At 45.0% G+C, this 115343-nt stretch carries 110 protein-coding genes (2 of these 110 cut by a window edge); 34 read left to right on the top strand and 76 right to left on the bottom strand.

The genetic code is table 11. The features are described 5' to 3' along the window. Positions 1-270, top strand: partial view of a glycosyl transferase family 2 gene (locus tag RBH91_RS19890; RefSeq protein ID WP_307892663.1) — the end only. The gene continues 552 nt to the left of window position 1, outside the view; the window shows 270 of its 822 coding nt (coding positions 553-822); its start codon lies off the left edge, out of view; it ends in the stop codon at positions 268-270. Positions 271-322: 52 nt separating this feature from the next. Here RBH91_RS19890 and RBH91_RS19895 read toward each other — a convergent pair whose 3' ends face one another. From RBH91_RS19895 to RBH91_RS19960, 14 genes are all read right to left on the bottom strand, one after another. Further along, the gene (locus RBH91_RS19895; RefSeq protein WP_307892664.1) at positions 323-3025 is read right to left on the bottom strand and encodes a glycosyltransferase; all 2703 of its coding nucleotides are present in this window, start codon (positions 3023-3025) and stop codon (positions 323-325) included. Then, a complete protein-coding gene (locus RBH91_RS19900) occupies positions 3025-3795 on the bottom strand; it encodes a hypothetical protein (protein WP_307892665.1) in 771 nt (256 codons plus the stop codon). Before RBH91_RS19900 ends, RBH91_RS19895 begins: the two co-directional genes overlap by 1 nt. Positions 3796-3887: 92 nt before the next feature. Next, on the bottom strand, positions 3888-4997 hold the full coding sequence (gene wecB / locus RBH91_RS19905) for a non-hydrolyzing UDP-N-acetylglucosamine 2-epimerase (RefSeq protein ID WP_307892666.1): 1110 nt from the start codon (positions 4995-4997) through the stop codon (positions 3888-3890). Between the two features lie 60 nt (positions 4998-5057). Then, positions 5058-6335: a nucleotide sugar dehydrogenase gene (locus tag RBH91_RS19910; protein WP_307894801.1), complete on the bottom strand. Its 1278-nt coding sequence runs from the start codon at positions 6333-6335 to the stop codon at positions 5058-5060. Positions 6336-6386: 51 nt separating this feature from the next. Further along, entirely contained in the window at positions 6387-7697 is a 1311-nt protein-coding gene (locus RBH91_RS19915) for a glycosyltransferase family 4 protein (protein ID WP_307892667.1), read from the bottom strand. A 2-nt stretch (positions 7698-7699) separates the two neighbouring features. After that, on the bottom strand, positions 7700-8905 hold the full coding sequence (locus RBH91_RS19920) for a glycosyltransferase family 4 protein (protein ID WP_076759022.1): 1206 nt from the start codon (positions 8903-8905) through the stop codon (positions 7700-7702). A gap of 261 nt (positions 8906-9166) precedes the next feature. Next, positions 9167-11800 (bottom strand): glucosaminidase domain-containing protein, encoded by a 2634-nt coding sequence (locus RBH91_RS19925; protein ID WP_307892668.1) that lies wholly within the window; start codon positions 11798-11800, stop codon positions 9167-9169. A gap of 129 nt (positions 11801-11929) precedes the next feature. Continuing rightward, a complete protein-coding gene (gene manA, locus RBH91_RS19930) occupies positions 11930-12880 on the bottom strand; it encodes a mannose-6-phosphate isomerase, class I (protein ID WP_307892669.1) in 951 nt (316 codons plus the stop codon). Between the two features lie 200 nt (positions 12881-13080). Further along, the gene (nrdG, locus tag RBH91_RS19935) at positions 13081-13527 is read right to left on the bottom strand and encodes an anaerobic ribonucleoside-triphosphate reductase activating protein (RefSeq protein WP_307892670.1); all 447 of its coding nucleotides are present in this window, start codon (positions 13525-13527) and stop codon (positions 13081-13083) included. Continuing rightward, positions 13524-15392, bottom strand: coding sequence for an anaerobic ribonucleoside triphosphate reductase (locus tag RBH91_RS19940; RefSeq protein ID WP_307892671.1), 1869 nt, complete (start codon positions 15390-15392; stop codon positions 13524-13526). The genes nrdG and RBH91_RS19940 overlap by 4 nt, the downstream gene beginning before the upstream one ends. Positions 15393-15566: 174 nt before the next feature. After that, positions 15567-16550 carry a 2-keto-3-deoxygluconate transporter gene (gene kdgT, locus RBH91_RS19945; RefSeq protein ID WP_307892672.1) on the bottom strand — a complete coding sequence of 328 codons (984 nt, stop codon included), beginning with the start codon at positions 16548-16550 and terminating at the stop codon, positions 15567-15569. Positions 16551-16634: 84 nt separating this feature from the next. Continuing rightward, positions 16635-17249 (bottom strand): bifunctional 4-hydroxy-2-oxoglutarate aldolase/2-dehydro-3-deoxy-phosphogluconate aldolase, encoded by a 615-nt coding sequence (locus RBH91_RS19950; protein ID WP_307892673.1) that lies wholly within the window; start codon positions 17247-17249, stop codon positions 16635-16637. A 5-nt stretch (positions 17250-17254) separates the two neighbouring features. Then, positions 17255-18220 carry a sugar kinase gene (locus RBH91_RS19955; RefSeq protein ID WP_307892674.1) on the bottom strand — a complete coding sequence of 322 codons (966 nt, stop codon included), beginning with the start codon at positions 18218-18220 and terminating at the stop codon, positions 17255-17257. A 108-nt stretch (positions 18221-18328) separates the two neighbouring features. Then, positions 18329-19345 (bottom strand): LacI family DNA-binding transcriptional regulator, encoded by a 1017-nt coding sequence (locus tag RBH91_RS19960; RefSeq protein ID WP_307892675.1) that lies wholly within the window; start codon positions 19343-19345, stop codon positions 18329-18331. A gap of 252 nt (positions 19346-19597) precedes the next feature. Here RBH91_RS19960 and kduI point away from each other — a divergent pair, with 252 nt between their 5' ends. Then, a complete protein-coding gene (gene kduI / locus RBH91_RS19965; RefSeq protein WP_076759049.1) occupies positions 19598-20425 on the top strand; it encodes a 5-dehydro-4-deoxy-D-glucuronate isomerase in 828 nt (275 codons plus the stop codon). Positions 20426-20439: 14 nt separating this feature from the next. Continuing rightward, positions 20440-21204 carry a 2-dehydro-3-deoxy-D-gluconate 5-dehydrogenase KduD gene (kduD, locus tag RBH91_RS19970; protein WP_307892676.1) on the top strand — a complete coding sequence of 255 codons (765 nt, stop codon included), beginning with the start codon at positions 20440-20442 and terminating at the stop codon, positions 21202-21204. 52 nt (positions 21205-21256) lie between these two features. On the opposite strand, the gene RBH91_RS19975 is transcribed toward kduD, so the two are convergent. Beyond that, entirely contained in the window at positions 21257-22390 is a 1134-nt protein-coding gene (locus RBH91_RS19975; protein WP_307892677.1) for a zinc-dependent alcohol dehydrogenase, read from the bottom strand. Positions 22391-22561: 171 nt separating this feature from the next. Between RBH91_RS19975 and RBH91_RS19980 the strand changes: the two genes are divergently transcribed. Then, positions 22562-22699: a hypothetical protein gene (locus RBH91_RS19980; protein ID WP_164470212.1), complete on the top strand. Its 138-nt coding sequence runs from the start codon at positions 22562-22564 to the stop codon at positions 22697-22699. A 53-nt stretch (positions 22700-22752) separates the two neighbouring features. Here RBH91_RS19980 and RBH91_RS19985 read toward each other — a convergent pair whose 3' ends face one another. Next, the gene (locus tag RBH91_RS19985; protein ID WP_307892678.1) at positions 22753-24126 is read right to left on the bottom strand and encodes a sugar porter family MFS transporter; all 1374 of its coding nucleotides are present in this window, start codon (positions 24124-24126) and stop codon (positions 22753-22755) included. Between the two features lie 305 nt (positions 24127-24431). Between RBH91_RS19985 and RBH91_RS19990 the strand changes: the two genes are divergently transcribed. Beyond that, on the top strand, positions 24432-25388 hold the full coding sequence (locus RBH91_RS19990) for an LCP family protein (RefSeq protein WP_307892679.1): 957 nt from the start codon (positions 24432-24434) through the stop codon (positions 25386-25388). Positions 25389-25568: 180 nt separating this feature from the next. Continuing rightward, positions 25569-26429 carry a Cof-type HAD-IIB family hydrolase gene (locus RBH91_RS19995; protein ID WP_307892680.1) on the top strand — a complete coding sequence of 287 codons (861 nt, stop codon included), beginning with the start codon at positions 25569-25571 and terminating at the stop codon, positions 26427-26429. Positions 26430-26475: 46 nt separating this feature from the next. Here RBH91_RS19995 and RBH91_RS20000 read toward each other — a convergent pair whose 3' ends face one another. The 5 genes from RBH91_RS20000 to pgsB form a co-directional block, all read right to left on the bottom strand. Next, positions 26476-27753, bottom strand: coding sequence for a C40 family peptidase (locus RBH91_RS20000; protein ID WP_404802456.1), 1278 nt, complete (start codon positions 27751-27753; stop codon positions 26476-26478). 488 nt (positions 27754-28241) lie between these two features. After that, positions 28242-28409 carry a hypothetical protein gene (locus tag RBH91_RS20005; protein WP_094777279.1) on the bottom strand — a complete coding sequence of 56 codons (168 nt, stop codon included), beginning with the start codon at positions 28407-28409 and terminating at the stop codon, positions 28242-28244. Continuing rightward, complete coding sequence (locus RBH91_RS20010; RefSeq protein WP_307892682.1) at positions 28406-29575, bottom strand: CapA family protein; 1170 nt, start codon at positions 29573-29575, stop codon at positions 28406-28408. Before RBH91_RS20010 ends, RBH91_RS20005 begins: the two co-directional genes overlap by 4 nt. Positions 29576-29594: 19 nt before the next feature. Then, complete coding sequence (gene pgsC / locus RBH91_RS20015; RefSeq protein WP_076759068.1) at positions 29595-30044, bottom strand: poly-gamma-glutamate biosynthesis protein PgsC; 450 nt, start codon at positions 30042-30044, stop codon at positions 29595-29597. Between the two features lie 15 nt (positions 30045-30059). Beyond that, complete coding sequence (gene pgsB, locus RBH91_RS20020) at positions 30060-31241, bottom strand: poly-gamma-glutamate synthase PgsB (RefSeq protein WP_307892683.1); 1182 nt, start codon at positions 31239-31241, stop codon at positions 30060-30062. 959 nt (positions 31242-32200) lie between these two features. Here pgsB and RBH91_RS20025 point away from each other — a divergent pair. Genes RBH91_RS20025 through rbsB form a run of 6 tightly spaced genes read left to right on the top strand, consistent with a single transcriptional unit; the run spans position 32201 to position 37875 of the window. After that, the gene (locus RBH91_RS20025; protein ID WP_307892684.1) at positions 32201-33190 is read left to right on the top strand and encodes a LacI family DNA-binding transcriptional regulator; all 990 of its coding nucleotides are present in this window, start codon (positions 32201-32203) and stop codon (positions 33188-33190) included. Continuing rightward, the gene (rbsK, locus tag RBH91_RS20030) at positions 33183-34064 is read left to right on the top strand and encodes a ribokinase (RefSeq protein WP_307892685.1); all 882 of its coding nucleotides are present in this window, start codon (positions 33183-33185) and stop codon (positions 34062-34064) included. Before RBH91_RS20025 ends, rbsK begins: the two co-directional genes overlap by 8 nt. Next, positions 34061-34456 (top strand): D-ribose pyranase, encoded by a 396-nt coding sequence (gene rbsD, locus RBH91_RS20035; protein WP_307892686.1) that lies wholly within the window; start codon positions 34061-34063, stop codon positions 34454-34456. Before rbsK ends, rbsD begins: the two co-directional genes overlap by 4 nt. A gap of 38 nt (positions 34457-34494) precedes the next feature. Further along, on the top strand, positions 34495-35976 hold the full coding sequence (locus RBH91_RS20040; protein ID WP_307892687.1) for a sugar ABC transporter ATP-binding protein: 1482 nt from the start codon (positions 34495-34497) through the stop codon (positions 35974-35976). A 1-nt stretch (position 35977) separates the two neighbouring features. Continuing rightward, the gene (rbsC, locus tag RBH91_RS20045) at positions 35978-36946 is read left to right on the top strand and encodes a ribose ABC transporter permease RbsC (protein WP_307892688.1); all 969 of its coding nucleotides are present in this window, start codon (positions 35978-35980) and stop codon (positions 36944-36946) included. A gap of 14 nt (positions 36947-36960) precedes the next feature. Beyond that, positions 36961-37875: a ribose ABC transporter substrate-binding protein RbsB gene (rbsB, locus tag RBH91_RS20050; RefSeq protein WP_307892689.1), complete on the top strand. Its 915-nt coding sequence runs from the start codon at positions 36961-36963 to the stop codon at positions 37873-37875. A gap of 10 nt (positions 37876-37885) precedes the next feature. On the opposite strand, the gene RBH91_RS20055 is transcribed toward rbsB, so the two are convergent. Continuing rightward, positions 37886-38842, bottom strand: coding sequence for a LysR family transcriptional regulator (locus RBH91_RS20055; RefSeq protein ID WP_076759088.1), 957 nt, complete (start codon positions 38840-38842; stop codon positions 37886-37888). A gap of 112 nt (positions 38843-38954) precedes the next feature. Between RBH91_RS20055 and RBH91_RS20060 the strand changes: the two genes are divergently transcribed. Next, positions 38955-39722, top strand: a complete 768-nt coding sequence (locus tag RBH91_RS20060) for a class I SAM-dependent methyltransferase (protein WP_307892690.1) — start codon at positions 38955-38957, stop codon at positions 39720-39722. 38 nt (positions 39723-39760) lie between these two features. Here RBH91_RS20060 and budA read toward each other — a convergent pair whose 3' ends face one another. Both budA and alsS read right to left on the bottom strand, forming a co-directional pair. Then, positions 39761-40522 carry an acetolactate decarboxylase gene (budA, locus tag RBH91_RS20065; protein ID WP_076759095.1) on the bottom strand — a complete coding sequence of 254 codons (762 nt, stop codon included), beginning with the start codon at positions 40520-40522 and terminating at the stop codon, positions 39761-39763. Between the two features lie 51 nt (positions 40523-40573). Then, entirely contained in the window at positions 40574-42292 is a 1719-nt protein-coding gene (gene alsS, locus RBH91_RS20070; protein WP_307892691.1) for an acetolactate synthase AlsS, read from the bottom strand. Between the two features lie 161 nt (positions 42293-42453). Here alsS and alsR point away from each other — a divergent pair, with 161 nt between their 5' ends. Beyond that, positions 42454-43335 (top strand): acetoin biosynthesis transcriptional regulator AlsR, encoded by an 882-nt coding sequence (alsR, locus tag RBH91_RS20075; RefSeq protein WP_307892692.1) that lies wholly within the window; start codon positions 42454-42456, stop codon positions 43333-43335. Between the two features lie 147 nt (positions 43336-43482). Here alsR and RBH91_RS20080 read toward each other — a convergent pair whose 3' ends face one another. Continuing rightward, positions 43483-43623 (bottom strand): hypothetical protein, encoded by a 141-nt coding sequence (locus tag RBH91_RS20080; protein ID WP_307892693.1) that lies wholly within the window; start codon positions 43621-43623, stop codon positions 43483-43485. 195 nt (positions 43624-43818) lie between these two features. Between RBH91_RS20080 and RBH91_RS20085 the strand changes: the two genes are divergently transcribed. Genes RBH91_RS20085 through RBH91_RS20095 form a run of 3 tightly spaced genes read left to right on the top strand, consistent with a single transcriptional unit; the run spans position 43819 to position 45432 of the window. Next, positions 43819-44295, top strand: coding sequence for a chromate efflux transcriptional regulator ChrS (locus tag RBH91_RS20085; RefSeq protein WP_076759106.1), 477 nt, complete (start codon positions 43819-43821; stop codon positions 44293-44295). A gap of 19 nt (positions 44296-44314) precedes the next feature. Next, positions 44315-44899, top strand: a complete 585-nt coding sequence (locus RBH91_RS20090; protein WP_307892694.1) for a chromate efflux transporter ChrB — start codon at positions 44315-44317, stop codon at positions 44897-44899. Beyond that, a complete protein-coding gene (locus RBH91_RS20095; protein ID WP_307892695.1) occupies positions 44896-45432 on the top strand; it encodes a chromate efflux transporter ChrA in 537 nt (178 codons plus the stop codon). Before RBH91_RS20090 ends, RBH91_RS20095 begins: the two co-directional genes overlap by 4 nt. Positions 45433-45458: 26 nt before the next feature. On the opposite strand, the gene RBH91_RS20100 is transcribed toward RBH91_RS20095, so the two are convergent. The 4 genes from RBH91_RS20100 to RBH91_RS20115 all read right to left on the bottom strand — a co-directional run bounded on the left by RBH91_RS20100 (position 45459) and on the right by RBH91_RS20115 (position 48684). Continuing rightward, on the bottom strand, positions 45459-46775 hold the full coding sequence (locus RBH91_RS20100; protein ID WP_307892696.1) for a UDP-glucose dehydrogenase family protein: 1317 nt from the start codon (positions 46773-46775) through the stop codon (positions 45459-45461). A gap of 56 nt (positions 46776-46831) precedes the next feature. Next, on the bottom strand, positions 46832-47584 hold the full coding sequence (locus RBH91_RS20105) for a tyrosine-protein phosphatase (protein WP_307892697.1): 753 nt from the start codon (positions 47582-47584) through the stop codon (positions 46832-46834). A 12-nt stretch (positions 47585-47596) separates the two neighbouring features. Then, positions 47597-48319: a YveK family protein gene (locus RBH91_RS20110; protein ID WP_307892698.1), complete on the bottom strand. Its 723-nt coding sequence runs from the start codon at positions 48317-48319 to the stop codon at positions 47597-47599. A 221-nt stretch (positions 48320-48540) separates the two neighbouring features. After that, positions 48541-48684 carry a YwzD family small protein gene (locus RBH91_RS20115; protein WP_094777281.1) on the bottom strand — a complete coding sequence of 48 codons (144 nt, stop codon included), beginning with the start codon at positions 48682-48684 and terminating at the stop codon, positions 48541-48543. Between the two features lie 216 nt (positions 48685-48900). Here RBH91_RS20115 and RBH91_RS20120 point away from each other — a divergent pair, with 216 nt between their 5' ends. Both RBH91_RS20120 and RBH91_RS20125 read left to right on the top strand, forming a co-directional pair. Then, positions 48901-50502: an SWIM zinc finger family protein gene (locus RBH91_RS20120; RefSeq protein ID WP_307892699.1), complete on the top strand. Its 1602-nt coding sequence runs from the start codon at positions 48901-48903 to the stop codon at positions 50500-50502. Then, entirely contained in the window at positions 50489-53254 is a 2766-nt protein-coding gene (locus RBH91_RS20125) for a DEAD/DEAH box helicase (protein ID WP_307892700.1), read from the top strand. The genes RBH91_RS20120 and RBH91_RS20125 overlap by 14 nt, the downstream gene beginning before the upstream one ends. A gap of 39 nt (positions 53255-53293) precedes the next feature. On the opposite strand, the gene RBH91_RS20130 is transcribed toward RBH91_RS20125, so the two are convergent. The 13 genes from RBH91_RS20130 to RBH91_RS20190 all read right to left on the bottom strand — a co-directional run bounded on the left by RBH91_RS20130 (position 53294) and on the right by RBH91_RS20190 (position 62275). After that, positions 53294-53548 (bottom strand): YesK family protein, encoded by a 255-nt coding sequence (locus RBH91_RS20130; protein WP_307892701.1) that lies wholly within the window; start codon positions 53546-53548, stop codon positions 53294-53296. Between the two features lie 24 nt (positions 53549-53572). Further along, positions 53573-54364, bottom strand: coding sequence for a YtvA family blue-light photoreceptor (locus tag RBH91_RS20135; protein WP_307892702.1), 792 nt, complete (start codon positions 54362-54364; stop codon positions 53573-53575). Positions 54365-54572: 208 nt separating this feature from the next. Next, on the bottom strand, positions 54573-55451 hold the full coding sequence (locus RBH91_RS20140; protein ID WP_307892703.1) for a Cof-type HAD-IIB family hydrolase: 879 nt from the start codon (positions 55449-55451) through the stop codon (positions 54573-54575). A gap of 17 nt (positions 55452-55468) precedes the next feature. Then, positions 55469-56239, bottom strand: coding sequence for a transcriptional regulator GlcR (locus RBH91_RS20145; RefSeq protein WP_307892704.1), 771 nt, complete (start codon positions 56237-56239; stop codon positions 55469-55471). A 150-nt stretch (positions 56240-56389) separates the two neighbouring features. Continuing rightward, positions 56390-57055, bottom strand: coding sequence for a transaldolase family protein (locus RBH91_RS20150; protein WP_307892705.1), 666 nt, complete (start codon positions 57053-57055; stop codon positions 56390-56392). A 19-nt stretch (positions 57056-57074) separates the two neighbouring features. Beyond that, on the bottom strand, positions 57075-57860 hold the full coding sequence (gene srlD, locus RBH91_RS20155; protein ID WP_307892706.1) for a sorbitol-6-phosphate dehydrogenase: 786 nt from the start codon (positions 57858-57860) through the stop codon (positions 57075-57077). 14 nt (positions 57861-57874) lie between these two features. Beyond that, the gene (locus RBH91_RS20160; protein WP_307892707.1) at positions 57875-58243 is read right to left on the bottom strand and encodes a PTS glucitol/sorbitol transporter subunit IIA; all 369 of its coding nucleotides are present in this window, start codon (positions 58241-58243) and stop codon (positions 57875-57877) included. 23 nt (positions 58244-58266) lie between these two features. After that, positions 58267-59274: a PTS glucitol/sorbitol transporter subunit IIB gene (gene srlE / locus RBH91_RS20165; protein WP_307892708.1), complete on the bottom strand. Its 1008-nt coding sequence runs from the start codon at positions 59272-59274 to the stop codon at positions 58267-58269. Between the two features lie 17 nt (positions 59275-59291). Continuing rightward, complete coding sequence (srlA, locus tag RBH91_RS20170) at positions 59292-59840, bottom strand: PTS glucitol/sorbitol transporter subunit IIC (RefSeq protein WP_076759150.1); 549 nt, start codon at positions 59838-59840, stop codon at positions 59292-59294. Beyond that, positions 59837-60280, bottom strand: coding sequence for a transcriptional regulator GutM (locus tag RBH91_RS20175; protein ID WP_307892709.1), 444 nt, complete (start codon positions 60278-60280; stop codon positions 59837-59839). Before RBH91_RS20175 ends, srlA begins: the two co-directional genes overlap by 4 nt. Then, on the bottom strand, positions 60277-61239 hold the full coding sequence (locus RBH91_RS20180) for a sugar-binding transcriptional regulator (RefSeq protein ID WP_307892710.1): 963 nt from the start codon (positions 61237-61239) through the stop codon (positions 60277-60279). The genes RBH91_RS20175 and RBH91_RS20180 overlap by 4 nt, the downstream gene beginning before the upstream one ends. Before the next feature lie 220 nt (positions 61240-61459). Further along, positions 61460-61801, bottom strand: coding sequence for a single-stranded DNA-binding protein (gene ssb / locus RBH91_RS20185; protein WP_076759159.1), 342 nt, complete (start codon positions 61799-61801; stop codon positions 61460-61462). A gap of 102 nt (positions 61802-61903) precedes the next feature. Continuing rightward, entirely contained in the window at positions 61904-62275 is a 372-nt protein-coding gene (locus RBH91_RS20190; protein WP_076759162.1) for a hypothetical protein, read from the bottom strand. A gap of 171 nt (positions 62276-62446) precedes the next feature. On the opposite strand from RBH91_RS20190, the gene RBH91_RS20195 reads away from it, so the two are divergent. Beyond that, positions 62447-62860, top strand: coding sequence for a YwpF-like family protein (locus tag RBH91_RS20195; protein WP_307892711.1), 414 nt, complete (start codon positions 62447-62449; stop codon positions 62858-62860). Between the two features lie 43 nt (positions 62861-62903). Here RBH91_RS20195 and mscL read toward each other — a convergent pair whose 3' ends face one another. The 6 genes from mscL to spoIIID all read right to left on the bottom strand — a co-directional run bounded on the left by mscL (position 62904) and on the right by spoIIID (position 67527). Beyond that, a complete protein-coding gene (mscL, locus tag RBH91_RS20200) occupies positions 62904-63287 on the bottom strand; it encodes a large conductance mechanosensitive channel protein MscL (RefSeq protein WP_307892712.1) in 384 nt (127 codons plus the stop codon). Positions 63288-63355: 68 nt separating this feature from the next. After that, on the bottom strand, positions 63356-63790 hold the full coding sequence (fabZ, locus tag RBH91_RS20205; protein ID WP_307892713.1) for a 3-hydroxyacyl-ACP dehydratase FabZ: 435 nt from the start codon (positions 63788-63790) through the stop codon (positions 63356-63358). Positions 63791-64122: 332 nt separating this feature from the next. Beyond that, entirely contained in the window at positions 64123-64950 is an 828-nt protein-coding gene (locus tag RBH91_RS20210) for a flagellar hook-basal body protein (RefSeq protein ID WP_307892714.1), read from the bottom strand. Between the two features lie 48 nt (positions 64951-64998). After that, positions 64999-65838, bottom strand: coding sequence for a flagellar hook-basal body protein (locus RBH91_RS20215; protein ID WP_307892715.1), 840 nt, complete (start codon positions 65836-65838; stop codon positions 64999-65001). 227 nt (positions 65839-66065) lie between these two features. After that, positions 66066-67067 carry a cell shape-determining protein Mbl gene (gene mbl / locus RBH91_RS20220; protein ID WP_148956849.1) on the bottom strand — a complete coding sequence of 334 codons (1002 nt, stop codon included), beginning with the start codon at positions 67065-67067 and terminating at the stop codon, positions 66066-66068. Between the two features lie 184 nt (positions 67068-67251). Then, on the bottom strand, positions 67252-67527 hold the full coding sequence (spoIIID, locus tag RBH91_RS20225) for a sporulation transcriptional regulator SpoIIID (protein ID WP_076759177.1): 276 nt from the start codon (positions 67525-67527) through the stop codon (positions 67252-67254). A gap of 334 nt (positions 67528-67861) precedes the next feature. Here spoIIID and RBH91_RS20230 point away from each other — a divergent pair, with 334 nt between their 5' ends. From RBH91_RS20230 to RBH91_RS20240, 3 genes are all read left to right on the top strand, one after another. Continuing rightward, positions 67862-68290 carry a MarR family winged helix-turn-helix transcriptional regulator gene (locus tag RBH91_RS20230; RefSeq protein ID WP_076759184.1) on the top strand — a complete coding sequence of 143 codons (429 nt, stop codon included), beginning with the start codon at positions 67862-67864 and terminating at the stop codon, positions 68288-68290. A gap of 3 nt (positions 68291-68293) precedes the next feature. Continuing rightward, positions 68294-69487 (top strand): MFS transporter, encoded by a 1194-nt coding sequence (locus RBH91_RS20235; protein ID WP_307892716.1) that lies wholly within the window; start codon positions 68294-68296, stop codon positions 69485-69487. A gap of 155 nt (positions 69488-69642) precedes the next feature. After that, entirely contained in the window at positions 69643-70197 is a 555-nt protein-coding gene (locus RBH91_RS20240) for an undecaprenyl-diphosphatase (protein WP_307892717.1), read from the top strand. An 82-nt stretch (positions 70198-70279) separates the two neighbouring features. Here the strand turns inward: RBH91_RS20240 and RBH91_RS20245 are convergent, their stop codons facing one another. Together RBH91_RS20245 and RBH91_RS20250 are read right to left on the bottom strand one after the other, a co-directional pair. Continuing rightward, on the bottom strand, positions 70280-71206 hold the full coding sequence (locus RBH91_RS20245; RefSeq protein ID WP_307892718.1) for a manganese-dependent inorganic pyrophosphatase: 927 nt from the start codon (positions 71204-71206) through the stop codon (positions 70280-70282). Positions 71207-71339: 133 nt separating this feature from the next. Beyond that, positions 71340-72161, bottom strand: coding sequence for a manganese catalase (locus RBH91_RS20250; protein ID WP_307892719.1), 822 nt, complete (start codon positions 72159-72161; stop codon positions 71340-71342). A 134-nt stretch (positions 72162-72295) separates the two neighbouring features. Between RBH91_RS20250 and RBH91_RS20255 the strand changes: the two genes are divergently transcribed. The 3 genes from RBH91_RS20255 to RBH91_RS20265 all read left to right on the top strand — a co-directional run bounded on the left by RBH91_RS20255 (position 72296) and on the right by RBH91_RS20265 (position 74824). Then, on the top strand, positions 72296-73024 hold the full coding sequence (locus RBH91_RS20255; protein WP_307892720.1) for a YqjF family protein: 729 nt from the start codon (positions 72296-72298) through the stop codon (positions 73022-73024). Positions 73025-73281: 257 nt separating this feature from the next. Then, positions 73282-73797, top strand: coding sequence for a TetR/AcrR family transcriptional regulator (locus RBH91_RS20260; protein ID WP_307892721.1), 516 nt, complete (start codon positions 73282-73284; stop codon positions 73795-73797). Between the two features lie 79 nt (positions 73798-73876). Further along, positions 73877-74824, top strand: coding sequence for an SDR family oxidoreductase (locus RBH91_RS20265; protein ID WP_307892722.1), 948 nt, complete (start codon positions 73877-73879; stop codon positions 74822-74824). A gap of 279 nt (positions 74825-75103) precedes the next feature. Here RBH91_RS20265 and RBH91_RS20270 read toward each other — a convergent pair whose 3' ends face one another. After that, positions 75104-75514 (bottom strand): CBS domain-containing protein, encoded by a 411-nt coding sequence (locus RBH91_RS20270; RefSeq protein ID WP_307892723.1) that lies wholly within the window; start codon positions 75512-75514, stop codon positions 75104-75106. A 66-nt stretch (positions 75515-75580) separates the two neighbouring features. Continuing rightward, positions 75581-76534: a magnesium transporter CorA family protein gene (locus RBH91_RS20275; protein WP_307892724.1), complete on the bottom strand. Its 954-nt coding sequence runs from the start codon at positions 76532-76534 to the stop codon at positions 75581-75583. Between the two features lie 166 nt (positions 76535-76700). On the opposite strand from RBH91_RS20275, the gene RBH91_RS20280 reads away from it, so the two are divergent. The 3 genes from RBH91_RS20280 to RBH91_RS20290 all read left to right on the top strand — a co-directional run bounded on the left by RBH91_RS20280 (position 76701) and on the right by RBH91_RS20290 (position 79731). Beyond that, positions 76701-77999 (top strand): hemolysin family protein, encoded by a 1299-nt coding sequence (locus RBH91_RS20280; RefSeq protein ID WP_307892725.1) that lies wholly within the window; start codon positions 76701-76703, stop codon positions 77997-77999. A gap of 150 nt (positions 78000-78149) precedes the next feature. Next, positions 78150-79361, top strand: coding sequence for an ammonium transporter (locus RBH91_RS20285; RefSeq protein ID WP_076759214.1), 1212 nt, complete (start codon positions 78150-78152; stop codon positions 79359-79361). A gap of 19 nt (positions 79362-79380) precedes the next feature. Next, complete coding sequence (locus RBH91_RS20290) at positions 79381-79731, top strand: P-II family nitrogen regulator (protein ID WP_076759217.1); 351 nt, start codon at positions 79381-79383, stop codon at positions 79729-79731. Positions 79732-79781: 50 nt separating this feature from the next. On the opposite strand, the gene RBH91_RS20295 is transcribed toward RBH91_RS20290, so the two are convergent. The 3 genes from RBH91_RS20295 to RBH91_RS20305 form a co-directional block, all read right to left on the bottom strand. Then, positions 79782-80354: an ATP-dependent Clp protease proteolytic subunit gene (locus RBH91_RS20295; RefSeq protein ID WP_150194941.1), complete on the bottom strand. Its 573-nt coding sequence runs from the start codon at positions 80352-80354 to the stop codon at positions 79782-79784. Between the two features lie 12 nt (positions 80355-80366). Further along, positions 80367-80975 carry an RNA polymerase sigma factor gene (locus RBH91_RS20300; RefSeq protein WP_307892726.1) on the bottom strand — a complete coding sequence of 203 codons (609 nt, stop codon included), beginning with the start codon at positions 80973-80975 and terminating at the stop codon, positions 80367-80369. A 133-nt stretch (positions 80976-81108) separates the two neighbouring features. Beyond that, positions 81109-81993 (bottom strand): stage II sporulation protein SpoIIQ, encoded by an 885-nt coding sequence (locus RBH91_RS20305; protein ID WP_076759228.1) that lies wholly within the window; start codon positions 81991-81993, stop codon positions 81109-81111. 209 nt (positions 81994-82202) lie between these two features. Here RBH91_RS20305 and RBH91_RS20310 point away from each other — a divergent pair, with 209 nt between their 5' ends. Next, a complete protein-coding gene (locus RBH91_RS20310; RefSeq protein ID WP_307892727.1) occupies positions 82203-82700 on the top strand; it encodes a GNAT family N-acetyltransferase in 498 nt (165 codons plus the stop codon). 48 nt (positions 82701-82748) lie between these two features. Here the strand turns inward: RBH91_RS20310 and RBH91_RS20315 are convergent, their stop codons facing one another. After that, the gene (locus RBH91_RS20315; protein ID WP_076759230.1) at positions 82749-83177 is read right to left on the bottom strand and encodes a DUF5392 family protein; all 429 of its coding nucleotides are present in this window, start codon (positions 83175-83177) and stop codon (positions 82749-82751) included. Between the two features lie 246 nt (positions 83178-83423). Here RBH91_RS20315 and cls point away from each other — a divergent pair, with 246 nt between their 5' ends. After that, positions 83424-84872 carry a cardiolipin synthase gene (cls, locus tag RBH91_RS20320; protein ID WP_307894803.1) on the top strand — a complete coding sequence of 483 codons (1449 nt, stop codon included), beginning with the start codon at positions 83424-83426 and terminating at the stop codon, positions 84870-84872. 60 nt (positions 84873-84932) lie between these two features. Here the strand turns inward: cls and RBH91_RS20325 are convergent, their stop codons facing one another. The 14 genes from RBH91_RS20325 to RBH91_RS20390 all read right to left on the bottom strand — a co-directional run bounded on the left by RBH91_RS20325 (position 84933) and on the right by RBH91_RS20390 (position 105750). After that, the gene (locus tag RBH91_RS20325) at positions 84933-86357 is read right to left on the bottom strand and encodes an MDR family MFS transporter (protein WP_307892728.1); all 1425 of its coding nucleotides are present in this window, start codon (positions 86355-86357) and stop codon (positions 84933-84935) included. A gap of 2 nt (positions 86358-86359) precedes the next feature. Next, positions 86360-86584, bottom strand: coding sequence for an MbtH family protein (locus RBH91_RS20330; protein ID WP_307892729.1), 225 nt, complete (start codon positions 86582-86584; stop codon positions 86360-86362). 21 nt (positions 86585-86605) lie between these two features. Further along, the gene (locus RBH91_RS20335; RefSeq protein ID WP_307892730.1) at positions 86606-93781 is read right to left on the bottom strand and encodes a non-ribosomal peptide synthetase; all 7176 of its coding nucleotides are present in this window, start codon (positions 93779-93781) and stop codon (positions 86606-86608) included. A 15-nt stretch (positions 93782-93796) separates the two neighbouring features. Next, positions 93797-94732: an isochorismatase family protein gene (locus tag RBH91_RS20340; RefSeq protein ID WP_307892731.1), complete on the bottom strand. Its 936-nt coding sequence runs from the start codon at positions 94730-94732 to the stop codon at positions 93797-93799. 24 nt (positions 94733-94756) lie between these two features. Then, positions 94757-96382: a (2,3-dihydroxybenzoyl)adenylate synthase gene (locus RBH91_RS20345; RefSeq protein ID WP_307892732.1), complete on the bottom strand. Its 1626-nt coding sequence runs from the start codon at positions 96380-96382 to the stop codon at positions 94757-94759. A gap of 15 nt (positions 96383-96397) precedes the next feature. Beyond that, positions 96398-97612 carry an isochorismate synthase DhbC gene (gene dhbC / locus RBH91_RS20350; protein WP_307892733.1) on the bottom strand — a complete coding sequence of 405 codons (1215 nt, stop codon included), beginning with the start codon at positions 97610-97612 and terminating at the stop codon, positions 96398-96400. A gap of 26 nt (positions 97613-97638) precedes the next feature. Beyond that, complete coding sequence (locus RBH91_RS20355) at positions 97639-98418, bottom strand: 2,3-dihydro-2,3-dihydroxybenzoate dehydrogenase (RefSeq protein WP_307892734.1); 780 nt, start codon at positions 98416-98418, stop codon at positions 97639-97641. Between the two features lie 198 nt (positions 98419-98616). Next, on the bottom strand, positions 98617-99465 hold the full coding sequence (locus RBH91_RS20360) for an alpha/beta hydrolase (protein ID WP_307892735.1): 849 nt from the start codon (positions 99463-99465) through the stop codon (positions 98617-98619). Positions 99466-99504: 39 nt separating this feature from the next. Further along, a complete protein-coding gene (locus RBH91_RS20365) occupies positions 99505-100524 on the bottom strand; it encodes a FecCD family ABC transporter permease (protein WP_307892736.1) in 1020 nt (339 codons plus the stop codon). Next, on the bottom strand, positions 100517-101521 hold the full coding sequence (locus RBH91_RS20370) for a FecCD family ABC transporter permease (RefSeq protein WP_076759257.1): 1005 nt from the start codon (positions 101519-101521) through the stop codon (positions 100517-100519). The genes RBH91_RS20365 and RBH91_RS20370 overlap by 8 nt, the downstream gene beginning before the upstream one ends. 22 nt (positions 101522-101543) lie before the next feature. Beyond that, positions 101544-102497, bottom strand: coding sequence for an iron-hydroxamate ABC transporter substrate-binding protein (locus RBH91_RS20375; protein ID WP_307892737.1), 954 nt, complete (start codon positions 102495-102497; stop codon positions 101544-101546). Between the two features lie 90 nt (positions 102498-102587). Further along, positions 102588-104183 carry a bacillibactin transport transcriptional regulator Btr gene (gene btr / locus RBH91_RS20380; RefSeq protein WP_307892738.1) on the bottom strand — a complete coding sequence of 532 codons (1596 nt, stop codon included), beginning with the start codon at positions 104181-104183 and terminating at the stop codon, positions 102588-102590. A 450-nt stretch (positions 104184-104633) separates the two neighbouring features. After that, positions 104634-105278, bottom strand: coding sequence for an NAD(P)-dependent oxidoreductase (locus RBH91_RS20385; protein ID WP_307892739.1), 645 nt, complete (start codon positions 105276-105278; stop codon positions 104634-104636). 70 nt (positions 105279-105348) lie between these two features. Next, a complete protein-coding gene (locus RBH91_RS20390) occupies positions 105349-105750 on the bottom strand; it encodes an Rrf2 family transcriptional regulator (RefSeq protein ID WP_307892740.1) in 402 nt (133 codons plus the stop codon). A gap of 164 nt (positions 105751-105914) precedes the next feature. On the opposite strand from RBH91_RS20390, the gene RBH91_RS20395 reads away from it, so the two are divergent. Further along, positions 105915-106298 carry a PH domain-containing protein gene (locus RBH91_RS20395; RefSeq protein ID WP_307892741.1) on the top strand — a complete coding sequence of 128 codons (384 nt, stop codon included), beginning with the start codon at positions 105915-105917 and terminating at the stop codon, positions 106296-106298. A gap of 35 nt (positions 106299-106333) precedes the next feature. On the opposite strand, the gene RBH91_RS20400 is transcribed toward RBH91_RS20395, so the two are convergent. From RBH91_RS20400 to fdhD, 3 genes are all read right to left on the bottom strand, one after another. After that, on the bottom strand, positions 106334-106813 hold the full coding sequence (locus RBH91_RS20400; RefSeq protein WP_307892742.1) for a hypothetical protein: 480 nt from the start codon (positions 106811-106813) through the stop codon (positions 106334-106336). A gap of 308 nt (positions 106814-107121) precedes the next feature. After that, positions 107122-108147, bottom strand: coding sequence for a GTP 3',8-cyclase MoaA (moaA, locus tag RBH91_RS20405; RefSeq protein WP_307892744.1), 1026 nt, complete (start codon positions 108145-108147; stop codon positions 107122-107124). Between the two features lie 15 nt (positions 108148-108162). Continuing rightward, complete coding sequence (gene fdhD, locus RBH91_RS20410) at positions 108163-108954, bottom strand: formate dehydrogenase accessory sulfurtransferase FdhD (protein ID WP_307892745.1); 792 nt, start codon at positions 108952-108954, stop codon at positions 108163-108165. A gap of 274 nt (positions 108955-109228) precedes the next feature. On the opposite strand from fdhD, the gene RBH91_RS20415 reads away from it, so the two are divergent. Then, positions 109229-110482: an L-lactate MFS transporter gene (locus RBH91_RS20415; protein ID WP_307892746.1), complete on the top strand. Its 1254-nt coding sequence runs from the start codon at positions 109229-109231 to the stop codon at positions 110480-110482. A 44-nt stretch (positions 110483-110526) separates the two neighbouring features. Further along, entirely contained in the window at positions 110527-112878 is a 2352-nt protein-coding gene (locus RBH91_RS20420; protein ID WP_307892747.1) for an FdhF/YdeP family oxidoreductase, read from the top strand. Between the two features lie 68 nt (positions 112879-112946). Here RBH91_RS20420 and RBH91_RS20425 read toward each other — a convergent pair whose 3' ends face one another. The 3 genes from RBH91_RS20425 to spoIID form a co-directional block, all read right to left on the bottom strand. Further along, positions 112947-113639: a VWA domain-containing protein gene (locus RBH91_RS20425; RefSeq protein WP_076760235.1), complete on the bottom strand. Its 693-nt coding sequence runs from the start codon at positions 113637-113639 to the stop codon at positions 112947-112949. A gap of 367 nt (positions 113640-114006) precedes the next feature. Continuing rightward, the gene (locus tag RBH91_RS20430) at positions 114007-114699 is read right to left on the bottom strand and encodes a VWA domain-containing protein (RefSeq protein ID WP_076759278.1); all 693 of its coding nucleotides are present in this window, start codon (positions 114697-114699) and stop codon (positions 114007-114009) included. Between the two features lie 311 nt (positions 114700-115010). Further along, on the bottom strand, positions 115011-115343 hold the end of the coding sequence (spoIID, locus tag RBH91_RS20435; protein WP_307892749.1) for a stage II sporulation protein D. 684 nt of this gene lie beyond the right edge of the window; only the last 333 of its 1017 coding nucleotides appear in the window; the start codon falls outside the window, past its right edge; the stop codon is at positions 115011-115013.

Below are 115343 nucleotides of genomic sequence, written 5' to 3' on the forward strand. Positions count from 1 at the left end.
CCACAGCAGCTCAAGTACAGGTTGAGCATTCCGGAATTTTACAAGAAAATCAATTATATTCCGAACATCATTTATCACCAAAATCTAGCATGTGATCATGATATTAATCGTCATTTTCACCCTTTTATTAATGAATTGTTTGAACTCACTAAACAAAAACCTTATGTAAAAAAAATTGAATGTCACTTTTATTATGATGAGGAAAAAGGACACAATCCTCTGAGTAAAGAAGAGACTTTGGCTATTTTAAATGAAAGAACGGGAATATAGCGTCCCTTTTTAAAGAAAAAACTAAGGTAAGGGGGCATCCCCCCCCCCTTACCTAAACTTCTTCTGATTTTAACAAATTTAAAATCTCTTGATCTTTCCAATCCATTCCTTCATATAACTTCAGTATTTGAACTAAAAGATCTTTTGCTTCATCTTTTTCATCTTCATTTACCATGGTCAATTTGGCCATATACCAATTCTTCACATAATTCTCCAAGCGAATATCCTGATAATCTTTTAATAGTCCTTCTTTTTTCAGCCAAGCAATTCGTCCTTTTTCAAGCAGAATATAGCGCTCAAAAAATCTCTTGTTTATATTGTTAACTGAAGAATTTTCCACCATTGCATAGTAAATATGAATAGGTAAATCAATGACTTTAAAAGCCTTTGATGAGAGGATCATTTCATGAAAAACAAGCGTGTCCTCGCCTATTGCACCTTCAACCATCTTAATTCCGGAATTCACAAGCCATTCTCTATTAGCGACGAGTGCCTGTATACTCATTGCCTTAAAGTAAGTGTTTTTGAGAAATTCCTCATGCGGCCCCTTCCGAGATGCCCTGCCATTATTGAATCCCATCATGGTTTTATAATAGGAAAATAGCTGCTCTTGATCTGATAAACGCACCATATCACCGATTACCATATCATATGAAGACCCTTTAGCCTCATTTAAAAGAGCGGCATACCCGTCATTAATCGCTTCATTATCCGGGTCAAGATATGTTACCCATTCCGAAGTTGACAGTCCCAGTCCTTTATTTCTTGGCCTTGAAGCACTTCCGCTGCCGCCTTGCGGGTAAAAATACGTTTTTACATTAGAATATTGGTCTTGCAGCCTTTTTACGACATGAGGCGTATATTCATCTGTTGATCCGTCATCAACGATGATAATCTCCATATCCTCAAAAATACTGCTTCTTGAAAGACTCTGAAAACATTTATATCTTAAATGCTCACCATTATTATAAGTCGGTACAATCACCGAAAGCTTATAGGTTTTGTTTTCTTTCTTCTGTTTATGTTCTGGAGCAGTCATAATTTCTAAAGGATCGACACTGTATCCTTTTAAAAGCTCGCCTGGCTGTATATCTTTTAACGATTGCCAATCAAACGATTCTCTCCAGAACAATGTACGATAACGGTCCTTCATCTCGTTTACATAATGATGTTCAATCCCAGACACATACTCCTCTGGCGAACGATAGTAAGCATCTTTTGTAATATAGTCTGAGCTCGTGTATTTAAAGGCATTAACCATATCTTCGAGATAATATTCTCCATAATGGTAATCTTCACTGAAAAATGCAACCATATCATGGTCTGTATAAATTTGTTCAGTCACATCTTTTTCTAAAATAAAGGATTTATATTTGTAGGATTGACGATTAAATTGCTCTCTCATTTCAGGTGTATCTTCTTGAGCTACTACAAGCACCTTTTTATTGAATCTATACTTCTCAAGCCCTGTGACTTCCGCTATTTTATTAATTCTGTCAAATGCTGTTTCACCGTTCAATACTTTTCTGACGCCCTGCATTTGCAATTGATATATTTCTTTAGGAGTCAACGCGTTTAAGTAGTCCGTCAATTCTTCTTTAGAAGGAGCCAAAAAGACATTAGGATACTTGCTGTTTATTCCGATGCTGTAGTTAGACAGCACGACCGTGCCCATTGCCTGCAGTTCATACACCCGGTTGGCAAACATCGTGTTGCTGTCTTTTACAGAATTTAAATTCAATGTAAAATCATACATTTTATGAATTTTTTGCAAAGTTTCATGATCTGTTGACGGCACAACATAAGGAACATATTCCTTTGGATAAAAATGAGCCGGAAGCTGCAATGAAAAATTGCGGTCAATGATGGTTAGTTCACGGCCTGCATTTAATACGCCGTCAAAGAGAATTCGGCTGTCATGCTGCCGGTTTGGATATTTATGATACCATGACCCTGCAAATAGTATATCCTGCCTTCTGAACATTCTTGTACCGATCGGGTTATGATAGATTGGATTGACGCCAAACTCCAATACGTCAAATGTTTTTGCAGAAGGACAGTCCCTTCTATAATCGTCAAGAACCTCTTGGCATGTAGTAAAGATATGGTCAGCTTGCTGAGCCAAGTCTATATAAAACTCATAGTTAACCGGGTCTTCTTTTGAATAAAAAACAATGGGAATATGTTTACTTCTATAAAATTCAATTATGCTGCGTATTCGGTCTCGTATTCTTTTTATTTTTGGATTCCCCAGGCCTTTCCAGGCTCCGTCAAGCCCTCTCCAAGCAGTGGCAAGGACAAAAACGTCAATTTTGTCACCATAACTTTTGTAATTTTCATAAGTGATATAATGAAAATTCGCTGCGTCTTCCAAACTTTTGAATAAAAATTCGTCTGCAATGATTCCCATTTGAAGATCAAGTTTCTTGTAATACCTTGAACCATTGCTGTCAGGAAGTTGTTTGATTTGCTCCTGAATCTCTTCAAAATATCCTTTTTTATGGTTTTTCTTCAAAAACTGGACATAAGCTTCTTTTTCCGCCGGCGTCATGATATTGTTTTGACTGGAGGCTGGTGCACTTTTAGCCGTTTGACTATTTCTTAAGCCGGCAAGCTTATTTTTCCTGGAATTTAAAACCGATAAACTCTTTTTATTGTTAAACTCGCTTAGAGCAGCTCTATCAACCGCAATTTCTTTTGTCAATCTATCTATTTTTTGTTTTATAGTCGTTAGACGCTGATCAATATTCGACATTAACGATTACCTCTTCTTTTTCTAAATTTCCAATAAAAAAGGGTTAAGCGTCCTAATTTTGATGAAGATAGTGCTTGATAACGCTTCTCAAGATACTTCGTTTGCTTGTCCGTTTTCTTTTGCTGCTGTAACAATTTTTCTTCTTTTTTATATGCATCAACCAGCTCTTTTTTTAGAACCGTTACTTCATTCAAAAGCGATGATATCTGCTGTTCGTATGGCTGAATTTTTTTTCTGCCATGAAGATTAAGGGTTTCGATCAGATTGCTGATTGTTTCTGATAAATCGTTAACGGCTCCATCTTTTGTTCGTTGCAATTTTAATCCCAGCCATTTGTTCCCTCTGTGCACTTTAACGTGAAATCCAAGCTGAAAAGATGTTATGACCAAATTAAGGAGGTTATTGAGATTTAGGTCTTTTATAAAAGTCCATAGCACAAAGCTTCCGTTCGGTGATAAATGTGGAGTTAAACGTTCAATATACCTTTCAGAATCAAATACGGTCTTTGGAAGATCCCCCAATAGGATCGTGTCAAATGTCTCAGCACTTATTTCTTCCTCTTCTTCAAGGTCATTTCTTAAATACGCAACTTTTTTTCCAATCGCAGACAAGTACGCGTCACCAAGATTACTCGATCTTACAGCAATTAAAATATGATCCCCCACAGCCGATGTGTATTCCCATTTTATTGGATTGTTTTCGTCTAAATCTAAAAATTCGTTGTTTTGTTCGTGTTCGTTCGGAGCTGTTTCTGAGAAAACAGGTTTCAAATCATTTTCCTCCTTTTAGCGTAAGTGAGGGAATATATAGTCCAATCATGAGGATAGTCTGCCATTTGGCAGACTATCCGTGTATTGCGAGATCATGAAAAATATCGGAGAAGAGCTTCGACAATACGTTTGGATGCATGTCCATCTCCATAAGGATTAGAAGCCTTTGACATTTTTTTATATTCTTCCTCATCTGTTAGTAACTGTTTTGTCAGCCTGTAAATCACTTCTTCTTCTATACCGGCAAGCTTTAATGTGCCTGCTTCGATTCCTTCAGGTCTTTCCGTTGTATCCCGTAACACAAGAACAGGCTTTCCTAACGAAGGAGCTTCTTCCTGAACCCCGCCTGAGTCGGTTAAAATAAGGTGCGATTTTGAAGCGAAATTGTGAAAATCAATCACTTCCAAAGGTTCAATTAGATGAACACGGTCCAAGCTTCCTAAAATTTGTTCAGCCGTTTCCCTTACAACGGGATTTAAGTGCACGGGATACACCACTTGAACATCCTCATGCTCTTCAACAATTCTTTTGATCGCCCGAAACATATTTTCCATAGGTTCACCTATGTTTTCTCTTCGATGAGCAGTCAAGAGAATCATCCGGTCATCGCCCAATTGATCGAGCACTTCATGTTGATAATCATCTCGGACAGTCGTTCTTAAAGCATCTATCGCCGTATTTCCTGTCACATAGATTTGTGCAGGATCTTTGTTTTCTTCTAAAAGGTTCTGTTTCGACTTTTCTGTCGGAGCAAAGTGCAAATCAGCAATCACACCCGTAATCTGGCGATTGATTTCTTCAGGAAAAGGAGAGTATTTATTTCGGGTTCTCAATCCTGCTTCTACATGCCCTACAGAAATTTGGTTATAAAATGCAGCAAGGCTGCCGACGAAAGTAGTTGTTGTGTCGCCATGCACAAGGACAACGTCCGGCTTTTCTGCTATTAATAATTCATTTAACTTGGTCAACGCGCGCGTGGTAATATCCGCCAGTGTTTGCCGGTCTTTCATGATATTCAAATCAAAGTCCGGCTGAATTCCAAAAGCTTTAAGGACTTGGTCAAGCATCTGCCTATGCTGAGCAGTAACTGTGACCAATGACTCGATATGATCAGGATATTTATTGAGCTCAAGGACTAGAGGGGCCATTTTAATTGCCTCCGGCCGAGTCCCGAAAATGGTCATGACTTTTATTTTTTTCAATGCTTTTCCTCCCAGTTGCAGCGATTTATCTTTGTAATGATATTGGCTCAGAACAACAAGTTATACCAATATTGTCTCTTTATTTAATGACTCATGAAGGTTCCCAAAGTTGATATATTTAAAATCGTTTGAACGATTCTTTACGATGTTTTTCGTATCAAATATTTGTTTCGTTGACATTTTAGTCAAGTGAGACCATTCTAATTCTTTAAATTCATCATGATCAGATAAAATTAAAATTAAATCTGAATGATCTACAGCCTGCTCAATATCACCGAACACGAAATCCTTTTTGACATGCGGATCATATGCCCTTATTTCATATTTCTCTTGTTCTTTTAAGATTTCTAAAATTTCCATAGCCGGGCTTTCTCTAATATCATCTACATTTCCTTTATATGTGAGACCAAACACAGTAACAATCTTTCCTTGCTCCTTTTCCATTAAAGCATTTACGTTCTCTGCTACATAGTAAGGCATTGAAGTATTGATGGAACGTGAAAGGTCAATTAATCTAGCAGTTTCCGGAGCCCTGGCGACAATAAAATAAGGATCAACAGCTAAGCAATGTCCTCCTACACCAGGTCCTGGCGTGTGCAAATTGACTCTGGGATGCTTATTTGCCATTTCAATAACATCGAGCGCATCTATTTCAAGTTCGTTACATACTTTTGTAAGCTCATTCGCTAAAGCGATATTTACATCTCTAAACGTATTCTCCATCAGCTTAGACATTTCCGCCGTTTTGGCGTTTGTTTTGATAATTTCGCCTTTGACAAAGGTGCTGTACACTTTTGCACCAGCTTCTGTGCAAGCTGGTGTAATTCCGCCCACAATACGATTATTATATACCAATTCGTGAAGAATCTGGCCAGGCAGCACCCTTTCAGGACAATGAACCAAGTACACATCTTCTCCAATCACGAAGCCGGCTTCTTCTACAAGAGGTTTTACGTAGTCATCCATGCTTCGCGGTCCAATCGTTGATTCAACAATCATAACGTTGCCCTTTTTAATGAATGGAAGGACAGCCTTAACGGCATCCAGCACATAAGTTAAGTCACATGATTTATGTTCATCATTACGGTTAGGGGTAGGCACTGAGATAATGAACGCCTCAGCTTCTTCTGGCATTAATGATGCTCTAAAAGTTCCATTTTGAATTACTTCATTTAAGGCTTCTTGAAGCCCCGGCTCTTCAATATGAATGAATCCAGCATTTAAAGAGTCTATTACTTCCTGCTTAATATCAACACCTACGACTTCAACGTTATGCTTTGCGAACATAATAGATGTCGGCAGGCCAATATAACCAAGTCCCATAGTGCAAATTTTCATCATTTATACGCTCCTTTTTCATATTGTTTTATTAGATATAGTAAATAATGCCTATTTAAACCCCAAACCATTCACATCCAGGCTTTGATACACTCTTAAAAAAGCGGCCTTCTCTTGCTCCCAATTGTATAAACCTCTGGCTCTAAGACTGTTTCGACTTAAAGCATCTCTTAAATCTGGAGCGCTCAGCAGTTTGTTAACTCCTTCAGCAATAGAATCTGGGTCATGTGAATCTACAATTATGCCTGTATTCTCTCCTTCTGTCACTCTCTTGATTTCCGGAAAATCACAAGCAACAACCGGCACACCGGCCATCATATACTCGAACAGCTTGTTCGAAGAAGCTGAGTAATGATTAAAACATACATTGTTTAAAACCTGAAAACCTAAATATGCATTGCGCGTATATTTAGGGAGCTCTGCCAATGGGACCTTTGGCAAAAATTTAACCTTGTCCCCAATCCCTATTTCATCAACCATTTTTTCCAATTCGGGTTTAATACGGCCGTCTCCAATCAATACAAGTGTTCCTTCATTAAATTTTGGAACTGCTTTAACGAGGTTTTCGAGTCCTCTTCCGGTTTGTATGCCCCCTTGATACAAAAGGATTTTTTCATTTTCCGGCAGGTTCAGCAGGCTGTGAAGATCGATTTTTTCGCTGAATTCTTCTGTTTGTTTAAATGGATAGTTGTGCACAACATGCGGATAAAAACCGTAAAGATCCTCATTATACTTTGCTCTTGTATGGTTTTCGACAATCATCCCGTCTATTTTATGAACTAAGAAAGCTTCCAGCTTCCCGTAAAAACTGCTATTATATCCCGTTCTGCTCGTTTGAACTTCGTGGGAATCATAAATCAGCTTTTTTTTCTTCAGGCGTAATTTTGAACAAATGTAGCCTTGCGGAAGTGTATTTAAATCATTTGAATGATAAATGTCGTATGTCCTCTTTGCCCCTTTTAAAATCATTCTTAAAATGATGCTTCCTCTGACAATAGCTGTTTTGAGTTTCGTTTTGAGAACAGCTAAAGCAAAAAAAGTGCAAATGATGACAGGAATTGGCATCAAATAAGCTGCCAACAGCCATAGAAGGACAGCCAGCAGCAATAACAATTTATGCCGCTTAAGACGCTTACTGATCATTTGAAAAAACAGCAGGCTTTCCGGATATCTTTTTACACGATGCACCCTAAAATGTTGATTGTATTCTTCAAAAGTCTTAAGATTAGGGTCTTTTGGGTCGTGTATACAAATCAAATCAACATCGTAGTTTTCTTCGGACAGAGCTGTACATTCCCTCATAACCCTAGCGTCATTTGTGAAATGGTTCCAAACAAACATACAAACTTTCGTTCTCATCATAATCAACCTTTAGCAATTTGATCTAACAAATTTGTTAATTTGTTAATGTTATTTTCCCACAAGAAATTTTCTTCGATAAATTTCCCGCAATTTGACTGCATATCCCGTAATAGCTTAGGATCATGATATAGCTTTAAAATATGATTTACCATTTCATCAACTGATTGACTGCTTGTTACGAATCCGATTTTTTCATTTTCAATCAGTTTTTTAGGATATCCAGACAACGATGCGACAACAGGAAGTTTGCATGTTAAATAGTCAATGATCTTGCCCGGCAGCACCGTTTCAAAGACCCTGGAATTATTGAGTGTTGCAATTCCCACATCACAAAGCGACATCCGGTTTAAACAATCCTGTCTTCCCATCGGCTTGATAAACTTTACGTTTTTTAGATGATGGCGGCGGACAAAATCTGTAAAAGTCTGTTTTTGCACCCCGTAGCCGATAACATTTAGTGAAATATGATGTTCACCAAGCTTTTTTGCCAGCTGCATGAGCATTGTGACATCTTGAGCCAGGCCAATATTGCCTGCGTACACTACATTAAATACGGAATCATCTTCGCGTTCTCTTAACACGATCTCTTTTCTTCTTGCTGCATTCGGGAGAAACATCAGCTTCTTTGTTAATCCCTCAGATTTATTTTTAAAATGGTCTATAAATCCTTCACTGTTGATAATGATGCGGTCCGCTTTTTTGTATAAAGCAGATTCCATTTTTTCAAACAACCAAATAATAAAGGAACGATTAAATACACCGACACCTTTTAATGATTCAGGCCATAAATCTCTGATATCCAGCAGCAGTTTAGCTTTGTAACGGTATTTAGCGGCTAAACCGACAAAGGCTACAAAAATAGGCGGAGAAGTAACAAACACAACATCATATTTATTTTTATCCTTCTTAACGTAAAAAAACATTTTTAACATGATCTCAAGATAATAGAAAAGGCGGCTAAAGAAGTTGGAAGAATACTTTTTATTTCGAACTGACAATCGAGTAATTCGTTTTCGGTCTAAATCGATATCTCGTTCATTCCAAAAACCGTCTTGAGAATAAATGTCCCTGGAAGGATACGTCGGCTCTGTGGTTAAAACTTCTACATGGTAACCTTTTTGTTTAAGCATAAGGAAGATGGTTTTCATACGATTACCCGCACTGCCGATTTCAGGATAAAAATTTTGTGTGATGATTAAAATTTTCAAATAAACTCCCCGCACTTCCACAAAAAATTAAAATATGAATTCTGCGTTTGAATCAGATTGCCAGCATTACCTCAAAATAACAATTATGAAAGCAAACCACCAAATGAAACAGATTCATATAATTCTGTAAGTCTATCTAAGATTATAATATTTACAAAACGACAATTGCAACAGGAGTTGGCGAATTTCGACACAATTCTCTTTTCCTTTTTAGGAAATTACGCCTACGAAAATAGGAAGCAGGTCCCTGCTCCCTGCTTCCTACCGATAAACCGGTATATCATAATAAAGCGTATAATCATCAAGCAAAGCATAAAGGCTGTACATTCTCCCCACCTGCTTATAAGCCCAGCCGACATCTGTCGCATACTGATGGACGGCGTTCGGCGACCATCGCATTTTATAGAGAGTGTCTTGTTTGTAGGTTTGATGATGAATGTATTTTTCGCCGATGAATTTGGCTCCGCCCATGATAGCGGCTTCAGGTGTGAACCAGCCTTGTTCATATGCGTATTTTGCGCCATAGTAGAGCGGATTGCTATCATAAGCTCCGACTCCGTACATATTGTAAACCGTTTTGCCGTTGAAGCTCGTTCCTTTTGCCAATAGAGAGGTGCCGTTTCCTGTTTCGAGGAGCGAGTGTGAAATCAGATACAGTTCGTTGATGCTGTACCTTCTGGCTGCATCGATAAACGCTTGGCCTTTCCCTGTCAGAATCCCTTTGTTATAAAGAATTTTCCCATTGATCTCTGTTGCATTCAAACCGGCTGTTTGGGAAAGCTTTAGAAATTGAAAATAAGCTGAACTGCCCTGTGTGAAATGATCTGGATTGACATATTTCTCTACTTCTTCCCTGCTGGCATTTCTCCAATTCATTCTCAGTTTGGCCCAGCCGTTTTCTTGGGAGATGATGCTGACTTTATCTCCTTTTTGCAGTTGGCCGATGATATTGCCGCTTATCACACGGGGGCTTGATCTGACATTCAGCAAATCAGCGGTTACAGTTTGATTGACTGTATTGATATAGCTTAAAGAGACATATGCGGCTGCATCGGTTTGCGGGCTGACTTTCACCTGTTTATCAACCATCTGGTTCAGTGTGATCCCGTAGTCGGTCGTCATCATTTGCGGACCGTTTTTGATTTTGACGATATTCGCCGGCCATCCGTAGTTTGATTGAACCTGATTCGCCGCTGCCGCAGCCCGGTCTTTTCCTGTAAACCGCTCGTGAATGGCGATCTTAAAGAGACTGATCGTCTTCGTTTGATAAGATACGCTGACAGTGTTTTTCTTAAAGAAAGCGAGGCCCCTGTCAAGTGCTGATTTACTTGTGATCGGACCTGATGTCAGCCGATACTGCCTGTAGCCGTATTGACCGGTTTGCTGAATCGTGCCCGCTATATTTCTCTTCCTGAAAAAATCGAGCGCTTGATTTAATTTGGTTTTATTGACCGCAGCTTCCGTACTCAGTTTGTATCGGCTGTACAATTGGCCTGTTTTGACGACGTCGGAATGAATGCCGTTGGCCTTGAAGAAGCTGAGCGCTTTCGTGATGTTTTCCTGTTCTAAAACGGCTTCTGATGTCAGCTGAAAATGGCTGTACACCTTTTTCCCCGTTGCTGCAGCTGTACCGGCGGCACCGTTTTTCTTAAAGATGTCCAGCCCTTTGCTGATTTTCTCCTGTACAGATGTTTCGCTTGAAACGATCCGATAGCGGCTGCTTATCACGCTGCCTGCCTTTTGGGCTGAAGCCTGCACTTTTTTGTTCTTAAAGAAATTGAGCGCGTCGTTCGCTTTCTTTTGTTCGGAAACCGGAACGGTGACAATCCGAAACGCCGTCTGCTTTTTTCCCGCTTTTGATGCAGTGTAGCGCCACGTTTTCTTTTTGAAAAAAGCGTTTACTTGACTTAGGCTTTTACCGTTCAGGTTTTTCATGGTAACAATCCAGAAACGGGTCCTTTTCACTTTTTCAATGCCCGGGGAGACGCCTGTATTTTTTTTAATCTGGCTGACGGCGTTTTTGGCGCTTTTTTCATCTTTAAAATAGCCCGATTTTACATTGTATAACTGTTCGGGCTTTCCGGCGGCTTCATATGACGCTTTGATCTTCAGCTTGTTTTCAAACTGCTTCATTAGGTTTTTAGCGTTTGCTTCGCCCTGGATCGCGCCTGTCGTGATGTTATACTTTGGCTGCTGTTTTTTTAATAGCTCAATCGACCCTTTTAGCGCGGTTTGCTTTTCAAATTGCGCGAGCATCGTTTTTGCTTTGCTTTCTCCTGCAATTTCCCCGGATAAAAGCTTTACTGTTGGTTGTCCGGTTCCATATGGGCGGTATGCCGCTTTTAATCCTGTCCCTTTTTCAAAACGGCTCAGCAGGCTTTTTGTTTTTTCTTCACCCTTGACCGCTTCAGTGACCACGTTTACGTACGGCTCTTGTTTTCCTGCCGGTGTATATGACGTTTTCAAACCGGTTTCTTTTGCAAGCTGGAGAGCCCATTCTTTCGCTTTCGCTTCCCCTGCAAACGTCTGTGAGACAGCTTTTGCTAAAGGCTCGCGCTGTCCAAGAGGACTGTATGTTCCTTTAAGGCCGGTTTCCTTTTCAAACTGAAGATGAAGGCTTTTTGTCCTGCTTTCTCCCTCAATCCCGCCTGTTGTCAATTCATATGTCGTTCTGTTTTTTCCAGAAACTTGATGCTCTGCTTTCCATCCCGTATCTTTTTTCAGTTTTTCAACCGCTTTTACAGCTTCGCTTTTACTATGAAACTCTTTTCCTGTTTCAATCTTGTATACGGAGGTGTCCGTATATGCTGCAAGAGCATGGTTCGCCGGGATTGCTGCATGTATGAAAAGTAAAACCGCAGCGAAAAAAACGGCTGTTCTGATTGACTTATTCACATTGTCTTCTCCCCTCGCCTAAAGCCTCCTAATTTATCAAACTTGCTTTCTCTCTATATCGGCAAGCCGACACCGTTTTTTCACAAAAAAAAGCTTAGCGTCCCTTTTTCAGGCCGCCTAAGCTTTTTCTTAAATATGTGAAACGATCATTTCGCATGTTCCTTCTATTGTAAAGTCGTTGGTTTCTGCCGGCAGGATAAAATGTGTTCCTTTTTTGATCGAAAATGTTTCACCGCCCTGGGTGAGCTTAGCATCTCCTTCAATGACGCTGCATAGAAGGAAGGGGTATTCTTGAGTCAGCTCGGCAAGTCCGTCGACATCCCATTTGTATACTGAAAAATACTCTGCTTCTACAAATGTTTTAATGGTGATACCTTTTCGGGTTTCTATTGATTCATCCGTGTATCCGTCAACATGCGGGACTGTTGTGACATTGATGGCCTGTCCAAGATGAAGCTCGCGCTTTTCTCCATTTTGATCCGTCCGGTCATAATCGTATACCCGGTATGTCGTATCAGAGCTTTGCTGAGTTTCAAGAACAAGCGTGCCTTCGCAAAGGGCGTGGATTGTACCGCTCGGCACGTAATAAAAGTCGCCCGGTTTGATTTTGATTCGCCTTAATAAATTGTCCCAATCGCCGCTGTTCATCATTGTGACAAGCTCTGTCCGCGTCCTTGCGGTATGGCCGTAGATGATCTCTGCCCCTTCTTTGCAGTCGAGGATATACCAGCACTCCGTCTTTCCCAATTCACCATTTTCATGTTCTCCGGCATAATAGTCATCAGGATGTACCTGAACCGAAAGATCTTTAGCCGCATCGAGAATTTTCGTCAAAAGCGGAAAACGGTCGCCCTCTATGCCGCCAAACAGTTCGCGATGCTTGTCCCAAAGCTCGGCGAGCGTTTTTCCTTTATACTGTCCTGAAGCCACGAGATTCGGTCCGTGCGGATGGGCGGAAATCGCCCAGCATTCACCTGTCAAATCTGAAGGGATATGATAACTGAATTGTTCTCTTAAAGCCGTTCCTCCCCATATCCTCTCTTTAAATTCAGGCTGCAAAAATATTGGCGATTGCGTCATGAAGCCCTCTCCCCCTTTGTTGTCTTCTAGCCGTTGGTCAATGTTCGACTATGTAAATAAAACGCTTTCTTTTATCGTTTGACATACGCTAAAAATGATAAACCTTTTCATATTCATTATGACGTTATCTCAAAAGAAGTCAATGCCGATAAGGAAAAAGCTGGTTTCCGAATAAAAAGCAGAAACCCGAAGGCTTCTGCTTATGTTAACTCGATAATCCTTTGATTGGAACTTCCTCTGTACAATAAAGTCAAATCTCTATTCGTAATCTCGAACGGACCGTCTACTAACACATCACAATAGGCTAATAGAGCGCTGTGCTTTTCATTGCTTAAAATCTGTTCATACGTATATCCGCTGTACAGCCATATATCCTTTTCCGAGTGCTGCCTTATTTTCTCCGACAGCTCGATCAGCTCGCTAGCATGCAAGAGCGGTTCCCCTCCTGAATACGTCACATTTGTGAGAGGGTTTTTCATGATTTCTTCAAAGACTTCGTCAACGCTCATGTCAAATCCGTTATTGATGTTCCAGCTCTGTTTATTATGACAGCCTTCACACATATGCGGACAGCCTGCCAAAAATACAACTGTTCTCAGGCCCTCTCCGTCTACGATGCTGTCATGAATTATATTCATCACTTTCATAGGTGCTTCACTCTGTCCTTTTCTTCTTGTCTTTTGGCAGAATTCCATTTTGACATGTCTCCGACTAAATACCCGGTAATCCTTCTGATACGTTCAATGAATGCTTCATCACTGTTTTTGCACTGCGGGCATTCATTATCAATGATGCCGGTAAATCCGCAGGCTTTGCAATGATCAACGGGATGGTTGATGGATGAGTATCCCATGCCTTCTTGGCGCATCGCATTGACAAGTGTATCCATCGCTTTAATGTTTTTCTTTGGATCTCCGTCCAGCTCGATATAGCTGATGTGCCCGCCGTTGCACATCAGATGGAAAGCCGCTTCTTTTCTGATTTTTTCGATTGCAGTCAGCTTATAGTGGACAGGGATGTGAAACGAATTCGTATAATAAATCCGGTCCGTTACATTGTGAATGGAGCCGAATTGGATTTTGTCTTTTTTCACGAATTTACCTGACAACCCTTCTGCAGGTGTAGCGATCAGCGAAAAGTTCAGCTTGTATGTTTCTGTGGCTTCATCTGCCCTGTCTCTCATATATTGCACGATTTTTTTCCCAAGCTCAAACGATTCTTCGCTTTCTCCATGGTGTTTTCCCGTCAATGCTGTCAAGGCTTCAGCCAGTCCGATAAACCCTATGCTCAACGTACCATGCTTTAAAACGTCTTCAAGCGTATCGTCGGGACCGAGCTGCCCGCTTTCATGCCAAATGCCTTGCGAATACAGGAATTTGAAGTCTTTCGCTCTTTTTTTACACTGAAAGGCGTACCGTTCCAGCAGCTGTTGAATCGTTAAATCGATATAATGGCTTAAAGAAGTAAAAAACTGTTCTATGTTTTCGCTCAGCAGCGCAATTTTGACGATGTTGATCGACGTAAATGACAAATTTCCTCTGCCGATGCTGTTTTCTTTTCCATGGATATTGGACATGACACGCGTTCTGCATCCCATATAAGCAATTTCACTTTCCGGTGTCCCGTCATAAAAAGGCTTGTTCACCGGAGAGTCAATAAAGCTGAAGTTGGGAAACAGCCTTTCTGCGCTCGTTTCTAATGCCAGCTGATATAAATCATAGTTTTTGTCGGTCTTATGGACGTTGATTCCTTCTTTCATTTTGAAAATCTGGATTGGAAAAATGGGCGTCTCCCCTTTGCCCAGGCCGGCTTTTGTCGCCTTGAGAACGTTTCTGATCAGCATGCGCCCTTCCATTGATGTATCCGTCCCGTAATTAATCGAGACAAACGGAACCTGTCCGCCGCCTCTGGAATGCATGCTGTTGGCATTATGTATAAAAGCTTCGCACGCCTGGTAGGTTGTCCGGTCCGTCTCTTCCCATGCCATTTCCCTTATTTCCTCTTCAGTTAATGAAGTCGGATATTGTTTGATCCGCTTGACATGTTTTTCAAAGGTTTTGCGGACATAAGGCGCCAGGTCATAATCAAACATCGGGAATGACTGGCCTCCATGCTGCATATTTTGATTGGATTGAAAAATGATAGATGCGAGTGACAGGGCGCTCATAATGTCTTTCGGTTCCCTGAGGGAGCCGTGGCCTGTGTTAAACCCGCCTTTTAACAGCTGTCCTAAAGGAATTTGGCAGCAAGTCGTTGTCCCGCTCGCCATAAAATCCAAATCGTGCGGATACAACACATTGTCATCGACCGCCTTCTTTATTTCCGGCGACATTAAGTAATGAAGCGCATAATGTCTGGAGCTCTCGGATGCAAACCGGCTCATTTGCCCCATCGGGGATCGGCCGTCTACATTGGCATTTTCCTGCATAATATCATGGTTTCCATATCCGACGATGTCGTGAAACGTTTCTGTCAGTTGTGATAATCCTTGTTCTTTACTGCCTGTTGTCATCCTGATCTCTCCTATTAAAACCATATATTGTGTTAGTTATATATACAAACACTACATATTGATATTAGCACGGATTTCAGTCGTGAATTTCAACAATTTGGTGACGTTCTTTGAAAACGCCGGAAAAAAAAGCGCCGCGGATCTGGACAGTCCCGCGGCGCTTTTAAGCCTGAATCATTTATAGTCAATCGTTATTTGTTTTGGAGGCTTTCTCTGTCTCGTTCTTTTTTCTATCCAAACGGTCGCAAGCGGTGTCAGAAGTGAAGTGACAATGACGCTTGTGGCAATAATAGCCGTGGCTGACTCTGCCACAGGGGCAAACATCGGGTTTGCATCCGCCAGGGCGTATGGGACGGCTACGGCCGCCCCGGCGGTTGATGACGCCGCCACCCCGGCCACCCCGTCTCCTCTCGCAATAAACTTGTCGAGTAAATAAAGGGAGGTTCCGGATAAAATGACGACCGATACACCGACAAAAATACCTAAAAGACCGGATTGAACCAGCATTTTAAAATCGAGCGTGTTTCCCAAAGAAAATGCGAAAAACGGGATGATCGCAGGGACGACCTTTCCAAATAAATCACGCAGATCAGGGTCAAGATTTCCAAGTATGCAGCCAAGCAAAAACGGGATCACGGTTGCAGCAAGCGTCTCCCATGGAAATGCCGCCAGCCCTGTTACACCAAACGTTACCATCGTCATAAACGGGCCTGATTCGGTGCTGATAAAAGCAAAAGCACCTGCGTCTTCCTTTCGCCCCATATGGTTCATTAACGCCAAGTACAGCCCGCCGTTTGTTTCATTCATGACCGCAACGATCGCCAGAACCGACAATCCTGCAAAAAATCCTGTTTGAATTCCTTCATCGGGAATAAACTGCGAAGCGATCAATCCCAATACAGCAGCAAAACCAATCTTGCCGATCAGAAGCGTCAAACCTTTTCTGGCAATATAGCCTGAAGAGCGAAAGTCAATGGTGGCCCCCACACAAAAGATGAATACGCCTAAAATCGGCAGTGTTCCAGTAATCAGGGCACCCGTAAATCCGCCGAAAAATTCTGCCGTTCCGGGGGCGAACGTATTCAGCGTTGCGCCAAGAAACAGCGGAATGATCATCATGCCCCCCGGCACACGTTCAATCGTTGCTTTAATTTTCATCATTTAATCTCCCATTCTAAAGTAATGAAAACACAAAGCTATTGATCTACCAAAACCCGAATGATCTTCACGCTGCAGGATGGTTTATTTTTGTTTGACCCGTCTATTCAAGATGTGCTGAAGATCCTCTTCTGAAACTTTATCCAGCTGGCTTCCCACTCCTACGGCCAAAGCCCCGGCATCAAGCCATTTTTCCACCTCGCCCGGATGAATTCCTCCGGTCGGAATGAAGCGGATATTTGGGAAAGGGCCGGCGAGATTTTTCATATAGGAGATTCCTGAAGTTCCGCCGGGAAACAACTTAAGAATGCGAAATCCCTTTGAGACCGCTTCCATAATTTCGCTTGGTGTTATCACGCCCGGTATAAAAAATGTATGCAATGATTCAATTTCATCGGCCAATTCTCCAGAAAACCCCGGGCTGACGATAAATTTCGCCCCTGCTGCAGCGGCTTCCCGCGCCTGCCGGCTTTCAATAACCGTTCCCGCCCCCACAAGAATGCCGTCTTTTTTCGCCAATTTTTCGATCAGCAGCGACGCACCCGGCGTGGTATATGTGATTTCAATCGCAGTAATTCCTTTATCGATCAGACGCTCAATCGCTTCTTCAGCCGCTTCCATATTTTTCGCACGGATGACAGCGATCAGCCCGGCCTTTGCAAGATGCTCCTGCACTTTTTCGATCATGGACATTTCCATTATGGTTAACCCCCTATTTTTTGATTGTTTCTCAGGGCCGTCATAAAGTCTTTCAGCTGATCTCTCGACGGAAGGCCCTCCATATCCCCCGGAGCCATCACAGCGAGCGCTCCGATCGCATTTGCTCTTTGCACAGCTTCTTCCAATGGAAGCCGGTCTAAAAGTCCGCTGATGATCCCCACGGCAAAGCCGTCCCCCGCTCCAACGGTGTCGACCACTTTCTCAACGGCATAACCGGGCACATAGCCGTCTTTTTCGGCTGTCCGGTAATAAGCCCCCTCTTTTCCAAGCTTGACGACGATAAGCTTGACTCCCTGATTCAAGTAAAATTCCGCGATTTCTTCAGGTGTGTTGAACCCCGTCAGCAGCTTCCCTTCGCTGATTCCGGGAAGAAACCAGTCAGACTGGACGGCGATTTCATTGATCGTATGAACCATTGTCTGCTGATCGGGCCAAAGCTGGAAGCGAAGATTCGGATCAAACGAAATCGTTTTTCCGTCTTTCTTCATTTGCTGAACAGCATGGTGTGTAAATTCTTTCATGTCTTTTGATAATGCCGGCGGTATACCCGTCATATGCATATGCTGCGCCTGCTTGAAATACTCGGCGGGATAATCGTGTATACTCATCGTACTTGCGGCAGACCCTTTCCGGTAATACGTCACATCGGGATCTCCGTTTTCAACCTTTGATTTGAGCAGTATCCCCGTCTGTCTGCCTGCCGTGCGTTTGACTTCCGAAATATCGACTCGTTCCTTTTTTAGTTCATTTAAAATAAACGTTCCGAGTGAATCATCCCCGACCTTGCTCATCCAGCCTATCCGAAAGCCTAAGCGGGCAAGCCCGACAGCAACATTCGTCTCAGCTCCGGCGAGCGCCTTGGAAAATGAAGACGCTTCATGGAGTTCACCTGCTTCATTAGCGTAGAACATCGCCATGGATTCACCGAATGTCATGACATCAATTGTCATTCTTTCCCCCCCTATTCAAAATGGTACCGGTTTCAAATGTACTGTTAGAAAAACACTCTCTCCCGGATGCCGGGAGGGGCGAGTGTTTTTTTGAAAGTGACGTTCTTCTTATAATGAATGTCTGAGGACTAATTCCGCCTCGAGCTGGATCGTTTGCGGAGCGCTTACGTCTCCTTCAAGCCGTTTGATGATCCGCTCCATGGCGACCCTTCCCATTTCATGCGACGGCTGAGCGATGGTTGTAATTCCCGGACCGATTAACTTATACCATTCTGTATCATCGAAACCGGCAATCCCGATGTCTTCGGGAATGGATGCGCCCAGCTCGTAAAGGCAGCTGATGATTTTCAGCATCAAAAGCCCATTGTTTCCGAGAATGGCTTTTTTCCCTTCATTCATCGTCAAAAAGCTGTTGACAGACTGTAAAAGTGCCTCTTTGTCTTTGGCGTCGACTTCATAAACGAAAGGAATGCGCCCGGCATTGCGTTCCAGCGCAATCTCTGTGTAGGATGAAACTCTTTCTTCCCGCGGACTGATCCCCTTCATCGGTTCGGTAAACAAGCCGACATGAGAATAGCCTTTATCATACATCATATTAACGATCTGACTTGTGACGTCGCGGTTATTTGTTGTGACTGCATCAAGCTTGAGCCCGGGCACTTTCCGGTCAACGAGCACAATGGATACGTCCTGGCTGATCAAATCCATTAGCACATCGTTGTTCTGGCCGGTGGTATTAATGATCAGCCCTTCAATGTAGTGCGCTTTCAACTTATAAAGCATTTCTCTTTCTTTCTCTGGGCTGTTATCCGTATTGCAGACCATAATACTGTATCCATACTGATCACAAACCTCTTCCACGCCCCTCAAGGTCGCAACTGAAAACGGGTTTGTTATATCGGCTACTAAAAAGCCGATGACTTTGCTTTTTTTCACCTTCAAACCTTGGGCCATCTGACTGGGGCGGTAATTCAGCTCCTCGATTGCCTTTTTAATGCTTTGAACCTTTTTTGGTGAAATGGCATCAAGCTTCCCATTGATGTAGCGGGAAACCGTTGATTTTGAAACGCCCGCATGTGCGGCTACTTCGTTGATGGTTACTTTTGCTGTCTGTTTATCCTTCATTCAAGTACTCCTATACGCCTTAAATTTGAAACCGATTTCAAAAACCTTATAACATTAGCATATCACATCAGCGAAATTTTGGAAGAGGCATTTTGAAAATGTTAGATTTGCACCCGCAAACATCAGAAAAATATGAAAAGGCTGTTGACGATTACCATTATTTGCTTTACAATTCATCTTTGAAACCGTTACCAAAAATTTTGATTCTTCATTCAAGTTAAATGAAAACGCCCTATCCAAGGAGGAGAATGTATGGAAAATCGTTACTCTGTTCATCCTGAACAAGCGAAACGATTCACAACCGCAGAGCTTCGCGAGCATTTTTTAATAGAATCATTGTTTGTTGAAAATCGGCTGAACATGTTTTATTCGCATGAAGACAGAGTTGTGATCGGTGGAGCCGTTCCTGTAAAAGAATCGATTCAGCTTGATGCCGGTGATTTCCTAAAAACGGAGTATTTTCTTGAACGCCGCGAAATCGGGATTGTGAATGTCGGCAAACCTGGTGCGGTAAAGATCGGTGATGAAGAACATGTTCTGGGGCATAAGGATTTTCTGTATATCGGTATGGGGACTCAAGACGTTTATTTCTCAAGCTTGGATGAAGGCGCAGCTAAGTTTTATTTTGTCTCGGCGACAGCGCATCAACATTATCCCGTCCAAAAAGCTTCGCTATCCGAACTGCCATACGACCATTTGGGGGAAGATGCCTCCTCGAACGTCCGCAATCTTTATAAAGTCATTCATGCAGACGGCATTCAGAGCTGTCAGCTGATGATGGGCATCACCTTCCTTGAGCCTAATAATACATGGAACACAATGCCGGCCCATGTACATGACCGGCGGATGGAGGCTTATCTTTACCTTGACCTTGATGAAGATAGCAAGGTGTTTCACTTTATGGGGGAACCGGAGGAAACGCGCCATCTTGTAGTCGGAAATGAACAGGCTGTCATTTCACCGGCATGGTCTATCCACTCAGGTTCCGGCACCTCCAATTACTGCTTTATCTGGGCAATGGCCGGTGAAAACTACACATTTAAGGACATGGATGCTGTCCCGATGAATGTCATACGGTAAGGATGTGAAGTGAGATGGGACATCCTGAATCATATTTTTCTCTTAAAGGCAAAACAGCGCTTGTCACAGGGCCCGGCACAGGGATCGGCCAAGGCATCGCTACAGCTCTCGCAAAAGCTGGGGCCGATATAATCGGTACGGCCCATACGAGCGGACTTGATCAAACAAAACGGCTCATTGAAGATGCCGGCAGGACGTTTACGTCTTATCAGCTTGATATGGGGAACCTTGACGAGATTGAGTCTTTTGCAAAAGAAGTTCTTGACCGTCATCAAATCGACATTCTGGTCAACAATGCCGGAACGATCCGCCGGGAAAAAGCGGCTGAGTTTTCCCGGGACAACTGGGAAACGGTGATCAATGTCAATTTGAACAGCTTATTTCTGCTGACACAGGCCGTCGGCCGAAAGATGATCCAGCGCAAACAAGGAAAAATCATCAACATCGCCTCTCTTCTTTCGTTTCAAGGCGGTATTCTCGTTCCGGCATATACGGCGAGCAAACACGCGGTAGCCGGACTAACCAAGTCTTTCGCCAATGAATGGGCCGCTCTTAACGTTCAGGTGAATGCGATTGCACCGGGATATATAGCAACCAACAATACAAAACAAATCCGCGAAGACAAAAACCGCAATGAGGAAATTTTAAAACGAATTCCGGCGGAGCGCTGGGGACAGCCGGATGACATTGCCGGTGCAGCACTGTTCCTTTCGTCTCCGGCTTCAGATTATGTAAACGGACACGTGTTAGCCGTTGATGGCGGATGGCTGGCAAGATAAACTTTCGAGGCTGCCGGCAATGGCCGGCGGCCTTTCATGCCGCCGAAAGTTCCTATGGCTTTAAAATGACTTTTATGGAATCATCTTCATGATCGTTGAACAAGCGGTAGGCCCGTCCCGCTTCTTCAAGCGGAAGCTGATGTGTAATGATTTCTTTCGGGTCAAATTGATTCTCTTCAATTTTCTTAAAAATCTCAGGCATTAAATGAATCACCGGCGCCTGCCCCATTTTCAGCGTGACATTCCTGGCGAAAAACGCGCCGAGGGGAAACATATTATAGTTGCTTCCATATACACCTGTGATCTGCACCGTTCCGCATTTCCGTACCGCCTTTGTTGAAATCTGGATCGGCCCGAGCGTCCCGCCCTGAAGCTTTAATTTTTGTTCAAGATATTCAAGCGGCGATTTTTTCCCATCCATGCCGACACAATCAATGACGACATCTGCTCCGCCCTTGGTGATTTCCTTCAAATGCTCCCCCATATCAGGATATTTTGTAAAATCAAATGTCTCAACACGGTTTAATGCTTCGGCCTGCTTTAAACGGTAGCTTAAGTAGTCTACGGCAATAACCCGTTTTGCTCCCTCCATCCAGGCAAACTTTTGCGCCATTAATCCGACCGGACCGCAGCCGAGCACGATGACGGTATCCCCTTTTTTGACGCCCGCATGAATCACGCTCCAATAAGCGGTAGGCAGGACATCTGATAAGAAAAGCAGAGATTCATCCTCAAGCTCGCAAGATTCGGGGATGACAAACGGCGTAAAGTTGCCGAATGGAACCTTCAAATATTCTGCCTGTCCTCCCGGATGATTGCCGAACTTCTCCGAATAGCCGAAATATCCGCCTGAATCATAGTGTGGATTGGAATTGTCACATTGGCTTTCCAATTTGTTTTCACAATAATAGCAATGCCCGCAAGCGACGGTAAACGGTATGACAACCCGGTCGCCCTTTTTCACCTTTGTCACGTCAGGTCCTGTTTCTTCAACGATTCCCATCGGCTCGTGGCCAAGCTGAAAGCCTTTAGGAAGCGGAAAATTCCCTTGATAGAGATGCAAATCAGACCCGCAAATCGCCGTAGATGTAATCCGAACGACAATATCGTCCTTTTTCTCAATTTTGGCGTCCTCCACTTGACTGACCTCAATATGCTGAGGCCCTTGAAACGTTACAGCCTTCAACCGGTCACACTCCCATCATTTCAGTTATTGATAGTGTCGCATAAAGCTGTGATCTTATTCAGATTTTTAAACAAACGTTTCATTAACAGAGGCTCTCCCGTATGGCACACAGAAAAAAAACTGAATCATCGGCGATGGCCATTCATAAATAAAAGAAACGGAGGTGTTATGATGCTGCTGCAAATATTAGTCGGGGGATTATTTGTTTTTATTGTTTTCTTTCTGGTGTTCAGGGGAATCAAATCGGGCCATTTGCCCCGTCATGATGACCAGCCGCCGGAAGATGAGGAAAGAAAAGATGAGTCATGACAGAATGCAATTCACCCGTTTGCCGACAAAAGAGGATGGCGGAACCATCCTCTTTACTGCTCAGCCGTTCGTGTCTCGGTTTTCGGACTGCCTCTGTGCTTGTCCTTTAAATCCTGTTCAATTTCCTCAAGGCTTTTTCCTTTTGTTTCTGTTACTTTAAAGAAAACGAACAGGAATGCAGCGATTCCTATTGCCGCATAACAAAGGAACAAGCTGCTGATACCCATCTTTTCGAGAAGAATCGGAAAGCTCAAAGTCACAATTAAATTGCCGGTATGGAGCATTAACGTTGAGACCCCTGTTCCAATCCCTCTGACACGGAGAGGGAATAGCTCAGGCAGCATCACCCAGACGATCGGCCCCCAGCTGACCGCAAACACTACAATAAACACCCCTAAACAAATGACCGTTGTCCATGCCGCTTCAATCGTATCTCCAAAAAAGATGTTGGTCAGCGATAGCACGATCAGACTGATGACCATCCCTGCATTTCCGAATAATAAGAGCGGTTTCCGGCCGATCCGGTCAATAAAGCGGATGGCCACCAACGTCATGAGAACATTTATTGTCCCGATTCCGACCGTGCCCAAAATCGCGGCCGAATTTTCAAAACCGACATTCGTAAACGTTTTCGGTGCGTAGTAAATGATCGTATTTGTTCCGATAAACTGCTGAAGAAAGGCAAGTCCAAGCCCCGCAATCAATGCCGGACGCACCCATGGCTCCAATAATTCTTTTAGACCTCCCTGCTCCTGCCTTTCCGCTTCCTTGATCTCCTCTGCTTCCTCCTCAACTCGTTTTTCTCCTCTCATCCTGCTCAACACCGCTCTCGCTTGTTCTTCTTTTCCTTTTGACAACAGCCAGCGCGGACTTTCCGGCATGAAAAAAATGCCGATCAAGAGACCGATTGACGGTACAAGCGCCAAGCCGAGCATCCAGCGCCAAGCCCCAGCATCACTAAAAGCGTAGTTGATCAGGTAGGAAAGCAGAATTCCAATCGTAATCATCAGCTGGTTCAATGATGAAAGAGCGCCGCGGGATTCTTTTGGCGCAAGTTCTGATAGATACAAAGGAACGATCGTCGTTGAACAGCCTACTGCAAGGCCGAGCACGATTCTGAAAGCGACCATATATTCCGTGCTCGGCGCCAGCGCCGTTCCAAGGCCGCCGATACAAAACAGCACCGCGGCTGACATAATCGCCTTCCGTCGGCCGAAGCGATCGGTCAGCCTGCCTGATAAACCGGAGCCGAAAATCGCCCCGATTAAAATAGAGCTGACAACCAGCCCTTCGGTAAAAGCATTCAGCCCAAGCTCCTCTTTCATATAGAGAATCGCCCCGGAAATGACACCCGTGTCATATCCATAAAGCACTCCGCCCAAGGCTCCAAAAAAATAAAGCCAGGCATTCGATCTCTTTTTCTTCATGAATAAATCCTCCTTCAGCGCCTCAGCTTTTATGAATCTTTTACCTCATCTCTCACTCTTCAAACATCAAATTCTCAATTCCATTAAAAGGAAGATAAATAAAATGAAACATTTTATGAGCTATAACGTCATATTAAGGCGGCTAAAAATAAACTGCCAAGCCATTTTCCAAAGACTACCCATGGTCAAAATGGAAATAATCCTGTAAAATCCAAGACTAGGAACCAATTAACTTTCATATCATAATTTTCACTTACTTTAGCAATAATGGTACGTTTCAATAAATTGAAAGAGGAGTTTATCGAATGCTACGATCGCAACGAACGAAGAAAAAAAGGTTAAAGAAATGGGTCAAATACTCACTATTTTTCATTGTTTTGCTTTTAACGGCGACAGCGGCCGCAGGCGGCTATGCCTACTATAAAATTGCCAGTGCTTCAAATGAAGCACAGGTCAGCCTTTCAAGGGGAAAACAGTCTGTTAAACGGATTAAAGAGTTCAACCCTAAAAAAGATAACTTCTCCATTCTGATGATGGGGATTGACGCACGTCCGGGACAGAGCATGGATAAGGAACGAAGCGACGCAATGATCCTGGCTACGTTCAATCGAAAAGACAAATCGGTCAAGCTTTTGAGCATTCCAAGGGATTCATATGTGAATATCCCCGGACGCGGCTATGATAAAATCACCCATGCCCATTCGCTCGGCGGACGTGACCTGAGCGTAGAAACCGTCGAGAATCTGCTCGACATTCCTGTCGATTATGTCATTGATGGAAACTTTTCGGCTTTTGAAGAAGTCGTCGATGAGCTGGGCGGTGTTCCGGTCAACATTAAAAAGGAATATATCGTGAAGCAAATTACAAAAGATACAAAAGGGAAGGTTAATTTAAAAACCGGCGAACAGATGCTTAACGGCGAAGAAGCCTTGGCGTATGTCAGAACGAGAAAAGCCGACACCGATTTAATGCGTGGGCAGCGGCAGATGGAAGTGATCAAAGCGGTCATCAATAAATCCAAATCGCTGACATCAATTCCTGCATACGACGATATCCTGGATACAGTCGGGAAAAACGTCTCGATGAACCTGTCGCTGAATGATCTGATCGGACTGATTCCGTTCGTCTCATCGCTCGAATCAGTCGAGACTCTGCAGTTGAAAGGCAGCGATTATAAACCGGGGAAAGTTTACTATTATCAGCTTGATCAGGAAAGCCTTGCGGAAATCAAGCAAGAATTAAAACAGCAGCTGGACTATTGATTTAAAAAAGGATGATCACGCATCATCCTTTTTTCTGTTCTATATTTACTATTGAAAAAATTTAAATTTAGGTTTAGCCTTTTACATAATATATCATTCAGGGAATACTGCTGGGAGAGATAGTTGTTTTTCGCCTTTGAAAAACGGTAAACTGCTCCTATAGGAGGTTATATTTACATAATGAGATTAATTGCGATCGATTTAGACGGAACCCTTTTAAACACTGAAAGCAAAATTTCTGCTGAAAATCGGGCGGCTATTAAAAAGGCGCTCATCTCCGACTGCATTGTGACGATTTGTACAGGAAGAGCAACCTTTGATGTAAAAGCGCTTCTGAATGATTTGGATATTCCGATTATCGCCGCCAACGGAGGCACGGTTCATGATTTTAATTATAAACTGTTAAGCCGGACCTTAATGGATCGGGAGACCGGAAAAAAGGCGGCTCAATACTTAACAGACCAACATATTTATTTTGAAGTATATACGGATGATGCCCTCTTATCTCCTTTTGACGGCCGCCAGAAGCTTGAGGCCGAGCTTGATATTGCAGTAAGCGCCAATCCGAATGAAGACAGGGATACGCTTTGGCAGGGCGCACTGACTCAGTTCAAACAATTCGGCATTAAACCGGTTCCTGATATACGCGACGTTTTTAACGGAAGCGAAAATATTTATAAGCTGCTGTGCTTTTCATTTGATTTGGAGAAACTCAAAAAAGCGAAAGAAGACTTATCCGCTTATTCCAAACTCGGACTCACTTCTTCCGGAAAGCATATTATCGAAATTCTGCCTGATGAATCCGGCAAAGGCCATGCTTTAAGAAAACTGGCCAAGCACTATGGGATCGAGAAAAAAGACATCTACGCCATCGGCGACAGCCCGAACGATTTATCAATGTTTGAAGAAGCCGGCCACCGGATCGCGATGGGGAATGCAATCGATGAATTAAAACATATGAGCACATTCATCACGAAAAGCAATGATGAAAATGGTGTCGCTTATTTCATCAATAAACTGCTGGAAAATGAATATCACTAATGCAGAAAACCGCTTGAGACGACTCAAGCGGTTTTGGCTGCATATTTTACTGAATTCTGACGCTTCCGGCGTATTTATCTTTCCAATAAGCACTTGTCTCCATATCTGCTGTCGTCACACCGGAAGACAAGGTGACAAGAACGACCTGTCCGTTTCCGATGTAGATGGAGGGAATAAGGACAGTGGTTCCTTTAAAGAAAACGATGTCTCCCGGCTCGAGGTCTTGTTTTGTGATCCGCTCGCCTGCATTGTACTGTTTATCGGCATAACGGGGAAGCTCAACTCCCGCGGCCGTTTTGTACACATACTGGATGAATCCAGCTGTATCAAAACCATCCTGAGGCGTTGTTCCGCCTTTTTTGTAGTCAACTTCGCCAATATGCTTAATGGCTTCAGAAACAATTGGATTATCCGGCAAGGACAAACGATCAAAACGGCGGATGCCCGTAAATTTCTTTTGCCAGTATGAAGCAGACAAGTAAGAGATCGTCACTTTATTTGAACGGCTTGCATGAATAAACCGGCCGCCCCCGGCATAAATACCGTTATGGGAAATTCCCGGCTTATAGGTGTTGCTGAAAAACACAACATCTCCGGGCTGTATATCTTCCAGCTCCACTTTTCGGCCGACTGCCCATTGCTGTTCTGCCGATCTCGGCAAATACACGCCGAGCATCTCTCGAAAGACATATTGAGTCAGCCCTGAGCAATCAAAGCCAAGATCAGGAGAAGCACTTCCAAACTCATACGGAACCCCGATGTAATCGAGCGCTTTTTGAACAACGGGATCTTTTGAAACCGCCGGTTCTTTTGTTATTCTTTTTGCCTCGTCATAGCCGGAGCTCCAATAGGCGCTGCCTTCCAGCTTTGTTATTGAAACCCCGTTCGATTTTGTGCTGTGAATGATTTGATCATTCCCTAAGTAGATAGCGACATGGGTCGGGGCGTCTGATTCAAGGGCGGCGTTTTTAAAAAAGACAAGATCGCCCTGTTCGAGCTTGTTACGGCTCACGCTTGTCCCGAGATTCGATTGTTCTTTTACCGTTCTCGGAAGCGAAATGTCCAGCGACTGAAAGACATACTGTACAAAACCGGATGAATCAAATCCGGTTTTAGGCATTTCCCCGCCATAGCTGTATTTAACGCCTTCCAGCTCTTTTGCGGTTTCAGCAATATATTCACCAGTTGTATGGGCTTGTACAGTTTTTCCACCTGTCAAAAACGAAGAAATCCAAAACAACGCAACTCCAAATAGCAAAAACAACTTTTTGTTTGCCGTTTTTTTCTTCAATTGATCTGTTCCTCCTCTTCTTTTCTCTTTCATCGGCAGTGAATTGGGATATTTAAAGGGGCAGCTTTTTCAGCATGTCAAACGAATGATGAGAAGAAACGCGAGACACTTATGCTTTAGCTTTTGTGGACAAACTAAAAACGAAAAAATCATAACGAAGGGACTTGTTCTTAAGAAGGTCATATACATGTGGTGTTGTTCCATCCTGATTTAAAAAAAGGTGCTGCATGCGTTTTTTCCAAAAAAAAGAAGCCTGATCGCTTATTTAGCACTTGCCGCAATTTCTTCTTACTTTAAGTTCAGTTTTCATCCCTTAAAAAGAATACAATAAACATCGCCTATAACCAACCCCAAAACCGTACATATATCCTCCTGAATTTATGTAAAACTTTTTTCCCTGATTGGTTAAGGAATTTGTCGCACACCTGAGATTCCCGAAGGCTGGGTGAGACTTGGAGCACTGTCGCACGCAAAAAATCCCATCATCAAAAAAGAGAGTGCCTTGCACTCTCTTCTCCTGGCTACTGTTTGCTTCCTTCTGTGATATCTTGCTGATTTACCTTTTGAATCTCAGTTGAAATTTTTGTTTTTTCATCGTTTGTCAGTTCATCAGAGTATTTAAAAGCGGACATGAATGCCATGATCAGTACCAATCCTACAAACGGCCATATCGCTTTGACAAATTTCATTTTTTCGTCACTCCGTTTTCATTATTTTTCAGTTTGTCTGTATGATCGACTTCAAAAGTCAATTTTCCGTTTTCCTCTTTCCAATCGAGGTTTGTACCCTTTGTCAACTGGCGGAAAATCGATTTTCGCTGTAAGAAATCGTTCTTGCCTAAAGGTGTCGGCGTTGCTTCTCGGATATTGAGAGGCGTTACCTCAAAACGGCCTTTGCCATCGTTCATTAAATGGTACTGAACAAGCGCGCTGTCGCGTGTTCTTGTCCAGCCCTGATCAAATACGAAATTGCCCAGGCTGTAGAAAATGACAGTGTCTTTATACACTTCAATCGGTTCAAGAACATGGGGATGAGCGCCTAAAATAACGTCTGCTCCGGCATCGGCGATCGCTTTAGCCAAGTCCTTCTGCCTGTCATTCGGTTCATTGTCATATTCCTGTCCCCAGTGAACATGGACAATGACAAGGTCCGCTTTTTTCGATGCCTCTGCAATCATTGGAATAAAAATCTTCGGACTAAGCGGCAGCACTCCGCCTTTGTTCTTTTTGGCTGTAAAGTTTTTTGTATAGGTGTCTGTGAAACCAAGCGTTGCGATTTTTACGCCGTTCACATCCTGGTATGATACATGCTTCTTCGCATCGCTTAGATTTTTGCCGGCTCCCACAAGGTCCATATCCTCTTGTGAAAACTTATCAAGCGTATCCTTCAAACCGTTTTGTCCATAATCCATCGCATGGTTGTTGGCGAAATTCAGTACATTGAAATTCATCTTTTTTAATGTTTCTACAGATTCTTGATTGGTTTGCAGGTGAATGTTCTTGTCTGCCTGCTGATAGTCGCTTTCATTGGTTACGGGATTTTCAAAGTTTCCTGTTATAAAATCTGACACATTAAAATATGGTTTTACATTTTTGAAAACACTTTCCGGACCATGCAAGTTCGTTACTTTTTCTACATTTCTTCCCATCATGATATCTCCGACAAAGGTAGCCGTAAGCTTGGCATCCTCTTTTTCGGCCATTTGCGAAGGAGTTTTGGCGCTTCCAATCCAAGTAAAGACAAACATCAGACAAAAAATAGCGGGCAATACGATAAGCACGTGTTTATGTGTTTTCTTCTTCTCCTGCTTTGTCAGCTTCAGCAGTTTTTCCTGAAAGTTCAGTTGTTTTTTCATCTTTTTGACACACCTAACTTTAGATTAGATAGTAAGCATACATAATGGCGAATGTTGCTCCGCTTAGTAAAAGCGTGCTTCCCAGCGTAATAGTTAACCCCTGTCTTTGAATGGTATTTGCGATCAGACCTGGAACGATGATTCCGATTCCTCTGAATTCCGCAATTTCAAACGGCATCACCGGATATATAAAATCAAATCCGATTTTCAAAAGAATCCCGGTAATCAACATGGCTGCGAATTTTCTGCGTCCGTAAAGAATCATGATCTTTGAAAGTCCGTATTTGACGATGACGTATGTCAGAAGACTGACAAAGAGAACCAAAAGCATGAAGATCGGCTGATTAAACACGAGTCCTAAATAACCTGGTACGACAAGGCCCGCTGGTACAATTCCTGTTTTTTCTGCAAAAATTAAACTGAGTAAGACTCCTAATATGAGGGCGATATATAAATCTGATCCAAACATTGTGTATTCTTCCTCCTAGCTAACAAGCTGCTTAATCTTGTAATCTTGTATTTTTTCAATGAGAGGTTCCGCCGCACCGTGAATATTTCCGACTCCGTAAATGACGCGACCCTCCAGCTTATTTTTTAGCATGAACATAATTTCGTCTGTTGTTTTGTGCTCAAAATCAAACAGCTTGTCCGCAGGAATTTTGCCTGCTTCATACGCTTTGACGATCGGCTCTGTCGTTTCGCCAATCAGCACAAGTTCACTGGCTTCTATATAAGGAAGAACATCTTCCGCAAATTGCTGTGTTCTGTCTACCCTGTCGGCGCGGCAATTCATGATAATGATCGGCTGATCTGTAGGATAGCCCATTTCTTTCACGCGCTTCCATATGTTTAAAGTAGAAGATGCGTCATTGGCTGCAAAACCATTGACAAAGTGGCCGGGGTTTTTGGCATTCATCAGCGGCAGAACCCTCATCGCTCCTGGATCAGGCGGCGCATTCAGCATGCCTTTAAAGGCCGTTTCTTCATCAATTCCCAAAGCTTGTGCGACACCGAGAGCGAGCGACGCATTATCAGGAAACACCATGTATTCAAACTGGCGGAGATAGTCATCAGATATTTTAGAGTTGTCCGCGATCATGACTTTTGTGTTCCTTTCTTTTGCAACTTCTTTAAAGAATTCGGTATACTCACTATCAGTAATCACCAAGTGACCATTATAAGGAATTGTTGCCGTGAAAGCTTCTGCGATTTCATCCAAAGTCGGCCCCATCACATCCATGTGATCCTCAAGTACGTTGACGATCACGCCGATATTAGCCTGAAGCAATTCTTCCTGAAAGATGATTTGGTAATCAGGGTTGACAGCCATACATTCACTGACGATTGCATTGGCTCCTCTTTCCACCGTCTCTTTCATAACTTCCTTCTGCTCCCCGATGTTCGGCCCTTGAGGCTTTCTCTTAATCGGCTTTTCTTCCGGTGTGTCCCAATAGATCATCCTTGCATCAGTCCCGGTTGTTTTTCCCACTGTTTTGTAGCCTGCTTCCATTAATATTCCTGTTGTCAATCTTGTCACCGTGGACTTTCCGCGTATCCCGTTGATGTTCACTCGGACTGGCAGCGCATCGATGTTTTGCTGATGGCGCCTTTTTTCATAAATGCCGATCCCAACAACGACCGCACAGGCTAATAGCATTACCCACATTGTTTGTCTACATCTCCTTCTTGGAATCTGATATGTAAATTCATTCATCAGTATATAGGTTCAATATGAAATCACAATCGGCATTATGTAACAGAAGACGACTAAATTTTCCGTGACAAAGATCCCCTCGCTTACGTCACTATTTCCTATCCTTCCGTTGATAAATATGGAAATCGGTCATTCTTATATCCTACTAATTTTTTATAACATGTTTAAGAATGCGCTTTCAAAAATCAGCAAATCTGAATCTATACTTTTCTCCCTATTTTGATGAAAGGCTTAAAGATGATTCTCGGGTCCATCTTTATATGCCGCCCCTTCCTTTACAGATGGGAAAACAATAGGCTTCGCTGCCGCCTTTATCTATTTTCACTATTTTTCTACGGGTCAAAAAGTCATCAATCATCCCTGTTTAAAAAATAGACGTCCTATGATATTCAGACTATACACTAAAATCTTAAAATCTCTTTCTTTGCAGGTCGGGATTCTTTAACAAATCCAAACAATTCTTAAGCCGTTCGATTCACCTTATTTTTTTCGTTTTTAGGTTATAATCCTAGGATTTAAAAAGCCGTTAATTTTTTTCAACTATAATTCATCAAACTTTAACATTTTTAATTTTTCTCATTATTCATATTGTTAATTTATTCGACAAATTTATAATTGATCAGCACATTCTCGGGACATTTTGATTAAATGAATAGGTTTTTTTCTATTGAATAAGATAACGAATTGATTGAGACGGTTTCTGCCGGAATTACTCTTCTTGTATTCCTGGACTGTTTTACAATGATGAACGCTCTTCAATTTCCCCAAATATAAGCCGCTTCTTTCTATCAAATAAAGGCGTGTACACATGACAAAAAAAATTCGCGATACAGCATTTTTTTCATTGTTATTTGATATAGATCGTGATAATCTTTATGTAAACGGTTACACAAGGAAGGAGAAAGACCTCGGTGGCTACGATTAAAGACGTCGCACTTGCTGCAAAAGTATCCGTTGCTACGGTATCCCGTGTTTTAAACGAGACGGGATATGTCCATGAGGATACGAAAACCCGTGTGATGAAAGCGATGGAAGAATTGAATTACCGCCCGAATGAGGTAGCCAGGTCTCTCTATAAAAGAGAATCCAGACTGATCGGACTGCTGCTTCCCGACATTACAAACCCATTTTTCCCTCAATTGGCCAGGGGGGTTGAAGATGAAATCCACCGAAACGGATTCAGGCTGATATTCGGAAACAGCGATGAAAATCTGGAGAAAGAACTGGATTACCTGCAGACATTTAAGCAAAATCATGTCGTCGGTGTGATCTCGGCTACGAATTATCCTGATGCATCAAACTACAAAGACTTGTCGATGCCGATCGTCTTTCTTGACCGAACTGGAGAAAATGCCCCCTCCGTGTTTGCGGACAGCAAGCAAGGCGGCCGGATCGCTGCTTCGGAAATCATCCGAAGAAACGCCTCACGCATCACCCTGATCAAAGGGCCGGGCCACTTGCAGACTGCAAAAGACCGCTTTAACGGAGCGCTTGAGGTTTTAAGCGGAGCAGACGTTGATTTTCATGTCATGAAAACCGAAACATTTTCTTTTCAAGAAGCACAAAAGCGGGCGGCTGACTTATTTTCCATCTATCCTGAGACAGATGGTATCATTGCAAGCAATGACATTGTGGCAACTGCCGTTTTGCATGAAGCGCTAAAGCGGAAGATCAAAGTTCCCGACGACCTGCAGATCATCGGTTTTGACGATATTCCGCAAAGCGAATTGCTTTTCCCTCCCTTATCGACAATCAGACAGCCGGCATATCAAATGGGAATAGAAGCCGCAAAATTGCTGTTAAGATTAATGAAAGATGAATATATTGAACAATCGGCTGTACAAATGCCGGTCGCTTTTATTGAAAGACAAACGACTCGAAAGGCGGATGACAATGAGTAAAATATGCGTGATTGGCAGCTCTTCAATGGATTTAGTCGTAACATCGAAAAAACGACCGAAAGCCGGAGAAACGGTGCTTGGAGATTCATTTAAAACCGTTCCCGGCGGAAAAGGAGCTAACCAGGCTGTGGCTGCCGCCAGACTCGGTGCTGAAGTTTGTATGATCGGATGTGTAGGTGATGACCATTACGGAAAAGACATTCTCGATAATTTCATAGCCAATGGCGTTTTGACAGACTATGTGGAACCGGTTACAGGTCAAGAAAGCGGTACCGCTCATATCGTACTCGCCGAGGGAGACAACAGCATTATCGTCGTCAAAGGCGCAAATGATCATGTCACACCTGAATATGTTCAACAAGCACAGCCTGCATTAAAAGAGGCAGATATCGTTCTGATTCAGCAAGAAATTCCAGAGGAAACCGTTGATTATGTAAGCGGGCTGTGCAAGACTCTCGGCATTCCCCTCCTGCTCAACCCGGCTCCCGCCCGGCCGCTTCGCCGCGAAACAATTGAAAACGCGGCCTATATCACGCCGAATGAACACGAAGCGTCCATTCTCTTCAAAGGACTTTCTCAGGAAGAGGCATTACAGCGCTACCCCGGAAAACTGTTTATTACAGAAGGCAAGAACGGGGTCCGTTATCACAATGGACATGAAGAAAAGCTCATCCCTGCATTTCCCGTGGAGGCGATCGATACAACAGGAGCCGGGGACACCTTTAATGCCGGATTTGCCATCGCCCTATCTGAAGGAAAAGACATTGAATCCGCCCTGCGCTTTGCAAACCGGGCAGCTTCCTTGTCAGTGTTAAAATTCGGCGCACAAGGCGGCATGCCAAAAAGAGAAGAAGTGGAGCGTGAACTGTTATGAAAAAACACGGCATATTAAACAGCCATATTGCAAAACTGCTGGCCGACCTCGGACATACCGATATCATCGTCATCGCGGACGCCGGTTTGCCTGTGCCTCCCGGCGTTCCTAAAATAGACCTTGCTCTGAAACTTGGAACGCCAAGCTTTAAAGAAGTGACACGGCTTGTCGCTGAAGAGATGGCTGTGGAAAAAGTAACCGCTGCCAAAGAAATTGAAACCGCCAATCCGGTGCAGGCCGATTTTTTAAAAGAGCGGTTTTCTGACCAGCCGATTGAATATATCTCACATGAAGCATTTAAAAAGGCAACAAATCGAGCAAAAGCAGTGATTCGCACAGGTGAAGCAACACCTTATGCAAACTGCATCTTGCACGCAGGAGTGATCTTTTAGATGTTCTTATCCTTACATCTGGAAAGAAGGGGTAGCCAATGCATATTGAAATGAAAGGTATTTATAAGGCATTTGGTCAAAACCAGGTTTTGTCGGGTGTATCCTTCGAACTTCAGGAAGGTGAAATCCATGCCTTAATGGGAGAAAACGGTGCAGGTAAATCAACCTTAATGAATCTGTTAACAGGGCTTCATAAACTAGACAGCGGGACAATCAAGATCGACGGAATGGAAACGTATTTCACCGATCCGAAACAAGCTGAGCAAAACGGCATCGCCTTCATTCACCAAGAGCTGAACATTTGGCCCGAAATGACCGTATTGGAAAATTTATTTATCGGACGTGAGCTGTCTTCTAAACTTGGCTTTTTAAATAGCAAAAAAATGAAAGCGCTAGCAAAAGAACAGCTTGATAAACTGGGAGTCTCAATTTCTCTTGAAAAAGAAGCCGGACTCTGTTCCGTCGGCCAGCAGCAAATGATAGAAATCGCCAAAGCGCTCATGACAAACGCAAAAGTGATCATTATGGATGAGCCGACAGCTGCGTTGACGGAAAGAGAAATCAAAAAGCTGTTTGAAGTCATCGCATCATTAAAGAAAAATGGTGTCTCCGTCGTCTACATTTCCCACCGCATGGAAGAAATTTTTACGATTTGCGACCGGATTACAGTCATGCGGGACGGAAAAACGGTGGATACAAAGGAAATACCCGATACCGATTTTAATGAAGTCGTGAAAAAGATGGTCGGCCGGGAGCTGACCGAACGCTATCCTGAAAGGAATCCAAACCCGGGAGAAGTTGTCCTCGAAGTCAAGCATGCATCTAAAAAAGGCGTCTTCCAAAATATCAGTTTCAGTGTACGCGCCGGTGAAATCGTCGGGATATCTGGACTGATGGGTTCAGGACGGACAGAAATGATGAGAGCCATTTTCGGCCTTGATCCGCTTGATTCAGGAGACATTTTGATTAACGGCAAAAAAACCGCGATCAAAAAGCCGGGCGACGCCGTTCAAAAAGGACTCGGTTTTATCACCGAAAACCGGAAAGACGAAGGGCTCGTACTTGATGCATCCATAAGGGACAACATTGCCCTGCCTAACCTCGCCAGTTTTTCTCCGAAGGGATGGATCGATCGTAAAAGCGAGCAGGAATTCGTTGACCTCATGATCAAACGGCTGACGATCAAAGCGGATTCACGAGAAATCCATGTGCGCAACCTTTCAGGAGGAAACCAGCAAAAGGTGGTCATCGCCAAATGGATCGGCATCGGTCCGAAGGTGCTCATTTTGGATGAGCCGACACGAGGCGTCGATGTCGGTGCAAAAAGGGAAATTTATCAGTTGATGAATGAGCTGACAGACCGCGGCGTCGCCATCTTAATGGTCTCTTCAGAACTTCCCGAGATTCTCGGAATGAGCGACCGTGTGCTCGTGGTGCATGAAGGGACGCTCAGCGGTGAATTATCAAGAAAAGACGCGACTCAAGAACGGATTATGACACTCGCTACAGGAGGGCGGTAACATGAATCATCAATCGGCTAAAGATATTGGAAAAAGCCTTAATGTCGACTCTGTTTTGCAAAAGCTCGGCCCGTTTCTCGGCCTGATTATTCTCGTTGTCATCGTATCAATATTAAATCCGAGCTTTTTAGAACCATTAAATATTTTAAACCTGCTAAGACAAGTCGCTATCAACGGACTGATCGCATTCGGCATGACCTTTGTCATTCTGACCGGCGGGATCGACCTATCCGTCGGTGCGATTCTCGCATTATCAAGCGCTTTAATCGCGGGAATGACCGTCGGGGGCATCGATCCTATTTTCGCCATCATCATCGGCTGCCTGATCGGAGCCGTGCTTGGAATGGTAAACGGACTCTTGACCACAAAAGGTAAAATGGCTCCATTTATCGCAACACTGGCCACAATGACCATTTTCCGCGGGCTGACGATGGTCTATACAGACGGAAATCCGATTACAGGGCTCGGCAATCATTACGGCTTTCAGCTTTTCGGCCGCGGATACTTTTTAGGCATTCCCGTCCCTGCCATCACCATGGCGGCAGCCTTTATCATTCTTTGGGTGATTCTTCATAAAACACCCTTCGGACGCCGCACATATGCGATCGGAGGAAACGAAAAAGCAGCGATGATTTCAGGAATTAAAGTGTCCCGGGTCAAGATTATGATTTATTCCCTTGCCGGCCTTTTATCCGCTTTGGCAGGAGCCATTTTGACATCGCGCCTGAACTCAGCCCAGCCGACGGCGGGCACCTCCTATGAACTTGACGCCATCGCCGCTGTCGTTTTAGGCGGAACAAGCCTTGCCGGAGGAAGGGGCCGGATTGCCGGCACACTGATCGGCGTACTGATTATCGGAACATTAAACAACGGTTTGAACCTGCTTGGCGTCTCTTCCTTTTTCCAAATGGTCGTCAAAGGTATTGTCATACTGATCGCAGTCTTGCTCGACCGCAAGAAATCCGCATAAGGAGGGCTATATTGATGAAAAAAGTACTAACGGCTCTTACAGCATTGATGCTTCTGTTTCTGTCAGCCTGTTCATTGGAGCCGCCGGAATGGGCAAAGCCCAAAAAAGAAAAAGGCACAGATATTAAAATCGGCTTATCCGTCTCAACTCTGAAAAACCCGTTCTTCGTTTCTTTAAAAAACGGTGTCATCAATGAAGCGAAAAAACAGGGCATCGAAGTGATCGTCGTTGATGCACAGGACGATTCAGCCAAACAGACGAACGATGTAGAAGACCTTCTTCAGCAAGGCGTGGACGCTCTATTAATCAATCCGACGGATTCCTCGGCGATTTCTACGGCAGTTCAATCCGCCAACTCGCTCGGTATTCCGGTCGTTACCCTTGACCGCTCCGCTGAAGATGGAAAGGTGGAAACGCTTGTCGCTTCAGATAATGTAAAAGGCGGACAAATGGCAGCCGATTATATCGTGAAACAGCTCGGGGAAGGCGCAAAAGTTGCTGAACTGGAAGGTGTACCCGGAGCGTCGGCGACGCGGGAACGCGGCTCAGGCTTTCATAAAACAGCTGATCAAAAGCTGAATGTCATTGCAAAGCAAACGGCAGACTTTGACCGAACAAAGGGATTAAACGTCATGGAAAACCTTCTGCAAGGAAACCCGGATATTCAGGCCGTGTTCGCTCATAATGACGAAATGGCCCTCGGTGCGATTGAAGCGATCAGAAGCTCCGGAAAAGACATCCTTGTCGTCGGATTTGACGGAAATGAAGATGCGGTCAAATCCGTTAAAGCGGGAGATATGGCGGCCACGATCGCCCAGCAGCCGGAATTAATCGGAAAGCTCGCAGTCCAGGCGGCGAGGGACATTCTAAACGGCGAAAAGATAGACAAAACCATCCCGGCGCCGCTGAAGCTGAAGGCGAAAAAATAAACAGAGCGAATCAGACCTCTTGGTGAAAGGAGGTCTGATTTTCATGTGCGAACAGCTTTTCAACAGTCTCCATAAACGCATTTGCAGCCAGGCTTAAATAGCAGTATTCTGAATAAGCAAACACAAGGGTCCGGGTTGGTTCTGGTTCTAACGGGACATAGCCGATCTTTGCGGATGCTTCTCTGATGACCATCTGAGGCACGATCGTTACACCCATACCGTATTCAACAAGCGACTGAGCGGTTTCGATGCTGCTTGTTTTGAATGTTTCCTTCGGCTTAAATCCCGCTTTTGCACACAAATCAAGCACCGTCCTGCGGAATCCGTATCCTTCTTTTAATAAAATAAAGGGAACATCTTCGGCCGCCTTTAATGGAACGGCCGTTTTTTCCGTTTCTTTGCGAACGGAGTAAATAAATGATTGCATTTGTTCAGTCATCCAGCTTTGCTTCTCAAATGGAATGGCCAAAAACAGCGGCTCTGTCAATATTGGAACGGTGGCCAGCCGTTCATTGTCGATGGGCAGCGGCAAAATCGACAGATCGATCTCACCGTTTTCTGTCATTTGCTCTAATACCGCAGGCGATTCTTCTATCAACTGGATGTGCACGTTCGGATACTTCTCCAAAAACGTTTTTAACAGCGGCGGAAGGAGATATCCACCCGTCACTGCTGGAATGCCGATCGATAGCTCTGTCCCCATTTCCTGAAGCTGATCCTGCATTTCGCGCAGCAGATCATCCCTTGCCCGCAATATCTCTTGGGCTCTTCGAATAAATCGTTTTCCTTGGGGAGTCGGAGACACGCCACCCCTTTTCCGGTAAAACAGAGGAAAGCCGAGCTCGTTCTCTAATTTTTTGATTTGCTGGCTCAGCGAGGGCTGAGCGATATGAAGGCTGTCAGCCGCTTTTGTAAAACTGCCTTTGTTATAGATTTCAGCTGTATATTCAAAAAGCCTCATGTCCATGTTCCTCACCTCCATAGTTTCAGACTATCATTTTCATATATTTTATATCTTAGACTTATATATGTCGATTTCGTTACCATGAAACCATAACCGTAAAGGGAGGATGCTATTCATGAAAACGAGCGCTCAGAAGCAATTTTCGAAAAACCCTGACCAATATCGGGATGAACCGTTATTTTCAGCGGGAAAGGACCTTGAAGCAATGGTCAACAGTGTGTCTCTTAAAGGAGATGAAGCCCTGCTTGATGTCGGAACAGGAGCGGGACATACGGCCCTTGCTTTTTCACCCCTTGTGAAGCATTGTACAGGGCTCGATATTACCGAAGAAATGGTGAAGACCGCTGCCCTTTTTGCCAAAGAAAAAAACGCCGGCCATGTGCGATTTCTTCAGGGGAATGCTGAAAAGCTGGATTTTGATGATGCTTCTTTTGATATCGTCACATGCCGTTTTGCAGCGCACCATTTCTCTGACGTCCGCCGGGCAATGACCGAAATCGCCCGCGTTTTGAAACCAGGCGGAAGCTTTATCCTGGTGGATCACTATGCACCTGAAGACAAGTCCCTCGATCAGTTTATCAATCGGCTCAATCAAATGAGAGATCCGTCACATGTACGGGAATATGCTCTTGCCGAATGGAACAGCTTGTTTGAAGAAAACGGGCTGGACTACATCGAAAAGCAGAAGTGGAACATCCCTATTGAATATGAAAACTGGATTCGCCGCGGAGCCGTCCCGGAAGAAAGAAAATCGAAAATGATCGCTCATTTGGCGGAAGCATCCCGGGCATGCCGTGATGAGTTTGAAATTGTTCACGGCGAAAACGGCCATCCGCTCTCTTTCAAACTGAAAGGGATATTGATTTCAGGGAGAAAACGCTGACCGACGAAAAAAGCCCTCTTACTGGAGAGGGCTTTTTTTCATTCCGGATTTCCTTCTGTAGCTTCAATTCCAGCCACAAGATCATGGCTGCTTAAGTCCGCTTTTAAGAAATCCTTCGTATTCGGCAGTCTAAGGTTCATGTTCAGTTTTTGGGAAATCTGAACCGTACATTCTTCAATTTCATAATCAAATACATGGCCGCCGGCATTGCGCTCTTCGTCAATAAAATGAAGATGAAAGCCCGATACGGCGATGCCGTGGGCATATTGCGGCGTCCAGAAGCCGACGATTGTCCCTTTGATGTCGTTAAAATCAAAGATCGGCTGGGATTTCACCGCTTCAACCATTGGCTCGTACGGCTTTTCTTGCAATTCAACCGTTCTCGTTTTTACTTTTTTAAAGACTCCGTCCAGACGGATCGCATAAAACAAGTTTTCGCTCGGCATGATCAGGTTCATCTCTTTTTCAAACGCTTCAAGGGTCATCCGCTGTTTGATCTCATGGTAGACATCCGGACGGAAGAACGTCAGCGAGCAAAATGGAGAACAGTCGCTTTCTTGAACAGGATAGGCTTTTCCATCTGAACGGAGGCGGTAAAACTCACCGTCAAATCCGATCAGTTCCCCGTCCAGCTGATTAAACGTGCCGATCCCGAAATCGCCGTGCTCCTTTGCTTCCGACATGTAAAAATCACCGTCATAAATGCCGTCCAGCAAGGAAACCATTGTTGAAACCTGATAGACTTGGTCGAGATTTTTATCGACCGGTTGAATGACTTTTTGCTTGCTTATACTTTTCATTTTCCTCTTTTCACTCCCTTGATTGATTTATGATGACTGGACATGCTGTGATCAAGATTGATTAGAGGTTTGCTTTTTTATTTGTTCCTCAAATGCTTTTGGAAAACACTGGTCAGCCAAATGAACATTGTCGCTGTAATCAACCGGAATATCAATGACAACAGGCCCCTCTGCATCAAGACCTTTTTGAAGCACATCTGCGAGCTCATCAGGAGAATTGACCCTCAGACCTTTTGCACCAAAGCTTTCAGCGTATTTTACAATATCTATTCCGCCAAAATCGACTCCGGACGTCCGGTTGTATTTCATTTCCTGCTGGAACCCCACCATATCATATGTGCTGTCATTCCAGACAAGATGAACGATCGGCGCTTTCAATCTGACCGCTGTTTCCAGCTCCATCGCTGAGAACAGGAAGCCGCCGTCGCCAGAAACAGACACGACTTTTTGCCCCGGATTGACAAGGGTTGCAGCAATCGCCCAAGGCAGAGCAACGCCAAGCGTCTGCATACCGTTTGAAATCAGCAGTCCGAGCGGACGGTAGCAGCGGAAATATCTCGACATCCAAATGGCATGGGAGCCGATGTCACATGTGACAGTGATATCATCGCTCACTAAATTGCGCAAATCCTGAATGATTTGCAGCGGATGAACGAGATCCGCTTTGTTCTCTTTTGGAGGCTCGCTTTGTTCCTTCAGTGCTTTCTGTAATTGCTGAAGCAACGTTACGAACGATTTGTCAATTGAAACCGGCAGAGAATCATGTTCAATATGATCCAGCGTTGTCGCAATATCACCGACAAGCTCAATGTCAGGCTGATAGTCATGATCAATGTCAGCTTGAATTTCATCCAGGTGAATAATGCTTCGCTCACCTTTTCCATTCCACAATACCGGATCGTATTCAATCGGATCATAACCGATCGTCAGTACGACATCGGCTTTTTCCAAGAGAATATCTCCGGGCTGATTGTGGAATAAGCCGATTCGTCCGAAGTATTGGTCTTCTAAATCATGTGAAAGCGTTCCAGACGCCTGATATGTTTCAACAAACGGCAGCTTCACTTTTCTCAGCAATCGGCGTACCGCCTCCACTGCTTCAGGTCTTCCGCCTTTCATGCCGACAAGTACGACGGGAAGGTTTGCATTGTGGATTTTCGCGATTGCCGCGCTGATTTGTTTATCTGGAGCCGCACCCATTTTCGGCGCCGGCATGGTTCCCACCGGTTTGGCGGTTGCCGGACCTGATGTCACGTCCTGCGGAAAGCTGAGAAAGGCTGCGCCGGCCTGTCCAGAAGCCGCCGCTCTGAACGCATTGGTCATGGCTTCAGGAATATTATTAGCATCCTCTACCTCTGCGCTGTATTTTGTAATCGGCTGAAACAACGCCGCGTTATCCATCGACTGATGAGTTTTCTTGAGACGATCCGCTCTTTTTACAGCACCCGCTAGGGCAACAACCGGATCTCCTTCTGTATTGGCTGTTACAAGACCGGTAGCTAAATTAGACGCTCCCGGACCTGAAGTCACCAGGCAAACACCGGGCTTTCCAGTCAATCGTCCGACTGCCGCCGCCATAAATGCTGCATTCTGCTCGTGCCGGCAAACGATCAATTCAGGCCCCTTGTCTTTCAACACGTCATATACCGCATCGATTTTTGCTCCCGGAATACCGAAAACATGAGTGACACCTTGCTGAATGAGACTGTCCACCACAAGCTCTGCTCCTCTTACCGTAAGAGTTTCATTTTTAGCGGCTACATTATTCAAAGCCCCTCACTCCTTCATTTTCATTCGTTTACAATGAATTTTTAATAAATTTATTGTATTATTAAATATACATCTTGTGGAAATTGTTTTCCAATACTTCTTTGTCTTACAATTAATATGTAAAACGACTGAAATCGCATTCAGAAAGGAATGAGTGAATAATGGAGCTGCGCCACCTTCGTTACTTTATGGTTGTAGCCGAAGAGCTGCATTTCGGAAAGGCAGCTCTTCGGCTGCAAATGACCCAGCCTCCGCTCAGCCAGCAAATTAAACAGCTTGAAAATGAAATTGGCGTTACCTTGCTGAAGAGATCAAAAAGAGCCGTCAGACTGACGGCGGCAGGCGGTGTTTTTTTAAAACAGATCAAGGAAGGCCTTTCCCAGATTGACCAGGCGGTCGACATGGCCCAGCGTACAGCCAGAGGTGAGCTGGGCAGGCTCGTGATCGGCTTTGTCGGCTCTGCGACATTTGAGATCATGCCTCCCATCATCAGGGAATACCGAAACCAGTTTCCTTCGGTCAAAATTGAGCTGAGGGAGCTTTCAACTCCAAATCAAGTTAAAGCTTTATTAAACGGACATATCGACATCGGTGTACTGCACCCCCCGCTGGGAAACGATGAGCTGATAACAAATACAGTGAAGAAAAGCCATTGCGTACTCGCGCTTCCAAAACAACATCCGCTGACCAAAAAAACCCGGGTTGATTTGTTAGATCTTGAAGAAGAATCACTGATCGTCATTGCCAAAGAATCCTGGCCCTCCTTATACACCGAATTCAACTTTTTGTGTGAAAAGGCCGGATTCATCCCAAACATCGCCCAAGAAGCTACCGAATACCAGATGGTGATCGGTTTGGTGTCGGCCGGAATGGGGATCGCGGTCGTTCCGACGGCGGCCAAACGGCTATTTAATTTGGACGTTGTATACAAAGAAATCGAAGATCTGCCGCTTCGTGCTGAATGGGTCACTGCCTATAGAAAAGACAACCGAAATCCGGCTTTGAGACATTTTATAGATGTTTCGAACCACCGTTCAAATTAATAGACTGGTAGAAAACAAGAAAATCCCTCTTGACTCAACGAATGGTCGAGGGGGATTTTTGTTTGATTATTGATACATTTTCACGCGTTCTGAAAGATGAAAAAACCGGGGTTCTCCCGGTCACATTCCAATAGCGGCCCAGTCGCTTCAAGGATCGGTTCCCCCAAACTGGATGATTGCCGCATGCCTCATCAAAGGCACTCCCTCCTCTTTCCAGCAAGCTGTGCCCTGCAAGAGAAGCGAGATCATGCGGGCTGACAGGCCAAACCCCTTTTGATCTTTTGACATATCGTGGCTTGTATTCCTTGATGCTAGCGAAAGCCCTCATAACTTTTGTCATTAAGATTAATAAAGGAGATAAAATCATTCATATCGAAATTAAAGTTATGATACAATTTACAAAACGTTATTTTAAAACCAGAATTCATTTCGTTTTAAATCATAAGTAAGAGATTTCTACAGTGTGAAAGGAAGGTACCATTTATGAGCCTTGATTACCATATGCCAAATTTAATTCTTGATGAGACAGATAAAAAAATTCTTTCCATATTACATGAGGAAGGAAGAATTTCCTATACGGATTTAGGGAAGCGTGTGGGCCTCTCAAGAGTTGCCGTTCAGACAAGAATCAACAACTTGATCGAGGAAGGGATCATTGAGAGGTTCACAGCTGTTATCAACCCTGTAAAGGTGGGCATTCATGTATCAGTCTTTTTTAATGTTGAAGTCGAGCCTCAATATTTAGAGTCTGTCGCCGCCGCCTTGGAAAAAGAACCTGCTGTCACAAGCCTCTATCATATGACAGGTCCGAGCAAACTCCATATGCATGGAATCTTTGCCAATGATCAAGAAATGGAAGAATTTTTGACTAAGCGGCTCTATCCTTTGAAAGGAGTCGTCAGCGTTGACTGCCAGATGCTGATCAAGCGCTATAAAAGCCGCATGGGAATGAAGCTTTAAAACAGGAGGAGAAACTCATATGAAGCATCCTTATCGGGAACTGATCATCGCTATGGTGAGAACCGGTATATTGGGGTTTGGAGGAGGGCCTTCCGTCATTCCGCTGATCCGGCATGAAGCCGTCGCGACATTTAAATGGATAGATGATGATGAATTCGGAGAAATATATGCGATCGCCAACGCGCTCCCCGGACCGATTGCAACGAAAATGTCGGCTTATTTGGGGCACAAAGTAAAAGGCGTCCCAGGAGCGGTCGTCGCAACAGCAGCGCATATCATGCCGACCTGCATCGCCATGGCCGTCTTGTTTGCGGCCGTCAATGTGCTCAGCCATTCAAAAGTCGTAAGCGGAATGATCGGCGCGGTCACCCCTGTCATCGCCGTCATGCTCGGGATTATGGCTTATGAATTTGGTCAAAAAGCATTGAAGGGATTTGGCGTGTTTACAGGCGTCCTTTTCTTCATTCTTGCGTTCTTGGGCCTTCAGGTGTTTTCCATACACCCCGGCATCATTGTCGTGATTTTTTTAGCGTACGGCACATTCCACTTTAAGCTAAAAAGAAATTCGGAGCAGGAAAAGGATAAAGGAGTGTCCGCTCCATGATCCTATTATATTTGTTTTGGGCTTTCTTTATTGCCAATCTATTGGGCTACGGCGGCGGTCCCGCTTCGATTCCCCTCAATTTTGAAGAGGTTGTTCAGCACTTTCATTGGCTTTCAAAAGACGAATTTTCAAACATGCTCGCGCTTGCGAACGCCTTGCCCGGCCCGATCGCCACGAAAATTGCCGCTTTCGTCGGCTACAGTGTCCTTGGATGGCCTGGTGTCATCATCGCTCTCATCGCCACCGTCTTGCCTTCGGCTATCGCGCTGATTTTGCTGCTTAAACTGATCCGCCGCTTTCGCCAGTCGCCCGTTATCAAAGGCATGACACTGTCCGTTCAGCCCGTGATTGCCGTGATGATGCTTTTGCTGACATGGGAAATCGGCGGTGATGCGGTTCATTCTATCGGTCTGATCCAATCGATGGTGATTGCCCTGATATCATTAGCCGCATTGACGAAATTTCGCGTTCATCCCGCATTTCTCATTGCAGCGGCATTCGCTTACGGCGGACTGGTCATGCCGCTGCTTTAAAGAAGCGGACTGAGAGGCGGAGGCTGTCAAATATGAAGCGGGACAACCTGCCGTCTTCCTATCGAGTGATATTCGACTCCCGCTTCTGCAGCTTCCGTTAACTCAAAGCAGTTTCTCCCGTCAAAAACAACCGGTTCATCCATCAGCGTTTTGTAAGAATCTAGAGGGAAGGTTTTAATCATTTCCCAATCTGTTAAAATCATCACTGCATCTGCACCTTTTATCGCATCTTCAATCGTCTCTGCATATTGAACAGAGCTTGGCAAAACCTGTTTTGCATGTTTTATCGCAGCCGGATCAAATGCTTGAATGGAAGCGCCCATCTCAACTAATTTTTCGGCGATGTTGATGGAGGGCGCTTCCCTCATATCGTCTGTATTCGGTTTAAAGGCAAGGCCCAGCAGGGAGATCGTCTTGCCTTTTAATCCGCCAAGACGATCGGCCGCTTTTTGAACCAAAAGATTCTGCTGCTCATTATTCACTTTAATCACAGATTTAAGCAGCTCAAAATTATGCTCTACATGTCCGGCAATCTGGACGAGCGCATTTGTATCCTTCGGAAAACAAGAGCCTCCGTATCCGATCCCCGCTTTTAAAAACTGATGGCCGATTCTTTTGTCCTGACCCATTCCATATGCAACAGATTCAATATCGGCACCGATTTTCTCGCAAATATTTGATATTTCATTTATAAAACTGATTTTCGTGGCAAGAAATGCATTTGATGCATATTTGATCATTTCTGCGCTTCTTATATCCGTTTTAAAAACAGGGATGCGCAAGGGCTGAAAAACCTGTTCGAGTGCATCAGCCGTTTTGTCGTCATCAGCCCCGATCACGATGCGGTCGCCGTGGAATGCATCATAAATGGCAGACCCCTCACGCAAAAATTCGGGATTGGATGCTGCCGTTATCCGTATTCCTTCCTTTAAATGCCGTTTGATGATCGCGGAAATCAGATCGCTTGTGCCGACAGGAACAGTGCTTTTTGTCACCACAAGACAATCGCGCTGCACATGGCGTCCGATCATTTCCGCCGCCCCTTCAATAAAGCGGAGGTCGGACTGGCCGTTTTCTTTTTGCGGAGTCCCGACTGCAATGAATATCATCTCCGCATTTGCCAAGCCTTTATCAAATCTTGTTTCAAATGCCAGCCTTCGGCGGGTGAGATTTTTTTGGACCATCTCTTCAAGGCCGGGCTCATAAATCGGCGATATCCCTCCCCTCAACAACGCAATCTTTTTTTCATCGATATCAAGGCATGTGACATGATGGCCGATTTCCGCAAGGCATACCCCCGTCACAAGGCCGACATAACCGGTGCCGACAATCGAAATATTCATGCAGCTCCTCCTCTGACTGAATAATGCCGGCTTTGCGGAGCAAGGCGAGAGATCTTTTACAGCAGACCCAGCAGCTTTTTCTTTCTGACTGGAAGCGGCGGTTCTTTATGAATCCCCCGATTTTTCAAGAGAAGCCCGGCATTTTCTATAAACATACTCAAGAAGTCGCGGCCATATTCGTTTTCTACAGCATCAAAAAAGAAGGAACGTGTGGTGAGATTGTGGGCATCTGATGCGATAAAATGGACGAGGTTTGCTTCGATAAAACGGCGGGCCGCACTTTTGACGCTCCTCCCAAAGCGTCCGGCCAGACTTGAGCATGTTAGCTGTACACATGCGCCGTTTATGACCAGCCGATATAAAATGCCCGGGTTTTCCATGATTTCTATGTTTCGCTCGGGATGGGCAATAATCGGGATATATCCGTTTAACTGAAGATCAAACAGCAGCTTTTCCGCATAGCGCGGAACATGGTGGTAAGGAAGCTCTATCAGGACATACTTTGTATCAGCGAGACTGAGCAGCTTTCCGCGGCCAAGGTCGTCCTTCAATCCGCCATATAAACGGATTTCCTGACCTTGTGTGATGCTTAGCGGGATATTTTCTTGCTCTAGTCTGGCTTTTAATGTTGTGACGGCTGCGAGGATTGTCTCTTTTTGATTCATATATACGCCATTTTGATGGTGAGGTGTGGCGATAATGGTATGAATCCCTTGCCCAACGGCTTGTTTAGCCATTTCTACACTGTCATTCACACTCTTTGCTCCGTCATCAAGATCCGCAAGAATGTGGCAATGAATATCGATCATAACCGAACCTCCTTAAAACGACTGATCTTTTCCGATGAAGCTATTTAAATGCTCAGCCTGTCCTTTTTTCGGTTTGGTGTATAATATATTTCCTAATACGGATAGCTCCAGCTCCTTTTCAATGTCCTCTTCGTTTTTCACTGTGTTTTTCAAAAGTTCAAGAAGAAAAGCGAGCCCCGCCCCAAACAGCAGGCCGAATGCCGTAAAACCGGCAATATTAAACGTTTTGTTCGGACTGACCGGAGCCGGTGCATCATCCGGCATGGCTTTTGCCACGACACTGACTTCAGCGATCCCGCCCATGATGCTTTCAATGTCTCTCGCAAAAACGGAAACGACGGTATTCGCGATATTCATCGCCTTGGAATAATCTTTGTCAGTCGCGGAAATACTGACAATCTGCGACTCGTTTTCGCTGACAACCGTTATTTTTTTCTTCAGCTCTTCAGCCGTTTCCTGAAGGCTGAGTTCTTCTTTCACTTCATTCAAAATGATCGGGCTTTTCATGATCACGTTATACGTGTTGATCAGTTCAAGGTTGGTCTGAATGTCGGTAAAGTTTGAGGTTTGACGGCCGTTGATGAGGATTTGAGCAGATGCCTGATAAACTGGTGTAAGGATAAAAAAGTTGACGGTGGCGCTGGATAAAGCTGCCGTTATCGTCATCAGAGCAATGAGAATGAATCTTTTCTTTAAAACGAGGAACACATCTTTAAAGCCGATTTTATCTCCCATAAAAGCCCCCTCAAGATTTGCGGATTTATTTAAATTTTCAGCAAATTATACAACTACTTTGATTATACATATGATGATTTGCCTTTGGGAAAAAATTTCCTGACAAATAGCGGGAGATTCCGGGAAATCTGAGTTTTTATATGGTGTTACATATCGACTTTTGCAGGATTCAGTACTTTTTTGCTGAACGAAAAAAGCCGCAAAACACAGTTTGCAGCTTTTTACGTTGTATATCCATTTTTAATATGAAGAATTAGATCTTCAAGAAGTTCTTTTGTCGTAATGTCTTTCGACTTTTCACCAATGTCATAAGCGTGCATAAGAATTTTCAAAAATTCTTCCTGGTTCAATCCCTTGTCATCCATATCCTTTTCCTTTCAGCTTCCATGAATTAAAACATTTCATATTTATACTTCAAATTATATGATGTAAAGAATCGATTTGCCATAGTCTATTACATTATTCGACACCCATTTGTTTTTATGTCCTTTTCCAGAGAAAATCTTTTTTGGATGGGTGGATTAAGTTATAATAGAGAGATTGGAAACTTTTTAAAAGTCATTCGGTTAGGAGCGATAGACATGCTTCAAGATATGATCTCAAAAACAGTTGTGATGGAAGCGGCTGAACAGTTTAAGCATGTACTGCCGTGCACTGATGAGAACATTCAGCTTTTGAAAAAAGCCCTTATCTTATACAGACAGGATTCCGTCTATCGGGTCAAACCGCTGAACGGGCATACGGTTACAGCCTACGTACAGGATGTTGTTCCGGTTAAGGTCGCTATCGACCTTTCCGATGTCAAAAAAAGCACATGTGCATGCCCGGCTCAAAACATCTGCCGCCATGTGCTTGCCGTTTATTTATATGTATATGCACAATATGAACGATTGGGAACATTTACAGAATTTTGGAAAGAAGCGCAAAAACAACGGGAGCGTCATGACATGCTTTCCGGGCAAATCCAGCGCGGCCTCAATTCCCGCACGCAAACGCTGCACAGCTGGATCAGCTTTTTCAAACAGGAATTCAGGCGCTGGGAAGAGCACACGCCTAAAAACCAGCAAACCATGCAGTATCTTTATTACGGCTATTTCTCAAGCTTAAAAAAGCGCACACCTCCGGAGCCTGAGCTGAAAAAAATGTATCAGATTCATGCGGCTCTTGCGACATGGCTTGCCATGCATACACTGATTGAAAAAGGCCGGATCGATCCGGAGAAAGATTTTTATTCGCTGAATCCTTATGTCGAACAGCTGATGGATACGATATACAGTTCAATTGATGAACTGAAAACATATGCGCTTTCATTTTCCCTTGATCCGTTTTTGGAGCAAACACTCGGGGTGATTCGCGAGCTTCTGCTCAAACAGGACATTTTTCAATATGAAAGACTGCGGATTTTCGGAGAGATATGGAGCGCACTCCTCTCCCGCCCAAAATGGCTGAAACAGGAGCTTGAAGTGTTAAACGAACTGAAGACGTCTCCCGAAATCCAATTCGGCCGGCTCCATCTTCAATTCCTTCTAAAAAACGACGATGTGATTTTTGAAAAAGCCGATACGTTTTCGCCGGACATTCTGCCGTATACGTTTCAATGGCTCGGGGTGATGACGGCGAAAAAAGACTGGAAACGCCTGAAAAAATGGTATGAACATCTCGAAAACCTCGCAGAAGGCTTTTGCAGACTCGACAAACCATACCGGGAAATACGGGATGTGTTAAGCGAATTTTTTCTGTTTCTCGGCGATTACAGCAAAAACACAAAGGACAAGCATATCTATGAAAGGTACAGCAGAAAATGTCTTCCTTATACATTTACGGAATACAGCCATTTTCTATATAACAAAAAGCGTTTTATGGAGTGGATGGAGATCCACAGCCTCGTCGGTTTTTCCATTTCTGAGATCGGGCAGAATGCCTTGAAGGACATCGCGGCAGCAGCACCTGAAGCGCTGATTCCATCGTACCACCGGGAAATTTCAGAGCTGATTGAACAGAGAAACCGCTCCGCTTACAAAGAAGCCGTCAAATATTTAAAAAAGCTGCGTACGTTTTATAAAAAATTAAAAAAACAAGATGTCTGGAACCGATTTATGGAACAGCTTTCAGCCCGCCATAAAAGGCTGCGGGCATTCCAGGAGGAGCTAAAGAAAGGAAAGTTGATCGATGGCGAGTCTTAAAGAAATCGTAATACATGTCGAGCAATCAGAGGACTATACATTCATTTTATCTTGTTATGATCAAGACCAGCAGCAGCTCACGCGCGGTGAAATGGAAAGGCATTTATTTCAGTGGCATGAATCATCCTTTTATGGAACTTTCCTTGAAGATGCGGGTTTAGAAACACCGGCCGTACTGCTGTCTCCATGGATGGCGGCTGAATTCCTCGGCAAAAATTCATTTAATTCCTTTAGTGAAATCCTGTTGACTGAAGAAACAGAGCCATTGATGAAAACAGCTTCAACGATTTATGAGTTTATCGCAGATCAAGATTTTCTTCCCGATTATGAAGCATGGAAGCAAGGGATGCTGCGCTGGAAGGATCAAGAAGAGCTTTTGGAAGGCTATACAGCAGAATGGTTTTCCCGCGCTGTCGAAGACTACATCAACTACAATGATGAGCTAAAAGCAAAATGGGAATCGATTGTGGAGAATTCCCCGGCGGTCACCACATTCCAGGGACATTTTCTTGATGAAGAAGATTTTCTTGAAACGATCGGCTGGCACGAAAACCCCGTGCCGTTCACCGTCGGCCTCCGTTTAAATGAACCTGAGTTTGACGGTGATGATTGGAAAATCGAATTGTTTTTGCGCGATAAAAAAAGCGGAGAAATTCGCTTTTTTGATGGTTTGAATAGACTGAAAAAATCATGGCAGACATACGCCGATAAAATCGCCCGCGAGCAAGACCGGTTCCGCCAAGTCGTTCCGTGGCTGACGATCGAATCGGGCACGACGCTGCTGTCGGAAGAAGAAGCTTGGATTTTCTTATCGGAAGCAAGCGAAACACTCATCAGCATGGGGATTGAAATCCTGCTTCCGTCATGGTGGCAAATTGTCAAAGACAGCAATATACTCCTGAAAGCGAAAGTGTCGTCAGGCCCCCGCGGCGAGTCGTTTGTCGGAATGAACGCTTTAATGGACTTCAACTGGCGGTTTGCGACAAATGGAATTGAACTCACAGAAGAAGAGTTTCACCAGCTCGTCGCCAATAAAAGGCGGCTGGTCAATATTCGCGGTCAATGGATCAAAATCGACCCGAACTTTATCAAACAAATGAAAAAGCTGATGGAACGCGCAGAAACTGAAGGCCTTCACATGTCAGATATCTTGGCGCGTGAGCTGACAGACCGAAGCGATCAACAGAAGGACGACGATCTGTTTGATGCCTCCGCTTTCAGTGATATACGGTTTGAACTGTCATATCAGCTGAAAAGCATGATCAGAAAGCTGAGCCAAAGGGATGAGCTTCCAGTCTATCCTGTCAGCAAAAGCTTTCAAGGCAAGCTCAGGGCTTATCAGGAGGACGGCTTAAACTGGCTGATCTTTCTGCGAAACTGCGGCTTCGGCGCCTGTCTTGCAGATGATATGGGGCTCGGAAAAACCATTCAGATGATTGCTTATTTTGCCTATTTAAAAGAGCAGGGGCAAAAAACGCCGTCTCTTATCATTGCACCGACGTCTGTTCTCGGAAATTGGCAGCGCGAGCTTCAAACATTCGCACCCGGCCTGTCGGTAGCGCTCCATTACGGGCCAAAACGCCCTAAAGGAGAAGCATTTCAGGAATTTTACCAAGATACGGATATCGTTTTGACGTCGTACGGTCTTGCGCAATCCGATTTTGATGATTTCCAAAGTGTGACATGGAACTGCATTTGCCTTGATGAAGCCCAAAATATAAAAAATGCGCATACAAAACAATCCCGTTCGATCAGAAAGCTGAAAGGCCTTCACCATATCGCGCTCAGCGGAACTCCGATGGAAAACCGCCTGACAGAGCTTTGGTCCATTTATGACTTTATGAATAAAGGCTATCTCGGAAGCCTTGGCAGCTTTCATAAACGCTTTGTCCTGCCGATCGAAAAAGATCGTGATGAAAAACGGATTGAACAGCTTCAGCAGCTGATAAAACCGTTTTTATTAAGGCGGACAAAACAGGATCAAGAGGTTGCACTCAACCTGCCTGAAAAACAAGAAGAAAAAGAATTCGTACCGCTCTCCGCCGAGCAGGCTTCCCTGTATGAACAGCTTGTAAAAGATACGTTTGAACATATGTCAGGCCTAGCCGGAATGCAGCGGAAGGCTTTAATCCTCAGCATGCTCGGCAAGCTGAAGCAAATCTGCGACCACCCCGCCCTTTATTTAAAAGAATTCGGGTCAGAACTTCTTAACGGCAGGTCTGTTAAACTGGAAAAACTGCTTGAATTAACAAAAAATATTCGTGAAAGTGATGAAAGCTGCCTCGTCTTTACCCAGTACCTCGGAATGGGCGAAATGATGAAACGCCTGCTTGAAAAAACATTTGGCGAACCAGTTAAGTTTTTAAACGGAAGCCTATCCAAACTGGACCGGGACAAAATGGTGGAGCAGTTTCAAAATAAGGAGTTTCCCATCCTGATCTTATCCTTAAAAGCCGGAGGAACAGGCTTGAATCTGACGGCTGCCAATCATGTCGTACACTATGACAGATGGTGGAACCCAGCGGTTGAAAACCAGGCAACAGACCGCGCATACCGAATCGGTCAAAAACGGTTTGTCCATGTTCACAAGCTCATCACCACCGGTACGATTGAAGAAAAAATCGACCGAATGCTTGAATCCAAGCAATCATTGAATGATCAGATCATTCAGAGTGAGAATTGGATCACAGAGCTTTCGGAAGATGAACTCGAAGAATTATTCACACTGAACACCTCTGCGATTACGGGTTGAATTTTTAAAAAACAGCTGTCTCAAGCGACAGCTGTTTTTTTACCCTTTAATCATCCTAAATAAGCTCAACATGATCAATGAGAAGGTAGAAGCGAGCAGTAATGAAAGACCTGCACCGCCCAAAATCATTCCATTCCATCTTCCGACGGCAAAGCTGGCGATGATCACAACAACACTCAACATCATCAAAAGGGCCGGAATACCAAACTGCAGTGCCGGCCGCTTTTTTCCAAAGATAAAGGAAATCCCCATACACGCCACGGTTAAGCAAATGGTCACCAGCCAGAATTCCATTGAATCCCTCCTTTGTGCAGCATCTTAAAATTGAATATGCTCTAGTGCCGCTTTAACATTCATATATGTTTTCAAACCGCCGAAATCCACTCTGAGCTCGGCCATTTTCATGGCAAGATCTGTTTGAATTCCCGTAACCAAAAACTCTGTTCCCGTAAGCGAAATCAGATCGTGAAGTTTGAAAATGGCGTCGGCGACAAACGTATCAATACCCAGCAGTCCTGATAAATCGATAATAAAGTAGTCATCTTTTGAATGCATGATATATGTAGACACTTTTTCAAGCATATTTTGAAAGCGCTGCTCTGTCAATGTTCCGATCACCGGCAGAATTGATATGCCATCCTTCACCGGGACGATGGGAGTTGAAATGGCGAGCACTTCATCAAGCGAATTCGACAGCTGCTTTTGCTGCTCTCTTTCAGATGTCACATCCTTTTGAAAACCGATAAAATAAAGCTTCTCTTTTCCGCCCTCTGTGAAACGCAAAGGCTCAATCACCACTTCGTTCCAAAACATAGTGCCGTCTTTTTTATAATTTTTCAGCTGAACCGCAGCACTTTCTTCCTTTTTAATGGCTCTTCTGACTTTTTCCAATTCGGATCGATTGGAATCATTCCCCTGAAGAAAGCGGCAGTTCCGTCCAACCGCTTCCTCCTCTGAATAACCGGTCAATTGCAAGAAGCCCTTGTTTACGAAAATAATGGGATGATCGGGCAATGACGGATCTGTAATCGTCAAACCCATCTTCATATGGTCGACCGCTTTTTTCAGCAGGTTAAGCTTGTACAGCAGATTAGCGGATGTTTGATGCATTCATTACTCTCTCCTTCTACATCGTCTGGTGGCCGGAATCCGTTGGTGAATTTCCCGTTTTCAGCCGTTTTCAAACATCCCATTTTGAAAGAATTAAAAAAGCGGGTCATTCTCAGAAAAGAACAACCCGCTGCTTAATCGCACTCCCTCATCGTTACGCTGCCGGTTTCCAGCTCCGGCATCACGCCGATAGAAAAGGATGTGCGAATTAAACCGATTTTACATTTTGTTCAATAAGCTTGTGGAGGATGTGTGCCACGCCATTCTCATCATTTGTCGGCGCCACTTCATCTGCCAGCTCTTTAATGTCCTCGCGTGCGTTTCCCATAGCAAAGCTTTTTCCCGCTATTTTCAGCATGGAACAGTCGTTGAGGCTGTCGCCGACAGCAGCTGTTTCATGAAGCGGAATGCCGAGCTTTTGAGAAAGCTTTTCTAGAGCGAGCCCTTTTGAAGCCTGAAGATGCTCTATCTCAAAGTTATGCTCTGCGGAAGTGACAAGCGTGATATCTTTTGCATCTTTAAAACGCTGCCAGCCTTCCTCAAGCTTTTCTTGATCAAAAGAAAAACCTAAGATGTTGTATACATTTACGCTTCGATCAGGCTGATAGAGCTCCCGATAGGAGCGGATATATGCGTATCCATGCTGGCTGATCTGCTGTTCGGCGGCCTGCTCCAGCCTAGAAAAATCAGCGTCGGGATTTGCGCTTTTCAGTCGATCCAATTCGATCTCGAGCAGCTCTTTTCCATTTTGCAGAGTAAAGATCGCATCGTCGCTGAATACTTCATAATAGTAATTCTTTTCTTCAAGCCACTCGAGAATTCCTTCTGCCTTCTTAGAGTCTATCGGCACGGCATGATAAAGGCGCCCTTCAGGATCGTGAATCACCGCTCCATTGGCGCTGATGATCCATGTTTTAATACCGGTCGACTGAAAAATCGCCTGCACATCAAATGAAGCCCTTCCTGTGGCAATCACTACTTCAATCCCGTTGTCCCGAGCTTTTTTAATCGCATCTATGCTGTCCTTTGCGACTTTGCTTTCACTGTTTAGCAGTGTCCCATCCAAATCTACCGCGATCATTCTCATCTTCTGTATTCCCCCTCTTAAGTTCCTTCATGCTCTGCCACAAGCAGCTCCACCCCGTGTTCATCAAGCAGTCTCTGAAAATCTTCTGACGGCAGCCGGTCTGTGATCAGAAGATCAATATCGCTTAGCTCAGCATACCGATAAAAATCCGTCCTGCCGATTTTCGAATGGTCGGCGAGTGCAATCACTTGTTTTGCCTGGGAAATGATTTTTCGCTTCACCATTCCATCCTCTTCATGAGCGATGGTCAATCCGTGCTCAGAGATCCCTACTACACCGATCAGCGCTTTATCAACATGATAGCACGACAGCTTTTCAGTAACAGAAGCCCCATATAAAAATCGGTGCTCTTTCTGAAGTTTTCCGCCAAGGAGATGAATGCAAGCCCCCTGTTTTGACGAAAGAACCTCCGCCTGGTTAATCGAGTTGGTAATAATCGTGCAATTGATATCAGGCAAATGCTCAGCACACGACTGAACAGTGGTGGAAGCATCCAAAATGATACGGTCGCCTTCTCTGATTAAAGAAGCGGCTACTTTACCGATCATGCTCTTTTCCTCTGACACGATATTCAGCCTTCCAGAATAATCTTTGATTTCATCATGAATGGTAGGCAGAATGGCTCCGCCTCTCGTCCTGATAATCGCGCCCTGCTCATTCAGCTTGACAAGGTCGCGCCTCGCCGTATCTCTTGAAACCTGGAATAAAGAACAAATCTGCTCTACGGAAATCCGTTGATGCTCCTTCAAATAGTCAATGATGGAAATTAGCCTTTCCTCTTGATACACTGGATCATCCCTTTAATAATTAAGTAATCATCATTATCTATAAGTAATTATAAGTTTAAAAAATAAATAAATCAAGTTTATATAAGTGTTTTTAAGCAAAAAAAAGCCTGAGGGCTGAATTGATATTCCAGCACCACTCAGGCTATCATGCTATAGTGAGAACGTTCCATATTGAGATTGCCACACATGACGAAATCCATGGATATCGCGATTTGCAGCAGGGTGGTCAGCCAAATGTTTTAAAAGCTCAGGGCTGATCGTCGCTTCATGGCTCCCCGCTTCCATCGCGGCGAGAATTTGGCTGTTATGTTTAAAGCTTGCCGCAAGCACTTTGCAGTTAAAACCGTATGATCTGAACAAATCGGCAATCGTTTTGACAACACCCGCCCCATCACCGTATTCATGATCAATCCTGTTGACATATGGTGCGACATAGCCGGCTCCGGCCTTTGCCGCAAGAACTGCCTGTAGAGGAGTATAAATGGTTGTCCCTGTGGTGCGGATACCGTCTGCTGAAAGCTCCCGTATTGCACGCAAGCCTTCTTTGCTCACAGGGATTTTAATCCATACATTTCCGTCCAGCCAGTCATAAAGTGTTCTTGCCTGATCAATCATGCCTTTACAATCATCCGCAATGATTTGGACGTGAAGAGGCAGGCGATCGGGAAGAAGATGGCGAATCTCTTGGATCTGCTGTTTAAAAGGCCGTTTTTCCTTTGCAATCAAGGCGGGATTCGTCGTCACACCGTCAATGGGAAACGAAGCTAGCAAACTTTCAATCTCGGATATATCAGCGGAATCCACCAGCAGTTTCATCCTGTTCACCCCCTCTGATTTAATGCATGACCTGTCCTCCGGTTACATTAATCGATTGCCCCGTCATATAGGAAGCTTTATCAGATACGTAAAATAATATGGCATTGGCGATGTCATCATACGTACAGCCCCGTCCCAGCGGCACTTTTTCCGTATAAACGCGTTCCACTTCGTTTTCAGGAATGCCGAGTTTTTTCGCGTACTGCGGAATTAAGCTTTGAAACATCGGGGATTTCAATAGATTCCCCGGCATTATGCTGTTCACACGAATGTTGTGCTCGGCAAGATCAAGCGCCAGGCTTTGAGTCAGGCCGACACCTCCGAACTTTGAAGCTGAATAAGCCGTGTTATGTTTGCTGCCGACTTTTCCAGATTTCGAGTTGATTTGAATCATTGAGCCGCCTCCCTGCTCAATCATCACTTTTGACGTCTCCCTTGCACATAGAAAGTATCCTGTAAGGTTGACATCAAGAGTCCGCTCCCAATCCTTCAGCTGAAAATCGGTGATTTTATTGCTTGTGGCGATCCCCGCGCTGTAAACCATCACATCAATTGTGTTGAATTCTGCAGTAACTTTCTCAATCATGTCCTTCACATCTGCTTCTTTCGTAAAATCCGCTTGAATGGCCAAAGATTTTTTACCGTATTTCTCAGCCGCTTGATCGGCAGTCCTTTTAGCGTTTTCACCGTTGATATCTGCAATCGCAACATCATATCCGGCTTCTGCCATGCGATAGGACAGCGCTTCTCCCAGGCTCTGTCCCCCGCCGCAAATCAAAGCCGCTTTTCCTTTTTTGATTTCCATATTGCACCCGCTCCTTAACAACATCTTTTGATTTGAATGCTCTCTCCAGCCAAAACCTCAGGTAATTCTTTCTGTTCGAGATACAGTGTTCCGGGCAATTCAGCAGATTTTGAGCCATCAAATTTCAGCGTAATATGACCCAGGCTTGCCAGATTTTTTGCGACAGCTTCTCCAACGGCTGTCACCCTGTAAGATTCTCCGCCGAGCAAAAGTTCGTCGCCTTCTCTGAAGTCGCCTTCCACAGGCTCTATGTCAATGGATAAACAGTAATCTTTTAATTCATCCGGCGCCCCGTCACCGAACAGGATGAGCATGTTGTCATCTGAGAAAGCAGATGACAGAGCTCCAATCTTGTTTATTTTTGTTTCATACAGCATGACCATCATTTCTCCCTCCTTTAGAAAATCTAGCTGTCATATAGTCCAAAGCTTGCCAGCCAAGCAATGAATACAGTCGGCGCCCCCGTTAAAAACCGCGAATACAGCACCGATGGCACCCCGACTTCAACGGTTTCGACTTCCGCTTCCGCAAGTCCGAGGCCGACGGGAACAAAGTCTGCGGCAGCTTGTGAATTGATGGCAAATAACGCCGGAAGCGCCAAATTCGGCGGGATGTTCCCTTTTCCGATCTCTACGCCGATCAATGAACCGACAACCTGAGCAATGACCGCCCCTGGCCCGAGAAACGGAGAGAGCAGCGGAAAAGAACAAACAAGCGAGATTAATAGGAGCCCGGGAAGAGAACCTGCAAAAGGAGACAGAAATTGAGCAAAAATGTCGCCGATTCCAGACTCTTTAATCACGCCGATTAACAAAGCGACAAAGGCCATAAATGGAAGAATCGTTTTGATAACGGTTTCAATCGCCTCCCGGCCCGCCTGGTAGAACACGCTGACAACGGACCCCATCGCCATCCCGATTCTAGCCATAACGCCTTTTGGGGCTTGTTGTTCACTAATTTTTTTCTCTGTGCTATAATGGTTTTGTTTATTTTCATTATGATTTTCTTTTAGAATATTGGACTGTTCCGGCTCCTCTTCAGCCTCTTGCAGTTTGATATTCTCTTTTTTTACGCCTGAAACATAAATATCCTCTGTAATATGGGCGGCGAGCGGCCCGCTTTTTCCGGTTGCCATGAGATTGATTGTCGGAATTCGTTTTTGCGGATAAAGACCGCAGCGCAGTGTTCCCCCACAGTCAATGATCACGGCGGCCATCTCTTTTTCAGGAACCGTCGTTTTAAAACCGTCGACAAGCTCACACCCTGTCAGCTCTGCTAAATAGTCAGCGATCTCCGGCTTGTTTCCTCCCGTCACATAAACGATTTTATTTTTCTGCTCATCAGGGGTGATCAAAAGCGGTCCGCCAAATCCTCCCTGCCCTTTTGAAACGACAACTGAACGATAGGAACTCATGTTATCAACCGCCCTCCTTATTTAAGATCTACCGAATCTTTCAATTGAATGCCCTGCTGCTTAGCTGCATATGCTGTCGTCAAATCCGTCACCCAACCTCTCAGAAAGTTTGTAAAAATACCGACTAAAAAATAGCGGAGAGCAAGCTCTGTCGTTTCATGCCCCAAGGTCGTAATGCCGGCGGCAATCCCAAGAAATACGAAAAGTTCGCCGGGATTTACATGGGGAAAGAGTCCGTTATGGGTATGACAAGAATAAGAAGCAGCCGCATAATAGCTTGGTTTATATTTCTCCGGCAAAAACTTTCCAAGCGACAGCGTCATTGGATTTGCAAGCATAAAGGTACCGATGACCGGCAAAACCAGATACCTTGTCAAAGGGTTTTTTCCGGATTTTTTGGCAAGCATTTCAACGCGTCTTTCTCCAATCAGACGTATGAGCGCATTCATGGCGACAAGCAGCATAATTAATAAAGGAACGATGTCTGTAAGCATGCTGACAAAAACCTCTCCGCCATGTCTGAACAAATCCATAAACTTCTCTGCAAGCCCTGTTACGTTTTTCATATTTCACCTCTTTTTTTCGTATGAACACTCATTATTTTTTGAAGCAATGATTTCTTTGGCGGAATATCACCCCCTTTAGTGATGATGTCAAATGTTCTCAAGGCATCTTCTATTGCAAGTCTTGTCAGACGGTCATGCGGAGCAAGATCATCCGGCCCGATTTTGAGCAAATATTTCCCCTCAAATCCTTTTAAAGGCCTGATCCTTGAAAAAACCGTCACTCCCTGCATTTTGGATGCCCGAAGAATTTTGTTTCGCTTATCAATAACAAACAGAACGACCGTACCGGCTCTGAATAGCCCGGTCCGCCTTCCGACAGCAACCCTTCCCAACTTCCTGTATTCCGCAAATGTTTGATTAAAATGCCTGATTTGCCAAAAACCAAAGATGCTTTGGAGAAGCCAGGCTATCCCAATGGCGATAATAAAATAAAAGATCATTTTTGATTCTTCATCTCCTCGGCGATTTCTCTCGCTGTTTCGGCAGTTGTCACCAATATGTTGATATAGCCGCCTTTTGCTGCTCCTATAATTGAAGGAACCTTTTCATGGGACTCAGCGAGACCGATAGAATACTCCAGATTCTTCAGCCTATTGATGTCTATTGCAATGGTTCTATCATTAATCTCCGTCTCTATTAATTGTCCTGTACGGTCAAAAAAGCGGGAGCATATATCTCCGACAGCATGTTTCTCTTTTAAACACTCCATATCTTGATCCCCGTAAAACCCGGTCCAGATCATGTTGGAAGAACTAAGCGGCGCTCCGATTCCCACAGCTGCCACGGTAAGACTGTTCCATAGATTTTCGATTTTTTTGAAATAGTGGGATTTCACGATTTCGTCTTTCGTTTCCTTTTTTTCAACGACTGCCGCCGCATCGATAAAGTGCGGGGTGCCTCCAAAGTCGCTGGCGATAGAGTAAACGATGCTGTTCACATGATATTTCGTATCCATTGCTCCGGGACCGCCGACAAGCGGAACAAAAGAAGCGCTCCGTTTTTTCACGCCGTGGAATTCTCCGATCATTCCCGCCATCGTCGTCCCCCAGGCAAAACCGACTGTATCTCCGTCTTTAACGACGCGTTTTAAAATATCTGCGCCTGCTTTGCCGACGATTTTTTTCTTTTCTTCTTCGGCCTGCCCTGGATTCGTCTCACAAATGTATACTTCTCTAAGTCCCAGGAGCTGTTCAAGTTTGCGTTCCAAATCGTAATGTGCTCCGACATGATCATCAATTGTAATTTTGACGATCCCTTCCTCCCTCGCTTTTTTCAGCATGCGCCCGACAGTTGTCCTGTATATTCCCGTCGCTTTTGCAATCTGGCTTTGTGTCAGATCTTCTTCGTAATACATTTTGCAAATTTTAATCAAAAGGCGTTTATCATCCTTCATCTCCATATGATCACCCTTTTCCATTGCACATTTGTGCAAACATTGAACATTTGTTGTGTATTCGCTTACATTATACATATGAGAATTTTCCGAGTCAATTTAAATTTGTCTTTTTTTTGTCCAAATAAAAAAACCGGTCGTAAAAGACCGGCTATAAAGGGGATAAAACGGGGAGTTGATTGATTTTATATAAGAAAAGAGGTATAGAGGGAATCATTTTACTTCTCTAAGCGTCAGCGGATTCACGGGGCTTTTCACCCAAAAACCGTACTGAGCGGGCAACAACTTCTGTTTTAAAGACGCGCTTCCCTTCTGAATCAACATCATTTCGGGTCTGAATTCTTCCATTCAGACCGATGATTGATCCTTTTCTGCAATATTCGGCTGTATTCTCAGCCGTTTTGCGCCACAGTGTACAATTGACAAAGTCCGTTTCAATTTCGCCGCCGGCATTTTTGAAATGCCTGCTGACAGCCAAGATAATATTCGCAACCGGGACACCGTTAGATGTATGGCGAAGCTCCGGGTCTTTTGTTAAACGCCCGACCAGCATGATCTGATTAAACATTTTGTCCCTCCCTTCATATTCGATATCCCCAGTTTATAAGAGAAGAGCTTTCAAGAAAAATGCAGATAAAAGGAAAATAGTTTATCAAAACTTGCTTTCTTATTATAATTTTTGTTTTTTCTTCCCACTAATTATGAACATCATTTCTTTTTTATTTGAGAAATACGTATTTTTTAAAAACTGCAAGAAAACAGGAGATGCCAGCCACTGATCAGAATACAAGCGGACATATGAGCCTCCGTCCCAAGCGTATTGCCGAAATGACAATTCTTTTTCTTTAAATGCGGCGTGAAATTCGTATATCTCCATCTTATCCTTTGTCACATAACGAAAGACAATGCTTTCATGGTCACGCATATCAATCTCATACTTTTTGTTTCCGGCCAAAAAGCGAATCAAAGGTCTATATTGAAGACAGTCAGCAGCTGGATTGTTGTTTATCACCAATACTTCCTTTAAGTAAAAATGGTTCATAAGTCACCTCCTGCTCAATATCACCTAAAGTATAAATAAAAACAAAGCATTATAAAATACTTTTTGAAAAATTTAAAATAAGAGGATCAATCATGCAGCCGCTGTTTAGGAGCTCTCATATTGAATGTGATATAATGGTTATATAACTAAGGAAGCTTGTGAGGTGATAGGATGAAAACCTTTAGGCTTATTGATTTAAAAGTCGTCCGCCAGGATGAGACATCAAAACGGCTCGAGGAGTTCCCGCTGATCGACGGCCTGATTATTAATAAGGAAGACGGAGAAAACCATTGGATGGCCGAGGGGCTTGTCTTAAAGGAATACCGGTATTTTTTTGAATACCTTATGCAGGAAGGCAAAGAAGTGAAAGCATATGTGACGATTACTAAAAAAAGCAATCGGCCGGCACAGCTTCTGGCAAAGGTTAAAAACATCACGGTTCTCGGTGAACATGTTTCCGTTTTATTGGATGGCAAAATGGTCAGTTCCAAGCTGAGGAAGGATTCCGACAAGATTTTAGAAGGGTTGATGAAGGAAGGATATTCCGGAGATCGGCTTCTAGAAGCGTTCAAACAAAATATATAGGAAAGGCTGTCTGGGAAACGACAGCCTTTTCGTCCGCGTTTTTTTAAGATTGCTTCGACTGCTCTTTTAATAGATCGCGAATTTCTTTGAGCAATTCTTCCTGAGGATCTGGCACAGGTTCCTCTTCCTTCGCGTCTTCCTTCTTCTTCAATTTTGAGATATAGCGGATGAATAGAAAAATCGAAAACGAAATGATAAAGAAGTTCACAATCGACTGAATGAATAGCCCGTACTTTACATCAGCTTCGCCAAATGTAAATGAAAGCTCCGAAAAATCCAAACCTCCAAGCAGAAGACCCAGTATAGGCATAATCAAATCATTGACAAGCGAGGTCACGATTTTCCCAAAGGCGCCTCCGATAATAACCCCTATTGCGAGATCGATTACATTTCCTCGGATCGCAAAGCTTCTAAAATCTTTCCACATAAAAGGATCACCTTTTCCTTTCGTTATAAAAAAACAAATGGGTTCATGCTAAACCCATCTGCTCAGTATTATTCCTGTTTTTCTCCAAGAGAAAACATCAGCTCGGCCTCACAAACGACTTCGCCGTCTACCTTTGCGACGCCTTTTCCTTTGCCGATTGAACCGCGAAAACGGAGCACTTCAAGTTCAAGGTGCAGCTGGTCGCCCGGTTTGACTTGCTTTTTGAAACGGCAGCTGTCAATCCCCGCAAAGAACGCGAGTCTTCCGCGGTTTTCTTCCTTCATCAGAAGCGCCACAGCTCCGATTTGCGCGAGCGCTTCAACAATCAAAACACCCGGCATCACCGGATAATTCGGAAAATGGCCGTTAAAAAATTCTTCATTAACCGTGACATTTTTATAACCTGCAGCCCGCTTCCCTTCCTCTACTTCTGTCACCCGGTCAATGAGCAAAAAGGGATAACGGTGGGGAATAATTTCTTTAATTTGCTGAGCATCAAGCATCGCCTTGACATCTCCTTTTTTGAGAAATATGTATAGAACAATGTTTCGGTGCCTCATTCTGTACATCTGGAAGTATATTATGAAACGGAATCTTTTTCAACAGAAGATGTCAAACAAGCTCTGCCGACCCTGTTTGAAGGCGGCGTTTGAATGATTCGAGCCCCAAGCTTAACCGCCAAAGCCGGCTGCAAAAGGCCCGGACCGTTCTCTCGGGATAAAGCTGCCCGTTCTTTTAAGGCGATCACGAACGTCTCAAAAACACAGGCACAGCATGCCGTAACAAAAAAAGAGCAGACGGGGCCTGACCCACGTCTGCTCTTTTCTTCAATATATCAGCGCACTGAATTGATGAGTCCCATCATTTGATCACCCATCGAGATCGCACGCGAATTCATTTGATAAGACCGCTGCGAGGAAATCAAATCACTCATTTCTTTTGAAACATCTACATTGGACGCTTCAAGAAAGCCTTGTTTTATCGAGACATCCTGCCGTCCCGCCCCGTTTAAATTGATGAGAGCCGTATCTCTCAAATCATCGCGGACAGAAAAAAGATTGCTCCCTGCCTCTGCCAGAGCCTGAGGTTTGACTGCCTGGGCAATGCCTAAGCTGAAGCTTAAAGGCGCTTCGTTTTGATTGCCTGATGATACGGTAACCGTCCCGCTTCCGTCAATTTGAAAATTTTTGTAGCGCTGGTTGAAGCGGATAGCATTGCCGTTCTCATCGAGCACAGGATGCCCTTCTTTCGTCACCAGCTGCAGCTGGTCGGCATTTCCCGCTGCAGGTGCCAAATAAAATGCGCCATCCCTTGTATATTGGACTTCTCCGTCGACATCAACCTGGAAGTATTGGTAAGGGGAAGTCAGAGCGATATCAAGCTCTCGTCCCGTTTCCTTTATGCTCCCTTGTTTATGTGTCAACTGGTCTGTCAACACAGCTCCGACGCCAACCCGAAGTCCCGGCGGCGTCTTTCTGCTTTCTGCCACTTCATTGTTCTTCTCATTCACCTGTTCAATCTGCTGTCTGACAAGCTCCGAAAAGCTCGTGTTTTTCGCTTTATATCCCGTCGTGTCTGTGTTTGCAAGGTTATGGCTGATATGATCAATCTGTTTTTGCAGCTGATTCATTGTGTTTGAAGCCGTTATCATGGATCTAAGCATTGTGTTTTAACATCCTCCATTTAATTCGCTGGAAACAGCTCATTCGCCTTATCCGATCCTTCCAATTTCGTTCGCCGCTTTATCCATGCTTTTATCATAAGCCTGAAGGACTTTTTGGTTGGCTTCGAACGAACGGTAAGCAGCAGTCATTTCCGTATAATCTCTTGTGATATCAACATTCGACCGTTCCGTCATCCCCTGTTTGACGGAGTAATTGACATTGGGGTTTTCAGCTGCGCTCGGCAGCTCTCCTCCATTTTCAGTCCGATACAAATCATTTCCTTCTCTTGCTACATTTCTTGTATCAAGCGCGATTCTCACATCAATTCTTCCAAGGTTTTGTCCGTTTTCAGACACAGTGCCGTCTTCAGCAACTTGAAAGTTCTCGCTTCCCACGGTGATCGGACGGCCATCTGTGGAAAGAACGGCATGTCCGTTAATCGTCAGTTCATTATTTTCATTTAGGGAAAAGCGGCTGCTTCGTGAATAGCGAATGTCTCCATTCTCAAGCCGGACAGCATAAAACAAGGCCGCTTTATCGTTCGTTTGTTCATTGACCGGGACTTCCGCTTCACTGATCGCAATATCTGTCGGCTCATTTGTGCTTTGCAGATCGCCTTGTGAAAATTGCGGCTTCAGTTCCTGCATATAAACGCCAGTGTTGATAGATCCGATGGGCGTCTGTTTTGAAAATGAACGGGAGCCGCTGCCCATTTGAACAGAATCTGATTCCATCCGGCTCAGAAGCATGTCAGGAAAGGAGCGAATTGAGCCTTGGTCTTCTTTATAACCCGGTGTATTCGCATTTGCTATATTATTCGTCAGCATTTCCGTACGGCGCTGCTGGGTGATCATAGCGGAAGTTGCTGTATAAAGTCCTTTTAACATCATTTCACCTCAAATATGTGTAATGACTCCAGATGAAGAGCCTGGAGCTGTAAGGAAAACCAAGAGTTTTTTATAACCTCGGCTCGTTGGAGAAAATTTCACTTGCCGAACAGGAACATTTGTTCTATAATAACATTCAAATATCTATTCTTTTTATCGGCAGCTTTTCGTTTCCTTTAAAGCTTTTACATCAAAAAACCTCATTCTAAAAGAATGAGGCCCTTTGATTAGCTCAGTTTGCGTTTTGGAAGCTTGTCCATGTTATCAAGCATGACGCCTGTACCGACCGCCACACAATCCATCGGATTCTCAGCAACGAGCACCGGAACTTTAAGCTCTTCTGCAAGAAGCTGGTCAAGACCGTTTAGCAGTGCACCGCCTCCTGTGATGATAACGCCTCTGTCAATGATGTCTGCTGAAAGTTCAGGCGGTGTTCTTTCAAGCACTTGTTTGGCAGCCTGTACGATAACAGATACAGATTCGCGAAGCGCTTCTTCAACTTCTTTGCTCGTTACCGTAATAGTTCTCGGCAAGCCAGAGACCATGTCACGGCCGCGGATAGAGATTTCCTCATGACGTGCGTCTGGGAAAACAGTTGCGACTTTAATCTTAATGTCTTCAGCTGTCCGTTCACCTATTAACAGTTTGTATTCACGTTTGATATAGTTTAGTATTTCAAGATCAAACTTGTCCCCAGCCATTTTAATAGAAGAGGCGGTGACAATATCGCCCATTGAGATGACTGCGATATCTGTCGTTCCACCGCCGATATCCACTACCATATTCCCGCTTGGCTGAAAAATATCCATCCCTGCGCCGATTGCGGCTACCTTTGGCTCTTCTTCAAGGTACACATGCTTTCCGCCGCTTTTTTCAGCAGCTTCTTTAATAGCCTTCTGCTCGACAGACGTAATATTTGTAGGGCAGCAAATCAGCATGCGCGGCTTTGAGAAAAGACCTTTTACATTCAACTTGTTAATGAAATGTTTCAGCATGGCTTCTGTTACTTCAAAATCTGCAATAACGCCGTCTTTTAATGGACGTATCGCAACAATATTCCCAGGTGTACGTCCTACCATTCTCCTTGCTTCCTCACCAACAGCGAGCACTTTGCCATTGTTTTTGTCCAGAGCAACGACTGATGGTTCATTTAAGACAATACCTTTTCCTTTGACATGGATCAGCACATTTGCTGTACCAAGGTCAATACCAATATCCCTTGCAAACATCTATCTATATCCTCCTCGAAATCTGTTTCACAGCAATATCCACATTCTGCCCTAATTATATATTTTATCATAAATATTAGAAAAAAAAGCGTTATTGTTAAAGTTCTTCACAAAATTTTGTGGCTTTTTACGGAGGATACCGGGAAATTCTGAAAAACATTGCTCATATCTGGTTCATTATTCCTTATTGGACAGGCTCCCTTTCAAGGATTTCATCTTTCTTATATTTCAATTTTGTTGCTTCTCCGCCCCGCAAATGTCTGATTGATTTATGATAATCAAGAATTCCCTTTACTTCATTGGCTAAATCAGGATTAATTTCAGGCAGCCTTTCTGTCAAATCCTTGTGAACGGTACTTTTGGAAACACCAAACTCCTTCGCTATTACACGAACCGTTTTTTTCGTCTCCACGATGTACTTCCCTATCTTGATTGTTCGCTCTTTGATGTAATCGTGCACACCACTCGACCTCCCTAAAATGGATGTGAGAAGTGTGAAATGAGATCCGTTTTATGAAAGAAATCACTATTTGCGCTGTTTCTCCGTTTTATGCTTTTCCAAGTAGAATTTTGAAATACGCCCACGATCCCTCACCTCAAACACTCTCTTTGTTAGGTTTGTATCAGTGTATTAGCATTTAAATGGGATTATGCTAAAAACTCAAGGAGGACAAGGGGTTTATCAGGCAAATTTATTTCGGGTTTCAAAAATTTTTACTTTACAGTATTCAGTACATCCAGTAAAATGAGTAAAGTTTATTATTTACCTAGGTAAATATTTTGAAGGAGTTCATATGGAACATATCAATCGAATGATTATCCACCAACTTAATCAAAGCACGCGGATGATTTCCAAGAAAACGAATGAACAGCTCGAATCATACGGCCTTTACGGTGCTCAGTGGTCAATTTTGTACTGTCTTCATACCTTTGGCCAGATGACTCAAAAAGATATATGGACTTATCTGCACGTTGAGGCACCGACAGTGACCCGAACCGTCAACCGCCTTGAGAAAAACGGCTGGGTGCAAAGAGTCCCAGGCGAGGACAAAAGGGAAAAGGTCGTCAAGATGACGGATGAAGCCGCAATTAAATACGATGAGATTCAGTTAAAAATGAAAGAATTCGAAGAGGAAATGCTTTCCGTATTTGAAGACAACGATAAAAAAACATTTCAGCGTTTATTACATCAATTCATAGCAGGAAATAAGAAGGAGTTGTAGCCTATGAAACAATCTGAACCGATTTGGACAAGAGATTTTATCATGGTTGTTCTCATTAATTTGTTTATATTTGTCTATTTTTATGCTCTGCTGACAGTCCTTCCCGTCTATACGATGCAGGAGCTCGGAGGCTCCGAATCAGAAGGCGGGCTTTTGATCAGCGGGTTTATGCTGTCTGCGATTTTTGCGAGACCATTTTCGGGAGCGGTCATCGAACGGTTCGGAAAAAAAAGAATGGCTTTAATCAGCGTCGTATTATTCACTCTTTCATCATTTCTTTATGTCATCATCCAGGATATCTATGTACTGCTGGGTCTGCGCTTTTTCCAGGGCATCTGGTTCAGCATCATTACAACAGTAACGAGTGCCATTGCCGCTGATTTGATTCCGTCGGCGCGCCGGGGGGAAGGGCTTGGCTACTTTGCCATGTCAATGAATCTGGCTGTTGTCATCGGACCGTTTATCGCCTTGAACCTGCTGGATAAAATGAGCTTTCCGGCGCTGTTCACTTTATTTTCAGCGATCGTCACCATCGGCATTCTCTGTACCGCCTTGGTTCGGATTCCTAAAGAGAATGACAAGGTATCAGCAGTTTTCAAACTATCTTTTTCCAATATGTTTGAAAAAGGTGCAATGCGGATTGCTACTGTCGGATTGTTCGTTTCCTTTTGCTATTCCAGCGTCATTTCGTTTATCTCGGTTTATGCAAAGTCTCTCGGACTTATTGAAGCAAGCAGCTATTTCTTCTTGATTTTCGCAGTGACGATGATGATCACACGGCCGTTTACCGGAAAACTGTATGATAAAATCGGCCCTGGCGTCGTTATTTACCCGTCTATTATCATTTTTTGCATCGGGCTTTGCGTGCTTGCTTTTACAAATAGCAGTGCGATGCTGCTGCTTTCAGGGGCAGTCATCGGCATCGGCTACGGCTCGATTACACCTTGTCTGCAAACACTTGCGATCCAGGCTTCACCGCCTCATCGCAGCGGTTATGCAACGGCTACTTATTTTACCTTTTTTGATACCGGGATTGCAGTCGGGTCCTATGTATTCGGCTTAATTGTCGCCCAAACCGGCTTTTCAAACATCTATTTATTCTCAGGTATTTTCGTGCTTGTCAACCTGTTCCTCTATACTTGGAGCCGGAAGCCTGTATTCCTAAAGGAAAAAAGAAATATATCAATAGCGGATTGATCCTTCATCATTTTGCCGGGCATAAAAAGGGGCCCGGCTTTTTTGATTACACAGCTCAAATCTTGATTTAAAATGAAACCTTTATGAATGTCATATCGTCCCCTAACTGTCTGAGAAAAATAGAATTCTATTGATAAATACTGAAAGGTGATTTTGTGAACTACGAATTATTCAACGCAATCCATAATCTATCACACCACAGCAATATTCTTGACAGTTTCATGATTTTCATTACGGAAAACGCGATTTACCTGTATGCGCTGGCGTTGTTAGCCATATGGCTTTTCGGAGGCCATTCCTATAAAAAAAGCGTTCTTCAGGCAGGCTTCACAGGCATTTTAGGCTTGGCGGCCAATTATCTGATTACCTTGATTTACTTCGAGCCGCGTCCTTTCATCGCTCACCATGTCAATGTATTGATTCATCATGCCGCTGATGCGTCCTTCCCAAGCGATCATACGACAGGAGCTCTGGCTATTTCTATAGCTTTTTGGCTGTTCCACCGTAAAATCGGCAGCTTTATGATCGCCTTTGGTTTATTGACGGGCTTCTCCCGCATCTGGGTAGGGCACCATTATCCGGTTGATGTTTTAGGAAGCATATTGGTAGCTGTCTTGGCTTCTCTGATTGTGCTCAGATTTTCCAAATACTTAAATCCGCTTTTCACTTGGATCATTTCCCTCTACGATTCTATTGTGCACCGATTTTAAAAAGCGATTTTCAGATAGTTTCCGAAAATGCAAAAACCCTGGCAGGGGATACGGCGGTATCCGGCTGTCAGGGCTTTTTGCATTATTTTAATGCATCTGTTAATGGCGGAACGATTTGTTTTTTACGGGACACTACGCCTTTCAGCGTCGCCGTGTTATCTGTCAGTTCAACGTTGAACGCTTTTTCCATTGCTTGCGCAGCTTGTCCTGAAGCGACGACGACAGAGTCGTTCGTTAAGATGTCGGTCACAACGAAGACAAATAAATCCAATCCTTTTTCAGCAACTACTTTTGAAAGCGCCGCGTCTACTTCCTCTTTGCGGGAAAGGACATCATTTGTATCGACTGTATTCACCTGAGCGATCTCCACTTTATGGCTTCCCATCGTAAACTCTTTCGCATCAAGCGAGAGAAGCTGAGGAATCGTTTTTGCGCTCAGATCGGCGCCCGCTTTCAGCATCTCCAGTCCATAGCTTTCAGCATCAACGCCGGCGATTTCAGCCAATTCTTTTGCCGCTTTGACATCTTCCTCCGTGCAAGTCGGAGATTTAAATAAAAGGGAGTCTGAAATGATGGCTGACAGCATGAGTCCGGCCGTTTCTTTTTTAATTTCAACACCGTTTTCTTTATACAGCTTGTTTAAAATCGTCGCCGTACATCCTACCGGCTCTGCGCGATAGTATAAAGGATCACTTGTTTCAAAATTGGCGATCCGGTGGTGGTCGATGACTTCAAGCACGCGAACCTGGTCCAGGTCATTGACGCTCTGCTGGCGTTCGTTATGGTCAACCAAAATGACGCTGTCTGTTTCATTAGCTACAGTCTCTACAAGACGCGGAACTTCTGCATTGAACTGATCAAGCGCATATTGGGTTTCCCCGTTGACTTCCCCTAAGCGGACAGGTTCTGCATCAAGTCCGAGCTTGTTTTTCAATTCAGCATATGCAATCGCTGAACAAATCGTATCCGTATCCGGATTTTTGTGGCCAAAAATAAGTACTTTGCTCATGATATAACTCCTTACTTTTGTTTTTATAGTAAGCTTACCTGACAATAAAAAAATCTGCAAACCTGTCATTAATTTTAATATTTACGAAGTGTTTTGTCATTTTAAAAAATAAAAAAAGAGCCGTTCGGCTCTTTTAATCTCCATAGTCAGGTGTATTGTGGCTTTGTTTCGGCGCCGGCTTTAAGACAGGTTTTTCTCCGTAAGCGACCGGGCCGCTCTCATATTGGAATTTAGCTCCGTCCGGCGCCTCCTCTTTCAGCCAATCAAACTGTGCGCTTTCCTCTCCATCTGAAAAGTTGTATAAAGTGTGCGCATATTCTTCTTTCTCATACCCTTGAGGAACCGTACTCGGCACGACGACACCTTCTTTTTCTTCCAATTCCCGAATCGCGGCCAGCCACTGGTTTTGATGCATAGTATCTCTGGCCAAAAGAAAGCCCAGCATATCTTTTACACCTTTGTCACCTGTCATCTCATACAGCCTGGCGACTTGCAGCCGTCCTTGTGATTCTGCATTGACATTCGCACGCAGGTCGGCGAGAAGATTGCCGCTGGCCACAATATAGCCCGCATTCCATGGAACGCCTGTGCTGTTTTCCGGCATAGCTCCAAGGCCTGAAACGATCGCATGATGAGGGTTCATCCCGCCCATGATTGAACCGATGACCGGGTCATTGGCCGCTTCTTCCTGTTCATAAACAGGAGCATCTTCCAGCAGCCGCGCAATCATCGTCGCAATCATTTCGACATGACCGATTTCTTCAGCAGCAGTATCCATGATTAAGTCTTTGTATTTTTCATTTCCTCTCGTATTCCAGCCCTGAAACAAATACTGCATAGCTACCGAAATTTCGCCATACTGGCTCCCGAGAATCTCCTGCATTTTCTTTGCAAAGACAGGGTCCGGCCTTTCAGGCTTAGCCGGGTATTGCAGAACCTTCGAATGTTTGAACAAATGAAACACTCCTCTTTTTTATGCTGCTGTTTTTGAGTTAACCGGAGAGGCTGATCATCAAACCTTACAATATGCCGCGAATGTGTTGCAGATGGATTTTTTAAGCATAATAAAACAAAAAGGAGCGTTTTCAGATGAAGATCACCAATACTTCACATCGGCCCTTTCCGCTCCCGAAAGGGCCCTGGCTCATGGCGCAGACGTGGAACGATGTATTGTTCGCCCATTGGCCGGTTGAACCTGAAACCATTCAAGAAAAAATACCGGCGGCCTTGGAGCTGGAGACGTTTAACGGAAAGGTTTGGATCGGCATTCTTCCTTTTCTGCTGACAGATCTGCGGGCCCGCTTTTTGCCGCCCCTTCCTTGCATCAGCAGGTTTCCTGAGCTGAATGTTCGAACGTATGTCACATATAAGGGCGTACCAGGGGTTTATTTTTTCAGTCTTGATGCCGCTTCGCGCTTAGCCGTCTTGAGCGCGCGCAAATTTTTCCATTTGCCATATTTTCGCGCAGACATAGCCTTTGAGAAAGAAGAAAGCCGAGTACAATTCTCCAGCAGAAGGGCTGATTCAAAAGCGGCCTTTCACGCCCGCTACGGTCCGCTGTCAGATCCCTTCACCGCCCAAAAAGGAACGATCGAATACTGGCTGACGGAAAGATATCGGCTGTACACTACACACAACAGCCGGGTCTACTATGAAGACATCCATCATTCACAATGGGCGCTTCAGCAGGCAGAAACCGAATTTCAGAAAAATACGGCGGCGGCTGCAAACGGCCTCATATTGCCTGATACAGCCCCGCTTCTCCATTACGCCAAAAGGCAGCACGTCTTATTCTGGCCTCTGCGGCGGGTTCAATGATGGAATTGAATGAAAGCTACATATCATGAATCCGATATTTACATGCAGGAGATATCCTCTGATCAAGTCAAGGATATAGCTTTGTATAACGATCGTCTTCCGGATGCAGAAAAAGCAATGCCTACTATTTTAAGGGAGAGGAAAACGAATACATTCCCAAAACATTCATTTAAATATTCTCTTGAATCTTAACTAGGAATGTGTTATCGTCTCAGTAAGTAATCAATCAATAACAAATTGAAGGGAGGTGGCATACCATGAGACAGACAAAGGAAAATCGAAAGGAAGAAATCCTTGAAGCCGGTTTGGAGGTGTTTGCAGAAAAAGGTTATTATAATACCACGACAGCATTAATTGCAGAAAAAGCCGGAATTTCCCAGCCCTATATATTTAGATTTTTTAAGACGAAGGAAGAGTTGTTCGTTGCAGCTCTAGAGAGAGCCTTTGAAAGGATACTGCAAACATTTAAAAATGTAGAAGCCGGCTCAGAGCAAATCGTTGCCAAAATGGTCGAGGCGTATGAAGAATTGTCTGTATCGAATCCTAATGAAATTGCCTTGCAGGTCATAGCACTTTCAGTTACAGAAGAATCAATAAAAAATTGTACGAAAATGGGCTTATCTCGGATTAGAAGCTATACTTTGGAACGGTTCCAATTAGCGAATGTTCCGAATGCAGAAAGGGAGGTCACAACCTTCTTGGCCAAGGGAATCCTTTGCAACATTTCCTATTTCTTAGATTTACCCGAGATGATTCATGGCGAACCAAAATAGATAACCGATTCGTGTCGGTTTTTTATTTCAAGGTTTTGTTATTGATCAATCAATAACTATTACGAGGAGGAAATATACAATGGAAAAGGCAATTGTTTTAGGAGCAACGGGTGGAACGGGTCAAGCAATTGTTTCAGAATTGTTGTCTAAAAATCAACAGGTGATCGCCTTCGGACGTTCCGAAAATAAATTTAAAAAATTAATGATGGAGCATCATTCTACACCGCTATTAACCTATAAGCTGGGCGATGTCTTTGATTACAAGACCATCGTAGAGGCAGCAAAAGATGCAGATGTCATATTCCAATGTGCAAATGTTCAATATCATGAAATGGAAGAGAAACTCCTGCTTCTTGGAGAAAGTGTAATGAAGGCAGCGGATATTTTAGGCAAGAAAATCGTTATTGTAGACGGAATATATGTTTACGGCCGTCAAGTAGCTAAAGGAGATGAAAATCACCCTAAACAACCCCATACGAAAAAAGGAAAGATTAGAGTGGAATTTGAAAATTTAATATTCGATAATAAATGGAAAGATGCAAAATCATTAATTGTTAGGTTGCCGGACTATTATGGGAAAACGTCACAGAATTCTTATTTACAGCCTACACTGACGGGAATGGCAGCAAATAAAATAGCGGTTTTTATCGGTAATCTAAAAACACCTCGGGAATATGTTTATTTGCCTGATGCCGCTAAGATGATTGTGGAAATAGCAAGCAAAGACGATTCTTACGGAGAAAATTGGAATATCCCCGGTGCTGGATTGATTTCAGGAAAAGAAATAATAAAAATGGCGCGTGAAATTACCGGGAATACAAAATTAGTGATTCCATTGAATAAAAATGCTATTCGTATAAGCGGATTGTTTGATCCGGTTATGAAGGAAGTGGTCGAAATCATGTATCTCACAGAAGAAGCATTTATGCTAAGCGGAGAAAAATATGAAAATAGAATAGGTGAAATTGTTGCTACACCTTATAAAGATGGGTTAAAAGAAACACTACATTTCTTAATGGGAAAATAAAATAAAGCAGAGAATGAAAATTCAAACTCCAACGGCAGGAAGATTAGTTATTGATTAATCACTAATAAAAACATTCTAGATAAACGTTCATTTCCTCCTCTGGCGGAGCGCCGATCTTGGGCGCTGCATGAGCGGCTGGCTAATGGAGGCCGGCACTTCCGTTTTAACCTCGTTTTGGATACTGTTCAAGACGCTGCTCTTTTAAACGCCTCCATTTTCATTAACAACTGAAGGCATTGCACCAATAAAAAGGAAGAGCAAAACGCTCTTCCTCACTGCTCAGGCCGGCTTTGAAATTTCGCTTAAAGCCTCCCCGGCTTTCTCATCTGCAGTATTTGTGACGGAAAGATCACCCAAAGCGACAATTCCGGCTAAATAGTCATCTTCAACAATCGGCAGCCTGCGAATTTGGTGTTTTGCCATCAGATCACTGGCCTCGTCAGCTGACATATCCGAATGGCCGGTGACCATTTCGGTGCTCATGACATCTTCGGCCGATGCGTCAATAACATTTTCAGCTACACACCTGATCACAATATCACGGTCTGACACGAGCCCCAGCAATTTTTCATTCTCACAAACCGGGATTGAACCGACATTTTGATCACGCATTTTGCCTGCAATTTCTGCTACGGATGCGGATGGTTCGCAGCATTCGACATCGGTTGTCATTACGTCTTTCAGCTTCATTTGGGATTCCTCCTTTATCAGCGGTGTAGTATGTGCTTTTCCGAAAAATCCGGGAGTTAAACATCATTAAAAGAAGCCCTTCCTTTTCATATATCTTTTTTTGTCTTTTAATAAATCACCCGTCCAGCCCTTCTTTTTCAAATAGAGATAAACCAGAACCGTTGATGAAAAGATTAGTATAAGCGAAAACAAGTAGCCGTATTTTAATGATAGTTCAGGCATCACCTCAAAGTTCATCCCCCAAAGGGCGCCGAAGGATGTCATCGGCGTGAAGATCGTCGTAAAAATGGTCAGGGCTTTAAAAATCTCATTCCCTCTGTGGGAAGTCACCACTTCTTCTGAATGGAGCAGATAATTGATTTCATTGGCATATTCTTTGATCAATCCCATCCCTCTGTCGATCTCGCAAAAGGTGCGGCGCTGTTCAGTTGCATCGAAATCTTTTGAAACAAATGCTTCTTTGACTCCCATTCCTATTTTTTTCATGGATAAAATCAAACTTCTCATGATCAACAACTCATGGCGCCGCTTATGAATAAGTTCAATAATGCTTTTGTTATTATCATGGTGAAATCCCCATCTTAGTTTTCCAAGCTGAACTTCAAAGTGCTCGAGTTCCTTCAAGTACACTCTCATTAATTCTCCCAATAATACCAAAAACGCCTCTGCTGCGTCATCGCATCTCATAAGTTGTTCATGCATCCGCCGGCTGCCAAGCTCTTCGAAAACGGACAAATCTAAATTCATCGTAAAAAAATAGTTTTTTGTTAAATAAAAATGAAAAGCTGAGCGGTTCTGCTCCTCTTCTGGTGCTTGATCATAAATATACGAACCGTAGAGGGCTTCCCTGTCTTGGGCGGCAACATTGAAATCCAAGCAATTGATGTTTGTTGAAGGAACGCCTTGAAACCATTTCCGGCATCCCGGCCAGTGATCAGGTTGAATCAGCCCTTGTGCCTTTGTTTTTTCGTGAGGCCCGAGCTGATACCATGTCCAGCCCTCTCCCTGAAATACTCTCATATTTTCATATCCTCCTCATCATCCGGCTCATATGCTTTCTATTTCTTTGCCCGCCCTCCGCATAAATAAACATGATGTTTGCCGCCTGCGGGCATGTGGTATGAAGCGAGTATGATGTTTTCATAGAAAAGGAGGTGTGCGCCTTCTTTTTTCAGAAGGCCTGGCATTGGAATTTTTGAAGCTGATCGCCGTAGCCGTTTTAATTGCATTGACGGGATTTTTCGTAGCGGTTGAATTTGCCATCGTAAAAGTAAGACGGACAAAGATCGACCAATTGATCGTTCAGAAAAAAAAGGGCGCGCTTGCTGCAAAAGAAGTGACTTCACACCTTGATGAATATTTATCAGCCTGCCAGCTCGGCATAACGGTGACGGCGCTTGGTCTTGGCTGGCTTGGCGAACCGACGATACAAAGCTTATTGCATCCCCTTTTTTCGAAACTCGGTTTGAATGAACCGGCAACACACGTCCTTTCATTTTTTATCGCTTTTTTATCCGTCACTTACTTGAACGTCGTCGTCGGAGAACTGGCGCCTAAAACCGTCGCCATTCAAAAAGCGGAGGCCGTTACACTGCTTTTTTCAAAACCGATGATTTGGTTTTATAAAATGATGTTTCCATTTATATGGCTGCTCAACCATTCAGCCCGTATGATCACCGGGGTTTTCGGAATAAAGCCGACCGGAGGACATGAACTGGCCTATACGGAAGAAGAATTGAGAACGCTCCTGTCCGAAAGCTATCAAAGCGGGGAAATCAACCAAAATGAATTGAGATATGTAAACAATATTTTTAAATTTGATGAGCGAATGGCAAAGGAAATCATGGTGCCGAGAAATGAAATGTCCGTCTTATCTCTTGAAGACGGCATGAAAAAGGTAAAGCACCTGATCAAAAAAACGAAGCATACCCGTTTCCCCATTATGAAGGAAGACAAGGACCATATTGTCGGAATGATCAATATAAAAGAGCTGCTTCTGGCGGAGCTTGCAGGCGATTTCACAATGCAAGCCGAGAAACTAAAGCCGTATATCCATTCCGTCATCTATGCCATTGAAACCATTCCCGTATACAAGCTGTTCGTCAAAATGCAGAAAGAACATACACAGATGGCCATTCTCGTGGATGAATACGGCGGAACATCAGGCCTGGTTACCGTCGAGGATATCGTGGAGGAAATTGTCGGCGATATTCGTGATGAATTTGATACGGAGGAAGTTGCCGATATTCGCAAGCTCAAAGAACATCATTATATAATGAACGCCAAAGTACTGGTCAGCGATGTAAACGACCTGCTTGGGATTCATTTAACCGATGATGAAATCGATACAATCGGCGGCTGGTTTCTCACACAAAACATCGAAAGCAGGCCCGGAACCGAAATCGAAAGTGAAGGATACCTTTTTAAAGTGAAAGAAATGGATGGCCATCGGATTGTGTGGATTGAAGTGACAAAAGCCGCATGAGCCCGGTGATCCCGTTTATTTCAGCCCCGCCCTGTCTGCTTTTCTCCCCAAAAACAATGTAAGGAAATCTGACATGTTCATCATGATATCTTTCTTTTGTCACTATAATGAAAGAATAAAAGAATTTGAACTACTACGGAGGAATGAAACATGCAGATGGGGGATACAGTATTTATGTTCTTTTGCGCCTTGCTCGTATGGCTGATGACGCCGGGCATCGCTTTATTTTACGGGGGGCTGGTGAGAAGCAAGAATGTGCTGAGCACTGTCATGCACAGCTTGTCATCGATCGCGATCGTCTCCATCATATGGATTCTGTTCGGCTATTCTCTTGCTTTTGCGCCGGGAAATCCATTGATCGGCGGCTTGGATTGGATCGGGCTGCACGGTGTGGGCTTTGAACCCAATGCTGATTATTCAGAGACGATTCCGCATACCCTCTATATGATGTTCCAGTTGACGTTTGCCGTGCTTACGACAGCGATTATTTCCGGAAGCTTTGCTGAACGCATGCGTTTTCCGGCATTTATCCTTTTTTCGGTGCTATGGGTCGTGCTTGTCTACTCTCCTGTCGCCCACTGGGTTTGGGGCGGAGGTTGGCTTCACAAGCTGGGCGCCATTGATTTCGCCGGAGGAAACGTCGTCCATATTTCATCAGGTGTAGCCGGGCTGGTTGTCGCGATTGTGCTCGGCAAACGAAAAAATATCAGCGACACCGCGCCGCACAACTTGCTTCTTACATTGCTCGGCGCAACACTGATCTGGTTTGGATGGTTCGGATTTAACGTCGGAAGCGCGTTGACGATCGATGAAGTCGCAATGACGGCTTTCATCAACACCAATACCGCGGCGGCGGCCGGACTGATCGGCTGGCTTTTGGCTGAATGGCTGATCAATAAAAAACCGACAATGCTCGGGGCCGTCTCAGGAGCGATCGCCGGGCTCGTCGCCATTACGCCCGGCGCAGGTTTTGTTACTCCTTTCTCATCCGTGTTTATTGGATTGATCGGAGGCGCTGTCTGTTTTTGGGGCGTGTTTTCTCTCAAGAAAACATTCGGCTATGATGACGCGCTTGACGCTTTCGGTCTTCACGGCATCGGCGGAACCTGGGGCGGGATTGCGACAGGGCTGTTTGCCACAACTTCAGTCAATTCAGGCGGAGCCGACGGGCTTTTTTACGGTGACTTCAGCCTGCTGTGGAAACAGTTCATTGCCATCGCTGCAACATATTTGTTTGTTGCAATCGTCACTTACGCTATTATTAAAGTAGTCAGCATCTTCTTTAACCTCCGTGCGTCCGAGGACGAAGAATCGTTAGGCCTTGATCTGACGATGCATGGTGAAAAAGCGTATCAAGATTAATTTGTCAGGGAGTGGTGGTATGAGCGGTCAAATGTATAAAGTGGAAATTGTGACTCGTCCTACAAACTTTGAAAAGCTGAAAACTGAGCTGGCCAAAATCGGGGTCACTTCGATTACGTTTTATAATGTACACGGATGCGGACTGCAAAAAGGACATACAGAACTTTACCGCGGCGTCAAACGCGAAAGCAATGTGTATGAAAGATTAAAAGTGGAAATCGTCGTCAGCAATGTGCCTGTTGAAAAAGTGGCCGAGACGGCGCAGAACGTACTGAAAACCGGAGAACCCGGGGACGGAAAAATCTTCATATCCGAAATTAAAAACACCATCAACATTCGTACAGGCGAGGAAGGTCCTGACGCTTTATAAATCATGATTAAAGCTCCCGGCGCAAAATTGCGCGGGAGCTTTTCTGCATTTTATAAGATGGCATCGATGATGCCGTACTCTTTTGCCTCGTCTGCATTCATAAAATAATCGCGTTCCATGTCAGCTTTTAATTTTTCAATGGGCTGACCCGTCCGTTCATGAAAAAACTGCTCGATTTTTTTCTTCAGTTTGATAATGCGCTTGGCTGAAATCTCCATGTCAGTCGCTTGGCCTTTGACACCGCCGAGCGGCTGATGGATCATGATTTCGCTGTTTTTGAGGGCATATCGCTTTCCTTTCGTTCCGCCTGTGAGCAGGATCGCTCCCATTGAAGCCGCCATTCCGACACAGATTGTGCGGATGTCCGGTTTCACATATTCCATCGTGTCTAAAATCGCGTATCCGGCTGAGGTTGAACCGCCGGGACTGTTGATATAAATCGAAATATCCTTTTCATCATCCTCCGCTGACAGAAACAGCAGCTGGGCGGTGACACGGTTGGCGAGATCGTCCGTACATTCAGAGCCGATCATAATGATCCGGTCCTTTAGAAGCCTTGAAAATATATCGTACGACCTTTCTCCCCCCGCTGTTCTCTCAATGACATAAGGAATGGTGTTCATCGCCTCTACCTCCTAGGCAGCACACCTCATCATGCTTCCGCAATACGGCTGTGAAGCGCCCGGAAGCCAAGTCTTTTTCGCATATTCCAGCAGATGATCAGGATTATGAAACCGTATGGCTTGAACAAGCAGCCTGCTGTGTTCTTCATGATCCCCTCCCGCCGCATCCCGATGGAGCACATCGGGAGAAAGGCCTTTTAAACGCTGGCGGGATCTGAATAAAAGCGATTTAACCGATGATTCTGGTTTATCGAGCGTTTCGGCAATTTCATGCAGCTGAAAGGAGAAAACATCCTTGAGCAGAAAAATCGTTAATTGCTTCGGTGTTAATATATTTGAAAGCTTTTTCAGCAGGTGCTCAAATTCATCCGCTGCTTTCATGTTTTCTGTCTGTCCGCCTGCCGGATTGTCCGCCGCGAGAAAGCATTCGCGCTTTCTTTTTCTAAGCTGGTCAATCCATTTGTGCTTCGCCACCGTTTTTTGATAAGCATGTGAGGCGTCTGTCCGATTGATTTCCATTAATTTCAGGATTGTATCCTGAGCTAAATCCTCGGCATCCCATTTGTCGCCGGTGATTCTCAAACAGTACTTCATCAGCGCTTTTTGATTTAATTCATTCATGAATGAATTCACACTCCTTAAAAGAGGCCTCTTACTTTAATAAACGGCTGGCCCCGCCGATTTGATACGGGGGTTTTAAAATATTGTAACAAAAAAACGCCTATCATATATGATAGGCGTCAAACAGCGTGCCTTACTGCTGTTTTGAATCTTCTGTCTGGCTCTGGCCCTCATCCTGAGTTCCTGAATCCTCAGAAGAATCATCCCGTTTGGTTTTATCGTCTTTTCCATCTGTTTTATCTTTGGCTTTGTCTTCTGTTTTTGGTTTTTCTTCGACAGAAGGCTGTGCAGGTTCCTTCACTTCTTCAGATGCCTGCTTTTCCATTGCTTTTTCAATGTTTGAAACCGGCTTGTCCATGAAGTTCAGCGGATTTAGAGCAACTCCGTCTTTGCGGATTTCAAAATGTACGTGGTTTCCGCCTTCTTCATTATAAAGGTTTTTGCCTGCTTTTCCGATGACTTGATTTTGCTCGATTTTATCGCCTTGTTTGACGCTCACTTCAGAAAGAGATTGATACACAGTTGATAAACCATCTTCATGCTCAACTTCAACAACATAACCTAGTACAGGGTCTTTCTGAGCTTTAATGACCGTACCGCTGAGAGATGCGGAAACATCGAATGATTTTCCATCTTTCTCAGCCAAGTCGATACCTTTGCTCATGCTGTACGTGTTATTATAGTTAACAAGTGCTGCTTCTTTCTCTTCTTTAGGTGCGTCAGTTTCAAAAAACTTTTTAACGACAGAAACATTCTCAGAATCAATGACCGGCATTGCGACATTTTCCACTGGTTTTCCTACTTCTACCGCATCATCACGGTTATCATAGGCTGATTTCTTACCATCATCTGCAAGCTTGTCTTTCACATCGTTGTTTGATGCTGATTGATACCAGAGAACCGCTGTCAAAACAACGACTGCACTGATTAAATAGATGGCCGGAAATACCCAGCGTCTACGAAAAAACTGTTGCATCTTTGTGATTTTGGAAGTACGATTCTTTTCTTCCTCTTTCATGCTTCATCACCTCAGCAACATTCTGAACACTTTTCAGAAAATATATACATTTACAAAAAACTTTTTTCTGTTTAGTATTTGCAGACCGCTTCATGAATATGTAATAAAGCAGCAGAAAAAGCGGCCACCGATACTATAAGGGCGAATTCCGGAGAATAGCAGCCGTCACCCTCTTGAATGTAAAAATGGATGTAGAAAGGACGGAAATCATGAAATTACGCATCGCCAATCAAGCAGACCTTCCGGCAATAGTCGATATTTATAACTCCACAATTGCTTCACGAATGGTCACGGCAGATACCAAACCTGTGACACCGGAAGAAAAAATGAATTGGTTTTTGGGGCATACTAAAGCAAGGCCTCTTTATATTGTTGAAAACGAAGCACAGGAAATAATGGGCTGGATCAGTTTTGAATCGTTTTACGGACGGCCCGCTTATGCCAAAACCGCCGAAGTCAGCATTTATCTTCATGAAGCCCATCGAGGAAAAGGGGCGGGTTCTGCCGTATTGGAAAAAGCGCTTGAAGCCGCTCCAAAGCTTGGGATCCGTTCTTTAATGGCTTTTATTTTTGCCCATAATGAACCAAGCATCAAGCTTTTCCAGAAGTACAGTTTTGCTGAATGGGGACATTTCCCGGGCATCGCGGAGATGGACGGGAATCGGTACAGCTTGAAAATACTGGGAAAAGAATTAAATGAAGGCTGATCACATGGCACGAAAAAAGAGCTGGCATACAGCTCTCTTTTTCCTTTATCATTCAGCTAAACGCTGCCTGCGGATTTCTTCTTCATTTAAAAACGCCATAAAATTCCTCATCACAGTAAACGGCTCTTCTTTGACCGCCCGAACGTAACGGTTTTTCCGCTCATCGGGAAGCACTTCGCTTTTTTGCATCCGTTCCAAAATATATTTCATCACCGTTTGCTGGACATTTCTTTTTTGATGGGATGATTCTTTGAGCAATGCCATTCCAAAAGCGGCAGCAATTGCAGCGATGCCAATTTTCATGTATGACGACTGGCTCCAGAAAGTTGAAAGATAAATGAGCGAACCTAAGATCAGCGGAATGGCTATAAAAAGAAAAATCAGCCTTTTCTTTAAGATCGGCGCAGCAACCCGCTTGAGGTTATCCATTTCTTCCTTCATAAAGGCGGGCATTTGATTAAATGTTTCAATATCCATAATAATCCCTCCTGGATTAGTTAAGAGACCTTGTTCCAGTATAAAATCACGCTTTTTATATTTATATCGTAACTTAGTTCTAACATGTTTTACAGTTTTTTGCCTTATCTCCTCTTTTCTTAGAAACTTTATTGCTTTTTTTGCGTATAACAAGAGATAGTTGCTTGAAGAGGGAGTAACTGATATAAATGGAATGTATAAAAACAAATCCGTCTTGCGAGGTTCTATATGGATATTATTAAAAATATTAGTATCACATCGATATTTCTCGGTTTTATACTAGTTTTAAATACGCTTTTGGCAATCGTTGTGATCTTTAGGGAACGCCGCGATGCAAGCGCATCCTGGGCCTGGCTTTTAGTTCTCTTCTTTATCCCCGTTCTCGGATTCATCCTTTATTTGCTGTTCGGCCATAATCTGAGCCGCAAGCATCTCTTTCAATGGGAAGACCGGAAAAGAATCGGGATCGAGAAAATATTGGAACAGCAGCTTACGAAGCTGAAAAGCCGCGAATTCGAATTTCGCAACAAGGCGACTGCAGAAAGCAAAGATCTAATCTATATGCATATTCTTAATAATCATGCCGTTTTCACAGAAGACAATACCGTTGAATTGCTGACGGATGGGCGCCAGAAGTTTGACCGGCTTCTCTCTGACATTGAAAACGCCAAAGACCATATTCATCTTCAATATTATATTTATAAAGGGGATGAAATCGGTAAAAAGCTGAGGGACGCGCTCATCAAAAAAGCCAAAGAAGGTGTAGAAGTCCGTGTTCTATACGATGAATTGGGATCAAGAAGCTTGCGAAAAACCTTTTTTAAAGAGCTGACAAAAGCGGGCGGATATGTTGAAGTCTTTTTCCCATCGCGGTTTAAATTTATCAACTTGCGCATGAACTACCGCAACCACCGCAAGCTGGTCATCATCGACGGATTCATCGGATATGTCGGAGGATTTAATGTCGGGGACGAGTACCTCGGTCTGAACCCGGATTTTGGGTATTGGCGGGATACGCACCTTAGAATCAAAGGAACCGCCGTCCACTCGATTCAAACGCGTTTTATCCTTGACTGGAATCAGGCCTCGCATCACCATGACATTACATATGTGCCAAATCACTTCCCTGAAATCGGCTCTCACGGAAACATCGGCATGCAGATTGTCACAAGCGGTCCGGATTCGGAATGGGAACAGATCAAAAACGGTTATATTAAGATGATTTCAACGGCCAAACGGTCAATTCTGATTCAAACGCCATATTTTATCCCTGACGCCAGCCTTCTTGACGCTCTCAGAATCGCTTGCCTCTCGGGAGTTGACGTCAGAATCATGATTCCGAACAAGCCCGACCATGCTTTTGTATACTGGGCGACCTTTTCTTATATCGGCGAACTTCTTAAAGCCGGTGCATCAGTATTCATTTATGATAATGGCTTTATTCACGCAAAAACGATTATAGTAGATGAGGAAATTGCATCAGTGGGAACGGCAAATATTGATATGCGCAGCTTCAAGCTGAATTTTGAAGTCAATGCCTTTTTATATGACGAGGAAATTGCAAGGAGCCTTGTCCTATCATTCGAAAAAGACCTGCAAGTTTCGAGAGAGCTCACATTTGAAGAGTATCAAAACCGAAACAGGTCAATTCGCTTTAAAGAAGCCATTTCAATTTTGCTGTCTCCAATTTTATAGAAAAACGCGAACCTGCGGCGTTTATAAACAAAAGCCCCTGAGAAAACCCAGGGGCTTTTTCTACTGCCTGCTCCCCGCAGCCGGCGCGGTCCGAGTAGAAGATGAAGAATGCACGGAGGCGTCTGCATCCCGCATCCTGAGTGCAAAGCATAAAGCAGTTAAAAGGAATCCGGCCGCACCGAGCAAAGCCGTCCGGTAAGCCGTAAGATCCGGCTGCAAATTGTCCGCATGTCGACTCATGACGGCGAGAAGACAGGACATGATCGCGACACCAAAAGCAGAACCGATCCGATTCTGAACATTAAATAATGTCGTTGCCCGCCCCATTGAAGCCGAGGAAATGTTGGCAAAAGTGACGATTTGAACTGCACCGACCGCATGCCCCAGGAAAAAACCCGCTAGGAATAGCAGCATTCTCAAAAACCACGGGTTTGACCCAGGTCCTGTTAAACTAAGCAGCGCAAACATCAAAGCTGCACATAACAATGCAGCGGAGATCAGCCGGCGCGGCCCCAGCTTTGAAAGCGATCGGGGCATCAGCTGAGAAGCGAGCATAAGTCCAAGCGCTTCAGGAAACGTAATCAGCGCTGTATCCAGCGCCGAGTAATTCAGCGCCTCCTGATACATCAGCGGAAAGACGTAAAGCATGCCAAGCAATCCAGCGGCAGAGAACAGCGATATGATGCTCATCGTTTTAAAAGCCCGATCAGCGAACAAACGAAGATCGATCAGCGGTTTTTTAACCTGAAGCTCTACAAACACGAGGGCGGTCAAAAGAACAAGCCCTCCGATTCCGGCAGCAAGTACATCAGGCGAACTGAATCCCCGCACAGGGCCCTGGCTAAGTGCAAAAACCGTCAACGCCATTCCCGGTGCTGAGAGAAGAAACCCTGGAAGATCGAATCTCCCTGCCTCTGATTCAATATGTTCGTCAAGGTACAATAAACCAAACAGCAGAATCACGATTCCGATTGGAATATTAATGTAGAAAATCCAGCGCCATGACAGCTGATCCGTAAAAATACCGCTGATGATCGGCCCGAGCGCAGGAGCCACGGCAACCGGAAGAACAAGAACACGAGAGATTTTCGGCCTTTCCTGCGGAGGAAACGTCCTGAACAAGATCGCCATTCCCACCGGTGTAAGAAGCCCTCCGCCAGCTCCCTGGATGATGCGGAACAAATTTAAAGCAGCAAGATGATCAGCAAGTCCGCATAAGGCAGATGCCGCCGTAAACATACCAATCGCTATGAGAAAAATTCGCTTTGTCCCCCAGCGATCGCCGAGCCAGCCGGCAATCGGGAGACATACAGCAAGACTGACTAAATATCCGATATTGACGATGCCGGCCGCCGACGGGGACGTCTGAAATTCTTGAATAATTGTCGGCAGCGCCATGTTGATGACGCTTGCGTCCATTGCGGCCATAAACATCGCCGAGACATATACGATACTGACAACCGTCCTCTGATTGAACGGTCTCATTTTCACTCCTCACCGCCGTGAACCCCGATAGCGGGCTTCAGACTGTTCGGCTGCAAATCGCGCCAATTCGAGCTGATATATTGAATACATTCGCTTCGGCTCGCTTCCTCAAAGACAGGAGTCCAGCCAGACGGCACATCAAGAAAGGCCGGCCAGAGCGAGTACTGGCCTTCGCTATTCATCAGGACAACATATGTGCCGCCTTCATTTTCAAAAGGATTCGTCATCATTCTCTCTCCCTTCTTTCTTTATCGGCTTACTTTAAAGGCATCTAATTTTTCCGCAAGGACGCGCCCAATTTCGGAAAGCGGGCCCGGCTGGCACAAATCTTTATGCCGGCAGTCTATATCATGCTTCTCAATCTTTCCATGAAGATAAGGGAGCCATTCTTCCGGCTCAATCGGGTCAAACCATTCCGGTATGACGGTTGATCTGAAGAATAGAAGATCCCCGTGATATGGCTGAGGCTTATAGGCGCTTAAAATGCGAACCGAATTCACATAGGTCTCCTTTAAGTTCAATATTGCCGATTCATCAAGACTTGCTAGCGCACTGCCGTCACGCCGCAAAATTTCAATCGCGCTGGAAAGCTCGAGCGGCTCTCCGTCAAGGCTATCCGGATCATATCCGCCTAAAGCCAAGAGGGCAATAAGCGCTTCCTGCTCGTCAGGAGCATCTTTAATCGGAAGGAAATGATTTGGATAAGCATCAAGCATGACGAGAAGAGAAACTTCTTCGCCCTGTTCCTGCAGCTGAGTTGCGATTGCATGAACAACATTGCCTCCGAGAGACCAGCCAAGAAGGCGGTAAGGACCGGCTGGCTGAATCGTACGAATATGGCGAATATAATCAGCAGCCATTTCATCCAATGTCTGTGGCAATGCCTCCTGTCTTGCAATGCCTCGGGCCTGAAGACCATAAATCGGGTACTCTTTGCTCAGAGACGTCATCAAACCGGCGTAACACCAGCTCAAGCCTCCCGCAGGGTGCACACAGAACAGAGGCGGCTCGCTGCCGCCCTCTCTCAGCGGAAGCAGGACATCTAGCGCATTGTGGCTGCTGCCTGCCTCAATGCGTTCGGCAAGGCCGCTGACAGTAGGCGCTGCTAACAAATCACCGATACCAAGTTCGACGCCAAGTGCTTCGCGAATGCGGCTCATCAGCTGGACGGCGAGCAGAGAATGTCCTCCAAGCTCAAAGAATCCGTCATCAATGCCGATCCGAGGCAAATTCAAAATTTCTGAAAAGAGATCGCACAGTATCTCTTCCTGCGGCGTGCGGGGACCGCGTCCTTTGACCGCTGCTGTATATTCCGGTTCAGGCAGTGCTTTACGGTCAAGCTTGCCATTCGGAGTCAATGGCAGAACATCAATTTCCACAAGAGCGGAAGGCACCATGTAATCAGGCAGAGTTCCAGAAGCATACCGGCGCAGCTCAGCGGGATCTGTTCCCGTTTCTGATGCAGGTACTATATAGGCGATCAAGCGCTTATCCCCCGGCTGGTCTTCCCGTACAACGACAGCAGCCTGATCCACTCCATCATGCTGAACAAGCACGGCTTCAATTTCACCCAGTTCAATCCGGAAGCCGCGAATCTTAATCTGCTGGTCAGCGCGTCCCATATAATCAAGAGAACCATCCGGGCGCCAACGGGCCAGATCACCCGTACGATACATCCGCGTGCCGGGCGGTCCATACGGGTCAGCGACAAATCGTTCAGCCGTCAAGTCCGGCCTTCCCAAATAACCGCGGGCAAGTCCGCTTCCGGATACATAAAGCTCTCCGGCCACTCCCGGCGGAACCGGCTCAAGACATGCATCAAGCACATATACACCAAGATCAGGTATCCCGCGGCCGATCAGACTGTTGGCTTTTAAAGCCGCAATCTTCTGATTAAGGGAAATGTAGCTGACATGCACCGTCGTCTCCGTGATGCCGTACATATTGACCAATCTCGGGAAATGATCCGGATGGCGCTGATACCAGTCTTCCAGCCTGCTCAGCTCAAGCGCTTCTCCGCCAAAGATGACAAATCGCAGAGAAAGAAGCCTTCCGATTTCAGGATGATCGCGATCCGCCTGCATCAGTTGATAAAATGCCGATGGAGTCTGGTTGAGCACAGTCACACCTTCATTTACGAGCAGGCGCAGAAATTCGTTCGGTGAGCGGCTGACGGCATGAGGAACCACAACAAGCCGCCCTCCATGCAGCAGCGGGCCCCAAATTTCCCAAACAGAAAAGTCAAAGGCATAAGAATGAAACATCGTCCAAACATCATCTGCGCTAAAATGGAACCATTGTTCCGTTGCTCCAAAAAGCCGGACAACATTCTGATGCGGGATCACCACCCCTTTTGGTGTACCGGTTGAACCTGATGTATAAATGACATATGCCGGGTGGAAAGGTGACAAAGGTTCAAGACGGTCGGCATCACTCGGATTCGTATCAGCACACTCTTTCAGTTCTTCTTTTATATGAGGGTCATCAAGCACAATTCGCGGAACAGCTCCTGCATCAGAAAGGTGTGAGTCCACCTCTGAATTTGTCATGATGCAGGCAGGCCGGGCATCCGCAAGCATAAAAGCGATTCTTTCAGCCGGGTAGTCCGGATCCAGCGGAACGTATGCCGCTCCTGCTTTGAGCACAGCCAGCAGACCGACAACCATTTCCAATGATCTTGGCAGCGCCAAAGCTGCGAATTGTTCAGGACCGATCCCTTTGGCAATCAGCAGGTGAGCCAGCCGATTCGCCCGCTTGTTGAGTTCGCCGTAGGTTAGAACTTCATTTTCAAATACAACAGCAATGTTTTCAGGTTTCTCAGCGGCCTGCTTCTCAAACAATACCGGCAAACTTGCCTCAGGCAATTTCAGTGAATCTTTGTTCAAATTAGCCAGCATCATTTGGCGTTCTTCAGGCAATAGGATGTCAAGCCGCCCAATCGGCTGATCAGGAGCAGATGCGGCGGATTCCAGCAGTCTCACTAGTCTTGCAGTGAATGCTTCAGCCGTATCACGCTTAAATAAATCTGTACTGTATTCAAGGAATCCCGTAATGCCGGCCGGTATTCCGTCTGCATTACGATGTTCGCGAAGTTCAATCGTCAAATCAAACTTCGCGGCACCAACGCTTCGAACCTCAAGGGCGGATTGTAGTCCCGGAAGTTCAAGCGCGGGTTCAGGCGTGTTTTGAAATGCCAGCATGATTTGAAAGAGCGGATGTCTGGCGCGCGACCGCGCAGGATTGAGAACTTCAACAAGACGCTCAAAAGGAAGATCCTGATGTTCATAAGCATGAAGATTGACTTCCCTTACCCTGGCGAGAAGATCGCGAAAGCTGGGATCACCTGATGTGTCAGTCCGCAGCACAAGCGTATTGATGAATAAACCGATAAGCCCGCCCAATGAGTCAGCACTTCTTCCCGCGATCGGGCTGCCGATCGGAATGTCGCTTCCTGCTCCCATTCTTGTAAGCAATGCGGCAAGACCCGATTGCAAAATCATAAACAGACTGACTCCGCTAGTGCGGGCCAAGTCGAGCAGACGGCTGTGCAGCTCCTTATCAAGCTTGAGTTGAATCGTGTCGCCGCGATAGCTTGATTCAGCAGGCCTTGGGAAATCAGTCGGAAGCTCAAGCTGGTCAGGCAAATGGTCAAGCGTCTTCGTCCAAAATGTCAGCTGCCTTGCAATCAGGCTATCCGGGTCGTTCTCACTGCCAAGCAGATTTTTCTGCCAGAAAGCATAGTCGGCATATTGTACGGGAAGCGGCTCCCACTCCGGAGCAGCGCCCTGGCAGCGGGTGTTATAGGCAGCTTCCAAATCACGGGTCAGCGGTGTCAAAGACCATCCATCACCGATCATATGGTGCAGAAGAAGCAGCAGAGCATATTTGTTTTCCCCGAGCACGAAAAGCTGCGTGCGAAACGGCGGCTCTTCTGCTAGGTTAAAGCTGTAACTTACAGCTTCAGCAAGCACTTCCTCAAGCTCATTTTCGCCGACATGAGAAACGAGCAATTCAGGGCGTGCCTTGGCGGGATCTAATATAAGCTGGCACGATGTCCCCTGCCTTTCGGGGAAAATCGTTCTCAGCGGTTCATGACGTTCTGCGACATCACCTAAAGCCGTTTCAAGCGCTTCTCGATTCAGCATACCGGACAAATTGACGACTACCGGAATATTGTAGGTAGGGCTTGGCCCTTCCAAACAGTGTAAAAACCATAAACGGCGCTGGGCAAATGAAAGGGGAATCTCCTCCTGGCGCTCGGCTTTCTCTAGAGGCGGCCGGACGCTCTGTGCCTGGTCAAGCTGTTTGGCCAGCCCTGCAGCCGTCGGTTCGTCAAATAAACGCCCGATTCCCAGCTCGGCTCCCAACACTTCACGAATACGGCCTACAAGCCGGCCGGCAAGCAGCGAATGCCCGCCAAGATCAAAAAAGCTGTCATCAATGCTGACACGTGATATCCCCAGAACCTCAGCAAACAGATCACACAAAATCTCCTCTTGCGGCGTCCTCGGCTCACGTCCGGAGGGTTGCGCACTCATCACGGGTGCCGGCAGCGCTTTTCGGTCAAGCTTACCATTCGGAGTATGCGGAAGCTCTTCCAGAATGACAAATGCCGATGGCACCATATAATCAGGAAGCGTTTCTCTGACATGCCGGCGAAGCTCATCCGGATGAGGGGCCACTTCAGAAACCGGAACGATATAGGCAGCCAAGCGGGGATCTCCCGGCTGGTCTTCGCGCACGATAACAGCAGACTGCTGAACATCATGATGGCTGGAAAGCACCGCATCAATTTCTCCCATTTCGATGCGAAATCCCCGAATCTTAATTTGATGGTCTGCCCGCCCGATATAATCCAGAGAACCGTCTGAACGCCATCTTACAAGATCGCCTGTCCGATACATCCGAGATCCCGGCGGCCCGTAAGGATTGGCGATAAAACGCTCAGCTGTAAGTCCAGGCCGACCCAAATAGCCGCGCGCCACTCCTGCCCCGGCCACATAGAGCTCGCCTGCCACTCCCGGCGGAACAGGCTGCAAGCCAGCATCTAAAACATAGACTTGTGTGTTCCAAATCGGACGGCCGATTGAAGGGGCTTCTTTTCGGCCTTCGTTTACGAGCGCAGCAGACGTTGACCAGATCGTTGTTTCAGTCGGACCATATAGATTCGTAATCTCACAGTCTAGTTCTTGCAGATGAAGTGCAAGACTGCTTGGAAGCGCCTCGCCTCCGACAAGCACCCTGAGTCCGCGCAGCTTTTCAGGGACGCTTGTCGCCAATGCATGCCATAGTGTCGGTGTGGCCTGCATGATCGTGATGTCTTGATTTTCAAGCATGCCCGCCAAAGCAGGGGGATCTTGAACGGTTTCCTTATCAGCAATAATGAAACAGGCGCCGCTGATCAATGGCAGGTAAATTTCCAATGCTGAAATATCAAAGGCGATCGTTGTGACCGCCAAGAGACGATCATGCCTCTGAAGGGAAAAAGTCTCCTGCATCGACAAAAGAAAATTGCATAAACTTTCAGCTGATACAACGACTCCCTTAGGCCTTCCGGTCGAACCCGACGTATAAATCATATACGCAGGCTGAAGAGATAACCGCTTGCCATGTTGATCAACATCAACCGGATTTTCGGCGGAATAATCGTTGATTTTATTGACTGCGTCTTGTTCATCAATGATCATTCTCGGCACATCTGGATTTTCGGGAATATGAACTGCGGCCTCCCTGCTCGTTATGACGAGCATCGGCTGTGCATCGCTGAGCATATAATCGATCCGGTCAGCCGGATATTCTGGATCGATAGGTAAATAAGCAGCCCCAGCCTTCAGCACGGCAAGCATACAGATCACCATTTCCGCTGATCGAGGCAGAGCCAAAGCAACAAACTGCTTCGGTCCGGCCCCTCTTTCCATCAGCAGATGGGCAAGCCGATTCGCCCGTTCATTCAATTCGGAATAGCTGAGTACATCGTCCTTAAACACCACTGCCGGCGAATTCGGGTATTCTTTCACCTGCATTTCAAATAATTGAGGCAGTGTGTTTTCAGGAAGCACTTGATCAGTTTTATTCCATTTGGTAAGAACCTGATGACGTTCCTCAGGCAGCAGCAGCTCTATTTTTCCGATCGGCATATCTTGTTCAGCATCGGCGATTGTTTTCAGAAGAATAAGAAAACGGTGCAGGTGTTGATCTAATTCATTGACATTGTACACGGCGGGATTTGCGTCCATGTTCACCTTTAAGCCGCTACCACCGGGCCTTCCGTAAATATTAATCGAAAGATCGTCCACAGGTCCCGTCGCAAGATTGTGAACAACCCCTTGATAACCGGCAAAATATAAATGATCGGCAAATGGCATCAGATTAATCTGCGGACCGAACAGCCGCTGATTTTCACCAAGCAGTTTAAGGTCGCGCCTCAGCTCTTCATGGCGATAATGCTGATGGCGCCGAATCTGAACAATTTCCTCTGATACCTGCTTCATAAGCTGGGCCGTCCCCATCTCCGGCCCCACTGACAGACGAAGGGGCAGGAGATTCATGACCATACCGGGAATATTCAGAGAACCCGTACCTAAACGGCACATCATCGGCAATCCGAGAACAACATCCTTGGCGCCTGTCAGACGATGGACGTAAATGGCGGCTGCTGCGATTACCGCTTCATGCCAGTTTGCTCCCGCCAAGCTTGCTGCAGACAGGAGACGATCGGCATTTTCCGCAGGAAGATGTGCAGAACGGCGAAGAAAGCTGGAAGAAGTCCTTGGGGCTCTGTCGGCAAGGCTGACCACCTCCGGCTCATCACTAAAGCGCTCCAGCCAAAATTGGCGGTCCTTTTGGTATTGATCTGACGAACGGTATACCGAATCTTCCTTGAGAACCGAATCAAGAGGCCCAAAGGCTCTGTCATGATCAGACGTCTTCCCCTGTGCAAGTGCGGTATACAATTTTGACAGCCGTTCGGCTATCAGTGTAAAACTGAATCCGTCAGTCGCGATATGATGTGTTCGCTGATACCAGTAGAACAGGTCGGGTGCCGCTTTAAAAAGCGCCTCTGTAAAAAGAGGCCCGCGGGTCAGGTCGATCGGCCGGGAAAGATCTTCCCTCATCCATGCTTCAGCCGCCTTCCTCGGGTCCGGCTTTGCACTGACATCAATGAAATGAAGCGGAAAATCTGATGATGGCTCGATCACCTGCCATGGCCCTTCCTTATCTTCCCCGAATCGGGCATGCAATGTATCAGCTTCTTTCATGACATGACGAAGCGCTTTCTCAAATAGCTCCGGATCAACCGGACCGCTGATTTCTACGTATTCAGCGGTATTATAGACCGGATTTTGCGGATCAAGCTGTTGTGCATACCAAATGCCGGCCTGTGCTCCGGTTAACGGCCTGCGGTTTTCTTGACATTCAGGCATTTATGGCAACCTCCTTCATTGATAGTCTGCATTTGGCAGTGATGTTTCTTTAGAGGAAGACAACAGTCTCCACCAGTTTTCAATCGTCGGCTCCTCGGCCAGCTCCACAAAAGTCACCTCTGCCCCGGCACGCCGCCAGCGCTCGGCAAGACTCATTATTCTGACTGAATCGAGCCCGCGATAAATCAAATTTTCACTGTCGCTAATATCGGCTGGTGATTCAAGGAGAAGCGCGGCGATTTGTTCGCGTATGATTTGTTTTGACAGCCTTTCTGCATCTTCTCTTACGCCCTCGTCATTTGCAGAATCCCGCCCGTTTTTCAGTTCGTTCAGAAGGTTTTCGGCGGTGACGGTGACAGCACAGCGGTCAGCTGCATAAGAGATCGCCATTTCATGATGTTTTAAAGAGAAATCCGCGACCGCATCCCCTACAAAAAACGTCTCTATATCTTGCATAAACGCATCACATGCCGTCATGAGACAGCCGATATGCGCATAAACCCCCGTGACGATAAGCTGATCGCGGCCCTGTTCCTGGAGAATGCCTAAGAGATTGGTTTTTCTAAAGGCGTTGTACCTCCACTTCGTCAGAACGATGTCGCCTTCATTCGGTTTAAGCTTCTCCACGATTTTCTGCCCATCTGGACCCGGGCCGATTCCAGATCCCCAAAAGTCCTGAAGAAGCCCCCGCTCTTCGGGTGTCTGTCCGCCAGGCTGAGCCGTATAAATGATAGGTATGCCAAGCTCTGCGCATTGTTCTTTCAGCATTTTAATATTTGCGAAAAGCTCTGTCATCGGAGATTCGCCTAAATTGTAGGCATCGATAAAATATTGCTGCATGTCATGGATGAGAAGTGCGGCACGCTTCGGATGAGGCGTCCAGGACACCTTGTTTTTCGGCAGATCTGACGCTGTTGGCATTTGGTACGGTAAGATGGCAGGAATGGCCATCAAATCACATCCTCTCGATTTTTATCATTGCTGCGCGTCGGCGGCTGACATCATTTTTTCAACAATTGCCTCACGCAATGCTTTTTTGCTGACTTTTCCTACACCTGTCTGTGGAAATGCTTCGACTATTTCCACCCGGTCAGGTATTTTATATGCTGCAAGCCCGCGTTCTCTCAGAAACACTTTTATCTCTGCGGCAGCAGGCGGGGTGCTGCGCGGGATGATATATGCACATGTCCTTTCTCCAAGAAACTTATCAGGCATTGAGACAACTGCGGCATCATGTACGGAAGGATGAGCAAGCAGATGATTTTCTACCTCCTCTGCCGCGACTTTTTCTCCGCCTCTGTTAATTTGGTCTTTAGAACGACCTTCAACGATCAGATAACCTGATGAGTTTACCTTGACCAGGTCTCCTGTTCGGTAAAATCCATCTGCGGTAAAAGCTTTAGCATTGTGCTCCTCAGCTTTGTAATAGCCGCGAATCGTATAAGGTCCCCTTGTCAGCAGTTCGCCGGTTTGTCCGGGTTCGACTTCGCATCCGTTCTCATCTACAACCTTAATCTCATCAAATGGAGACATCGGCCTGCCTTGTGTACTGATGATGATTTCTTCCGGATCATCAAGTCTGGTATAGTTGACCAGACCTTCCGCCATGCCGTAGACCTGCTGCAATGTGCAGCCAAACACTGATTTTACGCGGCCGGCAGCTTCAGCGCTGAATTTGGCTCCGCCGACTTGAAGAACTTGAAGGCTTGAGAAATCATTGCAACGCGACGAGGCGGCTTCAAGCCAGATTAAAGCCAGCGGCGGAACAAGCGCTGTTATTGTAGCCCGTTCCCTTTCAATCAAAGGAAAGGTTTCATCAGGACTTGATCCTTGCGCAAGAACGACTCTCCCTCCTGCATACAATGTTCCAAGCACACCTGGTGAACTAAGCGGATAGTTATGTGCTATCGGAAGAGCGGCTAGATACACGCTGTCATGATCAAGGCGGCAAATGTCAGCGCTGAGCCTCAGACTGTATATATAATCATCATGGGTTCTCGGTATCAGCTTGGATCGTCCAGTGCTTCCCCCGGACAATTGAAGAAAAGCCACATCGCCGGGACTCACCTCTGGAAAACAGGCCTGACCGGCTTGCAGATCGCGAAGCGCCTTAAATTCTTCCGAATCGCCGGCGACAATGACATGGCGCAATCCTTGAACCTTATCACAAACCTCTCTCGCCAGCCGGCGGTAGTCAAACCCTGAGTGAACATCCGGGATCACATATGCAGCCGCATCAGAAAACTCGCAAAAATAAGTGATTTCACTGTGCCGATGCGAGGGAAGAGCAAACACAGGCAGCGCACCGATTCGAAACAGCGCAAAACAAACCTCAAAAAATTCGATGATGTTTGGCAGCTGCACGACGACACGGTCTTCCTTTTGAATGCCAAGCCTTAAAAAACCTGCTGCCAAAAGATCGACTCTCTCATCCAATTCTTTGTAGCTCAGATGGGTGTCCCCGCATGTTATTGCAATGCGGCTGCCATGTTTGTCAGCGCGTTCCCTCAGCATTCCTCCAAATGTTTCGCCTCTCCAGCATCCCTCCTTCCGATACTTGTCTGCAAACTCTTTCGGCCATGCCGGGCATCCCGTCAGCATGTTCATCTCCCCCTATTATTCACTGTTCATTCCCATTGCACGAAGCATTGTGCGAAACTTTGCTGATGTCTCGGCCAGTTCATCTTCCGGCTTTGATCCGGCTACGATGCCTGCTCCAGCGTACAGACGAAGGGCGCGTTCTTCTGCCTCAGCACAGCGGATCGTCACCACCCATTCTCCATCGCCTTCAGAATCGCACCAGCCGACCATACCTGTGAAAAAGCCGCGTTCGAACGGCTCAATTTTTTTAATTGCCGCTCTTGCGAGATCCGTCGGTGTGCCGCAGACAGCCGGAGTCGGGTGAAGAGCCGCTGCCAGTTCCAATGATGATATAGAAAGGTCTGTAAGCTCTCCTTTGATTTCTGTAGATAGATGCCACATCGTCTCCGTAGTGATCAGCGATGGCTCTGACGGAACCTCCAGCGTCCTGCAAAATGGTCTGAGAGCGGAAGCGACCGCTTCAACCACAACCGCATGTTCATGACGGTCTTTTGCAGAAGCAAGCAATTCGGCTGACCGCCTTTGATCCTCATGCGGATCATGGCTTCGGGGCCTTGATCCTGCTAAAGGATTGGCAGAAACCCGAAATCCGGATCTTGAAACAAGCAGCTCCGGACTGGCTCCAATCAAGGTTCTCCGCACGGTTTCAGACTCTCCTCCTGCCCGTTCGGACACATCGACAGCAAAGGTATAACCGCGGGAATTGTGCCGGGCAAGACTGTTTAGCAAATCGCCGATATTGATCTTTATCGGTGAGGTCAAATGCAGTGACCGGGAAAGTACGATTTTGCTGAAATCGCCGGCGGCTATACCGGCCAATCCCTGTTTTACTCCGTTCATATACTCCTCCGGTGCGGGCACCGGCTGTATGTCATAGCCAAAAGCAGCACACTCCGGCTGTTTTGGCTCGTCCTGATCAAATGTCAGCTGACCCGCATGCCAAACCTCGTCAGGCACGGTAAGCTGCACAGGCTTTGTTTCATCAAAAGGCACTGCACCGACAACGATAGGCCTTTTCTGGCCAGCCTGTTTGGCTTGTCTGAGAACCGCATCAGCTCGCTGAGTCAAGTTCTCCATCTGGTTCAGACCTTCCGCTTCAGGAACGGCAGCAAAAACGCCTTCCGTTAGAATGGTTCGCTCAGGAGAAGAAAAGAAGAATGAAGCCCCAGTTCGATATTCTTTTAGAAGCTGTACTGCAAGCGATTCCGTGACGATATGACGTTCCATCATAAAGCAAAACCTCCTTTAAAATTGAATCAAACGCCCAGAGTAGCTCCCCCGTCTACGCGCAGATCATGCATCGTGATATGGCGGGCGCTGTCTGACAGCAAGAAAACAACGGCATTAGCGATATCCGCCGGCATCGCTAATTTTCCGAGCGGAATGCCTGTCTTAAATGTTTTGAGTGATCCTGCAATCACGCTTTGAGCAGCGTCTTGTTCCCGCCAAAGCGACCTCTGCATCGGAGTATCCGTTGACCCGGGCGATACGATATTGCAGCGGATATTGTACTCGGCCAGCTCAAGCCCAAGACATTTCGTGAACATTAAAGCCGCTGCCTTTGAAGCCGCGTAAGCTGACATCTGCATGCGCGGCACTGCCGCTGCATTCGATCCAACGGTCACGATTGAACCGTATCTGCGCGGAATCATGCGGCCTGCTACTGAGCGGGATACGTTAAAAACCCCGGTAGAGTTAACGCGGAACGTCTTTACCCAATCTTCATCACTTAGGGATGTAATCAAACCGGTCCGCAGAATACCTGCAACATTGACCAGCATGTCTATCGGGCCGAGATCGCGCTCGATTTTGTCCACAAGCTGATCAACAGCGGTGCTGTCACCCACATCAACGACAAAATCGGCAGCTTGCAGACCTTTTTTCTTCAGATCTTTCACGAGTTCTAGAAGCCCTTCCCCATTTTGATCTATTGCTGCAACAAACACTCCAAGTTCTGCAAGCGCCCGGGCTACCTCTTCACCAATCCCTTGGGAAGCTCCGGTTACTAAAGCAACCTTGCCTTTCACTCTCATCATTTCCTTTCCTGAAATCCGAATCCTAAAAACTAATTGATAATGATAATCATTATCGTTCAAAAATATAATATACCAATAAATGCTAACGGTCAAATCATTTTCGATTTTAACTCCGTAACTGCTATGGTATATTGACTTTTTATGTCGATCATTCTTTTTATAAAAGCATGGGCGATAAAGTTCGCCCACTGCTTCATATCAGCCTTGTCCATCAGGACTTAAGGCAAATCGCAATGCTTTGCTGATCAATACAGGCAAGACCGAGATATGGCCTTCCTCCTTAAATTCAATGAACTCCGCGCTGACCCCGCAGTGTTCAAGAGCTGATAAGCGCTCTGCCAGCTTTATTGCATTGTCGTTCATCCTGCTCTTATGCGTTTTCTCCAGTTCTCCCGCTCCAAGTAATACATTGACTTTGACATCAGTTTCTTGCAGGCGGGAAACAAATTCATGCTCCTCATCAAAAAACGGCTTATTCCAATGAATTGATGGACTGCCGGCGATGTATGTCTGAAATAAAGCGGGCTTTGTAAACAGGACTTGCAGGACAAAAAGACCGCCGAGGGAATGGCCGAAGATAGCCTGCCTCTTCGCATCAATGTTGAATTCCTGTTCGATCACAGGCTTCAAGTGTTCCTCGATGAATGAGAGAAAGGCTTCCGCACCGCCCGGTTCAGGCCAATCTGTCCCATCGGGCCTTTGAGGCAGTTCTCTGCCTGGCATAGGCAGCGTAAAGTCGTAGTAGCGCCCCGGATCAAACGGAGCATCCGTCTCATAGCCGATGCCAACGATAACAGCCGGTACAACCCCCGTTTTATCCGGGCGGCGCCCCTGCATCCGCACCGCCTCGATCATCGTTCCGAATACTGAATTGGCATCAAGCAGATAGATAACCGGATATCCCTCAGGAGGCGGTTCTCCATGGGGCCTTCCAATAAAAATCCGGTAGCTGCGTTTTCCGTCTTTTGAACGCATGAGACGCTGTTCTGTGCCTGGGATAGCAACGGGCGAAGCTTTGACAGCCTGATTATGTTTTTCTTGAACCATTTGATTTCTCCCTCCCCCTCTGTGATGAAATCAGGCAGTCTAGTGAACCGCCTTTTTTTGTTTAAAAAGCAAGTATAAAAAGTAAGGCACCCCGAAAATGGCGAGAATGATACCCGCAGGAACTTCCGACGGCTGAAACAGCAGTTTGCCGGCAAAATCGGCACATAGCACGAGAAACATGCCGACAAGTCCGCTTAACAGCAATGAGTGACGATGCAGCACCCCTGCCAGCCTCCGAGAAATATGCGGAGCAATCAAGCCGACAAAGCCCATGCTTCCTGAAATCGCCACACAAGCGCTGATAATGCCGACGCAAGCGGTAAGCAGCACCATTTTTTCTGTATTGGAAGACACGCCCAGACTCTTGACGGTATCTTCATGAAAACGAATCGTGTCCAGCAAATTGCTCTTTGCGAGCAGAAACGGAATTAAAAGCAAAAGCCATGGCAGTGCGGCTTGAATATATGTCCAGTTCGCCGACCAGATGCTCCCGTTTTTCCAAACCATCGCCATTTCATGATCGTTCGGATTCATCTTTAACGATAAGTACAGTGAGACAGCGCTGAAACCCGAATTGATTGCGATTCCAACTAGAATAATCCTGCCGGAATCCAGGTTTCCGCCGTGCCATGCAAAGATAAATATAAAAACGGCCGCCAAAATTCCGCCGATCAAGCCGAAGAAAGGCATTCCCATTGCAGCCAGGAGGCTCGTCGTTTCGGTCTGGCCTTGAAAAATAAGTAAATAGCCGACAATCGCTGCCCCTGCTCCCGCGTTAATCCCCAGTATACCGGGATCAGCCAAACCGTTCTTTGTCATCGCCTGAATCACAGAGCCGGCAATGCCGAGTCCAAGACCGACCAAAGCGGCCGTCACGATGCGGGGAAGTCTTAATTCAAAGAGCAAAATGCTGTATTGCTCATTCGGATTGATTTGAAAAAGGGTTGATAACAGCTCCGCCGGATGAACGGAGAAAGACCCTATCGTTAGGCTGACATAACAGACCGTAAGAATCAGCACAATAAAAACGGCATAGATGACCGCTACTTTTTTAGGCACGCTGCTCCCCTCCTTTTCGCTTGATCAAATAAAGGAAGAAAGGAACGCCAATGATTGAAGTGACGACTTCAATCGGTGTCTCAAACGGGTAATTGATCAGCCGGCTGACAAGATCGGCCAATGTCAAAAAGACTCCGCCGATGATGCAGGAACAAGGTATTAACCGGCTGTAGTCCGAACCGACGAGAAACCGCGTCATATGCGGAACGACCAAGCCGACAAAGGCAATCTTCCCGGCCAAGGCGACAGAGCTTCCTGTCAAAAGCACAACCGCAGCCATCGCTGCGATTTTGACGGTCTTCTTCTGCTGCCCAAGACTTTCAGAAATATCGTCCCCAAGTGATAAAGCCGTTACTTTCTTGCTGAGAGAAAGAGCCAGGATGATGCCCACAATCATAAAAGGGACGGCATATATCAAAAGTTCCGGACTCATTTGGTGCAGCCTGGCACTGTACCAAAAGCTGACATCTTGAGAAATTTGAAAATAAATTGACATCGCTGCCGACAAACTGCTGAGCAGCATGCTTGTAACTGTTCCGATAATCGCAAGCTGAACGGGCATAAAACCGTTCGGAATCACCGAAGCCAAACCGAAGACAAGGGCCGCTCCGACAGCTGAGCCGATAAATGAGTATCCCATCAGTTCAAGAGATGTTGATTGCGGAATCAACACCATCAAGAGTGTGATGATAAACGCCGAACCGTCGGAAACACCCATGATCGATGGTGAAGCGAGATAATTCCGGGTGACGCCCTGCATCAGCGCCCCGGACACGGCCAGCGCCGCTCCGATCAAGAGAGCGCCGGCGGCCCGAGGGAGCCGGGAATGCCAGATGATTTGGTGATCTGTGTTTCCTGGATCAAAATGCAGCAATGCCGAAAAAATCACTTCACCATCCAGCTGCTTTGCGCCGTAGCAGACGGACAGAAAAACGGACAGTATCATGGCAAACGGAGCAGTAATTATGATGATGCGGGTTATTTGCTTTGAATGCATAATGAAAAACCTTTTCTATTGATTAGTTTTGTGTTAATTTTTCAGCTGCAGCTTTTAAAAACTGAACCTTGCTCCAGGCTGTTCCTCCCTGTGCAAGCGGGTCTACTGCATTGACGAATACATGGTCCTCTTTTACTGCTGATATGCTTTTCCAAATCGGATTTTTCTCTAAATCTTTAAGTGCATTCGGCTTATCCGCATTCTCATCATCAGAAAATTGAACAAACATATAGTCCGGATTCATCTCGCTTAATTTTTCTAAAGAAATCAGTTCCTGGGCTTTCGCTGCTTTTACTTCCTTAGGAGCTGTGAAGCCTAATTCACCGTACAATGTTGAGTTGAAAAAGACGTCTTCCGGGTAAATAAAGATATTGCCTTGTCTGATTCTGACAACGAGCGCTTTTGTATCCTTCGCCGTTTTCTCCAGTTTGGTTTTTGCGTTTTTAAGATCGGTTTCATAATCTGAAATAATCTGTTTGGCTTTATCTTCTTTACCCGTCAGTTCAGCAAGCAGATTTAAATTGCCTTTCCAGTTTGATGAAACGTGGGATACGGGAATCGTTGTGGCAATGTTATCAAGCTTTTTCACCACTTTTTCGGGAAACTTCGTTGAAGCCAATATGACATCCGGTTTAAGCTCAAGGATTTTTTCAAGATTCGGTTCTGTTTTTTCGCCGACTGCAGTTGCTTGATCAGTAATGCTTTTAAACAGATCCGGGAACTTTCCTGAGAAGGAAATCGCGCCGATTGGATGAATGTCCAGAAGCTTTGCATCTTCCATCGATTCAACACTTCCCGTGATCACGATTCGTTCGGCTGGAACGTTCACTTTGTATGTATGATCGAGATATTGGACGCTTTTCTCAGCTGTTTCTGAGCTTTTTGCATCAGTCCCCGCTTTTTCTTTGCTGTTTCCGCATCCTGCTGCGGCAAAAGCAAGAAGCAGAATAAATAAAAAGATCGACATTTTTCTCATCTATCTGAGACCCCCTGTTTAATTGATAACTATTATCAATTAAAATTATAGGTAAGCCTCTTCGATAACACCATGGACAATATCCGGCAATTAAAATGGATTTTTTCCGGACAACAGTGGAACCGCTTGGCGAATGATCCGTTCATGGCTGCAAGCCGTATATTCACGCCAAGGATCAGACTTCACTTGATAAACCCGTTGATGTCGCACCGCTTTTAAATCCTGCCATTGGGCTGACTGCTGAAGCTGCTGGTAGAACGCCAGTGTTTCCGGCTCTTTGAAAACGAAGATCATAATCAAGTCCGGCTGATATGCCGCAATCATTTCGAGAGAGATTGCCCGATCAGTCGGTTCATCCAAGGAAACAGCCGATTCCAAGCCCAAGTCGCCAAAAAACACATCCTGGACAGATCGGTTGTGAGCAAAATAAATTTCATGTTTATGCAGCCGCAGGAACAAAAAGGTTTGCTTCCCGCACACCGGGTAAAGCGCCTCTTTTGCCGACTCGGTCAGCCGCTCATAAGACGCCATCCATTTGCGGGCTTCTTCCTCTTCATCAAGATGCGAAGCGGTCAGCATAAAATGCGTTCGCCAATTTTCCTGTGAAGGGAGATAGATGACATCGGCGATTTGATTCAGCCGCCCCCGTTCTTCTTTCGAAATGCTATCCATGCTGACAATCCGTTCAGGAGCAGCATCTGACAATGTGCTCAAATTCTCTTCCCATGGTTCATGAAAACGGTATGCGCTGAGATGAACCGGGATATCTGCCGCATAATGCTTGTAATAATGGGATGTCCACTTCGGATGGAGCGAAGCGGCATAAGGAATGAGATGGAGCGGAATGAGCTGTCCGATCGTGTTTTGACCGTAAGCAGCCAACTTCCTGCGCCTTTTTTTCATGTAAACAGTCGGAGATAAACCGGTATGCTTTTTAAATGTCCGGCTGAAATAGAATTCATCTTGATAGCCGGTCAAGCTCGCAATTTCCCTTAGCTTGTAGCTGGCTTTGGCCATCAGCTGCTTCGCTTTTGTCATCCGCGTTTCCGCGATAAATTCTGTCACGCTTTGCCCGTACAGCTTTTTAAATGTTTCACTGTAATGCTTTGCACTGATCCCGGCCATTTGCGCGAGCTGATCAAGCGTGATTTGAACATCTGAATGAACTTCAATATACTCTTTTGTTTTGGAGATGGCTGATGAAGTATCCGCGGGATGAACCAGTTTTGCCGAGTAGATATCATATAGAAGATGCTGCAGTTCGACCTGGCATTTCATCTCCTGAAGCGCCGTTGAAGTCGGCCATAAAGCGGAAAGTTCCTGAAGACGGGAGGCAAGATGTCCAACAGAATGAACATTCATCATCTGCAGACCAGAAAAGGCGTCAGAATTCGTTTCGGCAACCAGTGTTTGCCGCTGTTCATCGTAGAAATACGCCTGCAGCCTGACGAGGTAAACGCTGATTTCGTCCGAAAAAGCCGTGATTCCGAATGTTCCATAAGGAGGGCAGATATAGAGCGTTTCTTTTTGAAGCGGACGGCCCGCCGTTTGAATATCAATTTTACCTTCACCCTTCAAATGAAAAATAAAGACGAAAGAATCAGCAAGCTGCTGTTCATTTGGAAGGTCGCCGGTTTTTTTTATATGATCGATTCGCAAGAGACGATAGACATAAGAGGATTTCATGGAAAAACCGCCTTTCTGAAAACCAATAAATTTCACCCAAAAATTAAAAATGCCCCTGAACAAAATATGGTAAATTGGTTGCAGGTGTGACAACACAAAATACCAGTTTGCGAGGTGCATTTAACATCAAATATAGCTGAACATGCTGCTTTAGATTTACTATAACACAATCGCTTCTATTGTGAAATAACTATGCCGGGCAGCCGTCATTCAAAGGCATACTATTTATCATACTAATATACTTTTAACTCATGTATTAAGAGATGAACGGAAAGGGATAGCTATGCCAAGTTTATGAAATGTCATTTTTTTCATTTAACAACAGTGATCGCCATCATTATTTTAGGAATGGCCTCCCTCTTTATTCTTGTCTTTTAAGGAATTTTTTCCGAGCTGAACTTTAGCACTTCGCTTGAAAACAAAAACGGCCCGAAATAGGCCGTCATTTATTTATTCTGCTTCACCAACAACGGTGAAACGTTCATTAACATGCTCGCCTTTTTCAGCTTCGTCAACAACCGCAATAGCATAGTCGGCATAGCTGATGCAGCTTTCTCCAGCGGCATTTACAATCAAGTTTTCTTGTCCTTTTTTGTATGATCCCGTACGTTTTCCTTCCGGATTGAAAAAGGCTGCAGGGCTGATGAATGTCCATTTCAAACCGCTGGATTCTTTTAAATCCTGCAGGTTTTGGCCCTGATTTTTTGCCGTTGGCAGATACTCTTTAGGGAATTCAGGGGTGTTATACAGCTGGGTTGTTTTTTCTTCATCGACATAAAGGCTGCCAGCGCCTCCAACGATGATTAATCTTGTATCAGGAACCTGCTTAAACAATTCGATCAGTTTTCTTCCTGCTTCCACATGAAGGTGCTCCTGTCCGGGGGCCGCTCCAAATGCATTGACGACAACATCAAGACCTTTCATATCCCCCGGCGTCAGATCAAATACGTCTTTTTCAATGACAGCTGCTCCGCTTTCTGCTGCGACTCTAGATGCGTTTCTGACGATCGCGGCCACTTCGTGCCCTCTTTCTGCCGCTTCTTTTAAAATAAGGCTGCCCGCTTTACCGCTTGCTCCGATTATACCAATTTTCATTTTCGCTTCCTCCGATTTTTAATTTGTAACAAGAAAAGTTACATGTAGGCGGTGAAACATCATCTCTTATTTAAAAGAGATGAGTTAATACGTCTTTAAGAGACTTGCTGGCCAATTCATGCTCCATCGCCTGCTGGACGCTGAGAAACGTTTGATCAAGCGTTGATTGAATCTGCTTTCCAACCGGACAGTTTAGATTCGGTTTTTCATGAATCGCGAATAATTCTTCTTGCTGCTGAACCGCCCGATAAATATCCAGCAGAGAAATATCTGCGGGATCTCTTTTCAGGCTTGCTCCGGCTACTCCGGGCCGCGATGTCAAAATATCCGCTTTTTTCAACTGGCTGATCATGCGCCTGATCACAACCGGATTTGTATTGACGCTTCCGGCGATCATTTCTGAAGATTCCCGCGGGTTTGATGCGATTAAGGATAAAATATGAATGGCCACTGAAAGACGGGTGTTCACCATATGATTTCACCACCGATGTAATAATTATAGTTACAGGTATGTTTTTTGTCAACTACTATCATATCCTTTATTTTTGAAAGGATAAATATTTATTTTTTTATCCTTTACCAATTGGAATTTTTTCTCATTAATTTCGTAGAAACAATCGAAAGGAGTGTTTTTTCATGAAGGAGATATCCGAAGGAAAAGCGGCCATAAAAAATCAGCTTGAACCAGATGAAGAAGTAAAGTCTTCAATTCTTTGCACATATAATGCAAAGATGTCGGCACGATACACCCCATACAGAGGCATTCTGGCAGTGACGAACAAACGCCTGCTGTTTTATTCTTCGCTGTTCGGCTCTCCATTTCATCTTGACATCCGTTATGAAGCCGTCTCTTCCTTCCGCCATAAGAAAGGGCTTATCTTAGGCGGTGATCATATCATTGTGATGAACAACGGCGAGCGCGAAGACTTTCAATATGTTAATGGCTGTGATCGTCTCGAAACATTCATCGAAGCAGTGCAAAAGCTAAAACAGCTGCCCGAAGGCAGCGTTCATGTTTGAAAATGCCGGAAGTCCTCACCTCCGGCACCCGTGGATCAATTATTAATTTCATACTTTTCCCCATACCTCAACACTTTATAAATCGCCATTCCATCAGAAAGATGATTTTCGGAATATCTCACAGGAATCAGGGCGAAAAACACATAATAAGTTGAAAAATAAACAAATTGATAGTAAAAAATATTTTCTTTCAAAATATCATTGATAATCAGCGAATTCACAATAAAAATAGATACTAAATTAAAGATCGCCCCTCCGGCATAAATCAATGCATTCGTATATCGATTATCAAATTTTAATTCGCCGTAATTGCAAAACGAATCCATAAAATAAATGCTTCTGATTTGAATCGGCCCTATTTTGACGAGCTTTTTCCCCATGCCGATCTCAAGGGAAGACTTGCCCCCGAAAATCACCGCCATGAAGCTGTGGCCCAAAACATGAAGGATCGACACGGCAGGAAAAACGAGCAAAAAGGACCAAAAGAATTTCGCGATATCCTGAAGTCCGAACATCCAATCACCCTTTCTGTTTTTATAGAAAATTGCCGCATCTTCCGCTATTCAAACCTGTAAATATGTCAATAGCGCAAAAATGTCTTTGAATCCTCCATCGTTTTCCTGTAGCGGCCGTATCTGTGAGGCAACTGTTCTGATAGATCACGATCAGGAACAACAAACAGCTTCTATCAGTGTCATGATGTGATAGCGGCCTACTCATGAACCAGCTCCATATTGAAAGAATGGCAAACAAAAAAACCGACGATAATATTCAATTATAGTCGGTCAGAGTCCCTTCATTTACTTTTCTAAAACCTTCTGTACTACCCGCCTATATAAGACATTTCGACCTTTTTCCTCGGCGCCGCTTTTGACTGTGCCCGGTCCAGCGAGTATTGGTCATCTCGGTTTCTCCAGACGGTGCCGATCGCCTCGACAAGCTCTTGATCAGACTGTCCGCTTCTGACCAGTTTTCTCAGATCAAAGCCGCTTGATGCGAAAAGGCATGTAAAGAGCTCGCCCTTTGCCGACAGCCGTGCTCTATTGCATGTCGCGCAAAAAGCATCAGATACCGAAGAGATAAACCCGACTTCTCCAGAGCCATCCTGATAGCGATATCGTTTCGCGACTTCTCCTTTGTAATTGGGGTCGATTGATTCAATCGGCATCTCTTCATTGAGAATCCTGATGATATCAGCTTTTGTGACCACTGACTTTTGATTCCATTCATTTGTATTGCCGACATCCATAAATTCTATGAATCGCAAAATATGGCCTTTTTCTTTAAAGTAGCGGGCCATCGGCAGGATATCTTTTTCATTGACGCCTTTCTGGACGACCATATTGATTTTGATGCCCAGCCCTGCTTGTTTTGCCGCTTCGATTCCATCAAGGACTTTACTGACGGAGACCCCTCTTCCGTTTATCGTTTTAAAACGCTCGTCATCAAGTGAATCCAAGCTGATCGTGACCCGTTTTAACCCTGCTTTTTTAAGTTTTTCCGCATAGACGGGCAGCAAAATGCCGTTCGTTGTCATCGCAATATCGCGAAGTCCCGGTATGCGGGACAGCTTTCCGACTAATTCGGGCATATCTTTTCTCATCAGCGGCTCTCCGCCTGTAAGTCGGATTTTTTCAACGCCGAACGTATGGACAAACAGCTTAGCCAAGCGTTCAAGCTCTTCAAAGGAAAGGAGCTCACTCTTTGGCAGAAACGGATAATCCTTTCCAAAAATTTCGGCAGGCATGCAATACGTACACCGGAAATTGCAGCGGTCGGTTACGGAGATTCTCAAGTCTCGAAGGGGGCGGTCTTTCTGATCCAAAACATGTTCATTGTTGGCGGTCATGTGCATTGCCTCCTTTTATGATAGCTGTAATCGCTCGTGATGGGTGTATACATTAAATGACCGGTTTCTTGCAAACCCAATCGTCATGATATTCAGGTCCTCTGCCATCTGAATGGCGAGCTCGGTCGGAGCCGACTTGGAAATGACCGCGGAAACGCCGATTTTCGCGGCTTTGAGAAGCACCTCAGAGGAAATTCTGCCGCTGAATACGATCAGTTTGTCGCGAGCCGGAACCTGATGCAATAAACAATATCCGTACAATTTATCCAGCGCATTATGCCTTCCGATATCTGATCTCGCCACAATCATTTTTTCAGGGCTGCACAAAGCGGCATTGTGAACGCCCCCCGTATGCTGAAAAAGCTTGCTGTTTTTCTGCATGTCACGCATAAGCGCCAAACAGTTCTCAGGTTTGATTGTTAGATGATGAAGCGCCGTTTTTGCCGTTTTGACGTCCTGCTGGAAATAAAAATGCCGCCCCTTTCCGCAGCACGAACCAATCACGCGTTTCGTGTAATCTTGCAGCTTAAGCTGATTTGAGCTGACGAGATCGACATATGCGAACCCAAGACTTTCATCTATTGTAAACCTTTTAATCTCTTTTTTAAATCGAATAACCCCTTCAGAAGCTAGAAAACCGATCACAAGTTCTTCCAAGCTGTCAGGCGAACAGACAAGGGTGACAAACTCTTCGCCGTTGACCATCACAGTCAGGGGATATTCTGTCGCCATTTGATCCTTTCGCTGTGTCAGCTCTCCATTATCATAACGGAATACGCTGCGGCTTGTTGTGATGTTTTTCCCCATTGATAACCCCGCCCTTTGTATCTGTCATTATCTATTACTATACTCGTCCATCACGATTTTTCACAACTGCTAGGTCAAATTTGGAAGATTCATCTTGTTGATAGCTTGAAAATATGATATTATTTTTTAAAAGTTCAAAAAATAGACACTTTTCACTCAACTGACCGCGATTGTACCAATCAGCAAAAACGCTTCCAAATTCCTCACCCTCAGGCAGCTTCTTTTAAAGGACAATTATGAAGAAAGCCTTTTTATTTCCACAGGAGGACTACAAATGAAAAAAGTGAAAAACAGATGGCTCATTGCCCTATGCGCAGTCGGTATTCATTTATCTATCGGATCTGTATACGCATGGAGCGTGTTTACAAACCCGCTCGCAGAACAATTCGGCTGGAGCCTGAGCCAAATTAGTCTGACGTTTAGTATCGCGATTTTATTTCTTGGCCTGTCAGCTGCATTTTTAGGACACTTTGTTGAAAAGCACGGCCCGAAAAAATCCGGCATGCTCGCCGCCCTCTTTTTCGGCATCGGTGTGACATTTTCCGGGGTGGCTGTTCAGCTCGGCTCCCTCCCTCTGCTCTATTTGTTTTACGGCGTCTTTGGCGGCGTCGGACTTGGCGTCGGCTATATCACACCTGTTTCTTCCCTTGTCAAGTGGTTTCCAGACCGCCGCGGCCTGGCTACAGGGCTTGCCATTATGGGATTTGGCTTTGCGGCTTTGATCAGCAGTCCGATCATGCAGATGCTGATAATCAATGTCGGCATTGCCAATACCTTCTTTATTCTCGGCATTTGCTACTTTCTGGTGATGATGATCTCTTCCATTTACTTGGCTCCCCCTGAAGACAGCTGGGTCCCTAAAGGATTATCTGCCAAAAAAAGCGGTAAAGCGCAAAACATGGATTTATCCCAGCTGACAGCAAACGAAGCTGTTAAAACGAAACGGTTTTATTACTTATGGTTTATGCTTTTTATTAACGTTACATGCGGAATTGCCATCATCTCGATCGCTTCTCCGCTGTCCCAGGAAAGTACAGGAATGTCCGCCGCCGCTGCTGCTGCGCTCGTTGGCGTTTTAGGTGCGTTTAACGGTTTCGGACGCATCGGCTGGGCTTCTGTATCAGATTATATTGGACGGCCGAATACGTATACCGCTTTTTTTGCTATTCAACTGATCGCTTTTCCGCTATTGCCGTTTGTTGGAGACCAAGTCATTTTCTCTATTTTGATGGCGCTGATCTACACTTGCTATGGAGGCGGCTTTGCTTCAATTCCGGCCTATATTGGAGATTTGTTCGGCACAAAACAGCTTGGCGCCATCCACGGATACATTTTAACCGCGTGGGCGGCAGCCGGACTTGTGGGGCCGATGTTCTCTTCATGGATTCGCGATGCAACAGGGAGCTACAGCCAAAGTCTGACGGTATTTTCCATACTGTTCGGGGTCGGCCTGTTCCTATCAGTATTCATCAGAATGGATATGAAGCAATTGAGAAAAAAACCGAAGTTCCATTCTCAAACTCGGTAAAAGGATGACAGATGTTTTTCTGTAGGAAAGGAGAGTGTGAATAAATGGGAAAAACGAAGCACCAAGGTCCAATGAAACTGAATAAAAGGCCTGCTCCCAAACTGTGGGCATCCTGGGCGCCGATGGGTCTTGGAAAAGTAAAACCAAAGCATATCAGAGATACGATGAAAGCCGCTTGGGACAATAAAGACAACCTATCGTATGCCTACAGAATTTTAACGCAAGGCGTTTGCGACGGCTGTGCACTCGGTGTGTCAGGCTTGCGCGATCAGACGCTCACAGGACCTCATCTATGTACGACAAGACTGAATGTCCTCCGTTTAAACACAATGCCTGAAATTGAAGATAAATGGCTGTTTGCAGACATTGAAAAACTCCGCAAGCTGGACAGCACAGAGCTTAGAAGACTCGGGCGCATTCCTTACCCATTATCAAGAAAAAAAGGCGAAGCCTCTTTTGCGAGAATCTCCTGGGATGAAGCGCTCAGCCGAATCGCAGACAAAATCAAGTCGATTGATAAAAGACAGCTCGCCTTTTATTTAACCGCGCGGGGCATCACGAATGAAGTCTATTACACAGCGGGAAAAGCAGCCCGCTTCATCGGTACGAACAACATTGACAATGCATCACGGATCTGCCACTCCCCAAGTAAAACGGCTTTAAAGAGGTCGCTGGGAATCGGCGCCTCAAGCTGCAGCTATCGAGACTGGATCGGGACAGATGTCCTCGTATTTTGGGGATCTGTCGCCGCCAATAACCAGCCTGTTTCGACAAAATACATGTATGCCGCTAAAAAAGCAGGGACCAAAATCATCATGATCAACCCCTACAGAGAACCCGCCATGGAAAACTATTGGATTCCGTCAATACCTGAAAGCGCCCTTTTCGGCACGAAAATCGCTGATGATGTGTATCAGGTCAATATCGGCGGTGATATCGCCTTTATGAACGGAGTAATGAAACATTGGTTTGAAATGGAACGGGAAGCGCCCGGGTCAGCCATGGACCGCGCCTTTGTCGATGCGCACACAAACGGCTTCACAGAGCTGAAGCAGCATATCGCAAGCCAAAACTGGGAGGCGCTTGAAACGTCATCCGGTTTATCGAAGGAAAGAATGAAAGAGTTTGCTGTATTGCTTGCCAAAGCGAAAACCGGTGTTTTCATTTGGAGCATGGGCCTCACCCAGCACCGCTTTGCGACAGACAACATTTCACAGGTTGCCAACCTCGCTCTATTGCAGGGATTCATCGGAAGAAAACATTGCGGCGTCATGCCCATCAGGGGTCACAGCGGTGTTCAAGGCTCTGGAGAAATGGGAGCCGATCCCTTCGTTCTCCCCGGCGGTGACTTTGATGAAGAAAATGCTGCACGGATAGAGAAGATTTGGGGCTTTGATATTCCGCGATGGCAAGGTGATACGATTGGTCAGACGATTGAAAACATGCTTCTTCCAGACGAAAGCGGGAAAAAGGTAAAAGTGTTTTATACGAGCGGAGGCAACTTTTTAGAAACGATGCCAGATCCCGCTTTTATCGAGAAAGCATTGCAGGAGGTTGAACTCAGGGTGCACCAGGACATCATTTTCAACACATCGACACTGGTGGATGCGAAAGAGGAAGTGATCGTGCTTCCCGCAATGACAAGATATGAACAGCCTGGCGGCGGAACCTCGACGAGTACGGAGCGGATGGTCTGTTTCAGCCCTGAGATCAAAGGGCCGCGTATCGGTGAAGCCCGGCCGGAATGGGACATTTATGTCGATCTGGCCAAACGTGTACGGCCGGAAGACAAAGAGCTGATTGATGTTGCGAGCGCAGCAGACATCCGCAATGAAATTGCCGCAGCCAACCGGAATTATGACGGCATTCAGCATTTGAACGAACGCGGAGATGTCTTTCAATGGGGCGGAGCCTGGCTTTGTGAAGCCGGCATTTGTCCGACAGCAGACGGCAGAGGCCGTTTGATTCCCGCCAAACTTCCGGAAAACAGACAGGCGGAAGGCCGTTTTTATGTCACGACAAGACGGGGAAAACAGTTCAATTCCATGATTTACAGTGACAAAGATCCTTTTAATGCAGCAGATCGCTGCGATGTGATGATCAATCAACAAGATGCAGAGGAACTCTATATTAGCGAGGGAGAGGCCATCGTCCTGTTCAACCGCTTCGGAACCTTCCAGGGACGCGCCAAATTTGCAAATGTGAAGCGCGGAAATACAGCGGTCTACTGGCCAGAGGGAAATGTCCTGATTCCTAAAGGCGTATATGAAAACGATGCCAAAATTCCGGAATACAACACGATGGTCATGATTGAAAAGGCCGAAACATTCCATTCGAGAAAAGATCGGCGCTATAGAGAAAAACGGATTGAAGAGCTTGAAATGACGATCGATTAAAGAGGATATCAGCATCGGAAAAAGGGATAAGAGACGGCACAGTTGATCCGTCTCTCTTTCCCGCGGAATTACTTGGACATTTTCCCGCCTTCTTCTTTCCATACTTTTTTAAAGTCGTTTGCTGATTCAGCCTCAATTAGTTTGCCGCCGCCGGCTTTAGCTACTTTTTTCAGTTTTTCTTTTTCTTTAACCGTTTTCACATCTAAACCAACGATGTTCACGATTGTTTTAATATTGGACTGGCGCAGATCTTTTGCCGCCTGAACGGGATCTCCTCCGCAAGTCTCCTCACCGTCTGTCACGATGTACACATAATTTTTTCCGTCTTTGTCAGCAAGATCATCTTTTACATCATAAAGAGATTTGGCGATCGGAGACCATCCTGTAGGCTTAATTCCGCTCAAAGAATTTTGAAATCCATTTGCTGAAAACGGCTGCAGATCATACAATGTTTCAGTTGTGCCGCACGATTCTTCTTTACCTGAGTTTTTATTGTTGCCTTTATGTCCGAAAACATTCAGCATGACATTCGCATCGCTTGGAAGCAGGTCAGCAAAATCGGTAACGGATTCTTTGGCAATATCGAATTTCTTATCTCCTTCAACCCTCTGTGCCATGCTTCCGCTTGCATCAAGCACAACCGCAACATTGACATCTTTTTTGCTGTTGTCCGCAGCATTCCCGTCTTCAGCCGCAAAAGCTGCTGGCGCTAAAGACAAAAGCATGGTGAACGTCGTCAATAGTGTAAACCTTTTTTTCATCATCATCACATTCCTTTCAAAATTGTATTTGGACCAGCCGTTCCCGTCAGAACAAGTCCATCAACATCGTAAAAGAAGGCATGATAGAAATAAATAGGCCGTATCTCCTTTTCAAATTCACAAATTTTTCATAATACATGCGATGATAGAACGGCACTTTCACTTAAGACCTATCAAAAAAGTCTGCTAAAAGGGCATGTTCTTCCCATTAAAACAACAGTTTCGACAAATAACCCCTCCAAAGGATGCAGGGGGGTTCATCGTTCTGACACAGTAACTTAATAATTGTAAAGTGTTTTACTTGACTTTCATCAAGTTTTTGAACCAATAGGAAATCCGCGGAAGCTGTCCGCGGATTTTTTCCAATTTATTTAGAAAGCTCAATCGCTTCCTGAGTAAAGATCTTTTTGATGTCGTTTTTGGTTTTCGCTTGGAAGTACTCTCCGCCGCCAGCTTTTGCAATGCTTGTCAACTGTCCGTGGAAGTCACCTTCATAATCAAAGCCGATCACATTGACGACTGTGTCGCGATCCGATTTGCGCAGTTCTGTTGCAACTTTTACCGGATTTCCGCCGCAAGTTTCTTCACCGTCTGTCAGCAGATAAACAATGTTTTTCCCGTTGCTGTTAAGCTGGTCAAAAGCATTTTTTGCATCTTGAAGTGCATTTGCAATTGGTGTCCAGCCTGTTGGTCCGATTCCATTTAATGAATTGCGGAAGCTTTGTTCATCATACATTTGGAAGCCGTATACACCTCTGATTGCATTGCAGGATTGTACTTTTCCTGAGTTTTTATTGTTTCCCTCTGAACCGAAAACCCGCATTAGCACATTCGTGTTTTCAAGCTTGGAGCCAAAGCTGAATGCCTCATTTTTGGCAAGCTCATATTTTGATACCCCGTTCATTTTTTTAGCCATACTGCCGCTTGCATCAAGCATAATCGCAATGTTAGGTGCATCTTTGGCAACAGTTACTTCCTGTTTCTTTTCCGCTGCGAACGCAGGTGATCCTAGGCTTAAAACCATCGCGGTCAAAATCCCTAATGTCAGTTTTTTTCTCATTCTCCCATTCCCCTTTCATTTTTAGGTCGTTAAACACATTATTATCGTAGAAGAACACTAGAAAGAAATAAATAGGGCATGTCTCCTTTTCCTTGTTATTGATTTCCGCACACAACAAATATCTGAAATGGTCATTATCACCTGAATGATCTTCAGTCTATGAATCATTAACGGTCTTTTGGCGCTGTTCGGGGAGTCCTCGGGCTTATTATTTTTGAAATATTTGTATCGCGTAACAAATGTCTGTACGTTCATGATGATGACACATTTGAAATGCAAGTAAAAAAAGGCGCTCCTCACGAGGGCGCCTTTTATTTTTTCGCCATGTATTTATTTAAAAATTGATCAGCATTCGAAATCGCCGTTCCTTTGTAATAATATTTGACAATGTCTTCGGCTTTCTTTCCTTCTTTCGCCATATAATGGGCTCCGTATTGGCTCATTCCCACTCCGTGGCCATAACCCCTCGTGGTCACGACAATTTGATCTCCTTTACGCTTCCAATCAAAATCAGCCGAATTGAGCCCAAGTTTTTCCCTGATGTCTCTTCCTTCCAGCTTCTTACCGTTGATAACGGCGGTTGCCACGCGTTTTCCCGGTGTCCGTTCGGTAATCTCACCGATACCATTCGAGTTTGGCAGCGT

Origin of the sequence: Bacillus swezeyi, from assembly GCF_030908325.1 — a bacterium.
Taxonomy (GTDB): domain Bacteria; phylum Bacillota; class Bacilli; order Bacillales; family Bacillaceae; genus Bacillus; species Bacillus swezeyi.

Coding starts and splice junctions, on each gene's coding strand:
- RBH91_RS20310 (WP_307892727.1), top strand. CDS start 82,203: ATGAAATTACGCATCGCCAATCAAGCAGACCTTCCGGCAATAGTCGAT.
- RBH91_RS20335 (WP_307892730.1), bottom strand. CDS start 93,781: ATGCCTGAATGTCAAGAAAACCGCAGGCCGTTAACCGGAGCACAGGCC.
- RBH91_RS19940 (WP_307892671.1), bottom strand. CDS start 15,392: ATGACAACAGGCAGTAAAGAACAAGGATTATCACAACTGACAGAAACG.
- rbsD (WP_307892686.1), top strand. CDS start 34,061: ATGAAAAAACACGGCATATTAAACAGCCATATTGCAAAACTGCTGGCC.
- fdhD (WP_307892745.1), bottom strand. CDS start 108,954: ATGGGGAAAAACATCACAACAAGCCGCAGCGTATTCCGTTATGATAAT.
- RBH91_RS20010 (WP_307892682.1), bottom strand. CDS start 29,575: ATGAAAAAACAACTGAACTTTCAGGAAAAACTGCTGAAGCTGACAAAG.
- RBH91_RS20325 (WP_307892728.1), bottom strand. CDS start 86,357: ATGAGACCGTTCAATCAGAGGACGGTTGTCAGTATCGTATATGTCTCG.
- RBH91_RS20275 (WP_307892724.1), bottom strand. CDS start 76,534: ATGAGAGTATTTCAGGGAGAGGGCTGGACATGGTATCAGCTCGGGCCT.
- RBH91_RS20425 (WP_076760235.1), bottom strand. CDS start 113,639: ATGAAAAAAAGGTTTACACTATTGACGACGTTCACCATGCTTTTGTCT.
- RBH91_RS20315 (WP_076759230.1), bottom strand. CDS start 83,177: ATGGATATTGAAACATTTAATCAAATGCCCGCCTTTATGAAGGAAGAA.
- RBH91_RS20345 (WP_307892732.1), bottom strand. CDS start 96,382: ATGCTGACGGGATGCCCGGCATGGCCGAAAGAGTTTGCAGACAAGTAT.
- RBH91_RS20125 (WP_307892700.1), top strand. CDS start 50,489: ATGGCGAGTCTTAAAGAAATCGTAATACATGTCGAGCAATCAGAGGAC.
- RBH91_RS20190 (WP_076759162.1), bottom strand. CDS start 62,275: ATGAACCATTTTTACTTAAAGGAAGTATTGGTGATAAACAACAATCCA.
- nrdG (WP_307892670.1), bottom strand. CDS start 13,527: ATGAAAGTGATGAATATAATTCATGACAGCATCGTAGACGGAGAGGGC.
- RBH91_RS19990 (WP_307892679.1), top strand. CDS start 24,432: ATGCTACGATCGCAACGAACGAAGAAAAAAAGGTTAAAGAAATGGGTC.
- RBH91_RS20195 (WP_307892711.1), top strand. CDS start 62,447: ATGAAAACCTTTAGGCTTATTGATTTAAAAGTCGTCCGCCAGGATGAG.
- RBH91_RS20175 (WP_307892709.1), bottom strand. CDS start 60,280: ATGATCTTTTATTTTATTATCGCCATTGGGATAGCCTGGCTTCTCCAA.
- RBH91_RS20095 (WP_307892695.1), top strand. CDS start 44,896: ATGATCCTATTATATTTGTTTTGGGCTTTCTTTATTGCCAATCTATTG.
- RBH91_RS19995 (WP_307892680.1), top strand. CDS start 25,569: ATGAGATTAATTGCGATCGATTTAGACGGAACCCTTTTAAACACTGAA.
- RBH91_RS20295 (WP_150194941.1), bottom strand. CDS start 80,354: ATGAACACCATTCCTTATGTCATTGAGAGAACAGCGGGGGGAGAAAGG.
- RBH91_RS19950 (WP_307892673.1), bottom strand. CDS start 17,249: ATGGAAATGTCCATGATCGAAAAAGTGCAGGAGCATCTTGCAAAGGCC.
- RBH91_RS20140 (WP_307892703.1), bottom strand. CDS start 55,451: ATGAGAATGATCGCGGTAGATTTGGATGGGACACTGCTAAACAGTGAA.
- RBH91_RS19910 (WP_307894801.1), bottom strand. CDS start 6,335: ATGAAAATTTGCACTATGGGACTTGGTTATATTGGCCTGCCGACATCT.
- RBH91_RS20110 (WP_307892698.1), bottom strand. CDS start 48,319: ATGGGAGATAAAATCGGCTTTAAAGATGTGTTCCTCGTTTTAAAGAAA.
- RBH91_RS20375 (WP_307892737.1), bottom strand. CDS start 102,497: ATGAGAAAAATGTCGATCTTTTTATTTATTCTGCTTCTTGCTTTTGCC.
- RBH91_RS20005 (WP_094777279.1), bottom strand. CDS start 28,409: ATGAAATTTGTCAAAGCGATATGGCCGTTTGTAGGATTGGTACTGATC.
- RBH91_RS20395 (WP_307892741.1), top strand. CDS start 105,915: ATGAAGGAGATATCCGAAGGAAAAGCGGCCATAAAAAATCAGCTTGAA.
- RBH91_RS20105 (WP_307892697.1), bottom strand. CDS start 47,584: ATGATCGATATTCATTGCCACATTCTTGCGGATCTTGATGACGGAGCA.
- RBH91_RS20385 (WP_307892739.1), bottom strand. CDS start 105,278: ATGAAAATTGGTATAATCGGAGCAAGCGGTAAAGCGGGCAGCCTTATT.
- RBH91_RS19985 (WP_307892678.1), bottom strand. CDS start 24,126: ATGAAGAAAAAGAGATCGAATGCCTGGCTTTATTTTTTTGGAGCCTTG.
- kdgT (WP_307892672.1), bottom strand. CDS start 16,550: ATGAAAATTAAAGCAACGATTGAACGTGTGCCGGGGGGCATGATGATC.
- RBH91_RS20135 (WP_307892702.1), bottom strand. CDS start 54,364: ATGCATCAAACATCCGCTAATCTGCTGTACAAGCTTAACCTGCTGAAA.
- RBH91_RS20085 (WP_076759106.1), top strand. CDS start 43,819: ATGAGCCTTGATTACCATATGCCAAATTTAATTCTTGATGAGACAGAT.
- RBH91_RS20390 (WP_307892740.1), bottom strand. CDS start 105,750: ATGGTGAACACCCGTCTTTCAGTGGCCATTCATATTTTATCCTTAATC.
- RBH91_RS20120 (WP_307892699.1), top strand. CDS start 48,901: ATGCTTCAAGATATGATCTCAAAAACAGTTGTGATGGAAGCGGCTGAA.
- RBH91_RS20115 (WP_094777281.1), bottom strand. CDS start 48,684: ATGGATGACAAGGGATTGAACCAGGAAGAATTTTTGAAAATTCTTATG.
- rbsC (WP_307892688.1), top strand. CDS start 35,978: ATGAATCATCAATCGGCTAAAGATATTGGAAAAAGCCTTAATGTCGAC.
- kduD (WP_307892676.1), top strand. CDS start 20,440: ATGGGACATCCTGAATCATATTTTTCTCTTAAAGGCAAAACAGCGCTT.
- RBH91_RS19915 (WP_307892667.1), bottom strand. CDS start 7,697: ATGATGAGAACGAAAGTTTGTATGTTTGTTTGGAACCATTTCACAAAT.
- RBH91_RS20150 (WP_307892705.1), bottom strand. CDS start 57,055: ATGAAACTGCTGGTGGATTCCGCTGATATATCCGAGATTGAAAGTTTG.
- RBH91_RS20415 (WP_307892746.1), top strand. CDS start 109,229: ATGAAAAAAGTGAAAAACAGATGGCTCATTGCCCTATGCGCAGTCGGT.
- srlE (WP_307892708.1), bottom strand. CDS start 59,274: ATGAGTTCCTATCGTTCAGTTGTCGTTTCAAAAGGGCAGGGAGGATTT.
- budA (WP_076759095.1), bottom strand. CDS start 40,522: ATGAAAAGTATAAGCAAGCAAAAAGTCATTCAACCGGTCGATAAAAAT.
- RBH91_RS20130 (WP_307892701.1), bottom strand. CDS start 53,548: ATGGAATTCTGGCTGGTGACCATTTGCTTAACCGTGGCGTGTATGGGG.
- mscL (WP_307892712.1), bottom strand. CDS start 63,287: ATGTGGAAAGATTTTAGAAGCTTTGCGATCCGAGGAAATGTAATCGAT.
- RBH91_RS20265 (WP_307892722.1), top strand. CDS start 73,877: ATGGAAAAGGCAATTGTTTTAGGAGCAACGGGTGGAACGGGTCAAGCA.
- RBH91_RS20055 (WP_076759088.1), bottom strand. CDS start 38,842: ATGGACATGAGGCTTTTTGAATATACAGCTGAAATCTATAACAAAGGC.
- RBH91_RS20270 (WP_307892723.1), bottom strand. CDS start 75,514: ATGAAGCTGAAAGACGTAATGACAACCGATGTCGAATGCTGCGAACCA.
- dhbC (WP_307892733.1), bottom strand. CDS start 97,612: ATGATGGAACGTCATATCGTCACGGAATCGCTTGCAGTACAGCTTCTA.
- RBH91_RS20420 (WP_307892747.1), top strand. CDS start 110,527: ATGGGAAAAACGAAGCACCAAGGTCCAATGAAACTGAATAAAAGGCCT.
- RBH91_RS20285 (WP_076759214.1), top strand. CDS start 78,150: ATGCAGATGGGGGATACAGTATTTATGTTCTTTTGCGCCTTGCTCGTA.
- RBH91_RS20040 (WP_307892687.1), top strand. CDS start 34,495: ATGCATATTGAAATGAAAGGTATTTATAAGGCATTTGGTCAAAACCAG.
- RBH91_RS19895 (WP_307892664.1), bottom strand. CDS start 3,025: ATGTCGAATATTGATCAGCGTCTAACGACTATAAAACAAAAAATAGAT.
- pgsB (WP_307892683.1), bottom strand. CDS start 31,241: ATGTGGGTAATGCTATTAGCCTGTGCGGTCGTTGTTGGGATCGGCATT.
- RBH91_RS20080 (WP_307892693.1), bottom strand. CDS start 43,623: ATGTCAAAAGATCAAAAGGGGTTTGGCCTGTCAGCCCGCATGATCTCG.
- RBH91_RS20210 (WP_307892714.1), bottom strand. CDS start 64,950: ATGCTTAGATCCATGATAACGGCTTCAAACACAATGAATCAGCTGCAA.
- RBH91_RS20090 (WP_307892694.1), top strand. CDS start 44,315: ATGAAGCATCCTTATCGGGAACTGATCATCGCTATGGTGAGAACCGGT.
- RBH91_RS20255 (WP_307892720.1), top strand. CDS start 72,296: ATGAAGATCACCAATACTTCACATCGGCCCTTTCCGCTCCCGAAAGGG.
- RBH91_RS19980 (WP_164470212.1), top strand. CDS start 22,562: ATGCTGCTGCAAATATTAGTCGGGGGATTATTTGTTTTTATTGTTTTC.
- RBH91_RS20300 (WP_307892726.1), bottom strand. CDS start 80,975: ATGAATGAATTAAATCAAAAAGCGCTGATGAAGTACTGTTTGAGAATC.
- RBH91_RS20230 (WP_076759184.1), top strand. CDS start 67,862: ATGGAACATATCAATCGAATGATTATCCACCAACTTAATCAAAGCACG.
- rbsK (WP_307892685.1), top strand. CDS start 33,183: ATGAGTAAAATATGCGTGATTGGCAGCTCTTCAATGGATTTAGTCGTA.
- RBH91_RS20060 (WP_307892690.1), top strand. CDS start 38,955: ATGAAAACGAGCGCTCAGAAGCAATTTTCGAAAAACCCTGACCAATAT.
- RBH91_RS20245 (WP_307892718.1), bottom strand. CDS start 71,206: ATGAGCAAAGTACTTATTTTTGGCCACAAAAATCCGGATACGGATACG.
- RBH91_RS20305 (WP_076759228.1), bottom strand. CDS start 81,993: ATGAAAGAGGAAGAAAAGAATCGTACTTCCAAAATCACAAAGATGCAA.
- RBH91_RS20235 (WP_307892716.1), top strand. CDS start 68,294: ATGAAACAATCTGAACCGATTTGGACAAGAGATTTTATCATGGTTGTT.
- pgsC (WP_076759068.1), bottom strand. CDS start 30,044: ATGTTTGGATCAGATTTATATATCGCCCTCATATTAGGAGTCTTACTC.
- RBH91_RS20000 (WP_404802456.1), bottom strand. CDS start 27,753: ATGAAAGAGAAAAGAAGAGGAGGAACAGATCAATTGAAGAAAAAAACG.
- RBH91_RS19960 (WP_307892675.1), bottom strand. CDS start 19,345: ATGAAGGATAAACAGACAGCAAAAGTAACCATCAACGAAGTAGCCGCA.
- RBH91_RS20215 (WP_307892715.1), bottom strand. CDS start 65,838: ATGTTAAAAGGACTTTATACAGCAACTTCCGCTATGATCACCCAGCAG.
- RBH91_RS19955 (WP_307892674.1), bottom strand. CDS start 18,220: ATGACAATTGATGTCATGACATTCGGTGAATCCATGGCGATGTTCTAC.
- fabZ (WP_307892713.1), bottom strand. CDS start 63,790: ATGCTTGATGCTCAGCAAATTAAAGAAATTATTCCCCACCGTTATCCC.
- RBH91_RS20180 (WP_307892710.1), bottom strand. CDS start 61,239: ATGGAGATGAAGGATGATAAACGCCTTTTGATTAAAATTTGCAAAATG.
- kduI (WP_076759049.1), top strand. CDS start 19,598: ATGGAAAATCGTTACTCTGTTCATCCTGAACAAGCGAAACGATTCACA.
- RBH91_RS20370 (WP_076759257.1), bottom strand. CDS start 101,521: ATGCATTCAAAGCAAATAACCCGCATCATCATAATTACTGCTCCGTTT.
- RBH91_RS20100 (WP_307892696.1), bottom strand. CDS start 46,775: ATGAATATTTCGATTGTCGGCACCGGTTATGTCGGCCTTGTGACGGGG.
- alsR (WP_307892692.1), top strand. CDS start 42,454: ATGGAGCTGCGCCACCTTCGTTACTTTATGGTTGTAGCCGAAGAGCTG.
- RBH91_RS20290 (WP_076759217.1), top strand. CDS start 79,381: ATGAGCGGTCAAATGTATAAAGTGGAAATTGTGACTCGTCCTACAAAC.
- manA (WP_307892669.1), bottom strand. CDS start 12,880: ATGACGCAATCGCCAATATTTTTGCAGCCTGAATTTAAAGAGAGGATA.
- ssb (WP_076759159.1), bottom strand. CDS start 61,801: ATGTTTAATCAGATCATGCTGGTCGGGCGTTTAACAAAAGACCCGGAG.
- rbsB (WP_307892689.1), top strand. CDS start 36,961: ATGAAAAAAGTACTAACGGCTCTTACAGCATTGATGCTTCTGTTTCTG.
- RBH91_RS20160 (WP_307892707.1), bottom strand. CDS start 58,243: ATGGTCATGCTGTATGAAACAAAAATAAACAAGATTGGAGCTCTGTCA.
- RBH91_RS20430 (WP_076759278.1), bottom strand. CDS start 114,699: ATGAGAAAAAAACTGACATTAGGGATTTTGACCGCGATGGTTTTAAGC.
- moaA (WP_307892744.1), bottom strand. CDS start 108,147: ATGACCGCCAACAATGAACATGTTTTGGATCAGAAAGACCGCCCCCTT.
- mbl (WP_148956849.1), bottom strand. CDS start 67,067: ATGTTTGCAAGGGATATTGGTATTGACCTTGGTACAGCAAATGTGCTG.
- RBH91_RS20400 (WP_307892742.1), bottom strand. CDS start 106,813: ATGTTCGGACTTCAGGATATCGCGAAATTCTTTTGGTCCTTTTTGCTC.
- RBH91_RS20360 (WP_307892735.1), bottom strand. CDS start 99,465: ATGGTTCAAGAAAAACATAATCAGGCTGTCAAAGCTTCGCCCGTTGCT.
- RBH91_RS20260 (WP_307892721.1), top strand. CDS start 73,282: ATGAGACAGACAAAGGAAAATCGAAAGGAAGAAATCCTTGAAGCCGGT.
- RBH91_RS20355 (WP_307892734.1), bottom strand. CDS start 98,418: ATGATGAGAGTGAAAGGCAAGGTTGCTTTAGTAACCGGAGCTTCCCAA.
- btr (WP_307892738.1), bottom strand. CDS start 104,183: ATGAAATCCTCTTATGTCTATCGTCTCTTGCGAATCGATCATATAAAA.
- srlA (WP_076759150.1), bottom strand. CDS start 59,840: ATGAAAAACGTAACAGGGCTTGCAGAGAAGTTTATGGATTTGTTCAGA.
- RBH91_RS20340 (WP_307892731.1), bottom strand. CDS start 94,732: ATGGCCATTCCTGCCATCTTACCGTACCAAATGCCAACAGCGTCAGAT.
- srlD (WP_307892706.1), bottom strand. CDS start 57,860: ATGGAAATCAAAAAAGGAAAAGCGGCTTTGATTTGCGGCGGGGGACAG.
- RBH91_RS20330 (WP_307892729.1), bottom strand. CDS start 86,584: ATGACGAATCCTTTTGAAAATGAAGGCGGCACATATGTTGTCCTGATG.